The sequence below is a fragment of the Massilia endophytica genome, from assembly GCF_021165955.1.
Taxonomy (GTDB): domain Bacteria; phylum Pseudomonadota; class Gammaproteobacteria; order Burkholderiales; family Burkholderiaceae_D; genus Rugamonas; species Rugamonas endophytica.
Window position 1 is genome coordinate 1920440 of the sequence record NZ_CP088952.1, and the last position, 113391, is coordinate 2033830.

Sequence of the window (113391 nt, forward strand, 5' to 3'; positions counted from 1 at the left end):
GGGCGTTTTGCTTTCAAATCGGGTAGGATTGTCCCTGTGTAGGGGGAATCTTGCCTGCCTACAGCGCAAAAGTTTTACTGATAGCAACTAACGATACCGTCCCATGTCAGAGAAAAAATCCTCCAGCGGCGAAAAACTCCTGTACTGCTCCTTCTGCGGAAAGAGCCAGCACGAGGTGAAAAAGCTCATCGCCGGTCCCTCGGTCTTCATCTGCGACGAATGCATTGACCTGTGCAATGACATCATCCGCGACGAGACCTCCAGCATCGAATCTGTCACGGGCGCGAAGTCGGACCTGCCGACGCCGCACGAGATCGCCGAGCTGCTGAACCAGTACGTCATCGGCCAGCAGACGGCCAAGCGCATTCTGTCGGTGGCGGTGTACAACCACTACAAGCGCCTCAAGCACCTCGGCAAGAAGGACGACGTCGAGCTGGCCAAGAGCAACATCCTGCTGGTGGGCCCGACCGGCTCCGGCAAGACCCTGCTGGCCCAGACCCTGGCGCGCATGCTGAACGTGCCCTTCGTCATCGCCGACGCCACCACGCTCACGGAAGCGGGCTATGTGGGCGAGGACGTCGAGAACATCATCCAGAAACTGTTGCAGAGCTGCAACTACGATGTTGAGAAAGCTCAACGCGGCATCGTTTATATCGACGAGATCGACAAGATTTCCCGCAAGTCGGACAACCCGTCCATCACCCGCGACGTGTCGGGCGAGGGCGTGCAGCAGGCCCTGCTGAAACTGATCGAGGGCACCATGGCCTCCGTGCCGCCGCAAGGCGGGCGCAAGCACCCGAACCAGGACTTCGTGCAGATCGACACCACGAACATCATGTTCATCTGCGGCGGCGCCTTCGACGGCCTGGCCAAGATCATCTCCAACCGTTCGGAGAAGAGCGGCATCGGCTTCTCGGCCACCGTGAAGTCCAAGGAACAGCGCGCCACCAGCGAGATCCTGATGGAAGCGGAGCCGGAAGACCTCATCAAGTTCGGCCTGATCCCCGAGCTGGTGGGCCGCCTGCCGGTGGTCGCCACCCTGTCCGAGCTGACGGAAGAGGCCCTGATCCAGATTCTGGTCGAGCCGAAGAACGCCCTCATCAAGCAGTACTCCAAGCTGCTGGAAATGGAAGGCGCGGAACTGGAGATCCGTCCCGCGGCCCTGCACGCCATCGCCCGCAAGGCCCTGGCCCGCAAGACCGGCGCGCGCGGCCTGCGCTCGATCCTGGAGCACGCGCTGCTGGACGTGATGTACGACCTGCCGAACCAGCAGAACGTCACGAAAGTGGTGATCGACGAAAATACGATTACCGCCGGCGCCAAGCCTTTGCTGATTTATCAGGAACCTGCAAAAGCGTCAGGTGAAAATTAAATAACGGTTGCACACTCTCACAAAATTCGTTTTGAATCCGTGAGGCAAGGCAGTACAATCAAAACCAATAAGAGAAGCAGGCTTCAATCGAAAAGCCACTCGCGGCGCCCGTCGCAAGTGGCTTTTTTTATTCAAAATGCTCTGCTTACTTTTATGGCACCAGGGACATATTTATTTATGTCCTCGGGTCTTGTGATTCGGCATTGAATGCCTACATCATGAACATGCTTTTCTATAAGGTACGCCATGACAACTTCCAAATTAACTGAGCAGACTCAACTGCCGTTGTTGCCTTTACGGGATGTCGTCGTTTTCCCGCATATGGTGATACCTCTGTTCGTCGGTCGCCCGAAATCGATCAAGGCGCTGGAAGCCGCAATGGAGCAGGGCAAGAGCATTATGCTTGCCGCGCAAAAAGCTGCTGCCAAGGACGAACCTTCTCCCACCGATATTTATGAAATCGGCTGCGTCGCCAATATCCTGCAAATGCTGAAACTGCCGGACGGCACCGTGAAGGTGCTGGTCGAGGGCTCCCAGCGCGCACGCATCCGCAAGATCACCGACACGCCTACGCACTTCGTGGCAGAGCTGGTGCCGCTCGAATCGGAAATCGGCGACGATTCCGAGATCGAGGCGATGCGCCGCGCCATCGTGCAGCAGTTCGACCAGTACGTAAAACTGAACAAGAAGATCCCGCCGGAGATCCTCGCGTCGCTGTCGGGCATCGACGATGCCGGCCGCCTGGCCGATACCGTGGCCGCCCACCTGCCCCTGAAGCTGGAGCAGAAGCAGGTCATCCTGGAGATCTTCAACGTCGCCAAGCGCCTGGAGCATCTGCTGGGCCAGCTGGAAGGCGAGCTCGACATCCTGCAGGTGGAAAAGCGCATCCGCGGCCGCGTCAAGCGCCAGATGGAGAAGTCCCAGCGCGAGTACTACCTGAACGAGCAGGTCAAGGCCATCCAGAAGGAACTGGGCGAAGGCGAAGAGGGCGCCGATCTCGACGAGCTCGAGAAGAAGGTGGCCGCCGCCAAGATGCCGAAAGAGGCCCTGGAAAAGGCGCAGGCCGAGCTGAAGAAGCTCAAGCTGATGTCGCCCATGTCCGCCGAAGCGACCGTGGTGCGCAACTATATCGACACCCTGGTCTCGCTGCCGTGGAAGAAGAAGTCCAAGGTCAACAACGACCTGGCCAACGCCGAGAAGGTGCTGGAGACCGATCACTACGGCCTGGAAAAGATCAAGGAACGCATCCTGGAATACCTCGCGGTGCAGCAGCGCGTGGACAAGCTGAAGGCGCCGATCCTGTGCTTCGTGGGTCCTCCTGGCGTCGGCAAGACCTCGCTGGGCCAGTCCATCGCCCGCGCCACGAACCGCAAGTTCGTGCGCATGGCACTGGGCGGCGTGCGTGACGAAGCCGAGATTCGCGGCCACCGCCGCACCTATATCGGCTCCATGCCGGGCAAGGTGCTGCAGTCGCTGGCCAAGGTGGGCGTGCGCAATCCGCTCTTCCTGCTCGACGAGATCGACAAGATGGGCGCGGACTTCCGCGGCGATCCTTCCTCGGCCCTGCTCGAAGTGCTGGACCCGGAACAGAACCACACCTTCAGCGACCACTACATCGAAGTGGACTTCGACCTGTCGGACGTGATGTTCGTGGCCACCTCGAACTCCTACAACATCCCGCCGGCGCTGCTGGACCGGATGGAAGTGATCCGCCTGTCGGGTTACACGGAGGACGAGAAGACCAGCATCGCGCTGCGCTACCTGCTGCCCAAACAGATCAAGAACAACGGTCTGAAGGAAGGCGAGATCGCGGTGAGCGAAGCGGCCGTGCGCGACATCATCCGCTACTACACGCGTGAAGCGGGCGTGCGCTCGCTGGAACGCGAAGTGTCGAAGATCTGCCGCAAGGTGGTGAAGCTGCTGCTGCTGAAGAAGTCGGACAAGAAAGTGACTGTCACGCCTAAAAACCTGGACAAGTTCCTGGGCGTGCGCCGCTACGACTTCGGCGTGGCCGAGAAGGAGAACCAGGTTGGCCAGGTGGTCGGCCTCGCATGGACCGAAGTGGGCGGCGATCTGCTGACCATCGAATCCGTGACGATGCCGGGCAAGGGCAACGTGATCCGCACCGGTACGCTGGGCGACGTGATGAAGGAATCGATCGAAGCTGCCCGCACCGTGGTGCGCAGCCGCGCCGCGCGCCTTGGCATCAAGGCCGAGCAGTTCGAGAAGACCGACATCCACATCCACGTGCCGGAAGGCGCGACGCCGAAGGATGGTCCTTCGGCCGGTATCGCGATGACGACCGCCATGGTGTCCGTGTTCACGGGCATTCCAGTGCGGGCCGACGTGGCGATGACGGGCGAGATCACCCTGCGCGGCGAAGTGCTGCCGATCGGCGGCCTGAAAGAAAAGCTGCTGGCGGCGCATCGCGGCGGCATCAAGACGGTGCTGATCCCCGAGCAGAACGTGAAGGACCTGGCCGAGATTCCGGACAATGTGAAGAACAAGCTGGAAATCGTGCCGGTGCGCTGGATCGACAAGGTGCTGGAAGTGGCCCTGGAGCGCCAGCCGGAACCGGTCGTGGAAACGCCCGCCGTGGAAGCCGCCGTGCCGGCCCCCGTGGCCAAGCCGGATGCCACCGGTGACGTTGTAAAACACTAAGCTCGCTTAACCCGCAGCAAAAAACAGGCGCTCCGGCGCCTGTTTTCTTTTAATTTGTCGCCTTCAAACCTTGACACAAAGCGATGCGCGCCTGTTTAATACCGCCTGAGATTTTTCTCTGGCCTTTTTGACTGCCTTTTAAACAGGCAGAAAAACGGTATAAACGATATAAACCTTTGTGACGGGGACTGCTTGTGAACAAGACTGAATTGATCGACCATATCGCTACTTCCGCTGACATCTCGAAAGCGGCCGCAGCGCGCGCTCTGGACGCGATGATCGACGGCGTAACCACTACTCTGGCCAAGAACGACAGCGTCACCCTGGTCGGCTTTGGCACCTTCATGGTGAGCGAGCGCGCAGCCCGTACCGGCCGCAACCCGCGCACCAAGGAAGAGATCACCATCGACGCAGCGAAAGTACCGAAATTTAAAGCTGGTAAAGCGCTGAAAGATGCTGTAAACTAACGGACTTCGGTGAGCTTGCAGCTCGCCGCAAACGGTTAGCCGGGCGCTTAGCTCAGTTGGTAGAGCGGATCCCTTACAAGGATTAGGTCGGGAGTTCGACCCTCTCAGCGCCCACCAAAAAGGCAAACCGTGCACGTTGTACCTTGTGATAGCTGGAGCGGTAGTTCAGTTGGTTAGAATACCGGCCTGTCACGCCGGGGGTCGCGGGTTCGAGCCCCGTCCGCTCCGCCAGCGAACGCAAGGGACACAAAACTGGAGCGGTAGTTCAGTTGGTTAGAATACCGGCCTGTCACGCCGGGGGTCGCGGGTTCGAGCCCCGTCCGCTCCGCCAGAACAAGATACCCCGCAGCTTGCAAGAGCTGCGGGGTTTTTCTTTTGTGCGTCTTGCTATAGTGGAATGTGCGCTGTAAAATCGCGTGAGCTGAGAGAGGGCGAACGCAGGTTCGCCTTTTTTCTTGTAGAGATCCACTCATCAGAACTGGCCGACCCATGTTTGAATTTATTCGCACGCATCAACGCTTGATGCAGATTTTCCTGGCGATCCTGATCATCCCGTCGTTTGCACTGGTTGGCATCAGCGGCTACAAGAGTTTTGGCGACGACGCCAACACCGTGGCCAAGATCGACGGCCAGCCGCTCACCCAGCAGGACTGGGAAGCGGCGCAGCGCCGCCAGCTCGACCAGCTGCGCCAGCGCATGGGCCAGCAGTACGACCAGAAGCTGTTCGACACGCCCGAGTTCAAGCAGAACGTGCTGGACACGCTGGTGGCGGAACGCGCGATCAACGCCGAGGTGATCCGCTCCCACCTGACCATCGGCGATCCCGCCCTGCAGAAGTTCATCCTGGGCCAGGGCCTGACCAAGGCGGACGGCTCCTTCGACCACGAGCGCTACCAGGCGCTGCTGGCCGCCCAGGGCATGACGCCGCAGATCTACGAGGCGCGCGTGCGCCAGGAGCTGGCCTTCCAGCAGCTGACCTCCGGCATCGAGGGCTCGGCCTTCGCACCGCGCACCGTGGCCAAGATGATCTCGGACATCGGCGCCCAGGAGCGCGACGTGCAGGAACTGGTGCTGCCGATCACCGACTACCTGCCGCAGGTGAAGGTCACCGACGAGATGGTAAAGGCCTTCTACGACAAGAACGCCAAGATGTTCGAAGTGCCTGAACAGGCGAAGATCGAATACGTGCTGCTGAACGCCGATACCGTGGCCAGCCAGGTCACCGTGAGCGACGACGAGGTGGCAGCCTATTACAAGGCCAATACCCAGCGCTTCACCGCGCCGGAGACCCGCCGCGCCAGCCATGTCCTGGTCGCGCTGAAGAAGGACGCCAGCGCGGCCGACAAGGCCGCCGCCAAGGCCAAGGCCGACGCCATCGCCGCCGAAGTGCGCAAGGCGCCAGCCGATTTCGCCAAGATCGCCAAGGCCAAGTCCGAAGACCCGGCCTCCGCCGAAATGGGGGGCGACCTGGATGTGGTGGAGAAGGGCTCCCTGCCCAAGCCCGTGGAAGACGCCATTTTCGCGTTGAAGCAGGGCGAAATCAGCAACCCCGTGGAATCCGAATTCGGCTACCACGTGCTGACCGTGACGGAACTGAAGCCTTCTGCCACCAAGCCGCTGGATGAAGTGAAGGGCGAGATCGCCGCCGACCTGAAGAAGCAAAAGGCAGGCAAGAAGTACTCGGAAATGGCCGAAGCCTTCAGCAACACCGTCTACGAGCAGGCGGACAGCCTGAAACCCGCCGCGGACAAGCTGGGCCTGAAGATCGAAACGGCCGCCGGCGTTGGCCGCAACCCCTCGCCGATGCTGGGCCAGGCGCCGTTCAACAATGCCAAATTCCTGACCGCGCTGTTCTCGGACGACTCCGTGAAGAACAAGCGCAATACGGAAGCCGTGGAAGTCGCGCCGAGCACCCTGATCGCAGGCCGCATCGTCGAATTCAAGCCTGCCTCCAAGCGCCCGCTGGCCGAGGTGGAAGCGGCAATCCGCCAGCGCGTGACGATGGAAGAAGCGCTGGCCATGGCGCGCAAGGCCGGTGAAGCCAAGCTGGCCGCGGCCAAGGCATCGGGCGACGCGGCGGGCTTCGGCGAAACGAAGACCATTTCGCGCGCCCATGCGGAAGGCGTGAACCGCGCCGCCGCACTGGCCGTGCTGAAGGCCGACGTGAGCAAGCTGCCTGCCTATGTGGGCGTGGAGCTGCCGGGCCAGGGCTACGGCGTCTACCGCATCGGCAAGGTGCACCAGCCAGCGGAACCGGACGAAGCGCGCCGCAAGGCCGAGCAGGAACAGATCGGCAACATCCTGGCGCAGCAGGAAATGTTCGGCTACGTGGAATCGCTGAAGAACAAGGCGAAGGTGAAGATGCTGCGGTCGCCGCTGACGGCGCCCAAGGCAGACGAAGCCAAATAAGCGGCTCAGCCTATAAAAAAATCCGCCACCGGCGCAAGCCCGTGGCGGATTTTGTTTTGTGGCCTCCGGCCTGGTCAGCCGGCGTTGTGGAGCTTGCGGGCCGCCGCAAGGTAGGAGGCGGGCGAAATGTCCTGCAAATCGATAGTCTGTGCCTGTTTCAACAGCGGAAAATTCCTGTCGAGGGAGCGTAGATAGGCGGGATCGTAATGATCCACCAGCAGCTGCTCGAACAGTTCCCGCATCCGGCCTTCCAGGGCCAGCTCCTGCCACTGCGAGATCTTCGCGCGCCCGTGCAAGGGCGTCAGATGTTCCAGTTGCGCGTTCAGCGCAGGGGCATCGGTAACGAAATGCCGATAGTCTTCAAGCAGGAGGTTTACGCGTTCCGAGCGCGGGAGCTCGATCGCGATACAGGGCGATGCACGCACGCGGTCCATCAGTGCGGCCGGAACCCGCAGGGCGCCGACCTTCTTGCTCTCAGATTCCACGAAGACGGGCATGGTGGGGTCGAAGCGGCGCAGCCGGTCCCATATCGAAGTCTCGAATGCCTTCTGCGAGGGCTGCGGCTGCGAAGGTATATAGCCCAGCACGGACCCGCGGTGCGCGGCCAATTGCTCCAGGTCGAGCACCTGTGCACCGATCGATTCCAGGGTTTGGAGCAGCCGTGTCTTGCCGCTGCCGGTGGTGCCGCAAACGACGCGAAAGTCCAGTTCCGGCGTTTGCAGCAGATCTGCATTAACCCGGTTGCGGAAAGCCTTGTAGCCGCCGTCCAGCTGTACCACCGGCCAGCCGATCTTGGCCATCAGGTACGCCATCGTGCCGCTGCGGTTCCCGCCGCGCCAGCAGTAGACGAGCGGCTTCCAGTCGCGCGGCTTGTCCAGCCACAGGGCTTCGATATGATCGCCGATATTGCGCACCACGAGGGCGGCGCCGATCTTCTTCGCCTCGAAAGAGCCGGTCTGCTTGTAAAGGGTGCCCACGCGGGCACGCTGCTCGTCGTCGAGCACGGGGCAGTTGATGGCGTTGGGCAGATGGTCCAGTGCATACTCGGACGGGCTGCGGACGTCGATGATGGTGTCGAACTCGTCCAGCTGGGCGATGACGGCGTCGATGCCCAGGAGTTGGGGATACTTCATTTGGCTTTCACAATCGGTAGCAGGTAAGGCCAGATATTACCAAGGATGATGGGATGGGCGCTTGCCAGGGGATGCAGGCGGTCCGGCTGGAACAGTTCAGGCTTCGCGGCAACGCTCTCCAGCATGAAGGGCGCAAGCGGCACGCCCATGGCCTTGCTGAGCGTTCCATACATGCCGAAGAACTTCTCGGAATAGTCGCGCCCATAGTTCGGCGGCACGCGGATGCCGACCAGCAGCACTTTGGCGCCGGCCTTCTGCACCGCCTCGATCATGGCGCGCAGGTTCGATTCTGCCGCGGTGACGGGCAGGCCGCGCAGGCCGTCGTTGGCGCCCAGTTCGATCACCACCACATCGGGCTTATGCTTGCTGAGCAGCTGGGGCATGCGGCTGCGGCCTCCGCTCGTGGTTTCGCCGCTCACGCTGGCGTTGATCACCTTCACGTCCAGCGCCTTCAGCTTCTGCTCCGCCAGCGCCACCCAGCCCGCGCCGCGCGCGATGCCGTATTCGGCGGACAGGCTGTCGCCCACCACGAGCAGCGTTTTTGGGGCAGAATAGGCGCTCGCGCTGAGGCTCCAGCTGAGCACCGCGAGCAGCGCCAAGACGACGTGACGTAATTTCCCGAACAAGACCATGCCTGATTTCCCTAAAGCGTCCAGCAATTTCATTCCCGATGCGCCAGCCATGCAGGCCAGTGCTGCCGCCAGCGCAGGGCAGGGGGCCATCGTCGTGTCGGGCCTCAGCAAGCGCGTGGCCGATGCGAGCGGTGAGCTCACCATTCTGCACAGCGTGGATTTTACCGTGCAAAAGGCTGAGACGCTTGCCATTGTGGGGGCCTCGGGCTCGGGCAAATCCACCCTGCTTGGCCTGCTGGCGGGGCTGGATACGCCCAGCTCCGGAAAGGTGATCCTGGACGGCTGCGACATCTACAGCCTGGACGAGGATGGCCGCGCTGCCCTGCGCAAGGAAAAGCTGGGCTTCGTGTTCCAGTCCTTCCAGCTGCTGGCCCACCTCACGGCGCTGGAAAATGTGATGCTGCCGCTGGAACTGGCGGGAGACCGCGACGCAAAGGCAAAGGCGGACGCCATGCTGGGGCGCGTGGGCTTGTCGAGCCGCCTGAAGCACTATCCGAAGTTCCTCTCCGGCGGCGAGCAGCAGCGCGTGGCGCTGGCGCGCGCCTTCGTCACGGAACCGCCCCTGCTGCTGGCGGACGAACCGACCGGCAGCCTCGATGCCGCGACGGGCGAAGCCGTGATCCAGCTGATGTTTGAACTGAACCGCGAGCGCGGTTCCACCCTGGTGCTCGTGACGCACGACCCGTCCATCGCGGCGCGCTGCAGCCGCACCATCACGATCGCGGCGGGCCGCCTGGTGTGATGTCAGCGCCCGTGGTGCTCGACCATGCGGTTGAGCGCCACGCGGATGGCGGGCACCAGTTCGCTGGCCGTGAGGCCGATGGGGCCTGTGCCTTCGGTTACCAGCACGTCCGCCGCCATGCCGTGCAGCCAGACGGCCGCCAGCGCCGCTTCCCAGCCCGGCCAGCCCTGAGCCAGCAGGCTGCCGCACAGGCCAGCCAGCACGTCCCCCGTGCCGGCCGTCGCCAGACCGGGGTTGCCCGTGTTGTTGATGACGGCCTCGCCGGATGCGGAGGCGAGCACCGTTCCCGAACCTTTGAGCAGCACCGTGGCATTGCAGCGCGCCGCCAGCGTGCGTGCGGCTGCCAGCCGGTGCGACTGGACTTCCGCCACGGAGCTGCCAAGCAGGCGCGCCGCCTCCAGCGGATGGGGCGTGAGTACCGTGTTCGCGCTGCGGCGCGCCACGTCCGCCGTGAGCATGGCGTCTTCCGCCATGAGGTTCAGGGCGTCGGCGTCCAGGACGAGGGGCTGGGTGCTGCGGACGGCTAGCGCCAGCAGTTCGCGCGCATCGGCGGACGAACCGAGGCCCGGACCGGCGATGGTCACGGCGCTGTCGAAGTCGAAATCCCTGGCGGCGCGGCACATAAGTTCCGGCTGGGCGCTGTCGTAGGGCAGGGCGCCGCCTGCGAAACAGAGATAGACGCGGCCTGTGCCCGTCATGAGGGCCGTGCGGCCCGCCAGCACCGGGGCCCCCATCATGCCCGTTGCTCCGCCCAGCACCGCGACGTTCCCGAAGCTGCCCTTGTGCGAGTTGTGGCGGCGCGAACGGATATGGCGGGAGAACAGCTTCACGTCGTTCAGGTGGGCGCGCGATGGCGGGAACAGGGAGTCATCCAGATCGAGATCGTTCACCTGCACCAGGCCCGCGTAATCGCGGCCGTCGCAGGTGTGAAGGCCCGGCTTGTCGCCGATATAGGTGACCGTGTGCGTGGCGCGGATGGCGGCGCCCTCCGGTCCGACGACGGAGCCCGTGTCGGCATCCAGTCCGCTGGGAACGTCGAGCGCCAGGATAGGGCAGGCAAGGCCGTTGACCGTATTCACCAGCGCGGCCATGGCATCTCTCAGCGGGCGCCGAAGGCCAATGCCGAACAGGCCGTCGATAATGAGGTTCCAGTCTGCGGCAGCGATCTGTTCCCGCGTGAGCTCGGTGAAGTGCACCGCGCTGTTCCGGGCGCGGCTCAGGGCCGCAACGCGTTCCGGCGCCGGTTCGCTGGCGGGATCGAAGTGCAGGAGGGTGACCTGGGCGCCTGCGTGGGCAAGGTGAGCTGCGGTTTCGAGAGCATCCCCGCCGTTGTTGCCGGGGCCCGCCAGCACCAGGACGCGCGCGCGGCTGGTGGAGAATGGCAGCAGGTCCAGCGCCGCGTTGGCGCCCGCCTGGCCTGCCCGCTGCATCAGCGCCCCTGCGGGCAGGCGCTGTGCGGCGCGCTGTTCGATGTCGCGGATTTCCGCAACGGTATAGAGTGGGTGCATGGCGGATTGCAGGCCCGGTCGAATTAGTAAGTGAACAATTTTAGCATCGAACCAAGTCCGATCTACAATAGTGGAGGAGACAGATTTTCAAGAGGAGTGCAATGCGCTGGCAGTTCTGGATCGACAGGGGAGGCACCTTCACCGACATCGTGGCGCGCCGCCCCGACGGCAGGCTGCAGACGCACAAGCTCCTGTCCGAGAACCCCGGGCAGTACAGCGATGCGGCGGTGGCCGGCATCCGCCATCTGCTCGGCGTGGAGCCCGGCATGCCGATTCCCGCCGCCGAGGTGGAAGCCGTGAAGATGGGCACCACGGTTGCCACCAACGCCCTTCTTGAACGCAAGGGCGAACCGACCCTGCTTGCGGTCACGCGTGGCTTCCGCGACGTCTTGCGCATCGCCTACCAGAACCGTCCCCGCCTGTTCGAGCGCCACATTGTGCTGCCCGAGCTGCTGTACGGCGATGTGGTGGAGATCGGCGAACGCATGGGCGCGCACGGCGAAGTGGTGCTGCCGCTCGACCTTGAGGGCGCGCGCGCCTCCTTGCAGCAAGCCTTCGGCCGCGGCCTGCGCGCCGTCGCCATCGTTTTCATGCACGGCTACCGCTACGGGGCGCATGAACAGGCAGTGGCCCGGCTTGCACGCGAGATCGGCTTCACGCAGGTATCGGTATCGCACGAAGTAAGCCCCCTGATGAAGTTCGTCTCCCGCGGCGATACCACGGTGGTGGACGCCTACCTGTCCCCCATCCTGCGGCGCTACGTGGACCAGGTGGCGGCCGAGCTGCCGGGCGTTCAGCTTCAGTTCATGCAATCCAACGGCGGGCTGACGGACGGCCGCAGCTTTCAGGGCAAGGACAGCATCCTGAGCGGCCCGGCTGGCGGCATCGTGGGCATGGTGCGGGCCAGCCAGCTGGCGGGTTTCGGCCGCGTGATCGGCTTCGACATGGGTGGCACGTCCACGGACGTATCCCATTTCGCCGGAGAGTTCGAGCGCGAGTTCGAAACCCAGGTGGCCGGCGTGCGCATGCGCGCGCCGATGATGAGCATTCATACCGTGGCCGCGGGCGGCGGCTCCATACTGCATTTCGACGGCACCCGCCTGCGCGTGGGCCCGGACAGCGCAGGCGCCAACCCCGGCCCCGCCAGCTACCGGCGCGGCGGGCCGCTCGCTGTCACCGACTGCAACGTCATGCTGGGCAAGATCCAGCCCGACTATTTCCCTCACCTGTTTGGCCCCGATGCCGCGCAAGCGCTCGATGTGGAAGCCGTGCGGGCCGGTTTCGCCGCGCTTGCGGCGGAAATCGGCAGGACGCCCGAGCAGGTCGCCGAAGGCTTCATCGAGATCGCAGTGGGCAATATGGCGAACGCCATCAAGCAGATTTCGGTACAGCGCGGCCACGACGTCACGGCCTATACGCTGACCAGCTTCGGCGGGGCTGGCGGCCAGCATGCCTGCCTGGTGGCCGACGCGCTGGGCATGAAGACGGTGTTCATCCATTCGCTGGCGGGCGTGCTGTCCGCCTATGGCATGGGACTGGCCGATCAGTCGGCGATGCGCGAGAAGGCCGTCGAGCAGCGGCTGGACGACTGCAGCAGTCTGGCTTCGCTGCTGGCGGAGCTTGGCAAGCAGGCGCGCGAGGCGCTCCTGGCGCAGGGAGTGGATGAAGAACGCATCCTGTTGGTCGAGCGCGTGCATCTGCGCTACGAAGGCACCGATTCGGCGCTGATCGTGCTGCATGCCGATGCAGCCAGCATGCGGGCCCAGTTCGAGCAGGCCTACCGCAAGCGTTTCTCCTTCCTTATGCCGCACAAGGCGCTCGTGGTGGAGGCGGTTTCGGTCGAGGCCATCGGGCGTGGCGAGCCCGGGGGCGACGGCGCCGCAGCCAGTCCGGCGGCGCACGGTGCGGCGCTGGAACGGGAAGTGCAAATGTTCAGCGGTGGACGATGGCACGCCGCGAGCCTATTCCTGCGCGAGGCGCTGGCGCCGGGCCACACCGTGGACGGTCCGGCCATCATCGCCGAAGCCAACGCCACCACGGTAGTGGAACCCGGCTGGCGCGCGCAGGTCACGCCCCAGAATCACCTGGTGCTGACGCGCGTGCAGCCGCTGCCCGGGCGCCGCGCTATCGGCACCACGGCCGATCCCGTGATGCTGGAGGTGTTCAACAACCTCTTCATGTCCATCGCCAACCAGATGGGGCTGCGCCTGCAGAACACAGCCTACTCGGTGAACATCAAGGAACGCCTGGACTTCAGCTGCGCCATCTTCGACGCGGACGGCAACCTCATTGCCAATGCGCCACACATGCCGGTGCATCTGGGCTCGATGGGCGAGAGCATCCGCACTGTGATCCGCGAAAACGCGGGCAGGATGCATGCGGGCGACGTCTACATGCTCAACGACCCCTATCACGGCGGCACGCACCTGCCGGATGTCACGGTCATTTCTCCGGTGTTCAGCGCGGATGGCGGCGAAATCCTGTTTTACGTGGGATCGCGCGGCCACCATGCCGATATCGGCGGCACCACGCCGGGATCCATGCCGCCGGACTCGCGCAGCATCGAGGAGGAGGGCGTATTGATCGACAACTTCAAGCTGGTGGACGGCGCTTCCGGCGGCATTCTGCGCGAGGCCGAAACGCGGGCCCTGCTGGCATCGGCGCGCCATCCCGCACGCAATCCCGACCAGAATATGGCGGACCTGCGGGCCCAGGTTGCGGCCAACCAGAAGGGCGCCGAAGAGCTGCTGAAGACGGTGGACCATTTCGGCCTGGACGTGGTACGCGCCTACATGGGCCATGTGCAGGACAACGCCGAGGAAGCGGTGCGCCGCGTGATCGGCGCGCTTCACGACGGCAGCTTCCGGCTGGATATCGACAACGGCGCCGCCATCCAGGTGGCAGTGCGGATGAACCGGCAGGAGCGCAGCGCGGAGATCGACTTCACCGGCACCTCGCCTCAGCTGGACAACAATTTCAACGCCCCCGCAGCTGTCTGCATGGCCGCTGTGCTCTATGTGTTCCGCACTCTGGTGGACGACGATATCCCGCTCAACGCGGGCTGCCTGAAGCCGCTGCGCGTCATCATTCCCGAAGGCTCGATGCTCAATCCCCGCTATCCGGCGTCGGTGGTATCGGGCAATGTGGAAACCTCCACCTGCATCACGAATGCCCTGTACGGCGCGCTCGGCGTGATGGCCGCATCGCAGGGCACGATGAACAACTTCACCTTCGGGAACGCCCGCTATCAGTACTACGAAACGATCAGCGGCGGCTCGGGCGCAGGCGAGGGCTTCGACGGGACCGACGTGGTGCAGACCAATATGACGAATTCACGGCTGACCGACCCCGAAGTGCTGGAGTTCCGCTTCCCCGTGCGCCTGGAAAGCTACGAGATCCGCCACGGTTCGGGCGGCAAGGGCAGGTGGAAGGGCGGTAACGGCGGCACGCGCAAGCTGCGCTTCCTGGAGGAGATGACGGCGGCGATCCTGTCCAATAACCGCATCCATGCGCCCTTCGGCATGGCGGGCGGAGAGCCGGGTGAGCTGGGCCGCAACACCGTTCAGCGCGTGGACGGCAGCACGGAAACCCTGGGCCATATCGGCAAGACCGTGATGCGGCCCGGCGATATCTTCATCATCGACACGCCGGGCGGGGGAGGCTACGGCAAGGCTTAGGCCGTGGTGGAAATGCCGTACTTGCGCTGGGTTGCGCTGTACTGCTGCTGCAGCGATTCCAGCGCTTCGTTGTAGGGATCGAGGCCCCGGATGCGGGCGAGCAGTTTGGCGGCGTCCTCGCCCAGCGGCGCTTCCCATCCCAGCTCGTCGAGCTGGCGGATGCTGGCCCGCGCCGCGGCCACCAGGATGGGCACATTGCCCGGCGCGCGGCGCAGCGCCTGGCAGAGGGAAGTGACGGCACCCCGGTGATCGCCCTGCGCCAGCAGCGACTGCGCTTCGGACATGAGTTCCTTCAGCTGCTCCACCACCTGCTGGCCCAGGCCCTCGGCGAGATCCTCCCTGCCTGCCTTCCGGTAGAGGCGGATGGCGTCGTCGGGCGACATGCCGTTCTCGTCGTCCATCAGGCCGCGCACGATATCGGAAGCCTGGTCGTCCATATAGTGTTTGAGGCAGGCCTCGGCCAGCCCCTTTCTGAGCTGGGGAGACAGGCCCTGCGCGATGCCTGCCGCCGCCGCGGCCTTGGCCAGTTCGGCGACGGCGCCGTCCTCGTTGCCGGCCAGGTCCTGCACCAGCGCCACAGAGAGCGACTTGCATACCTCGGCGGCCGAGCTGCCGCGCATCGAGCGTTCCAGGTCGCGGATCACACTGCTGGCCTGGGCCGCGTCGCCTTTGCGGATCAGGGTCTTGACGAGATTCACGTGGTCTTCGGGATCGCGGAACTCGGAATACTTCGCCTTCGTTACCACCTGCCGGAAGGCCTTTTCGGCCACGCCGATATCGTCCGTATTGAGCGCCACTTCGCCCAGGTGCCGCAGGCGCCGCACCATGTGCGGAGAGATGGACACCGCATCCTCCAGAACGCGCTTTGCCTCCACCATCTCGCCCTGCGCCTCGTAGGTGCGGGCGAGGAGGTCGTAAGCGGCCATGAAACGGGGATTCTGCTGGATCAGTTCCGTGAGGGTCTGCTGCGCCTCCGCATGGCGCTGCTGCATGAACTGGCAGCGCGCAAGGCCCAGCTGGGCCCAGCCGAGCGGCCTGCCAAGCAGGATGCTCTGGTAGACGATTTCGGCTTCGGAGATATCGCCCAGCTCCATCAGCGTTTCGGCGCGCAGTCGGGCAAAGTCGCCCGCATAGCGCTGGGACTTTTCCGCCCCTTCGGCCGCCAGGCGCACCGCTTCCCGCAGGTTGCCTTGCGCGAGGTGCTGGTAGACGGGCAGCAGTGCGGTCCGGCGCTCGACGGCGCGGGTGATCCGCTGCAGCAGGGCGTCCGCCGTGAAAGGTTTGAGCACGTAGTCGGTGGGAGTGAGTTCCGCCGCGCCGATCACCTTGCTGTACACGCCTTCGGAGGTCAGCATGATGAAGATGGTGCCGGGGGAAATCAGCTTGTGGTGGCGCAGGTCTTCCAGCAGCTGCTGGCCGTCCTGGCCGTCGTCGCTGCCGCTGCCCAGGTCATACTCGCAGAGAATGATGTCCGGGACGGACTTGGACAGCTGGCGGATGGCCGTGCCGGAGCTCACCGCGTACTCGATCTTCGTGATCGAGGACTGGCTCAGCATATTGTGCAGATTGCCGCGCATGCCCGGATTGGGGTCGACAATGAGCACGGACAGGTCGCGGAATTCTTGCATCGTGGAGCGGGAGATAATCGTATATGCCAAGAATATGCCAATTTCGCGGGAAATCGGGCATTTCTCGTCCGGGACGCCCCGAATTAATGCATTTTACACCAAAAATGTTGCTATTAAGCCAGTAAATCGCTTGCCGGCCCAGAGGGAGAGGGCAGGACGGGAAGGGGCGGGAGCGGGTATAATGCCGGCAAAAGGAAATTCAGCAAGACCAATCAGCTCGTGCCCATTCTTCTTTTAATCCGCAGCCACGCTGCATCAACCGCCTCCCAACCATGTTGATTCTGCCGGGCTCCAACGCCCTGTCCGCATTCCGTAGCCAACGCCTTCTCACCCAACTGCAATCCGTGCTTCCGTCCGTGACGGCCGTCCAGGCGCGGTACATTCACTTTGTCGATGCCGCATCGCCGCTCTCCAGCGACGACCAGGCCCGCCTGAATGGCCTGCTGACCTATGGCGAGCCCGCCCAGCCGGAGCTGAGCGACGGCGCCGTCGAAGAGTTCATCGTCATTCCACGCTTCGGCACCATTTCGCCGTGGGCCTCGAAGGCCACCGACATCGTGCACAACTGCGGCATGGGGCATATCCACCGCGTCGAGCGCGGCGTGGCCTACCGCGTGATCCTGAAGGGCGGCATCCTGGGCAGCAGCCTGGGTGCGGCGAAAAAGCTGGATGCGGAGCAGGCGCAGGCCGTTGCGGCCCTGCTGCACGACCGCATGACCGAATCCGTGCTGCGCCATCCCGAACAGGCAGCGGACCTCTTCGGCAGCCTGGAAGCGAAGGCCCTGGAATCGATTGACGTGCTGGGCGCCGGGCGCCACGCGCTGGAAAAGGCGAACACGGATCTTGGCCTGGCCATGTCCGACGACGAAATCGACTACCTGCTGAACGCCTTCACGGCCGCCAAACGCAACCCGACGGACGTGGAGCTGATGATGTTCGCCCAGGCGAACTCCGAGCACTGCCGCCACAAGATCTTCAACGCCGACTGGACCATCGACGGCGCGGCCCAGGACCGTTCGCTGTTCAAGATGATCAAGAACACGCACGAGAAGCAGCCCAAGGGCACCATCGTCGCGTATTCGGACAACTCCTCCATCATGGAAGGCGCGGAAGTGACGCGCTTCTATCCGCGCGGCGAGGGCCATGAATACGGCGCGTCCACGGAGCTGATCCACACGCTGATGAAGGTGGAGACCCACAACCACCCGACCGCGATTTCCCCGTTCCCCGGCGCCTCCACCGGCGCGGGCGGCGAGATCCGCGACGAAGGCGCGACCGGCCGCGGCGCCAAGCCGAAGGCTGGCCTTACCGGCTTCACCGTCTCGAACCTGATGCTGCCGGACGCCGTGCGCGCCTGGGAGAACGCTGCCGACGTGACCGCGCCGGTGGGCAAGCGCGACGAGAGCAAGGCTTATGGCAAGCCAGACCGCATTGCCTCGCCGCTGCAGATCATGATCGAAGGCCCGCTGGGAGGCGCCGCCTTCTCGAACGAGTTTGGCCGTCCGGTGCTGGGCGGCTATTTCCGTACGTATGAACAGAACGTGGGCCGCTGCTTCGCGGGCGCCCAGGACACGGTGTTCGGCTACCACAAGCCCATCATGATTGCGGGCGGCATCGGCAATATCTCCGCCCAGCACACGCACAAGAACGACATCCCGGTGGGCTCGCTGCTGATCCAGCTGGGCGGCCCCGGCATGCGCATCGGCATGGGCGGCTCGGCCGCTTCCTCGATGGCGACCGGCACCAACACGGCGGACCTGGACTTCGACTCCGTCCAGCGCGGCAACCCTGAAATGGAGCGCCGTGCCCAGGAAGTGATCAACGGCTGCTGGCAGATGGGCGCTGCGAACCCCATCATCTCCATCCACGACGTGGGCGCGGGCGGCCTGTCCAACGCCTTCCCCGAAATCACCAACGACGCCAAGCGCGGCGCCATCTTCGACCTGCGCAAGATCCCGCTGGAAGAAAGCGGCATGGCGCCCAAGGAAATCTGGAGCAATGAATCGCAGGAGCGCTACGTGCTGGCGATTGCACCGGGCGACCTGCCGGTATTCCAGGCCCTGTGCGAACGCGAGCGCTGCCCCTTCGCCGTGGTGGGCACCGCCACCGAGGAGCGCCAGCTCAAGCTGATCGATCCTGAACTGGGCAATGCGCCCGTGGACATGCCGATGGAAGTCCTGCTCGGCAAACCGCCGAAGATGCACCGCGACGTGAACCACGTGCAGAACGAGTTCCCGGCGATCGACCTCACCGGCGTCGACCTGCAGGAAGCGGCGAAGGGCGTGCTGCTGCTGCCGACCGTGGCCGACAAGAGCTTCCTCATCACCATCGGCGACCGCACCGTGGGCGCCATGTCCGTGCGCGACCAGATGGTGGGCCCGTGGCAGGTGCCGGTGGCCGATTGCGCCGTGACCGCCATGAGCTACGAAGGCTTCGTGGGCGAAGCGATGGCGATGGGCGAGCGCACCCCGCTGGCCGTGATCGATGCGCCGGCCTCCGGCCGCATGGCCGTGGGCGAGACCATTACCAACATGGCCGCCGCGCCGATTGCCGATATCTCCGCGATCAAGCTCTCCGCGAACTGGATGGCGGCCTGCGGCCAGCCGGGCCAGGACGCCGCGCTGTTCGACACCGTGAAGGCAGTGGGCATGGAGCTGTGCCCGGCGCTGGGCATCAGCATCCCCGTGGGCAAGGACTCCCTGTCCATGCGCACCACCTGGAAGGACGAGGGCGCGGACAAGGCCGTGATCTCGCCGGTATCGCTGATCGTTTCCGGCTTCGCGCCCGTGTACGACGTGCGCAAGTCCCTGACCCCGCAGATCCGCATGGACCAGGGCGAAACCTCCATCATCCTCATCGACCTTGGCCGCGGCAAGAACCGCATGGGCGCGTCGGCCCTGTCGCAGGTCATCGGCCAGCTGGGCAACGAGGCGCCGGACGTGGACAATCCGGAAGACCTGAAAGGCTTCTTCACCGCGATCCAGCAGCTGAACAAGGACGGCAAGCTGCTGGCCTACCACGACCGCTCGGACGGCGGCCTGTACGCCACCCTCACGGAGATGGCCTTCGCGGGCCGCGCCGGCCTGTCCATCAATCTGGACATGCTGACGCTGGAAGGCGAGCACGCTGCCGACTGGGGCGATGCGAAGAACTGGGCAGGCCAGGTGGCCGAGCGCCGCAACGAGCTGACCCTGCGGGCCCTGTTCAGCGAGGAGCTGGGCGCCGTGATCCAGGTGCGCGCTGAAGAAAAATCCCTGGTGATGGACGTGCTGCGTTCCTTCAACCTGGGCGCCTGCAGCCATATCATCGGCAAGCCGAACGACCGCGGCGTGATCGAATTCACCCGCGACGCCAAGATCATCTACAGCGAGCAGCGCGCCGCGCTGCACCGCCTGTGGAGCGAAACGAGCTGGCGCATCTCGCGCATGCGCGAGAACCCGGCGACGGCGGACGCGGAATACGACCGCCTGCTGGACGAAACCGATCCTGGCATCTCGCCGAAGCTCACCTTCGATCTGGCGGAAAATGTGGCCGCGCCGTTCCTTGCATCCGGCGCGCGTCCGCGCGTGGCCATCCTGCGCGAGCAGGGCGTGAACTCGCACATCGAAACCGCGTGGGTGATGCACCAGTCGGGCTTCGCTGCCGTTGACGTGCACATGAGCGACCTGATTTCGGGCCGCGTGAAGCTGGACGACTTCCACGGCATCATTGCCGTCGGCGGCTTCTCCTACGGCGACGTGCTGGGTGCGGGCGAGGGCTGGGCCAAATCCATCCTCTTCAACCCGGCGATGGCCGAGCAGTTCGCGCGCTTCTTCCAGCGCAAGGACACCTTCGGCCTGGGCGTCTGCAACGGCTGCCAGATGATGAGCAACCTGAAGTCTCTGATTCCGGGCGCGCATGCCTGGCCGAAGTTCACCACCAACAAGTCGGAGAAATTCGAGGCGCGCTTCTCCATGGTCGAAGTGCAGGACTCGCCGTCCATCTTCTTCCAGGGCATGGCTGGGACGCAGTCGCCAATTGCCATCGCCCATGGCGAAGGCTTCGCGGACTTCTCGCAGACCGGCAATATCGCCGAGGCCATCGTGGCCATGCGCTTCGTGGACAACAAGGGCGCGGCAACCGAGGCCTATCCATACAACCCGAACGGCTCGCCGCAAGGCATCACTTCGGTGACCACGCCGGACGGCCGCTTCACGGTGCTCATGCCGCACGCGGAGCGCGTGTTCCGCGCCGTGCAGCTGTCCTGGCATCCGGACGAATGGACCGAGTACTCGCCGTGGATGCGCATGTTCCAGAACGCGCGCAAGTTCATCGGCTGATTCCAGCGCTTGAACAAGAAAAGCCGGGTACGTCCCGGCTTTTTTATTGTACTCTTGGCGCATGAAAAAACACTTCCTGGCCATCGCGGCGGCGTTCTCGCTGCTCGCATCTTCCGCACTCGCGGCCTGCATCGACGAACAGGGTTTCGTCCCCATCAACGGCATCGAGCAATGGATCACGATTCGCGGCGAAGGCTGCGAGAACCCTGTAGTTCTTGTGCTGCACGGAGGGCCGGGCAATCCCAATACGCCGTTCGCCAAAACGGTTTACGGCCCGTGGGAGAAGCGCTTCACCATCGTGCAATGGGACCAGCGGGGCGCAGGCATGACCTACGGCCGCAACAAGCCTTCCAGGGACGATGTGCTGACGGTGGAGCAGATGCGCGATGACGGCATTGCGGTTACGCAGCACCTGCAGAAGCGCCTGGGCAAGCGGAAACTTATTCTCGTCGGCGGTTCCTGGAGCTCGGTGCTCGGCATGCACATGGCAAAGGCGAGACCGGAACTGTTCGCGGCCTTCATCAGCACCGGCCAGGTGGTGCGGCATCCGGAATCCGACCGCGCCTTCTATTCGGCCATGCTCCAGCGTGCGCGCGAGCTGAAGGACACGGAGTCCATTGCAAAGCTGGAAGCGCTCGGAACGCCGCCGTGGACCAACCCGCGCAATTTCGGCATCGCTCGCCGCATCATGCGCAAGTACGAAGCCATGGTTACCGATCCGGCGCCCAGTCAGTGGTGGGCTTCCGATCCCTTCTACAGCACGCCAAAGGCTTTGGCCGACTACGAGGGCGGGGAGGACTACTCCTATATCCAGTTCGTCGGCTACAAGGGCGACGGCATGCTGTCGAAGATCGACATGTACAAGCTGGGAACGAAGTTCGAACTGCCCATCTTCCTTATCCAGGGCGCCGAAGACCTGCTGACAACGCCCGACGTGGCACGGCGCTACTACGACGCCATCAGCGCGCCGCAGAAGGACTTCGTGCTGCTGCCGCGCGTCGGGCACGACCCGAACCAGGCCATGCTCGATGCCCAGTTCAAGCTGCTGGAGAGGGTACGTCCCTTGGCGGACTGATTTCCTGCCCGATCATGATGCGGTGGCCGTCCACTGTGCGCAGGCCGAATTCGCGCATCTGCCACGGCTCTTCGCGCAGGGATTTCGTGATCTCCGCGCCTGCCTGCTGCGCGCGGGCGTACATGGCGTCCACATCGTCCACGCAGAGGTAGGCGAAGTAGGAGTGGTAGCCAATATCCGCCGGCGGTATCGCATCCCGGCATTCTCCCGCCATGATGGTGCAAGGGCCGCTGGAGTAGAAACGCCAGCCGGGATCGCCCATCTCGCTGATGGCAAAACCCAGCACGTCGCGGTAGAACGCCGCCGACTTCTCCAGATCCTGAACGGCGAGCACGTAGTGGTTTTGCGTAATCATGGGCGCCTCACAAGTGTTTTGCGGCCTCGCGGCGGCTTAGCGGAGCCAATATCATGCCATCGCCCGCGAGGAAGCGCCGCACGGCCTCGGGATCGTGGTGGGCGTAGTCGCGCAGCGCCCAGCCGATGGCTTTCTGGATGAAGAATTCCTTTTCGTGCGAGAGCGCGAGGGCGTACCGGAAAAGGCGCTCCGTGTCCGTATCGCCGCGCCATCCGAGCTGGTGGAGGAGGGCGATGCGGCGCACCCAGAAGTCGGAATGCGCAAGCGCTTCGTCCATTCCGTGGTGCTCGCGCCGCAGCACGTCGCCGACGATGCCCGCAATGCCGTCCACCGTGTCCCACCAGGATTTGCGCCGCGCCAGCGAGATCAGTTGCGGCAGGTGCTCCTCGCCGAGAGGCTTCCAGTGCATGGCCAGCATATCCAGCGCGGTGTAGTGGTATTCGCGCTGCGGCCGGGCCCAGAGTTCCCCGGCGGCTTCCAGCAGGGCAGCGGCGCCTGCGCCTTTCATCGCCTTGAGCAGCGGCCTGGCCGCGGCACGCCGCGCCGGTGTGGGGATACCGAGGAACTCGAAATGGTCACGCATGTAGGCGCGCATGGCGGCAGCCCTGCTTTCGTCCGCCAGGGGCAGCAGGGCCGCATCGAGGCTCGGCAGCAGGTCCATTACAGCCCCAGCTGGCCGAGAATCTCTTCCTTGAGCTGTTGCAGGTCCGGCGAGGAGAGCCTGCGCGGATGCGGATGATCCACCCTGAAGCTCGCCTGGATTTTCGTGGGCCGCGGCGACAGCACCATAATGCGGTCCGCGAGGTAAATGGCCTCTTCCACGTCGTGCGTGATGAGCAGAACGGTGTGGCGCTCTTCCTCAAGCACCCGCAGCAGCTCGTTGCGCATCTTCAGGTTCATGAGTGCGTCGAGGGCGGAGAAGGGCTCGTCCATGTAGAGGATTTCCGGCTTCACCACGAGGGCGCGCGCGATCTCGGCGCGCTTCAGCATGCCGCCCGAGAGCTGGTGCGGGTAGGCGTTCTCGAAGCCCTTCAGGCCCACCATTTCCGCATAGTGGTCGGCCAGCGCGGCCTTCTCCCCATGGTCGTCGCCGTTCAGGCCGAACATGAGGTTCTGCTGGACGGTGAGCCAGGGGAAGACGGAGCCGTGCTGCGAGATCACGATGCCCTTGGGGCTGGGGCGGGTGACGCGGACGCCGTCGATCTTCACTTCGCCGCTGTCCGGCTGCTCGAAGCCAGCGATCATTTTCATCAGCGTCGACTTGCCGCAGCCCGAGGGACCGACGATGGCGACGAATTCCCCGTCCGCGATCTGGAGGTCGACGCCGTCCACCACTGGCAGCGCCTTGAAGTCCTTGCGGATATTGCTGATGACGATCTTAGCGTCCATAGCGCCACCTTACCTGTTTGAGTCCTTCGAAGAGCCGCATCAGGCCATCGAGTCCAAGGCCGATCAGGCCGATGATGATCATGCCCGCCACCACGAGGTCGTAGCGGTTGCCCGCGTTGCGCGAATCCATGATGAGGTAGCCGAGGCCGGAGCGCAGGGCGATCATCTCGGCGGCCACCACCACGAGCCAGGCCACGCCCAGGCCGATGCGCATGCCGACGATAATCTCCGGCAGCACGGCAGGGATGATCACCTGGCGGAACAGCTTGCGCCGCGATACGCCGAAGTTCTCTGCGGCGCGGAGATAGCGCTGCTCGATGGTGTGCACGCCGGCGGCGGTCTGCACGATCATCGGGAACACGGAGGCAAGGAAAATCAGGAAGATCGGCGAGAGGTTGCCGACGCCGAACCACAGGATCGCGATGGGTATCCACGCAATGGGCGAAATGGGGCGGAGGATCTGGAACACCGGGTTCAGGGTGCGGAAGGCGCCTTCCACACGCCCCATCCACAGCCCGAGCGGCACGGCGAAGGCGACTGCGATGAGGAAGCCTGCTCCCACACGGCCCAGCGAGGCGCCAATGTGCTCCCACAAAGTGCCGTCCTCCACCAGCTCCATGGTGCCGGTGACGACCTGCGCGGGCGTGGGGAAGATCACGCTTTCCGTCTGGACCACGACGATCCACCAGACTGCGACGATGGCAATCAGCACTGCCATCGGCGGCCATATCCTGTTCAGTTTCTCCATGGGCTATGCGATGTGTTTTAAGAGGGATTGGAAACGCCAGCGCAGGCGCGGCCAGCCTTGGGCGGGCGCTTCCTCGACGGTGACGGTCATTTGCCCGCTGGCGTGGGCGGTGCAGGCGAAGGGATGCTCGCCCGCCTGTTCGAAGGGCAGGCGGAAATCCTGCCCCGGCATGATGAGTACCGGGCCGAAGATCTGGGGCACGGTGTCGCTGTTGCGCAGCAGGAGCACGTCCTGCACGCCGAGCGTGAGCGTGACGCGCTCCGGAAGAATCTCCGCCTTCTCGCCAGCCATGCGGCGCGCCCAGGTGCCTTTCGGGATCTCGAACAGCTGTTCGCGCGAGGCGGCAGTCACCGGCGCCAGCGCTGCCCACAGCAGAGGGGCGGCCGCCGCGAGGACAGGCAGGGCGATCTTGAGCTGCTTCTTCATCTATTCCTTCGCCAGCAGCCTTGTGTCGTGCACGATCTCGCCGGCGGGCCGGCCGTAGGGCATGAGGGCGCGCAGCTTGCCTTGCTTGTCGATGAAGTAGAGGTAGGACGAATGGCCCATGAGGTAATCGGTCTTGCTGCCGCCAACAGGCTGCTTCGTGGCCGTGATGCCGTAGTCCTTGCGGATGGTTGCCATCTGTTCCGGCGTGCCGGTGAGGCCGATGAAGCTCTTGTCGAACTGGGCGAGATAGGTCTTGAGCCGCTGCGGCGTGTCGCGCTCGGGATCGACGGAGACAAACACCACCTGCAGCTGCTCCGCCTCCGCCCCCATCTTGCGGCGCGCCTCGGCCAGCAGGGAGAGCGAAACGGGGCAGACCTCCTGGCAGTGGGTGAAACCGAATTCCAGCACCACCACCTTGCCGCGCAGGGCGGACAGCTTGAAGGCGCTGCCGTCGGCGGCTTTCTGCGCGATCTCCGGCGCCATGCGCGCGGGCTCGAAGACGCCGGACTTGAGTTTGGGCCCGGAAGCGAAGGCGCTGCCTGCCGCCAGCAGCAGGGCGCACAGCGGCAGAAAGCGCGGGCTCACAGCGCCACCCTGGCGGGGCGGATATTTTTGACGAAGCTCTCGTCCACGTACTGTTCGTAGGCGACGGGGCGCTTCAGGGTGCCCGCTTCGATGGAGAGCTTCATCAGCTCGTCGAATTCGCTGCGGATCATGCGCAGGTCGCCGTAGGTCACGCGGTCGGAGGGGTTCTCCATCACAAACTTGATGATGTTGGGGTCCTGGTTGAAGAACTTGCGGCCGGAGGCGATGGCGGCCGCCTTGCTGCGGTTGGCGGGGGCGGCGTCCAGCCAGTTGCCCGCTGCCTGCACGTAGTTCACCAGTTCCTGCACCAGCGGGCGGTTGGTCTTGATCAGCTCTTCGCGCACGGTGAGCACGCAGCAGATGTAGTTGCGCCATTCGTCCCGTGTCATCGACAGGGGCCGCGCATAGCCTGCGCGCTGGGCGGCGGCGCCAAAGGGCTCGCCCGTGCAGTAGCCGTCCACTGCCTTGGCGTACAGTGCCGCAGGCATATCCGGCGGGGCCATCTCGATGATTTCCACGTCCTTGGGCGACATGTTCTCGCGCGCCAGCATCTTGCGCAGGAAAAGGAAGTCCACCGCGAAGCGGCTCGGAATGGCGATGCGCTTGCCTTTGAGGTCGGCGAAGCGCTTGTAGGGCGAGTCGGTGCGCACCATGATAACGGCGCCCGAGCGGTGGCCCAGCGACACGATCTTGAGGGGAATGCGCTTGTCCGTGAGGTCCATCACCAGGGGCGCCAGCATGTAGGCGGCCTGGATGCGGCCCGTCATCAGCGATTCCTTGATCTCCGGCCAGCCCGCGTACTTGCTGTATTCGAAGGCCGTGAAAGGCGCGTTGGGCTTGCCGTCCGCCGCCGCCTTGGCCTTGCAGGCGATGGGCAGGGTCAGGTTGCAGGTGACGGGCAGCCCGCCCACCACCAGTTGGGAGTCGGCCGCACGGGCGGAGGACATGCCCACCAGCGGCAGGGCGAGGGCGCTGCCGATCAGCTGGCGGCGGTGGCGGGAGGGTGCGTCCACGGAAACGTTTCCAAATTTACGAGTTGGCAAATTTTAGCATTGGAAGCGGGCCGCCATGGCAAAAAAAAAGCGCTCCGGTGAACTGACCCCAAAGAGTTGGACAGTTTAGTTAGGCAGCCAAGGGCTGAGTCCGGAATTGTACCGGGCTCAGCCCTTTTAGTTTGAGCTTGATGCGGTCATGGTTGTAGTAATGGATGTAGCGCTTCAGCCCAGCCCTGAGTTCCTCGACGCTGTTGAACTTATTGAGGTAGAAGAACTCGGTCTTCAACACCGCGAAAAAGCTCTCCATCGCCGCGTTATCGAGGCAGTTTCCCTTCCGCGACATGCTTTGCACCAGCTCGCGTTGGTGGAGCTGACGCTGGTAGGCGGGCATACGATATTGCCACCCTTGGTCGGAATGAAGCATCGGTTTGTCGTTGGGGCCGAGTTTCGCCAGTGCCTGCTTCAGCATTGAGCTGACCAATTCGAACTTGGGACGCTCGGCGGTTTCGAAGGCGACGATTTCGCCGTTGTAGAGATCGAGCACAAGCGAAAGATACAGCTTCCTGCCGGCCACATTGAACTCGGTCACATCGGTAACCCACTTCTGGTTGGCGGCATCGGCCTGGAACTGGCGGTTCAGCTCGTTCGATGCAGCACGCCCCACCTCGCCCCTGAATGATCGGTATTTCTTGGGTCGAACCAGCGATTTCAGTCCCAGCGTTCCCATCAAGCGCTGTACTTTTTTATGGTTGACCAGCAGACCCAGCTGACGCACCGCGGCAGTGACGCGGCGATAGCCATAACGTCCCTGGTGACGATTAAATATCGTCTTGATCTGCTCTTTAACCTGCGCGTGCTTGTCGCCGCCTTGAAGCACTTTCTGCTGGTAGTAGAAGGTGCTGCGCGGCAGCTTTGCCAGCTTCAACAATCCGGCAATTGGATACTGCTGCCTTAGTTCCTGCACTACTTGCGCTTTTTGGCGGGAGTCGCCTTCTGCTGTGCTTGAACCAAGGCTCGCAACTTTTTTAGATATGCCACCTCCATGCGGAGATGGTTTACCTCCGCCAGCAGCTCCTCGCGGGTGCGCGTGTCATCGTTGGGGGAATCTTCTGTTTTTTCCGTTGCGGTTGCCATCTTGCTCGGTTTTCCTCGTTGGCCGGGCTGCAGGGCATCCAGCCCGCCATTTTCGTAACTACGCCCCCAAGCAGCCAGAATGCCAGGATTGCGGATATTGAACTGAGCGGCCGTCTGACCGTATGAAAGTTCATTTTCCCACATGTGCCGCAAGACTGAGAGCTTGAACTCGGCACTGTAGTGGCTGAACTTCTTCTTGAGTCCTCCGACACCATGGGCCCGGAACGACTCCACCCAGCGTCGCACCATCCCATATGCGACCCTATGCTCTTGCGCGATCGTCCTGTAACCGGCCCCGCCGCGCAGGTACTGCTGAACTACCGCTAGCTTGAACTTCTCATCGTACTTCGTCATGAAAAAACCCCAAAAGTTGGTGTCCAACTCTTGGGGTTCAGTTCAGAGAGCGCTTTTTTGCAGCCAGGTCCAGATTACTGGATCTTGGCCTTCTTCATCAGTTCTTCGCGGAAGGCTGCCAGCTTGCGCTGCTGCAGGGCCTGCTCGATCTGGGGCTTCAGTTCTTCCAGCGTCGCCACCTTGGCCGCGCGGGTGCCTTCCAGCTTGATCACGTGCCAGCCGAATTCCGACTTCACCGGCTTGTCGGTGATCTGGCCGTCCTTCAGGGCCACCATGGCGTCCGCGAAAGGCTTCACGTAGCCGCCCGGAGCCTGCCAATCCAGGTCGCCGCCGTTGGCTGCCGAACCAGGATCCTTGGACTGCTTCGCCAGTTCTTCGAACTTGGCGCCGCCTTTCAGCTTGGCGATGATGTCGGTGGCTTCCTTTTCGGTCGCAACCAGGATGTGGCGCGCGTGGTATTCCTTGTCGCCGGTGGCAGCCTTGTACTTGTCGTACTCGGCCTTCACATCCGCATCCTTCACCGGATTCTTCTTCAGGTAGTCGGCCAGCATGGCGTTGATCACGATGCTCTGGCGGGTGTTCTCGATCGCATCCTTGACTTCCTTGCGGGTGCCGAAGCCTTGCTTGTCCGCTTCCTGCACCAGCACTTCGCGCGCGATCAGGTCCTTCTTGATGGCCTCACGCAGCTGCGGCGTGTCGGGCTGCTTGCCCTGGGCGACGACCTGCTTGACCACGGCGTCGATGCGGCTGGCCGGAATCGCCTTGCCGTTCACGGTGGCGGCATTCTGGGCGAAGGCAGGGGCGGCCACGATGGCGCTCATTGCTAACAATACGCGGGCTGGCTTCAAAATCATTCTCACTTCCTATCAAGTAAAACTAACACCGGCGCCACTTGGGCGCCGGAACCGTTGCGGAAACTTACTGGATCTTCGCTTTCTTCAGCAGTTCTTCCTGGTAGCCTGCCAGCTTGCGCTGCATCAGGGCTTCCTGGATCTGCGGCTTCACTTCATCCATGGTCGGCAGCTTGGCCTGGCGGATTTCGTCCACCTTGATCACGTGGAAGCCGTTCGGGGTCTGCACCGCCTTTTCGGTGACCTGGCCTGCCTTCAGGTTGACGAAGGCGTCCGAGAAGATTTTCGGGAAGGAGGAGGGGGTGGCCCAATCCAGGTCGCCGCCGTTGTTGGCCGAACCGGTGTCCTTCGACTGCTTCGCCAGCTCTTCGAACTTGGCGCCGCCTTTCAGCTTGGCGATGATGTCGTTGGCCGCTGCTTCGGTTTCCACCAGGATGTGGCGCACGTGGTATTCCTTGTCGCCGGTCTGGGCCACGAAGCGGTCGTATTCAGCCTTGATGTCGGCGTCCGACACCGGGTGCTTCTTCGCGTAGTCCGCCACCAGGGCCTGCACGATGATGGCCTGGCGGGCATTCTCGATAGCCTGCTTGACGTCGGCGTTCTGGTCGAACTTCTGCTTGGTGGCTTCCTGCATCATCACTTCGCGGCCGATCAGTTCCTTCTTGATCATGTCGCGCAGCTGGGGCGAGTCGGCCTGCTGGCCTTGCGCCACTACCTGCTTGACGATGGCGTCCACGCGCGAGGTGGGGATGCCCTTGCCGTTAACCACAGCAACGTTCTGGGCAAATGCTGGTGCCGATGCGACGGCGATGAGTGCGAGCAGCAGACTAGCTGGCTTGAAAGTCATTATTGTTTCCTACGGGAAAAGGTCTTGAAAATCGCGGGGAAAAGGGCCTGGATCGCGGAGATGTCTCTACTATTCAATCTTTGATGGTTCCCAAAACTTCGCGCATATCATACTTCCGACGGTGCCAAAGCAGTAATGGCCAATGCATGTATTTCTTTATGCATCATATCGTGCACGGAATCATACACCAGTCGATGGCGCATGACGAGCTTATGGCCCTCGAATTTCTTTGAAACAATTCGTAAGCGGTAATGGCCCCCGCCGGAGGCCGCGCCCGCATGGCCGGCGTGCAGGGCGGACTCGTCGTCCAGCTCGATTTCCTGGGGTTCCAGGACCTGCAGGCGCTGGCGGATCTTCTCGAGGCGCGGGTCGCTCATGCTTCGTCCTTGATGTGCTTGGAGAGGTAGATGGTCTGGCCCACGATAAAGGCGAACATCAGGCCCGTGGCGCCGAAGGCCTTGAAACTGACCCAGGCGCCCGTATCCGTGCGGAAGAGCACGAAGGCCACGAAGAGATTAATAAAGCCCATCACCACAAAGAAGGTCATCCAGGCCAGGTTAATCCGGTGCCAGACTTCGTCCGGCAGCTTGATCTGTTTTTCCATGGCCTTGCGCATGAGGTTTTTCTTGAAATACCACTGGGCCACGATCAGGGCCGCCGCAAAGCACCAGTAAATAATGGTGGGCTTCCATTTGATGAAATTGTCGTCGTGGAAATAGATCGTCAAGCCGCCGAAGAAAACGAAGAGAATCAGCGACAGCCAGAGCGCGCCGTCCACCTTCCGCCCGCGCAGAATCAGGTAGAGGATCTGGAATACCGTGGCGATAATGCCCGCAATGGTGGCCACGATAATGGGGGCCTGGCTGGCGGTGATGGCGCCGCCCATGATGAAGCCGCTCAGGTGGCCGTTGATGAAGGCCTGGGCAGCCTCCTCGTTCATGCCGGCCCACTTGTAGCTGCCGAAGAAGACCAGCAGGGGGAAAATATCGAAGAGAAATTTCATGTCGTTCTTTACGCTTGGGGCTCGAAACGCAGCGAGGCCGAATTGATGCAGTAGCGCAATCCGGTCGGCGGCGGACCATCCGGGAACACGTGGCCCAGGTGGGCATCGCAGACGGCACAGATGATTTCGGTGCGCAGCATACCATGGGAGCGGTCCACCTTCTCGATCACATTGGCCGGGTCGATGGGCTCGAAGTAGCTGGGCCAGCCGCAGCCGGAATCGAACTTGGCGTCCGAGCGGAACAGGGGGGTGTTACAGCAGACGCAGGTGTAGATGCCCGGCGCATGGTGGTCCCAGTACTTGCCCGTGAAGGCGCGTTCGGTGGCGGCGTGGCGGGTGACCTGGTACTGCATGGAGTCCAGCTGGGCGCGCCATTCGGCGTCGGTTTTGACGACTTTATCTTTCTCGCTCATGGTTCAATCTCAAGAGGAACAACTGACTTCAAGTTCGCTGGCCCAGTCGGGCGGCAGCGCGGCATAGCTTTCGTTCCCGGGCTGCTCGTCGAAGGGACGCTCCAGCACCTGCAGCAGGCGCGCCACTTCCGAAAAGTCCTTATTCTGCGCTTTTTCGATGGCAACTTGCGCCAGATAGTTACGCAGTACGTACTTTGGGTTGCAGCGGTCCATTGCAAGCTTGCGTTCGGCGTCCACGCTGCCTTCGGCCTGCAGGCGGGCGCGGTAGCTCCCGGCCCAGGCATCGAAAGCGGGACGGTCGATGAACAGGTCGCGCAGGGGCTCGTCCCCGCCCGCGTCTGTACTATGCAAACCGCTCAGCCGCCGGAAGAATAACGTGAAATCGGCGTGATTCGCTTGCAGCAGGCCAAACATCGTGTCCAGCAGCTCCCGGTCGCTGTCGCGCTGCTCGCGCAGGCCGAGCTTGGCGTGCAGGAGCTCGCTCATCTTGTCCTCGAACACTTCCTGATAGACGCCCAGCGCTTCCTGGGCCGCATCCACCTCGCCTACCAGGGGCAGCAGGGCCTGCGCCAGGGCGTAGCAGTTCCAGTGCCCGATCTGCGGCTGGTTGGCGTAGCTGTAGCGGCCGTTCTGGTCGCTGTGATTGCAGATGTGGCGGGAGTTGAAGGCTTCCATGAAGCCGAAGGGGCCGTAGTCCAGCGTCTGGCCGAGGATGGACATATTGTCGGTATTGAGCACGCCGTGCATGAAGCCCACGGCCTGCCACTGCGCCACGAGCCGCGCGGTGCGGCGCGTGACTTCCTCCAGGAAGGCGGCGTAGGGGTTCTGCTTCTCCCGCAGCTCGGGATAGAAACGGTCGATCACGTAATCGGCCAGGATTTTCAGCTCGCCTTCCTGGCGCTTGTAGTACCAGTGCTCGAAGGAGCCGAAGCGCACGAAGGTGGGCGCCATGCGCACCACCACGGCCGATGTTTCGATGGTTTCGCGCACCACGCCCTGGTCCGAGCCAGCCACGGAGAGGGCGCGGCTGGTGGGAATGCCCAGCGCATGCATCGCTTCGGAGCAGAGGAACTCGCGGATGGAGGAGCGCAGCACGGCGCGGCCGTCGCCCATGCGCGAATAGGGCGTGAGGCCTGCGCCTTTCAGCTGCAGCTCCATGGGGCCTTCGGCCGTGGCGACCTCGCCCAGCAGGATGGCGCGGCCGTCGCCCAGCTGTCCGGCCCAGACGCCGAACTGGTGGCCCGAGTAGACGGCTGCAAGAGGCTTGCTGCGCTCGGGCACGCGGTTGCCGACGATGGCGGCCAGCGAGTCTTCTTCCGCCAGCACTGCCGGGTCGAGCCCGATCAGGCGCGCGGCGGAAGGGCTGGCCGCGACCAGATAGGGCGCAGGCAGGGGCGTCGGCATCAGGCGCGTGTAGAACGCGGGCGGCAGGCTCGCAAAGGAGTTGTCGAAAGGGAGGGCAAGAGCGGCGATGGCGGTTCCAGTCAGGACGGAGTGAGACAGGGAGGATTTTAGCGCAGGCGGGGAAAAGGCATCGTCCGCTGCGCATGAAATAGCACGGTCGCTCTATTATGGGGTATAGTGGCGCGATCCGCCGACTCCCATAGAAGAGGAAAAGAGACATGAGCGCCGACTACCAGGTTCACGGTTCCGTAGCAGTTATCACGCTGAACAATCCCCCGGTCAACGGTCTTGGCCACGCCACCCGCACGGCGGCGGTCGAAGGCATCCGGCGCGCGAACGACGATGCCGCCGTGAAGGCCATCGTGCTCACCGGCGCAGGCAAGGCGTTTTCGGGCGGCGCGGACATCAAGGAATTCAATTCGCCCAAGGCACTGGCCGAACCCACCCTGCATACGCTGATCCGCGTGGCGGAAGACTCGGCGAAACCCATGGTCGCCGCCATCCACAGCGTGTGTATGGGCGGCGGCCTGGAACTGGCGCTGGGCTGCAACTACCGCGTGGCCCTGCCGGGCGCCCAGATCGCGCTGCCGGAAGTGAAGCTTGGCCTGCTGCCCGGCGCTGGCGGCACGCAGCGCCTGCCGCGCGTGCTGGGGCTTGAAAAGGCATTGAACATGATCGTTTCCGGCACGCCCGCGCTGTCCGAAACGCTGGCCGGTTCGGCGCTGTTCGACGAGGTCTTCCCGGCAGGGACGGATCTGGTGAAGGCGGCAGTCGCCTTTGCGGAGAAAGTGGCCGATGTGCGTCCCCTGCCGAAAGTGCGCGACCGCAAGGTGGATTATCCCAACCACGAAGCCTTCCTCCAGTTCAGCCGCAACACGGTGAAGGCCGTGGCGGGACCGTTCCCGGCGCCGCTGGAATGCGTGGAAACCGTGGCCGCGTCGGTCACGAAGAAATTCGAGGATGGCCTGAAGTTCGAGCGCGAACGCTTCCTGCACCTGATCCAGACGCCGGAATCGAAATCGCTGCGCCATGCCTTCTTTGCCGAGCGCGAAGCCAGCAAGATCCCCGACGTGCCATCCGATACGCCAACGCGCACCATCGCCAGGGCTGCGGTGATCGGCGCCGGCACCATGGGCGGCGGCATCGCCATGAATTTCGCGAACGCGGGCATCCCCGTCACCATTCTGGAAACGAAACAGGAGGCTTTGGAAAAGGGCCTGGCCACCATCCGCAAGAACTACGAGAGCACCCTGAAAAAGGGCAAGCTGACGCAGGAGAAGTTCGACCAGCGCATGGCGCTGATCGGCGGCACGCTCGATTACCACGATATCGCGCAGGCGGACATTGTGGTGGAAGCGGTGTTCGAGGACATGGGCGTGAAGGAGGCCGTGTTCCGCAAGCTCGATTCCGTGATGAAGCCCGGCGCCATTCTGGCATCCAATACCTCCACCCTGGACGTGGACCGCATAGCCGCCTTCACCCAGCGCCCGCAGGACGTGATCGGCACCCACTTCTTCAGCCCCGCGAACGTGATGAAGCTGCTGGAGATCGTGCGCGGCAAGGAGACCGGCAAGGACGTGCTGGCCACCACCATGGCCCTGTCCAAGAAGCTCAAGAAGACCGGCGTCGTGTCCGGCGTGTGCGACGGCTTTATCGGCAACCGCATGATCGAACAGTACAGCCGCCAGGCCGGATTCCTGCTGGAGGAAGGCTGCCTGCCGGAGCAGGTGGACAAGGCCATCGAGAAGTTCGGCTTTGCCATGGGGCCTTTCCGCATGATCGACATGGCGGGCAACGACATCAGCTGGGCGATCCGCAAGCGCCGCTACATCGAGAAGCCGGAGGTGGCCTACTCGAAGACGGCGGACCTGCTGTGCGAAATGGGCCGCTTCGGCCAGAAGACGGGCGGCGGCTGGTACGACTACAAGGCGGGCGACCGCAAGGCCTATCCGAGCCAGCTGGTGAACGACATGATCGTGAGGCACTCGGCCGATATCGGCGTGGAGCGCCGCAAGATCAGCGACCAGGAGATTGTGGAGCGGCTGGTGTACGCGCTGGTGAACGAGGGCGCCCTGATCCTGGAAGAGGGCATCGCGCAGCGCGCATCGGATATCGACATGGTCTATCTCACCGGCTACGGTTTCCCCCTGTTCCGGGGCGGGCCGATGTTCTACGCCGATACCGTGGGCCTGCCGAATGTGCTGGCCAGCGTCGAACGCTTCGCCAAGGGCCGCCACGGCGAGGCCTGGAAGCCCGCGCCGCTGCTGGTGAAGCTTGCCGCCGAAGGCAAGGGCTTCAACAGCCGCTGATCAGGCGATGCGCTTGCGCATGCGGGAAAGCGGCACCGAAATGCCGTCCGGCAGCGCAAGCGTGAAATCCTCGACAGTCTCGAAGCCTGATGCGCGGTAGAGCGGCACGCCGGGCATGGTGGCGGCCAGTTCCAGCACCGTGAAGCCTTCCGCCGCCGCTGCGTTTTCGCAGTGGCGCATCAGCATGCTGCCCAGTCCCTGGCGCGGCGAGGACGGATCGACAAAGAAGGCGCGGATGCGGCCCGCCTGCGTGGCGGGATCGAGCAGGGGATCGGGACCGGACTTCGCCTGGTCGCCGCCAAACAGCGTGGCGCGCTTGCTCCAGCCGCCGCAGGCGACGATCTCGCCGCCGCGCTCGATCACGTAATAGGTTCCGTCTTCCAGCAGCTGGCTGTCCACGCCGAACACATGGCGCGTCAGCGCCGCCGCCTGTTCTTCCGTGTAAAAGCCCTTGCTCAAGCCGATGCCTGAGCGCGCGATCAGCGCTTCCATCACCGGCACGTCCTCGCGGCGCGCCGTGCGCAGCTGGGCCGGGGCGTTCATCTGCGCGCGGGCGTGAGGACGCTGGGCAGGGCCTTGGGCAGGGTGCCCGGATAGTCGCGGCTGTAGTGCAGGCCGCGGCTCTCGCGGCGCTGCAGGGCGCTGTTGACGATCAGCGCGGCCACGTCCACCAGGTTGCGCAGCTCCAGCAGGTCGGCCGTGATGCGGAAGTTGCGGTAGTACTCGTCGATCTCTTCCTTCAGCAGCGCAATGCGGTGCTGGGCGCGTTCCAGGCGCTTGGTGGTGCGCACGATGCCGACGTAGTTCCACATGAAGCGCCGCAGTTCGTCCCAGTTGTGGGCGATGACCACTTCCTCGTCCGCATCGGTGACGCGGCTTTCGTCCCAGTCCGGCAGCCATGGAGCGCCGTCCTTCTCGTGCGAGAGGATGTCATGGGCGCAGGCGCGGCCCACGACCACGCATTCCAGCAGCGAATTGCTGGCGAGGCGGTTGGCGCCGTGCAGGCCGGTGCAGGCCGTTTCGCCAACGGCGTACAGGCCGGGCAGGTCGGTTCTTCCCATCAAGTCCGTCACCACGCCGCCGCAGGTGTAGTGGGCGGCGGGCACGATGGGGATGGGTTCTTTCGTGATGTCGATGCCCAGCTCCAGGCAGCGCGCGTAAATGGTGGGGAAGTGCTCGATCAGGAATTCGGCCGGTTTGTGGCTGATATCGAGGTGCACGTAATCCAGGCCGCGCTTCTTGATTTCGAAGTCGATGGCGCGCGCCACCACGTCGCGCGGCGCCAGCTCGGCGCGCGGATCGTGCTGCAGCATGAAGCGCTGCCCCGCAGCCGCTCCCGCTTCCGGCGGCAGTTTCAGCACGCCGCCTTCGCCGCGGATCGCCTCGGTGATGAGGAAGGACTTCGCGTAGGGGTGGTACAGGCAGGTGGGGTGGAACTGGATGAACTCCATGTTCGATACCCGGCAGCCCGCGCGCCATGCCATGGCGATGCCGTCGCCGCTGGCCGTGTCGGGATTTGTGGTGTAGAGGTACACCTTGCCCGCGCCGCCAGTCGCCATGACAGTATGTTCGGCCGCCACCGTATGCACCTGGCCCGAGCGCGTGTCCTGCATGTAGAGGCCATGGCATTTGGGCTGGGCGTTGCTGCCTTGCGGGCGGGGACCCAGCTTGTCCGAGGTAATCAGGTCGATGGCGCAGTGGTGCTCGAACAGGGTGATGTTCGGGTGGGCGCGCACCTTTTCCTCCAGCGTGACCTGCACGGCGTGGCCCGTGGCGTCGGCCGCGTGGATGATGCGGCGCTGGCTATGGCCTCCCTCGCGGGTCAGGTGGAAGCCCAGTTCCGCGCTGTCGTCCTTCGTAAAGGGAACGCCCTGGTCGATCAGCCACTGGATGGCCTCGCGGCCATGCTCCACGATGTAGCGCGTGGCGCCTTCATCGCACAGGCCGCCGCCCGCTTCAAGCGTATCGGCGATGTGCTGTTCGTGGCTGTCGCCCGAATCCAGCACCGCTGCGATGCCTCCCTGTGCCCAGTTGCTGGCGCCGTCCAGCAGGGCGCGTTTGGACACAATGGCAACTTTACGGGTCTCGGCCAGATGGAGGGCGACCGACAGGCCTGCCAGGCCGCTGCCGACGATGGCGACATCAAATTTCATGGTGCGTGGGCGTGAATTTTTGCGGTAAAGAAGCATGACTATAAAACATTTGCGTGCCGCGCGTCAGATCCGGACTTAGGGAAGGGCGGTTGCGCCCGCTCAAAGCCTGCGGCCCGCCCATCCGGCATCATGGCTGAGCCATCGCGAGCGATGGCGGTGGGTGCCCCCCGACGGGGCGCGGGAGCAAGCGCCATGATCCGCATCTTTCACCATTATGTTTCACGTATGGCCTTTATCCTGGTGCTGATGGAGCTTCTTCTGCTGCTGGGCGCAGCGGGCGCCGCGCTCCTCGCCCTGGGCGGCGACGGCAGGGCCGCGCCCCAGTATGGACCGGCCCTTGCCTACGCCCTGTTCTCCATTCTCTGCATGGCGGCCCTGGGCCTCTACCAGCAGCAGGTGCGCGAAGATACGCGCGCCATGATGCTGCGCCTGCTGCCCGCCATGGGCCTGGGCTTCGGCCTGCACGCGGCAGCCGCGAGCCTGCTGCCGGGCATCTCCCTCGGCAAGGCCGGCGGCCTGGCCCTGGTGCTGGGAGGCTGCGGCGTGCTGCTGGCGCGCACCCTCCTGCACACCTCGGCCCAGTCGCGCATGCTCACCGAAAGGCTGATCGTGGTCGGCGACGGCGCGGTGGCGCGCGAATGCCTGGAACTGGTGGCACAGCGCCAGGGCTACCAGCGCTTCAGCGTCGTCGGCTGCGTGCCGGTTCAGGGCGACCAGCGCTGCGTCCCCGCTTCGGTGCTGCTTCCGGCGGGCCGTTCCCTGCTTGCGCTGGCTCGCCAGCACGGGGCGCACGAGGTGGTTGTTTCCGTCGCGGACCGGCGCAGCGGGGCCTATCCCGTGCGCGAACTCCTGGAATGCGCCCTGGGCGGGGTGCGCGTCACCGACGCCGCCACCTTCTTCGAGCGCGAGGCGAGCCAGATACGGGTCGACTCGGTTCAGCCCAGCTACCTGATTTTCGGCGGAGGTTTCGACCAGAGCTTCGTGCGCGCCGCCGTGAAGCGCAGCTTCGACCTGCTGGCCAGCGGCGCCATCTGCCTTCTCACGCTGCCTGTCATGCTCGTGGCGGCGCTGGCAATCCGGGCGGAGGATGGAGGACCCGTCATGTTCCGCCAGCAGCGGGTGGGCAAGGACGGCAAGCTGTTCGAAGTGCTGAAATTCCGCAGCATGCGGCAGGACGCGGAAGGCGACGGCCAGCCGCGCTGGGCCCTGGAAGCCGATCCCCGCATCACGCGGGTCGGCGCCTGGCTGCGCAAGCTGCGCATCGACGAGCTGCCCCAGATGGTCAATGTGTTCCGGGGCGAGATGAGCTTCGTCGGTCCGCGTCCCGAGCGCGCCTACTTCGTCGAACAGCTGTCGCGCCAGATTCCGTACTACGACATCCGCCACAGCATCAAGCCCGGCATCACGGGGCTGGCGCAGGTGCGCTACCAGTACGGCGCGTCGGTGGACGATGCCGTCTGCAAGCTCCAGTACGACCTTTACTACGTGAAGAACAACAGCCTGTTCCTGGACCTGCTGATCCTGATCGAGACCATACAGGTCGTCCTCTTCGGCAAGGGCGCCCGCTGATGAGCGATGCAATGACGGTGGCGGCGGTGAGCCACGGCGTGGCGGCGCTGGCGTTTTGCGGCTTCGGCCTGCTGCTCCTGGCGAGCCGCCGGGCGCGCAGCCATCAGCGTTCCCTGCTCGCTGCCTGCGGCCTCACGGCGCTGTGGGCCATCGTCCCGATCCTCTCCGGCCGCGGCCTCGCCGAGGGCGACGCCGCCATGCTGGGCGACCTGCTTGAGGCGGGGCGCACGGCGGCATGGCTGGTTTTCCTCGTGCTGCTGCTGGCGCCCGCCGGCGTACCCGTCAAGCGCTTCCTGCTGCTGGCCGCTGCGTTGACGGCCGCGCAGCTGGCCTTGCCCGAACTCCTGAACGGCCCCGCGCCATCGGTGGGAGAGCAGGGCGGAGGCGCCCCGCTTTCGGTGCAGGGAGTGCTGGGGGCGCGGCTGCTGCTGGCCGTTCTCGGCCTCGCGCTGGTGGAACAGCTGTTCCGCAATACGCCGCCGCGCGAGCGCTGGGGCATCAAGTTCGCATGCCTGGGGATTGGGGCGCTCTTTGCCTACGACTTCTATCTGTACAGCGACGCCTTGCTCTTCCGCCGCCTGCAGCCGGACCTGTGGGCCGCGCGGGGACTGGTGAACGCGCTCTGCGTGCCGCTGCTGGCGATATCGGCCGGGCGCAATCCCACCTGGAAGCTGGGGCTGGCCCTGTCACGCAGGATGGCCCTGCGCTCGGCCGCCCTGATGGGCTGCGCCCTCTATCTGCTCGCAATGGCGGCAGGCGGCTGGTACTTGCGCCAGTCCGGCGGGGCCTGGGGGCCGCTGATGCAGATGGCCTGCCTGTTCGGTGCGGGCGTGCTGCTCATAGGCGTGCTGTTCTCCGGCACGGCGCGTTCCGCGCTGCGCGTCTTCGTCGCCAAGCACTTCTTCCAGAACCGCTACGACTACAGGGAGGAGTGGATGCGGTTCACTCGCGCCTTGTCCACGCCCGGCGTCAACCCGGGCGAGCAGGCGATCCAGGCCATCGCGGCGCTGACCGACAGCAGCGGCGGCGCCCTCTGGCTATTGCGCGAGGGCGAATCCTTCCAGCCCGCGGCACGCTGGAACATGCCCGTGCAGACTGCCAGCGAGCCGGCGGGCAGCCCGTTCTGCGCGCTGCTGCGGGAACGCCAGTGGATCGTGGATGTGGCCCATCATGCGGAAGGGCTGCCACAGTGGCTGGGCGGCGTACCGGAACTGTGGATCGTGGTTCCCCTGTCCCTGCACGGCGAGCTGTTCGGCTTCGTGGCGCTGTCCAGGCCCCGCGTCGCCGTGGCGCTGAACTGGGAGCTGCTCGACCTGCTGCGCATTGCTGGCAGCCAGGCCGCAAGCTGCCTCGCGCACGCGGAACTGGCGGACAAGCTGGCCGTCGCGCGCCAGTTCGAGTCCTTCAACCGCATGACGGCGTTTATCGTGCATGACCTGAAAGGGCTGCTGGCGGAGCAGTCGCTCATGCTTTCCAACGCCGAACGCCATCACGCCGATCCTGAATTCCAGCAGGACATGCTGGCAACCCTCGCGCATTCCTCGGACAAGATGAAGCGCCTGCTGCAAAAGCTGAACCGCGAGCGGCGCGCCGAGCAGCATGCGCCTGCGCCGCTGGCGCGGCTGCTGGAAACCGTGGCAGCTGGTTTCGCGGCTGCGCGTCCGCGTCCCGTGCTCCACCTCGAGCGCAGCGGCATGGCGGTGATGGCGCATGCGCAGCAGCTTGAACGCGTGCTGTCCCACCTGGTGCAGAACGCAGTGGATGCAACGCCGCCGGAAGGCAGCATTCATATCGTGCTGGAGGAGTGCGGGGAGGAAGCTTCCATCACCATCCGCGACACGGGTGCGGGCATGACGCCCCAGTTCCTGCGCGAGCGCCTGTTCCGGCCCTTCGAAACCAGCAAGGCGGCGGGCATGGGCATCGGGGTGTATGAGGCGCGCGAGTACATCCGCACGCTGGGCGGCCGCATAGATGTGAGCAGCATGGTGGGGCAGGGCACCGTCTTCACGGTGAGGCTGCCCCTGCACAGGGAGCAGGCGATGGCAGAACAGGAGACGCGATGAACAAGCGGAAGCTGCTGGTGGTGGAGGATGATCCTGGCTTGCAGCGGCAGTTGCGCTGGTGCCTGGATGGTTACGAGGTACTGCTTGCGGGCGACAGGGAAAGCGCCCTGGCCCAGATGCGGAGGCACCAGCCCGCCGTCATGACCATGGACCTGGGCCTGCCGCCGGATGCGGACGGCGCCTCCGAAGGCCTGGCGCTGCTGCAGCAGGCGCTGACCCTTGCGCCAGAGACCAAGATCATTGTCCTGTCCGGAAACAACGACCGGGCCAATGTGCTCAAGGCCGTCGGTATCGGCGCCTACGACTTCCAGCAGAAGCCCCTGGACCCGGAAATGCTGCAGCTGCTCATCGAGCGCGCCTTCTTCCTGCACCAGGTGCAGCAGGAGAACCGGCGCATGATGCAGACCGAGGCCGACTCGCCCCTGGCGGGCATTGTGACGCGCGATCCCGGCATGCTGAAAGTATGCCGCAGCGTGGAGAAGGTGGCGCCGTCGTCCGCCACGGTCATGCTGCTGGGTGCCTCCGGCACGGGCAAGGAACTGATCGCGCGCGGCCTTCACAAGCTGAGTTCGCGGGGCGACAAGCGCTTCCTGGCCATCAATTGCGCCGCCATACCGGAGAACCTGCTGGAGAGCGAGCTGTTTGGCTACGAAAAAGGCGCCTTCACGGGCGCGGCCCAGCAGACAGTGGGCAAGATCGAGCTGGCGCACGGCGGCACCTTCTTCCTCGACGAGATCGGCGACATGGCGCTGCCCCTGCAGGCCAAGATGCTGCGCTTCCTGCAGGAGAGGATGATCGAGCGCGTGGGCGGCCGGAAGGAGATCGCCGTCGATGTGCGCATCATCTGCGCCACCCACCGCAACCTGAAATCCCTCGTCGATGCAGGCACGTTCCGGGAAGACCTGTTCTACCGCCTGAGCGAAATCGTGCTCATGATCCCCCCGCTGCGCGAGCGGGTAGGCGACAGCGTTCTTCTGGCCCAGCATTTTCGCAACCGCTTCTGCCACACGGAGCGGCGCGCCGGGCTGCCGTTCTCGCCGGATGCGCTGACGGCCATTGCTTCCTACGCCTGGCCGGGCAATGTGCGGGAGATGGAGAACTGCATCAAGCGCGCCGTCATCATGTCCGAAGGGCCTGCGATCACGGCGGCGGACCTTGGCCTGCCGGAAGGGGAAGCGGCGGAAGAAAGGCTGGACCTGCGGGCGGCACGCGACGCGGCGGAGTATGGCGTGATGGTGAAGGCGCTGGCGCGTACCGGCGGCAATATCGCGCGGGCTGCCGAGATGCTGGGCATCAGCCGGCCCACGCTATACGACATGATGAGCCATCACGGCATCAAGTGATCATTCCTTCCATTGTCCGGCCGCCACAAGCTTCGATTTCAGGCCGGGCAGGGGGAAACCCATGGAGTAGGCCTGCTGCGCGGCTTCCCGCGCCTTGTCGTACTGCTTCTGGCGCAGGTAGAGCAGGCCGAGGTTGTAGTGGTTGGAGGCGTTGTTCGGTTCGAGGCGCGCCGCCTCTTCCAGCTGTTCCAGGGCCGAGGATTCCTGTTTGATCGCCAGCAGATAGCCGCCGAAGACTGCCCGCACGCGCGCGTCGTCAGGCCTGAAGCGGATGGCGCGGTCGAAATAGCAATCGATGGAGAAGTTCGCGCCCTTGGGCCGCGCCGTTTTCTCGCGCAGCGCCAGCCGCGCCATGGCCGACAGGGCGCGCGGATGGTTGGCGAAGTGCTCCAGCGTGTAGCCGATATCTCCGCCGAGATAGCCCGACTCGCCCTGCATCAGCTTCTCCACCTTGGGCGTGAAATGGAAGCGCTCCACCGTGAGCAGGCGCTGGCGGGCATCCGGATCGGCGTAGTCGCCGCCGCTGGGCGGAGGCACGAAGGGCGGGCAGGCCTGGGCCTGGAGGTGGCAGGCGAGGATCAACAGGAAGAAGTGGCGCATGATGGCTCCTGCGTGAGCAGGCTGGCGTCGAAGTGCAGCTCGACCGGCGACGACAGCGAGAAGTGGACATAGGGAGGCAGCGTGGCCGCCATGACTTGCAGGCGCCCGGCGCACAGGAATGCAGCGCTGCCGATGCTGCGCGCGCCCAGCCGGGCATGGGAGCGCATGGAGGCGGGGTTGAAGGGAGAAATGCGGCTGCAGGTCCAGCGCACGCCCGCCGCGTCGAGCTGGCGGTGGGCCTCTTCCCACAGGCGCCCGAAGGTCAGGCCTGACCGCAGCGGCGGCTGGACGAAAACATCGAAATCCCATGCCATCTGGTTCGAGCCGAGGCAGTAGCGTGCGCGCACCTCGTCCTCATCGTAGGCGCCGCACTGATACCACAGGAAGCCGGACAGCAGCCCTCCGCGCGTGGCCGCGATGCATGTCGCGCCATTGGCGAAGCGGCGGGTCAGCACCACGTCCGGCCGGGGACGGGGATGCGGCAGTTCGGCCAGGCTGGCGGCGGCCGCGATGCGGGTGCCGGAGCTGCGCAGCTCGCGCCGGGGCCGCGGCTGTACCGGCTGGGCGACGAAGCGGTAGCAGTAGAGGTGCAGGCCGCAGACCTTGAGCAGGCGCGCGAGGGCGTAGAGGACGCCGGTCCAGAAGCCCAGTTCCCGGAATGTGTCGTGCAGGCGGTTCATCCGTTCATTAAACCCTGGCGTAGCGGCCGCGAACTTGCGTGCGCTCAAGTGCAAGCTCCTTGTAGACCAGCAGGCGCATGACGACGGCGGCGATCATGAGGTAGTAGGGCATGTCGAAGTAGAGCAGGCTGAGAAAGGCGCCGCCGACGGCGAAGCCGACGAGGCTTGCCTGGATCGCCGCCGCAAGGGTGCTGGCCCAGTGCAGCGACGTGACGCCGCGGCTGTGGCGCAGTGTCCACGCAGTGCAGCGCCAGGTCAGCCAGCCAAGGAGCAGGTAGAGACCGAGGCCGATGAAGCCATGCTCGCCCAGGGCCTGGAAGTAGATGCTGTGCGCCGCGTGCACGTCGCCCGGATTCGGGGCGTACATGGCGAAGGTCATAGGCTCGTACATGCTGAAACCTCCTCCCAGGAGGCGGTCGCGTGCCAGGTTGTAGGCCATGGCCCAGGCGTTGAGGCGGCCGAGAGCCGAGCCGTCGGCCTGATAGTTGGCGATGCTGTCCATGCGCTCGGTCCAGGCGTCGGGCATGAAGAGCAGCACCAGGGGAACGGCCAGCACCAGCAGCGCGACCCCGGCCAGCTTGTGGCGGCTGCGCAGCCATACGTAAAGCAGCATGGCGACGATGGCCAGCAGGCCGCCGCGCGAGTAGCTGCCGATGGCCGCCAGCGCCGTGAGCACCATGGAGACCGCGAGCCCGCGCTTGACCCAGATATGCCGGCTGTTCTGGTACAGGTAGATCATCAGCGGGATTGTCATGATCAGTGCCAGCGCGATCTCGTTGTTGTCGCCGATGAAGGAGCCGGGCGGGCCCCAGACCCGGTGATTTCCCCCGCTGCGTATGGTGAAGATGCCGCCCTTCACCCCGTAGTAGCCGAGCGAGATCACCAGCACCCACATCAGGCGGTGCACATCCTGGCGGGTGCGGATGGCCATGGCTACCACGAAGGTCATGAGCATGATCTTCATGACCTTCGACCATTGCGCGGATGCGGCGTTGGGATAGAGCGCGAACGCCGTGGTGAGGTTCATCCAGAGCACGAAGGCAAGCAGGGTAAGCATCACCGGCACCACGGGCCACATGCGTGGGCCCTTGGCCAGCAGGAGGCTTGCGAGGGTGGCGCCCGCCACCACCTGCGCGAAGGGGAAGGTCTGGGCGAATCCCCAGCCCTGGGTGTGCGGATTCATGACGCTGACCAGCACCCACATCATCGCGCCGTTGGCAGGCGCGCGCAGTATCCAGGGCAGGCTGCCGAATATGAGGACGGTGACGAGAATGTCGCGCATGGGTGGGTTTGCGTTCTCTCAACGATGGAAAGCGCCCCGCCGGTAAACTGGCTTGGGGCTGCCCATCTTAAGACGAAGGAGAACAGGCCTTGTTGACCGTGCTCATGGCGACTTTCAATGGCGCCTCCACGCTGCCCAGGGTGCTGTCGGCCTATTGCCGCCTCATGGTCCCCGCCTGCGGCTGGCGCCTGATCGTCATCGACAACGGCAGCACGGACGATACGCCGGGCATCCTGGCGCAGTTCGCGCGCAGCCTGCCGATGCAGGTGCTGCACGAACCCCGGCGCGGCAAGAACATTGCCCTGAACCGCGGCCTCGACGCGGCTGGCCGCTGCGGTCCGCATGAACTGCTCGTGTTTACCGACGACGACGCCACCCCGCAGCCGGACTGGCTGGTCCGGCTCTACGATGCCTCCTGGCGCCAGCCCCTGTTCGACATGTTCGGCGGCGCCATCGAGCCGGATTGGGCGGCGGAACCGCCAGCCTGGATCGCGGCCTGCGTTCCGCTCGGGCTCACCTACGGGATCACGGAAGCGGGCCGCCCGGCGGGACCGGTGTTCGCGGGCCTGGTCTGGGGCGCGAACATGGCGATCCGCGGCCACCTCTTCGCGGCAGGCCTGCGCTTCGACGACAGCGTGGGACCGGCGGCAGGCAGCTATCCGATGGGAGGAGAGACGGAGCTCACGCGCCGCCTGGCCGCAAGCGGGCACCGCGCCTGGTTCTGTCCCGAAGCCCGGGTGGCCCACCATATCCGCCAGCGCCAGCTGAATGAGGACTGGATACTGGAGCGCGCACGCCGTTACGGGCGCGGGCAGTACCGCCAGGCACCGCACGGCGCCTTCCCCGAGCTGCTCGGCGTGCCGCGCTGGATGTTCGCCAAGGCCAGCGCGGAAGCGGCCCGCTGGCTGGGTGCAGTGCTGCGGGGTGACCGGAAGCAGCGTTTCCTCCATCGGTGGGAACTGGCCTACCTGCGCGGCTACATCGGGGAAGCGTGGCGGGGAGGGACCGCAGGCAAGCGCGTTTTCATCACCTCCTATTCCGGTGAACTGGGCGGCATGGAGCTGCGCATGGCGCAGGAGGCGGACTACTTGCGCGCAGCGGGCTGCGAGAGCGTGCTGGCGGTGCCCCGTTTCCGGGGCAGCAGGAACTGGCTGCGCAGCCTTCGCGGCCGTGGTCTCGATGCCCGCCATTTCACGCCGCCGCCGGTGTTCGAGCAATGGCGCTGGCGCCGTGTCAACCGATGGCGGGCCGCGGTGTGGTGGACCGGACGCATGCGGCGTGCCCGGCCCGATCTTGTGCATGTGGCCTATTGCTGGAGCAGCTACGGCAATACGGCGCTGTGGCTGGCCTCGCGCTGCGAGCTGCCCGCCGTAATCAGCGTCCACAACGCCTTCCCGCCGGACAGCTTCAGTTCCTGGCACCGGCCCTTGCTGAAGGAGGCCTTCCGCTGCGTGCGCGGTGTGTATGCCGTTTCCTCTTCGGCGCTCCAGCATTTCCTTGCCCTCTACCGCGACTTCCTGCCCGAGAGCGCGCTGCGCGCAGTGATCCCCAACGGCGTCGATACGCGCCGCTTCCAGCCTTCCCAGGCGGCCCGCCAATCCATGCGCCAGCGCCTCGGCATCGAGCCGGATGCGCTGGTGATCGGCTCGGTGGGGCGGCTTTCGCCGCAGAAGCGGCCGGAAATGCTGGTCCGGCTGCTGGCCGAGCTTCTGCCGCGCTTTCCCGGCCTGCGCCTGGTGCTGGCCGGCAGCGGGCCTCTGGAGAGGGCATTGCGCCGCAGCGTGGACGCCAGGCAGCTCTCCGGCCACGTCATCTTCGCAGGCTACCAGGAGAGGGTGGAGGAGCTGCTGCCTGCCCTCGACCTGCACCTGCTTCTCAGCAGCCGCGAGGGCTTCGGCATTGCCACCATCGAGGCCATGGCCTGCGGAGTTCCTGCGGTAGCGACCGACGTGCCCGGCAATGCGGATGTGCTGGGCCTGAGCGCAGGAGGCGTGCTGGTGCCGCCCGACGACCTGCACGCCATGGCGGCGACAGTCGCAGGCCTGCTGGCCGCCCCATTGCGGCGCGCTGTCATGGGAGAGCGGGGCAGGGCGGAGGTCTGCGCGCGCTATGACCACAGCAAGATCCAGGCGCAGGTACAGGCCTTCTATCGAGGGCTGCTCTGAGATGGAACGCACCCGCCGCTCGCTGCTGTTCTCCTTCGCGGAAAAGTACACGGCCCTGCTGCTCGCGACGGCGGGCAGCATGCTGATCGCCCGCGTGCTGACGCCCGCCGAAATCGGCATTTATGCCATCGGCGCGGTGCTGGCCGGGCTGGCCCAGGTGCTGCGCGACTTCGGCGTGGGACAGTATCTCGTGGCGGCGCGCGAACTGACGCGCGAGCAGCTGCGGGCAGCGCTGGCTGTATCCCTGACGGCGGGGTGGTCGCTTGCCCTGCTGGTGGCGGCAGCGAGTTCCCCGCTGGCCGCCTTCTACGGGCAACCGCGCCTGCACCAGGTGCTCCTGCTGCTGTCGCTGAATTTCCTCATGGTGCCCATTAGCTCCATGACGCTGGCCTGGCTGCGCCGCCATATGCAATGGCGCGCCGTGTACTGCATCAACAGCAGCCACGCGCTGACGCAGTTCGGGCTCTCGGTCGGACTGTCGCTGCTTGGCTATGGCTGCGTGGGCCTGGCGCTCGCCACGGTGGGCGCGGGCGTGGCGGGCCTGCTTGTGAGCCTGCTGTTCCGGCCCGCCGAGCTGCCGTGGCTGCCGCGCTGGCGCGGCGCAGGCGCCGTGCTGCAATTCGGCGCCTATGCGGCGGGCGGCAACATCATCGACGAGGCGGGCATGGCGGCGCCGGATCTGATTGTCGGAAAGCTGCTGGGCAGCGCGGAAGTCGCCATATTCGGCAAGGCGCAAAGCCTGCTCAATCTCTTCGCCTACGGCATATCGAGCGCGGTGTCGCCGGTGCTGCTCCCCCTGTTCGCCGCCCAGGCGCGCGAGGGCAGCGACCTGCGCGCCAGCTACCTGACCACCGTAAGCTGCATCACGGCGCTGTCCTGGCCCTTCTTTTCCTTGCTGGCCATCCTCGCCCTGCCTGTGATCCGGCTGCTCTACGGAGCCCAGTGGGATGGGGCGGCGCCGCTGGTGCGCATCATGTGCTGTTCCGCGGCCGTGTTCAGCATGTTCAATATGGCGCGCTATCTTTTTGTGGCGACGGGCCATGTGCGCGAGCAGGCGCGGCTCGACGCGTGGTCGGTGGCCCTGCGCATCGGCGCCCTGCTGCCCGCCGCGCTGGCGGGGCTGGAGTGGGTCGCGGTGGCGGTGGCCTTCGGCGCCGTAGGGCGCAGCTGGCTGACGTGGCGCTGCCTCCAGCATCTGGCAGGACTGCAGGCGCGCGCGATGGGCGCGGCAGTCTGGCGCAGCGCCGTACTGGCCGGTGCCTGTGCGCTGCCAGCGCTGGCTGCGCTGATGCTCGTGCCCGGAGGAGCGGCCCAGCTGCTGGCGGGGGGAGGCGGAGCGGCGCTGGCCTGGCTGGCGGGAATACTGCTTCTGCGCCACCCGCTGGCGAAGGAGCTTCCCCGGCTGTCCTTGCGCCGCCCCGTGCGCGGCATCGCGGAGTGAACCATGCGCATCGGCGTGCTGTCCTATCCCATGCTCTTCCAGCGCGACGGCGGGCTGCAGGTGCAGGTCAGGGAGACCATCGCGGCCCTGAATGCCTTGCCCCAGTCCCTGTCGGTGCAGCTGGTCGATGTGCGCAGCGAGCCGCTTGCAAGCTATGACCTGATCCATGTTTTCTCGGCCATCAACGGAAACCACCGGCTGGTCGAAACGGCGCAGGAAGCGGGCGTGCCAGTCGTGCTGTCACCCCTGGTCTCGCCAGGCTGGGACCGCACCGCAGGCCTGCGTGCCCGGCTCGCAGAGCGCTGCGCCGGGCGCCTTACCGGCTGGCAGGTGCAGACCAGCTATGCCCAGATGCGGCGCGCGCTGGAGCTGGCGGACCTGCTCATCGCCCTTGGCCCGGCCGAACAGGCGGCCATTGCCGGTGGTTTCGGGATCGGGGCAGAGCGGATACGCATCATCCCCAACGGGATTGCGCCGCGCTTCTTCGAGGCGGACCCGCGCCCCTTCCGCCAGCAGACGGGCATCGACGGCGCATTCGTGCTGATGGTAGGCGCCATCAGCCCTTACAAGAACCAGCTGGGCCTTGCGCAGGCGATGAAGGAGCTCGGTGTGCCCCTGGTGCTGATCGGCCGGGCGGCGCGCAGCGACGAGCTCTATCTGCAAGCGCTGCAGCGCCTGCCGTGGGTGCGCCTGCTGGGCGGACTGCTGCACGAGTCGCCGCTGCTGGCGGGCGCCTATGCCGCGGCCTCGGTACTGGCCTTGCCCAGCCGGGGCGAGGTCTTCCCCCTCACCGTGCTCGAAGCAATGGCCGCGGGCACGCCCGTGGTGATGACCCGGGAAAGCGCGCTGGCCATCGATGGCGCGGGCATCGCCGTGCAAACGGTGCGCTGGGATGACCAGGAGGGATTGGCGCGGGCCCTGCGCGCCGTGCTGGCCGCGCCCCCGGAGAGGCAGCAGGTACGCCAGCTTGTCGCGCGCTACAGCTGGCCGAAGGTGGCGGGAGAGATGGCGGACTGCTACGCCGCGCTGCTCAGGGGGGAGTTGCGGCGGGCGGTCTCGGGACGGTAGCGCAGCATGGCGGCGCCCTTTTCGCAGTTCAGGAGCTGCTGGTGCAGCTCAGGGTACTCCTCGGCCCAGCGCCGCAAGATGGCCTGTTCGTCCGGGCGGCGCGCGTCGTCCAGGAAGACGGCGGCATTGGGCGCCAGCCGGGCGAACAGCGCGGGGCCGGCCGGATAGCGCGCCAGCCTGCGCGTGGCCTGCGGCGGGCCGTCGATGGCGATCATGTCGATAGGGGCCGGGGGCAGGCCTGCCGTGTCGTACCAGGGCCAGGTGGCGTTGCGGAATTCCTGCGCGGTGAGGGCGCTGTCGATCACTTCGGCCCAGGCCGACAGGCCGTGGCGCAGCAGTTCGCGCCGGGTCTCCTTGGCATAGTGGGGATCGTGCTCCAGGCTGTAGACCTTGCCGCTTCCGTTCAGTTGCATGCAGCGCGCCAGCACCAGGGTCGAGGTGCCGCTGCTGCACTCCACCACCACCTTGGGCTGCTCGCTGAGGGCATGGCGGGCCAGCTCCAGCAGGAAGTCCGGCGAGGCGGCCCAGCCGCGCGTGGCGGGCAGGCTGCGCTCCAGCCTGAGCTCCGCATACAGCGCCTGCAGGGCCTCCAGCTGGCGGAAGAGGCCCGCATTGTCGCTGCGGCCCTGGTCCCGCACGTCGTGCAGGAGCAGGTGGATCAGGCGCACCTTGTGCAGGGTGTAGGCCGACAGCAGGCAGGCGATCACGGCCAGCGAGAAAGTGGCAAGGGGCAGCATGGCGGGCCCTATTCGAAATAGCTGTAGTAATCGGAGCCCGCGCTGGTGCCCGCGGACTTGTTGCAGATCAGGTTCACATGGCGGCAGGACTCGATCAGGCGCAGCGACTCCTTCACGGCCCCGTGCGTGGTACGGCCCGCTTCCACGACCATGACCACCTGGCCCATCTGCGTGGCCAGCACGCTCGCCTCGGTGGTGATCAGCAGGGGCGGGGAATCGAAGATCACGATACGGTCGGGATAGCGCTCGGCGATGTCGTCCAGCAGGCGGCACATGCTGCGGCTGGCCAGGAGCTCGGTGGCGTGGCGGTTGCTGCGGCCTGCGGGAAGGATGCTGAGCGCAGGCACATTGGTTTTCAGGATCACGTCCGAGAGGTCGAGGTCGTCGTCCAGCAGCACGTCCATGAGACCGGCACGCGGGGGCAGGCCCAGCACGTTGAGCACCGAGGGCCGGGCCACGTCGGCATCCACCAGCAGCACGGTGGTGTCGCGCTCCATGGCCATGCTCATGGCGAGGTTGATGGCGCAGTACGTCTTGCCTTCGCCGGGCAGGGCGCTGGTGACCACGATCAGGTTGCCGTGCCGCAGGGAGGGGCCGTCCTGGCCGCGCGCCGTGCGCAGGAGAGGGCGCTTGATGAGGCGGAAGTCCTCGGCCACCCCGGTGCGCCCGCCCATGTGGGTCACCATGCCCAGCTGCTGCAGCCGGGCCAGGTTGATCTCGCCGAACTGGGCATCGGGGCCCACCAGCACGGGTTCGCTGTGCGGGGGCAGGTCGTCGTAAGGCATCATAGTGGTCACCGCAACATGGTAAAGGCCATCACGCCGCCATAGGACATCAGCAGCCCCGCAACGCCCGCGCTGAAACCGACCTGCCCGCGCAGGCGCTTCACTTTCTCCGATGCCGTCCAGTTCATGGACACCCCGCCCAGCACGCGCAGCCCGGTCGCTTCACGCAGTTCGGCCGGGCTGCGGTAGGTGGGCCGGACCTGGCTGATGAGCAATGCCGTGGCGGCGCCCGCGCCCATGGCGACAGCCAGAACCAGGCTGAACAGCAGGGGCCGGTTGGGACCGATGGGGCGCAGTGGGACCGTAGGCGGATCGATGATCTTGAAACTCATCATTTCCGTGGTGGAAGAGAGGTCACCCGAGAGTTTGGCCGCCTCGCGCTTGCTGATCAGCTTTTCGTAGTTTTCCTTGTTGATCTCGTAGTCGCGGTTGAGTTGCGCCAGCTGGGATTCGATCTCCGGCACGGCCTGGCTCTGGGCCAGCAGGCGGGCGTGGCGGTCGCCCAGCTCGGCCACGCGGGCGCGGGCGGCGGCCACCTTGGCGTCCGCCTCGGCCAGCGCCACCTTGAGCTGCTGCAGCATGGGGCTGTAATTCCTGCCCGGGTCGGGGTTGGCGGCCCTGGTCTTGGCCTCCTGCACCTTGCGCTCCTCCAGGATGGCGATCAGGCGCCGGGTAGAGATGATGTCGGGGTGCTGCTCGGTGTACTGCAGCAGCAGGGCGTCCAGGTTCTTGTTCAGGGCCGAGATGCGGCCGTCGAGCTCGGGGTTGTCGATGGCGGCCGGGCCCGCCTCCCCGCCCAGGATCGGCTCGTCGCCGCTGATCTGGGCGTTGATGGCCGCGCGCGCCTGCTCCAGTTCGCGCAGCTCCAGCCGGGCGTTGTTCAGGGCGTCGCTCGAAATGAGCACCTGGGAGCCGTAGTCGATGCCCTGGCGCGGGAGCAGGAAATTGTTCTTGAGCTTGAACTCCTTCACCGTGTTCTCGGCCTGCAGCAGCTTTTCCTCGTAGGTCTTGATCTGCTCGTCGATGAACTGCACGGCCTTCTCGGAATCGCCGCGCTTGCCCTTGAAGCTGCCCTCCACGAAGATGGTGAGCAGGGCCTGCACCACGTCGCGCACCATGGTGGGGTTGTTGTGGCTGTAGCTGATGGTGTAGATGTCGTAATTGGCCGTGCCGCCGATGCGGATCTTCTGCATCAGCTCGTCGACCGCCTGCTCGTGCTCGCGCGGCGTCGTGGCGGCCACGTCCATGTCCACCATGCGCATTACGCGCTCCAGGTTCGGGCGGCTCAGCAGGGTGCGGCTCATGATGGCCACCTGCTGCTCGATATTGGGCACGGAGGTCATGCCCGACAGCAGAGGCTTGAGGATGCTCTGCGTGTCCACAAAGACGCGGGCGGTGGTCTGGTAGTCGTCCGGCAGCAGCAGCACCTTGATCCAGCCCAGGGTGGCCACCAGCCACATCACCACCACCGCATACCAACGGTACTGCCAGATGCCTTTCAGGCTGGAGAGTACCTGCTTGACGATGTCTTCCATTTCCGGCCTCTCTGCTTCCGTGTGGTGCATCTGAGCCGATTATATGGATCGGCTCGTTTGGTTCCACGCTAACCCGCAAGGGCCTTGTGGCAGATCAAAGAGCGGCGGCTCGCCAGCCGCATGCCCAGCAAACCTGCCGCCACAATCGCCAGGGTGCCCGGTTCAGGCACTTCCTGTTGCCGGGCATTGGCCAGGGTGTTGTGCTGGATGGTGATCTGGTAAGTGGTGCCGGCAGTCAGCAACGGCGTCACCTGCGAGAAGGAGAAGGTGGTCAGGGCCGCGTTGTACGAGGTGGTGCCGGGCGCAGCGTCGGTACGGCTGACCACGCTCAAGCCGTTCAGTTCGGCCGGGGCGAAGCTGAAGACGGACAGTCCGGTGCTCAGGTTCACAATGTTGATGCTCCAGGACAGGCGGGCATTGGCGTTCGAGCTCTGGCCCGCGCCAGCCGACACCCAGGCCTGGGTATAGGGCGTGGCGTTGAAGGCGACCGTCATGGTGTCCGACGCGCCCAGCGCAAAACGGAAGGTGGTCGACGTGCCCACGTCCGAGTTGCCGGACGCGTCCTGCATGTTCATCTGGGTCGCCGCGTCCGCCCGGGTCTGGGCGTGGGCCCCGGCGGGGGCGCCGTTGATGGAGATCGACGAGCCTTGCAGGCGCTGGTCGGCATAGCCGAAGTTGCCCGGAGCCGGAGGCGGGCTCGCAAAGGGCGTGAAGTTGTTGCTGGGCAGCGGGAAGCAGGGGGTGCCCACACACTGGCGGGCGACGTCCGGTGCTCCGGCCAGAATACCCAGCGAGGAGGAGCCGTTCGAGAACACGCCGTTCAGGGCGGCGGTGGCATGGGCGTCGTTCGTGCCCTGCAGGGCCGCGAAGTTGCTGGTGCTGAAGGCCGTGCCGTTCGAATGCAGGAGGCGGAAGTTGTTGATGTCCAGAATGGCGGAGGCAAAGGTGTCGGCCCGGGCGCTGCCCACGACGGCCAGCCCCAGGGCGGCGGCCGCCGCGACCATCAGGCATTTTTTGATCGGGTGCATGGCGTACTCCCCAAAGAGTTGTCGGACACCGGTCAGTGCCGATGCTTCGTATGAAGCAGCAAACATGCCAGAGAAAAATCATCAAATAATCAAAGACTTGCGCAGGTCATGCCAGCCCCGCCTGAACGGATGGAAAGAATGCCGACAGTTACGGCCGCGCGGGCGGAGAAAAAAACGGCGTACCGTCGAGCGAGTGACGGCACGCCGCAAAGTGACGACGGGAGAGGACCGGTTCAGGTTTTACGGCGGCGGCTGACCAGCGACATGCTCAGCAGGCCGGCTGCCACGATGGCCAGGGTGCCCGGTTCAGGCACTTCCTGCTGCAGGGCATTGGCCAGCGTGTTGTGCTGGATCGTGATCTGGTAGGTGGTGCCGGCCGACAGCAGCGGCGTCACTTCCGAGAAGGAGAACATGGTCAGGGCGGCGTTGTACTCGGTGGTGCCGGGCGCAGCGTCAGTACGGCTGACCACGCTCAAGCCATTCAGCTCGTCCGGTGCAAAGCTGAAGACGGACAGGCCGGTGCTCAGGTCCACGATGTTGATGCTCCAGGACAGGCGGGCATTCGCGTTCGAGGTCTGGCCGGCGCCGGCCGACACCCAGGCCTGGGTAAAGGGCGTGGCATCGAAGGCGATCGTCATGGTGTCCGAGGCACCCAGCGCGAACTGGAAAGTGGTCGAGGTGCCCACGTCCGAGTTGCCCGAGGCATCCTGCATGTTCATCAGCGTCGCGGCATCGGCGCGGGTTTGGGCGTGGGCGCCAACTGGGCCGCCGCCGATCGAGATCGAGGAGCCGGTCAGGCGCTGGTCGGCATAGCCGAAGTTGCCCGGGGACGGGGGCGGGCTGGCGAAGGGGGTGAAGTTATTCTCGGCCAGCGGGAAGCAGGCGCCGACGCATTGGTGGGCCACATCGGGGGTGGTGCCGCTCAGGATGCCCAGCGACGAGGCGCCGTTCGAGAACACGCCGTTCAACCCGGCCGTGGCATGGGCATCGTTGGTGCCTTGCAGGGTGGAAAAGTCCGCAGTGCTGAAGGCAACGCCGCTGGAATGCAGGAGGCGGAAGTTGTTGATGTCCAGAATGGCGGAGGCGAAAGTGTCAGCCCGGGCGCTGCCCATGGCCGCCAGCCCCATGGCGGCGGCAGCCGCCGTGACCATCAGGCTTTTCTTGATGAGGTTCATGGCTTACTCCCAAAAGAGGATTTTCGGTCACCGGTTTGGCGCCGATGGCCTCTTTTGAGCAGCAAATGTGCCATCAAAAAAAACTGCTTTGAAATCAATGCCTTGCCAAAACGCGGCCGGGCCCGGCCTGAGAAATGACAAAAACTCCGACATTTGCGGAACTTCACTCAGCCATAGGGGTCGAATCTGCATACACCAACCACAGCAAGGAGAAAACGTGCAGCCATTCGACGACGCCATCATTTCCTTTGAAGCAGCCGGAGCTCTGCGGGACCTGGTTATTCGTGAAGCACCTGAAACCGACTCCCATACCCACCCGATCGATACGCAGGTCTTCCATATACGGATGGCCAGCAACGAAGGCAGGCGCGAAGCCGCCAGCCTGCTCCTGAGGAAAATGTACGGATGGCGTGGCTACGATGTCGAAGCCGATACGAGCCACGTCATGAACCGCATTACGCTGTATGCGGAAACCGCCGGAGTCACCGTCGGGACCATGTCGCTCTGCCTGGACGACCCGCAGCTGGGCCTGCCGGCGGACGAGAACTACCGGGACAAGCTGGACGAACTGCGGGCCCAGGGCCGCCGCCTGTGCGAACCGTCCCGGCTGGCGATCGACAAGGACGTCACCAAGCGCGTGTTCGCTGCCCTCATCCACATTTCCTACATCTACGCCCACAACATCCACGGCTATACCGACTACGTCATCGAGGTCAATCCGCGCCACGTCGCCTTCTACAAGCGCATGCTGGGCTTCCAGGACTTCGGCGGCCAGCGCCAGTGCACCCGGGTCGGCGCCCCGGCCGTGCTGCTGCGCCTGGACCTGAACCATATGGGCGAGCAGATCCGCAAATACGGAGGCCAGATGGAGAGCCAGGGCAACGAACGTTCCTTCTATCCCTATTTCTTTCCCTTGAGGGACGAGCCCGGCATCACCACCCGCCTGATCCAGGGAAGGGACTGAGATGGCGGCCGCCGAAGCCCTGCGGGCCTGGCGCAGCCTGCTGGGCGACGAACGCGTGCTGGACGACGCTGCCACCCTGCACCGCTACGCCGCCAGCACCTCCTCGTGCAGCACGCGGCCCCTGGCCGTGCTGCGGCCGCGCAGCACGCCGGAAGTGCAGGAACTGGTGCGCATCGCCGCCGCCCACGGCACGCCCCTGTACCCCATCAGCACGGGGCGTAACTGGGGCTACGGCGACGCCTGCGCGCCGAGCGACGGCCAGGTTATCGTGGACCTGGGCGGCATGAACCGCATCCTGGAGGCAAGCGCCGAGCTGGCCTACGTCGTCATCGAACCCGGCGTAACCCAGGGCCAGCTTTCCGCCTACCTGCGCGAGCACGGCCTGCCCATGTGGATGGACAGCACCGGGGCCGGGCCGGACACCAGCCTGATGGGCAATATCCTGGAACGGGGCTTCGGCCACTCGCCCTACGGCAACCGCTTCGCCAACGTGGCGGGCATGCGCATCGTACTGGCCAGCGGCGAAGTGCTGGATACGGGCTTCGGCCATTTCCCCGGCGCCGTCAACCAGCGCGTTTTTCCCTATGGCATCGGGCCTTACCTTGATGGCCTCTTCACGCAATCGAGCTTCGGCATCGTGACCTCGCTCGGCCTGTGGCTGATGCCGAAAACCGAAGCGCTCAACCATTTCCTCTGCGGCGTAGCGGAACACGAGGACATTGCGCCCGTCGTCGACGCCCTGCGTCCCCTGCGCATGGATGGCACCTTGCGCAGCATCCTCCATATCGGCAACGACATGCGCGTGATCTCGGGCGGCGCCGTGTACCCGCGCGACAAGGCAGGCGGCGCGCTGCCCCTGCCGCAGGCCTTGCGGCGCGAGATGCGGGCGGCCGCGGGCATCGGCGCCTGGACCGTGTCCGGCGCGCTGTACGGCAGCAAGGCCCAGGTGGCGGCCGCCCGCGCGGCCCTGCGCAAGGCCTTGCGGCCCACCCGCGCCAGCCTGCGCTTCCTCGACGAAGGCAAGCTCGACCTGGCCGGCCGCGTCGGCAAGTTGCTCGGGAACACTACAGCCGGGCGCAAGCTGCGCGCCAATGTGCAGCTGGGACGTTCCCTGTTCGAGATGAACCGGGGCGTACCCAACGGCCGCTTCCTCGCAGGCGCCTACTGGCGCCGCCGCGCAGGCCTGCCGCCGGACTTTCCCGAGCATGCCAATCCGGCCCAGGACAACTGCGGCATGCTCTGGGTCTCGCCCATCCTTCCCATGCGGGGCGACGACCTGCTGCGCCTGCACCGGCTGGCCGAGCCCATCTTCCACAAGCACGGTTTCGATCTCTTCGTGACCTTCAGCATGATCAATGAACGCGCCTTGGGCGGCGTGCTCACCGTGGCCTACGATAAGGAGGATGCGGAGGAGGTGGAGCGCGCCCGCGCCTGTTACAGCGAACTCTTCGAAGCCATCATGCAGGCGGGCTACATTCCCTACCGCGTGGGCCTGCAGTCGATGGCCAGGCTGGACAGGGGAGGGGACAGCTACTGGCAAACGGTCGCCCGGCTCAAGGCGGCACTGGACCCGCAGGGCCTCATCGCCCCCGGCCGCTACGACGGCCGGGGAATCAAGGCTTAGAGCCTGGCCATCAGGGCCCGCACTTCGTCCTGCCGCTTGTAGCCGGGCAGGGCGAGCAGCTGCTGGCACTGTTCGCGCGCCGCCTTGCGGTCGCCCGTCTTCGCCAGCGCCTGGGCCAGGCGCAGGCGAATGTCGCCCGCGGCCGGCGCCCGCAGGAGGGCCTTCTTCAACAGGGGGACGGCGCCGGCGGCGTCGCCGCGCTCCAGCAGCACGGCCGCCAGCGTGTCGGCCACGGCGGGGTTGGCGGGAGCCAGCTTGTGGGCGCGCTGCGCGTGGTCCAGGGCGCGCTCGTCCTTGAGCTGGGCATAGCACCAGGCCAGGTCGTTGAGCGCAATGACGTTCCCGGGGTCGCGCTTCACGATCTCGGCGTACTGCTCGCTGGCCTCCTTCACGGCGCCGGCCGTCAGCAGGGCGCTGGCGTAGTAAGTGCGCGTCGGCAGGTCGGCGGGATGCTCCGCCAGCCAATGCTGCAGGCCCTTGGACGCTTCGGACGTGTTGCCGGAAGCCTGCTGCGCCTGGTGCAAGGCGATCGCCATGGGGCCGCTGGGCGCCAGCGAGAGCCCCTGCTTGTAGCGGGCGGCAGCTTCGGCCGGCTTCTGCTGCGCCATCAGGACATCGCCCTCCAGCTTGGCGCCCAGGGCGGCGCCGCCCGGCCGCTTCTGCACAGCCAGCGCCAGGGCAGCCGCTTCGTTCAGCGCGCCCTGGTCGATCAGCACCTTGCTCAGGAGGATGGTCGCGTCGTCGTTCCCGGGTTCGGCCCGCAGGGCCTTGCGCAGGTCTTCGATGGCCTCGGGCTGGCGGCTCTGGATCAGGTGCAGGGACGCCATCCGCAGTCCGGGCAGGGCGGAAGCAGGCTGCATGGCAGCCAGCTTGCCGTAGCTTTCGAGGGCTGCTTCGGTCTTGCCGTTGTCGGACTCCGCCTGCGCCAGCAGGGCCAGGGCTTCGGCGTTGCCGGGATTGGTGGCGTGCAGCTTTTGCGCCAGCACCAGCGCCTTCTGCTTCTCGCCCGTGCGCAGGTAGTAGTTGCCGAGCAGGACGGCGGCAGGCACGTTCTCGGGCTGGGCCTTCGTGGCGCGCTCCAGCCACTGCGCGGCGGCAGGGCCCTTGCCTTCGGCTGTGGCAATGCGCGCCAGGGCGGTCATGATCTGGACATTGCCCTTGTCGCGCGCCAGGGCCGCTTCGTAGCGCTGGCGGGCCGCCTCCGGCTCCTTCTCCAGCATGTCGAGCTGCGCCAGGTTGTCGAGGGCGGGAAGGTGCAGCGGATCGAGCTCCAGTGCCCGCGTAAAGCCTGCGCGGGCGGCCACGACGTCGCCGCTGGCCAGCAGGACGCCGCCCCGCAGGTTCTGCAGCAAGGGGTTGTCGCCGTGGGCGATCATGGCGTCCACCGATTCGAGCGCCTTCTTGAATTCCTTGTTGCGCATCTGGGTCAGCACCAGCAGCACGCCCGCGCGCGAGGCGCTGCCGTTGACGCCGATCGCATGCTCCAGTTCGGCGATCGCCCGCGGCGTTTCACCCAGCCCCAGGCGGCTGATGCCGTGCGCCAGGCGCAGGTCCTGCGCCTCGGGCTTGAGGGAGCTGGCTTGCTGGAAGTAGTCGGCCGCCTGCTTGAACTCGCGCTTGCGCATGGCGATCTCGCCCGCCACCGCCAGCAGCTCCACGTCCTCCGGAGCCGTCTTGAGCAGGGCTTGCACCTGGTGGTCGGCCTCCTGCAGGCGGTTCGAGCGCAGCAGCGCCGAAGCGAGCAGCTTGCCCGCATAGAGATGGCCGGGATTACCCTCGATGAACTTGCGCAGGTGGGTTTCCGCCGTGGTGAGCGAGCCGAGGGCCAGATCGACGGCGCCTGCCAGCAGCACGCTGGGCAGGTGTTCGGGCGCGGCTTTCAGCACCAGGGCCAATTGCTCCTGCGCCTGCTTCAGCCGCCCCTGGCGGAAGTCCAGCAGGGCCTGGGCGTAGTAGACCAGGAGGGAGCTGCCCTGGATCGAACGCGCCAGGCCGATGCGTTCCTTCGCCTCGTCGAATTTTCCCGCCTGCGTCAGCAGGTTGGCGATGTCGATATGGGCCTGCACATTGTTCGGGTTCTGCTGCAGGATGCTTTCGTAGCTGGCGCGCGCGGCATCCATCTGTCCCTGCGCGCGCAGCAGGTCGCCCTTCAGGCGCAGGGAATCGGCGTCCTTCGGGTTGCGCGCAATGGCTTCTTCCACGCGCTGGAGGGCGGCGTCCGGCTGCTCCTGCACCATGGCCACGCGCGCCATGCCCAGCCGGGCTTCGGCGTTGCCAGCGTCCAGGCGCAGGGCTTCGCCGAACAGGCGGGCCGCCTCGTCGAAGCGCTTCAAGCCCATCAGGGCATTCGCGCGCAGGGCCAGCGAGGCGGCGCTGCGCTGTTCCACCGCCACTTCATCGAGCACGCGCTGGAACTGGCCCTGCATCAGCAGCGCCTTGCCCAGCGCGCCCATCAGCTCCTCGCGCGGCACGCCGAGTTCGCGTGCACGGCGCAGTTCCTTTTCGGCGGACAGCGCATCGCCCGCATCCAGATAGACCTCGCCCAGCATGCGCCGCGTTGCCGCATCCTTGGGACGCTGCTGCAGAACGTTCTTGAGCTGGATGATGGCGGCGCGGTGGTCGCCCTGGGCGCGGTAGCGGCGCGCATCGGCCAGCAGGTCGTCGGCAGGGGCTTCGCGATGGCAGGCGGCGAGCAGCAGCAGGAGGGGCAGGGTGCCAAGGACGGTGCGGTAGGACATGGCGGTCTCCAAAGCGGGCGGAACTGCCAGCGTAGGAAAATTGCCGGGGAGGCCTGTTGATCGGCCTCAAGAGGCGGAAGACTAGCGCCACTCCGCCCGCTCATCGGCCGCATCGGGCAGATAAGTGAGGTACTGCACCATGCGCGGGGCGCGGCCATGGTTGGGGGTGCCGCAATGGGGCAGCTCGGAACGCCAGATCAGGAAGTCGCCCGCTTCGCCTGCAACGGCTTGCGCCTCCAGAAGGCGGGGCGCGAGCTCGCGCGGGTCGGCGTCCGGCGGGAGGGAGGCAAGCCAGGCGCCGATGCGGTGGTGGAAACCGGGCACGCAATGGAAGGCCCCTTCATGCGCAGCGCAGTCGGTCAGGTACAGCATGCCTTGCAGGCGGAAGGGGATGGGCAGGGCCAGGCTCGTGTCCCAATGCAGGGGGCTGCCCATGAAGTGGAAGTCATCCTTCTCGGGAGGCGTGAAACCCGTCTTGTCCACGGTCCCGTGGATGGCGCTGCTGCCATACAGTTGGCGGCAAGCCTGGTAGATGTACTCCGAGCCGCGCACCGCTTCGAGGGCGGGATGGTCGAAGAGATTCAGCATTGCTCCGCGCCTGCATTCGTGCGGCCTGTACCAGGAGGCGGAATCGTCCGCACTCGCCCCGAGAAGCGTCCACATGGCGTCCCGCACGTCGGCACACAGCTGGGCGGGCACAGCCCGCTTCAGCAGGAGATAGCCATTGGCGTCCCAGAAGGCCAGTTCGTCCGCGGACAGCACGTCGGCGGGCGCGAAACGGGACCGGCGGCTGTCCCTGCGGTGCTCCTGCAGCCATTGCCGGTAAGCGTCCAGGTCCGGTTTCCGGCCGTAGAGGAATTGCAGCGCGGATTCCGTCGCGATGCCCATGCCGTTCAGCGCCCCGGTCTCCTCGTTCCAGTTCGCGAGCGCCGCATCGAAGCCGGGGTCCAGCACCCTGGCCCAGAAGCGTTCCAGTACCGGCCATTGCTCCACTCTCAGCGCTCCCAGGGCGGTACGCCGCTGAACGCTTCGGCCAGAAAGTCGATCATCACTCGCACCTTCGCGTTCAGGTGGCGGCGGCTTGGATATACGGCCTGCACGTCGATGGACGGCGTCTGCCAGCCGGGCAGCACCTGCACCAGGCGGCCCGCTGCGAGGTCCTGGCCCACGAGGAAAGTGGGCTGGCAGATGATGCCCATGCCGCCCAGCGCCGCCGCGCGCGCCGTGTCGCCGTTATTGGTCTGCATGGCGGAGGGCACCTTGACCAGCAAAGGCTTGCCCGCACGGCCGATAAAGGGCCATTCGTCGGAAGTGCTGTTGTTGGCATATACGATGCAGCGGTGCTGCTGCAGCTCGCCCGGTTCCAGCGGCATGCCATGGCGCGCCACGTAGTCCGGCGAGGCGCACACCACGTTGCGCGAAGTGGCCAGTGTGCGCGCCACATTGCCCGGAGGGCTGCTGCGGGCGATACGGACCGCCATGTCGAAGCCTTCCTCCACGATGTCCACCACACGGTCGACGAGGGAAACTTCCAGCTTCACATCGGGATAGCGGGCGGCGAACTGCGGCCACAGCGGCGCCAGATGCAGGATGCCGAAACTGAGCGGAGCGTTGATGCGCAGCAGGCCGCGCGGCTGCACGGCAGCGGAGGACACGAGGGCCTCGGTCTCCTGCACTTCCTCGAGGATGCTGCGGGCGCGCTCGAACAGCGCTTCGCCGCTGGGTGTGAGCGACATCTTGCGCGAACTGCGGTTCAGGAGGCGGGTATTGAGATGGGCTTCCAGGTCGCCGATGTAGCGGGTGACGTTGGCGGGAGAGGTGCCGAGCGCTTCGGCGGCGCGCGCAAAACCATCCTTGCGCACCACCTCCACAAAGACCTCCAGGGCACGCAGGCGGTCCATGCGGCGGAAGCGGGAGGGCTTACTTGAGGCGTTCGGCTGCGCGGTTCTCGCGCAGCGAGGCAAGCATCAGCTCGGCCTTGGCCTGCCGGTGCTGGGCTCCCTGTACGCCCTGCGAAGCGCGATGCATTTCGGCCAGCCGGAAAGCGGATTCGGAATCGCCGCCCTTGGCGGCTTCCTCGAAGAGGCGCAAGGCTTCGTCGGGGCGGGTATTCTTGCTCTGGTAGAGCATGCCCAGTTCACGCTTGGCAACCACGGAGCCCTGGTCGGCCCATTCGCGGAGGCGGCGTTCGGCGGCGACACCGCCGTTTTCATTGAGTTTCTGGGCCACTGCTTCGATCACCGGCGCCGGGGGCACGGCATCTTCCTTGGCTTGGCAGGCTATCAAGGCGCCCACCATCACGAGTACCGACGCAAGCAAAACGCCGGACTTGTTAAATAATTCCATATTGTTCTTCTTTACCTTAGTTAAACCTGCAAAATGCGGTTCACGCGGCGAAAGCTTGGCAAACAGCTAACGCTCACCCTGGATAGGCACGGTACATTTACTTATTCTATGCAATCCACGCAAAACATGCCGCACGATTTCGCTGCGCTGCACGATAAATTGCCAGACCTTGGAATCTTAACATGTTGATTTTGCGCTAAACAGGCAAATTTAACACGAGTGGGGTAACAATTGTAACCATTCGTTAGGACTAACGCCGGGTATTTCGGCCCGCATGCTGGTCGAGCCAGGCGCCCGCCTGTTCCAGCACATGCTCCAGCTCCAGCTCCACTTTCGAGAACAGAAGGGGAATTTCCACCACCTGGCCGGAGGTCAAGGCGAGCTCCAGGGCCAGGCAGGCGGCGGCCAGGCGCTGGGCGCCAAAAGGACTCATGCTCTGGCGCAATTGCGCCACCAGCCGGCGCGCCTCCATGAAACGCGCCTCCCGCACGGCCTCGCCGGCCGCGTTCAGGGGCGAGACGCCGGGACTTATGCCGTCCCGCACCATTTTTACCGTCTTCGCCAGCGCCCGTTCATCGTTGCCGAGATCCTCGAGCAGCGCGTCCACGCTGAATATCGCCTCGTTCGGGGCGTGGGCATAGGCCGTCATGGCAGTCTCCTAGGAATTGAAGGCCCAATGGCGGCCCTGCGGCGAATCCACCGCGTGCAGGCCGAAGCGCTGGGCGGCGCGGGTGTGCTGGTTGATGAGGTAGAACATGTCGGACAGGGCGCTGCTGCCCTCCGCGAAGTAGGCGTGGCCGATGAAGCTGGTGTCCACCGTGCTGGCGTCGATGGTCTCGACGCCTTCCACGACCACCAGGCCATCGCCGCTGTCGCCCGCGCGCGGATAGCCGTGCATGCGCTGGGACATTTCCAATGCTTCGTCCCCCGAGGACGCGTACAAGGTGACGGGATTTCCGGCGCGGGCCATGGCGGGGGCGATATCGCGCCTGAACAGGTCGGCGTCGATATCGGGCGCCGTGAGGATGATCTCGCGCAGGCGCGCCGCCAGTTCGGGGCGGGTGGACATGACAGTCAGCGCCGCACGGCTCAGGGCGCGGTTGCCCATGCTGTGGCCCAGGAGGTAGACGTCCTCCGCCTCCGTTTTTTCCAGCACCTCGATCAGGAAGGCGGCCAGCCGTGCCTGGCTCCATTCGATATTGTTCTCGTCCACCATATAGCCGGACAGCTTGCCTTGCGAAGGCCAGCTGTAGAACAGGGGCGCGCCCTGGAAGCCGAGGTCGTAGGCCAGCTGGCCGGTGCGGCGGGCCGCATCCTCGAAGGTGGTGCGGTAGCCGTGCACAAAGACCAGGGCGCTGCGCGTCGCCGAACGCGAGATGGTCTCGGCCAGGTTGGCGAAATACGTGTCGTGAGGCTGCAGATCGGTCTGCTGCAGCACCACGTGGCGGTCGGGGTTTTCGCGGAATTCCAGGCGCAGCAGGGAGGGCGATTCCAGCTGGCCCATGCGGTGGTCGCGCGGGATGCTGACCTGGCAGGAGCCGTAGCTCAGTTCACCGCGCGCGCTGCCGAACTGGCGCGCGGGATGGCGGTCGCCGGTGGCGGCGCGGTCGGTGGCGAAGAACACGGTCATTACAGCGTGATCGGGGCCCGGCACAAGGGCCGCCTGCGCCTGCTGGGCGGCAATACGGCCCGGGCGGCGCTTCTCCACTTCATCGAGGAGGTTGCGGGCTGCGGCGCGCAGATAGCGGTCGCCCGCCAGTCCGGCCAGGGCCAGCGCGTCGGACAAGGCGAAGCGGCGCGAAACCGAGCCGGGGTCCTGCTCCAGGTCGGCCAGCGCCTCCTCCAGCGCGGGGGCGCGCGCGATCAGGCGCGCCTTCAGCATCTCGTAGGCGGCGCTGCCGGCTCCTTCCGAGATGGCAGCGGTCAATGCAGAGGTAATGACATCCATGGAAGACTCACTCCGGGCTGCGGTTAGGCATATCTGACCACAGGCACCGTTGCAAGTCCAGTCATCCGCAAGCGTGCTGGTGCTTGCCACCGATCGATTATGATGGGGGCAAATGCGAGCAGAGGGAGGAATGGTGATCAAGGCTGTTGTGACAGGGCATAGCCGTGGCCTGGGGGAGGCTGTCGCCGCCGAGCTGCTGGCGCGGGGCGCATCCGTGCTGGGGGTCGCGCGCGCGGGAAACGAAGCGCTCGCGGCCCGCTATCCTTTGCTGCAGCAGGTGGCGCTCGATCTGGCCGATACCGCCTCCCTGGCGGCATGGCTGAAGGGCGGCGCCATGGCCGCCTTTCTTGCCGGTGCGCAGACCGCGCTGCTGGTGAATAACGCCGGCATAGTCCAGCCCGTCGCCCCTGCGGGCAGGCAGGATCCGCAGGAGCTCGCCCGTGCCATGGCGCTGAATGTGGCGGCGCCGGTACTGCTGTCGAACGCTTTCCTCCAGAGCGCAGTGCGGATGGACCGCCGCATCGTGCACATCTCCAGCGGCGCGGGACGCCAGCCATATGCGGGGTGGAGCGCCTATTGCACCAGCAAGGCCGCGCTGGACATGCACGCACGCGCCGTCCGGGCGGACAATGTCGCCGGCCTGCGCATCGCCAGTGTCGCCCCCGGCGTGATCGACACCGATATGCAGGCCGCGCTGCGCGCAGCCAGCACCGAAGATTTCCCGCAGCGCCCGCGTTTCGATGCCCTCAAGCGCGAGGGCGGCCTGGCCAGTCCGGCCGACACGGCCCGGCGCCTGGCTGACTACGTCCTTTCCCCCAGTTTCGGCAGCGAAGCGCTGGCCGATCTGCGCTCTCTTACCGCCTGAGTCCGGCGCGTCAAGCCGCGGATTTTGCGGTCCATTTCACGTTGCGGCGAGCCTGTATATATAAACAGTGTCGCCAACCCGGCCACAATTCAGCTCAGCCGGTGTTGTGGAATTGATATTTGAGACAGTTGAGCAACATCAAAGACCGTATCGTTTGTACCGCACACCCGTGCTTCCGATCAAAGAAAACCTTTATTTAGGGGGACGTACAATGAAGATCAAAGTCGCAATTGCTTCGCTGCTGGCTGCTCTGAGCCTGTCGACCAGCGCCATGGCCGATACGGTCAATGCCGGCGTCCTGCCGGTCGCTCCTGCCAATCCATTCAGCCATGTGTTCAGCCATGGCCCGGGCGCCTTCTTCGATACCGTCAACTTCGACGTCATCGCCCCCCAGGTGGGCTCCTCGGCCAATCCCCTCGTGCTGACGCTGGGCGGCATCGATGTGTACAACATCACCGGCCTGTCCTATCAGCTGTGGGACAACTACCACCCGGCTGGCCTGATCAGCTACGGTGTCTTCAATGGTGACAACACCACCAACATCACGCTGCTGGCGCCAGGCAGCTACCACATCGACATCACCGGCACTGCCGACGGCGTGGCTGGCGGGGTCTATGGTGTGGCCCTGATCAGCGCCGTGCCGGAAGCCGAAACCTATGCCATGCTGATTGCCGGCCTGGGCTGCCTGGTCTTCGTCAAGCGCCGTCAGCGCAACAAAATCGAAGTCGACTCTTCCACCTTCGCATAGAGCCGCTTCTCCCTTGTCCGCAGGTTGACGGGGGCCCAGGCTTTTGACCCCATGAGGGCCTGAGTGCCCGTCCTTCAAAATGCTGCCCGGCGCCGGACGGGCAGCATTTTTCTTTTGTCGCTAACGCACCACGACGAGCTCAGCACTTAACATTGATGAAACAATAATCGTGGAAAATTTGCTAATCTTTGATCTGTAACACAGCAATAACAACAAATCCCGCCACCGGACCCAAGGGTGGCTGCCAACTCCAGGACGAAGAGGCTCTCCATGAAGCAAGTTCCGATCGAGTTTGTATCCGCACTCCCCAAAGTTCTCCCCATGACTCCCGCGTGCGCCGAATGCAGGGTGGCGCGCCTGTGCGCCGTTGCCGAAATCAGCCCGCGCTCGGGGGCGCCGCTGGTCACGCGCCGCATGCGCGTTCAGCGCGGCGCCAGCCTGCACCATGCGGGCGACCAGGTCCGCGACCGCTTTTACGTGGTCCGCTACGGCCGTTTCAAGATCCTCCAGGCCGACCCCGACGGGCAGATGCGCCTGACCGGGCTGGCCCTCAGCGCCGACCTGATGGACCTGAACGTCATCGGCCTGGAACGCCACCCGTGCACGGTGACGGCGCTGGAAGACAGCGAAGTGTGCGAAGTGAGCTACGGCCCGCTGGACCGCTTCACCGAAGACAATCACACCGTGCTGACCCATCTGCCTGCGCTGCTGGCGCGCCAGATGCAGCGCGAACAGGACGCGGCGCTGCGCCTGCGCCATGGCAAGGCCGCCCAGCGCCTGGCCGAATTCCTGCTGCGCGTCTCGGAAGCCTATGTGAAGCGCGGCTTTGCGGCCCTGCGCTTCCAGCTTCCCATGCCCAAGGCCGACATTGCGGAATACATCGGTATTTCGGCAGAATCACTGAGCCGCCTGCTGGCGCGCTTCAGCGAAGAACGCCTGCTCAGCATCGATGGCCCCAGCCTCGAAATTCTGGATGCCGACCGCCTCCGTGAAGCAGCAGGGGAATGGTGATGAGCAAGCCCGCCTGCATGAACTGCGCCACGCGCCCGCTGTGCGCGCCGCACACGCTGGAAGTGGCCGATATCCACCAGATCGACCGCATGATCACCGGCCGCTACGCCATCCGTACGGGAGAGCGGCTGCGCCTTGAGGAAGAGGAGGGCGGCAGCGTCTTCCTGGTGCGCACGGGCGTGTCCAAGTGCACCTATCTGACGGCGGACGGCGGCGAATGCGTCACCGGCTTCCTGGACAGCGGCGACCTGCTGACCCTGGACCGCAACGAGCTCCATGGCAAAGTCTGCGAGCTGGTGGCCCTGACTCCCAGCACGGTCTGCCGCCTGTCCCTGGCCCAGCTGCGCCTGGCGGCCCTGGACAATCCACAGCTCCAGCGCCAGCTGATCTATCTGCTGAGCCGCGAGATCGCCCGCCAGGGCCTGGCCGTCCAGCTCCTGCGCCATACCAGCGCCGCCCAGCGGCTCGCGCATTTCCTCGTGAGCGCCTCCTGGAAGAACGCGCAGCGCGGCAAGCCCGATACCGACTTCATGCTGCCCATGACGCGGCGCGACCTGGCGGATTATCTCGGCCTGAGCGAATCGACGACGGCCCGCCTGTACAGCGAGTTCAACAAGCTGGGCTACATCCAGCTCCATCATCGCCACCTGCGCATCCTGCAGCCCGAGGCCTTGCGCAAGCTGGCGGGCGCCAGCGCCTTCCCCGAAAGGCAGGCTGTCGCCACGGAGAGCTAAGGGCGGATCCGGCGGAAATGCCAGTAGCCGCGCAGACCCAGCAGGACAGCGATGCACAGGGTGAAGCCCGCAGCCCTGCCATACTGGCGGCTGGTCAGTGCGTCGAACCAGAAGCGCGAAGCGGCCAGCGGCGCGATCAGGTATGCCAGCCGGTGCAGCCGCGTCCAGCGCCATGCGCCCAGCGCGCGCTTGGCCGCCCGTCCGCTCGTCAGCCCCAGCGGAACCAGCAGCAGGAAGGCCAGCGCATCCACGAAGTTGGCTGGGGTACGCACGATATGGCGGCCCAGCTCCAGCATGTCGAAGCGCTGTTCGAAGCAGGCCAGCCCCACGTGCAGCAGGGCATAGTAGAAGGCGGCCAGTCCAAGAATGCCGCGCAGCGGGGCAAGCGCATGCCAGCCTGAGAGCTTGCGTAGCGGCGTAAGGGCAAGCGCGAGGCAAAGAAAGTACATGGTCCAGATGCCGCTCTTGCCGATCAGGTATCCTGCCGGGTCCGCCGCTGCGATGGAGATGGCCAGCATGCAGGCCATCGGCACCATGGCCAGTGTCCAGGCGGCAGGCTTGAGGTGCATGTCAGGCCGCTATGGTCTGCGGCGCAGGCGTACGCATGGCGGGCCAGCGCCAGTAGGTCAGGGCGCGCAGCAGGTATTCCGCTGGGCCGTAGCGGTAGCGCGCCAGCCACCAGTGGCTGAACAAGGTCTGCGCCGCCAGCACCGCCAGCACGTAAAGGATTTGTGCGCCGCGCGAAATCCCGTACAGGCCCAGGCCATGCGAGTAGAAGATGAGCGAGGACAGCACCGACTGGGTGAGGTAGTTGGTCAGGGCCATCCTTCCGAGCGGAGCCAGTACCCCGAGCTGGCGCCGCCAGCGCCCGTGCGCCAGCACGACAACCAGTCCCATATAGCCCAGGCTCGCGGGCAATGCCGCGACATTGCGCACGACGCCCGTGTACAGGAAGGGGTCATACAGCTTTGCGAAATCCCGCGTATGGCCGAAAAGGCCGCCTGCCAGGCTGAGGGCCACGCCGAGCGGCAAGGCATAGCAGGCCAGCTTGCGGAACAGGGGAAGGTGGGCGGGGATGTTGCCGATCACGCCGGAGCGGACAAACCAGAAACCGATAAGGAACATGCCCAGTGCAAAGCTGTTCGGTATCATCCGTTCATACTCCCAGGCCTGCTCGATGCGCAGCGCGGCGGCCTCCTTGAAAGTGCCGTGCGCTTTGATTTGCGCGTCGCGCGCGTTGTATTTCAGCGTTTCGGCTGCAATGCGGTCTACCAGTACGCGGCGTTCCTGGAGCTGCTGCACCTGCGCGGGCGTCGCTTCGTTGCTGCTCATGAAATACCCGGTCATGGGAATGACGCGGGGGCCGAAAGTGAAGACGACCGACAGAAGGTAGATTCCCACACCGAGGCGCCATGCACGGCCGGGGCGCTCGTGCCAGACCGCCCCGGCAAGACCGCAGATGAGGTAGGCAGGCAGTGCCACCTGGAGAACCGGCAGCGGTATCGCGGGCTTCGTGTCCAGGTAGGTATTGATGAAGAGGGCGCAGGCGGCGGCAAAGGCGCCGAGCAGCATCACGATAGGGAAGGCATGGAGCTTCAGGCCGAATACGGCGTGGCGCTTCTCCTGCTGGAGGTAGAGCGCAGCGGCGAGCAGGAATCCAAGCGGGCGCCATTCATCGCCTGCCCATTTGAGGCCGAAGGTTTCGGACACGCCGATCATCAGGACCAGCAGGGCTGCAATATAGAGCGGCCGGACATACAAGGCCGCGAGCAGGCCCGCCGCCGCCAGCCCGTAGGCGATGAGGATGTCGCCCGACCAGAAGAACAGCACGTGCAGCGCGCCAAGGAGCAGCAATCCGGCGATGCGGCGAAGATAGGATGGAACGAAACTCCGCCCAGCCTGGTTCGCGCGCTCCAGCATCACGGCGAAGCCCATGCCAAACAGCATCGAGAAGATTGTCCAGAATTTGCTGGTGACAAAGTACTGCACGAACCAGCTCCACCACCAGTCGATGCCCGTGAGGCCGGCTTCGATACCCAGGAAGTTCATGAGCGTGGGCCGGTTGAAGCTGTCGATGTTCATCATGAACACGCCGATCAGCGCGAAGCCGCGAACCACGTCGAGCACCTGTATGCGCTCTCCTGCAGGGGCGGAGTAGAGCGGGGGAGGGATGGGCTGGCAATCTTTGGTCATGGATGGGGCCGCAGTAGTGGTGACGCCGGCTTGGTCGCAGAGTTGGGGGCGCGGCTTACAGATTCTGCTTGACACCATACCGACTAGTTGGTATCTTTATACATACCAACTAATCGGTATGGAACTGAAATGCGAGAGAAAACGGTCAATCCCAAGGTCAAGTTGCTGGACGCCGCCCTGCAGGTGATCCGCGCCCAAGGCTACGCGGGCACGTCGGTCGACGATATCTGCCGCGCAGCGGGAGTGACCAAGGGCAGCTTCTTCCACCACTTCAAGGGCAAGGATGAACTCGCGATCGCCGCCGTCGGGCACTGGACCGACGTCACCGGCGCGCTCTTCGCCAATGCCCCGTTCCGCTCCATTGCCGATCCGCGCGAACGGGTGCTGGCCTATGTGGACTTCCGCGCCGCCCTGATCCGGGGCGAGCTGCCGGACTTCACCTGCCTGCTGGGCACCATGGTGCAGGAGACTTACGCCACGCATCCCGCCATCCGCGATGCCTGTGAAGGCGCCATCCTCTTCCACGCGCGCACCGTCGCCGCCGACCTGGAGGAGGCCAAGCGCCAATACGCCCCGCAAGCGGGCTGGGAACCGCTGGACCTGGCGCTGTTCATCCAGGCCGGCATCCAGGGCGCCTTCATCCTGGCCAAGGCGGCGGACGATGCCGCTGCCGCAACCCGCGCCATCGCGCACCTGCGCAACTACCTGTCTTCCCTCCTGCCGGGCTGACCCGGCGCCACCCACCCATCCTTCCAAGGAGACGCACATGCAAAAACTCACCCCATGCCTCTGGTTCAATTTCAATGCCGAAGAGGCCGTCGATTTTTACCTGAGCGTCTTCAAGGACGGCAAGGTGCTCGAAGTGTCGCGCTACGGCGATGCCGTGCCCAGCCTCAAGGGCAAGGTGCTGACCATGCGTTTCGTCATCCACGGCCAGGAATTCCAGGCCCTGAATGCCGGTCCGCAATTCCCCTTCACGGAAGCCATTTCCATTTCCGTGGACTGCGCCGACCAGCAGGAAGTGGACACCCTGTGGACGAAGCTCACCGCCGACGGCGGCTCGCCCGGCCAATGCGGCTGGCTGAAGGACAAGTTCGGCCTGTCCTGGCAGATCGTGCCCTCCGCCTTGCCGCGCCTGTTGAAGGATGGTGACCCCGAGAAGGCGGCGCGCGCCATGGGCGCCATGATGCAGATGGGGAAGATCGATATCGCTGCCATTCAGGCCGCCTACGACGGCAAGGCCTGATATTGAGCCAGATCTAACACGCGGGGAAAGCAGGGAACGCCTGCCGGTTCAGGCGATCGGATAGTTTTACAACCCTATCCGGAGAACGAAATGGACCGACATGAACAGGAGCCCGGCACGCTGGACGAACTGCCCGATTTCCAGCCGGAGAAGCCGGGCTTTCCCCTCTGGCAGCACGTCAAATCCACCAGCAGGAGCTTCACCATGATGGAGGCGGGGCAGGTCCTGCTGCAGGCTGGCGGCGAGATCGACAAGGATCCGGCAGCGGGCCTCTACCTCGACCTCGTGCTGGAAAGAGAGCTGGTGGGCAGGGCCGGGCTGCTGGGCCATGGCAGGCTCGGCGCCCGCGTCGAAAGCACGCTGTGGCTCGATGCAGGCGTGTACGAGTTCTCGACGGTATGGCGCTCGGACCGGCCGCTGGGAACCGTGCACCAGTTCTGGATGGCGCGGCCCGATATCGACCAGGACCCGCAGCATCAGTACAAGCTCAGCCTGGCCTGCAACGGCGGCCCGCTGTTCACCCGCCTCAGCTTCGGCCATCCGGCGCAGGTAAGGGCTGCAGCCGTGTACGAGGCCGAGCTGCTGGAGCCGGATTCAAAGATGGAGCTCTGGATGTACGCCCGCGCCTTGCCGAGCAACAGCGTCCAGTCCCTGGGTTACGACAGGCGCGCCAACGGCCGCCGCATCGAAAAGATCCAGCTCGCGAAGACGCTGTCCCTGCCGCCTGCCAGTCCCTACAACGGGGTGTGGCAGATCGAAACCGTGATGGAGAGCCGCAATGCGCGCCCCTCCGGTTCCGGCCTTGCGCTGCACATACGCTGAGGTGCGTCACCGTACAGACAGCAGTATGCCCGGGTAGCGAAACTCCTTGCAGGCCGGGCGGTCCGGCCGCGCTCCGAGGAGACTGCAATGGAACCGCATCAGATTCTGCTGACATCCACCATCCTGATGGCGATCACCGCCTTGGGCGGCATCGTCATGGCGCTCATCCGTTTTGGCGGCAAGCCCGCGCCGCCGTCGTGGCTGGCCATGCTGCACGGCCTGCTGGCGGCGGCGGGCCTGACCTTGCTGGCCTATGCCTGCGCCACCATGGCAGTGCCGGGCTTCGCCTGGTGGGCGCTGCTGCTCTTCCTCGCGGCGGCGGTCGGAGGCGTCGTGCTCAACTTCCATTTCCACCTGAAGCAGATACCCTTGCCCATCTGGCTGGTGCTGGTGCACGCTGTGGTGGCCGTGCTCGCCTTCGTCTGCCTCGCCCTGGCGGCTTTCGGGAGGGGCGGCTAAGCCGGGACTTCGCCGTCCGCCTTGGCGAGCGGTGCATTGGCGGGGCCGTGCAGCACCTCGCCCGTGATATCGAACCGGGAAGCGTGGCAGGGGCAATCCCAGGATTTCTCCACGCCGTTCCAGCGCACCGCGCAGCCCAGATGCGTGCACATGGCGGACACTGCGTGCGCTTCGCCCGTTTCGCTGCGGTAGACCGCCAGCAGCTTCAGGCCTTTGCGCAGCAGCCCGCCTTCACCGGGCGGAATCTGCCCGACCGAACTGACCTCGCCGCGCTTGAGCCAGTCGGCGTATTGCGCGAGCGTGTTGGCCTGCTCGGACAGGTACTCTCCCGCAGCGCGGAACATCTTGCGCGAGGGGTTGTAGATGGGCGCCCAGGGATTGAATTTGCCGCTGACCAGGTCGCGAATGATCATCGCGCCCATAGTGCCGTGGGTCATGCCGTTGCCCGAATCGCCCGTGATGAGATAGACGCCTTCGGCGTCCATGGGACTGCGGCCGAGGAAGGCCATGCCGTCCGCCGGCTCCATCACTTCGCCCGACCAGCGGTGGGTGATCTCGGCCGGGACGCCCACGTTCTCCCGTATCCAGCGTTCGATCTGGGCGAAACGGTGCTGGGGCTGGCTGTCCTGGCCGGTCTTGTTGTCCTGGCCGCCGACGATGAGGATATCGTGCTCCTCCTGTCCTGGCGGCGTCCACAGGCGCACATAGTAGTAGGGATCGCCGGTGTCCCACAGCAGCACATCGGGCATCACTCCACGCGGAATGCGCGCAGCCAGCACATAGCTCATGTAGCCCGACTGTTTCGTATGCATGACCACGCGGTCCTGGAAGGGCGTGTTGGTGGCCACGACGACGATGCCCGCGTGCACGGCGCCATTGGGCGTGACAACCACGTGTCCCTTGTCGTCCTGGTCCAGCTTCAAGGCCCGCGTACCGCCATGAATGGCGCCGCCCCGGCGACCGATTGCGCCGCACAGGCCCGCCAGATATTTGAGAGGATGGAAGCGTCCCTGCTGACCGAAGCGCAAGGCCGGTCCCGTATGGAAAGGCATGCCCGGCACCTGCGCCACGCGCTCGACTTCGACGCCCAGGCGCCGGGCGGATTCGAGTTCGCTGTCCAGTTCCGAAACGGGCGTGCTGTTCGACAGGATCAGGTAGCCGTCCAGCCGCGCGAAATCGCAGGCGATGCCTTCTTCCTGGACGATGGCCTCGATCTGGGCGGTGGCGCTGAAGTGGCTGTCGGCAACCAGTTTCGCGCGGTCCTGTCCGAAACGTTCCTCGATGCGGTGATAGCGCTCATCCGGCACGAACAGGTGTGCGGTGGTGCGGCCCGTTTCCCCGGCGCCGACGCCGGCGGCGTCGATTACCGTGACCGATCTTCCTTCCTTCAGCATCAACAGGGCGGCCGTCAGGCCCGCGATGCCCGCGCCGATCACGCAGACATCGCTGTGCACCTCGCCCTGCAGGGGCGGGAAGCTCGGCACGGCGGCTGTGTCCATCCACACCGAGCGGGTATGTTCCTGGCTTGTCATGGCGGCTCCTCACAGGATGAAGAGCACCAGTAGAGCGCAAAAGGGCCGGCGCCGCTGTTCGCTGCCGCACGGTGCCTGCATGCGCGCCAGTTCACATTGCGCCGGGCTTACTGGAGCAGTTCGATCCCGAACCAGCGGGCGATAAAGGCCCAGGCGGCAAAGCAGACGACGGTGAGCGCCATGCAGGCGCTCAGTGTTGGCCAGAAGCCCCAGCGCGGCAGCAGCAGGGGGAACGCAAGGAACATGGGCAGCGTGGGCACCACGTACCAGAAGGTGTAGCGCGCATGGTTGGCCAGCCTGGACTCGGGCTGGTTCTCGAAATACAGCCAGATCAAGGTGAGAATGGTCACCAGCGGCAGCGAGGCAACCAGGGCGCCAACCCGGTCGCTCCGTTTGGCCAGTTCCGACACGAGGACGACAACGAATGCAGTGGTGAGGTATTTGGTGACAATCCAGATCATCGGGTTTCCTGAGGTAGAGGAGGCGTCGCCGCCTCGGGAAGCGCATGCTGCAGGAGCTGCTGCGCCAGCAGCGCGGCATGCGGCGTCAATGAAGCGAAGTCGCGCGCGCAGAGGTGGAGCCGCCGCGCGGCCCAAGCTTCCGACAGCGGCAGGACCGCCAGGTCCAGCTGGATGGTCTTCGCCAGCGCATGGGAAACGATGGAGACGCCCACGCCAGCCTGAAGGCACATTGCCACATGTTCGATGCTGCGCAGGCGGATACGGTAGTCAAGCTGGCGGCCAAGCCGTGAAGCGCGTTCCGCAAGGTGGGCCTCGAGCGCAGTATCCGCCATGCCCACGATGGGCTCTTCGAGAACGTCGGCGAATGTGGCATTGGGCTGCCGGGCCAGCCTGTGGGACTGGCTGGCCACCACAACAAGCTGGTCGCTTGCGATGAGCTCCGATTGCAGCGAGCCCAGGTCCGTAATGTCGGCAACAATGCCCAGGTCCGCCCGCTGCTCCGCCAGGGCCTGGACGATCTCCGCACTGGGCTTTTCTTCGAGATCGATTGAGAGATCGGGGTGCGCGGCGAGAAACTGGCAGAGCTGCGGCGGCAGAAATGCGGCCATGGCAGCGGTATTCGACAGGAGGCCGACACGGCCCTTCAAGCCCGTCGCATACGTTCGCAGCTCCCCGCGCATCTGCTCCACCTGCCCCAGAATTGCCCGGGCATGGCGGATCAGCGCTTCTCCGGCAGGGGTGGCGCGCACGCCGCGCCGGTTCCGCTCCAGCAGCGGCGCCCCCAGCGCATCCTCCATTCCGGCGATGCGCTCGCTGACCGAGGCCAGGGCCAGATGCATGGCGCGCGCGCCATGGGTCAGGCTGCCGCATTCGACCACGGTAAGGAACAGTCGCAAATCAGTGAGGTCGAAGCGCATTGCAGGAATGTGAGTTCGGATTGTCCGAAGTCTAGCACCGGAATTGCCGGATTGCGAGGAGGCCAGCCACCGACTAAGATCAGCTGCATGGATACCATCATTCTAACGTTTTCGGCGGGGACAGTGGCAGGCGCCATGAACGCGCTGGCCGGTGGCGGCTCCTTCGTAAGCCTGCCAGCGCTGATTGCCGCAGGCGTGCCATCGGTTCAGGCGAATGCTTCCAGCACGGTCGCGCTGTTCCCGGGCGGCCTGGCCAGCGCCTGGGCGTACCGTGATGGCCTGGGTCCGGTGGGCGCCGTCTCCCTGCGCCCGCTCGCCGCGGCGACGCTCTTCGGCGGCCTGCTCGGCGCGCTGCTCCTGATGCGCACATCGTCGGCAGTCTTCGGCTATCTGCTTCCCTGGCTGCTGCTGATTGCATCCCTCGCGCTCGCCTTCGGCAAACGCCTGAGAGAGGCCCTGCGTGCCCGCTGCCACATTCACGCCAATGCCGTGCTGGCGGTTCAATTCGCGCTTGGCGTGTATGGCGGCTATTTCGGCGGCGCGGTCGGGATCATGATGATTGCGATATGGGGCCTGATCGACAGCCGGGACCTGAAAGCGCTCAACGCGCAGCGCACCTTGCTGGTAAGCGCTGCCAATACGGTCGCCGTGCTCGTTTTCATCGCCGCCGGCGCGGTGCATTGGCCAGAGACCCTCGGCACGCTCGCAGGCGCAATCGCGGGCGGATATTTTGGCGCACACATCGGCCGGCGCGCATCGGCAGCCGCAGTGCGCCGGATCACGCTGTGCGCGACCTTCGGCATCACGCTCGCGTTCTTCGTAAAGTCTTACGGCCGTATACTTTCAGGCTGGTGACGCCATGGGGCCGGCCGGATGGACCAATGGCGTGTGCGCCGAATTCTCAAACCTGTGTATAGTCTCTATCTTTCTATCGGGTAAGCATCAGCATTTGTGCTTCCCGTCATGGCGTAATGTCTTCCGTACAGAATTGAGGTCCGATGAACACCAGTACCGAGGCGTTACAGCTCGACAGCAGCTGCAGTACAGCACATTCCGTTCGGTTTTATGCAGAAGACGCAGTGCTTCTGGCGGAAGTGAAGGACTATCTGGACGCAGGGCTGCGCGGTGGCGGTTCCGCGATCGTGATCGCGACGGAAGAGCATCTCAGCGCCTTGCGCCAGCAATTGCTGGGCCTGGGAAGACTCGAAGGCGAGCCTGCCTGGTTCCCCGGCGAGCTCATTATGCTGGAAGCGTCGCACGCCCTGTCGCAGTTCATGGTCGGCGACTGGCCGGACGAACAGCGCTTCCGCGAGGTCGTTGGCGGACTGGTGAGCAAAACCTGCGCGCGGGGCAAGCCGGTTCACGCCTTCGGCGAAATGGTGGCCGTGCTGTGCGGACGTGGCCTCTACGATGCGGCCGTAAGGCTGGAACAGCTGTGGAACGCTCTGCGTGAAGAGCACCGTTTTTCGCTGTTCTGCGCCTATCCATGGCACCTGTTTCCCAACCAGGAGCGCACCCTGGCGTTTCAACATGTATGCGCCGAACACGACCATGTCGGCGTGCACACGCACGGCACCGGGGCACAGCACGTTGGGCACCGCGAGGCAGTGCTCGAACAGAAAGTCTTCGCATTGCAGGCCGAGCTGGCAGGCGCGCGCCAGTCGGAACAGACGCTCCGGCACCGCGAGCAGGAGCTCGTGGACTTTCTCGAAAAGGCGGCCGAGGGCATTCACCGCGTGGCGCCGGACGGCACGATCCTCTGGGCCAACACGGCCGAGCTGGCATTGCTCGGCTATCGCTGGGAGGAGTATATCGGCCACCATATTGCCGAGTTCCATGCCGATCAGGCTGAAATCCAGGACATATTGCAGCGCCTGCATGCGGGCGAGATTCTGCTGGATCAGCCTGCGCGCATGCGCTGCAAGGATGGGGCGATCAAGCATGTCGTCATCAACTCCAACGGCTGCTTCGAAGATGGCCGCCTGCGCTATACCCGCTGCTTCACGCGCGACGCCACGGACCGCCACCTGCTGGCGCAGACCTATCGGGAACGCGAAGCGCTGGTGCAGGAGCTGTCCCGCGCCAATGAAGCGAAGGACGAGTTCCTGGCCATGCTCGCCCACGAACTGCGCAATCCGCTGGCGCCGATATCCGCTGCAGCGCAGCTGGTGTCGCTCGCCCCCGATGAGGCCGGACGCGTAAAGCAGGCCTCCGCCGTCATCCTGCGGCAGGTAGCGCATATGACCAGCCTGATCGACGATCTGCTCGATGTGGCGCGGGTGACGCGGGGACTTGTTGTGCTGAACAACGACGCGCTGGATCTGCGCGAGGTCATCTATGAAGCCGTCGAACAGGCCGCGCCGCGTATCCGGGGGCAGCAGCAGCGCCTGGCGCTCGACGTGCCGCCGGAGTCTGCCGTCGTACGCGGCGACCGCAAGCGCCTGGTACAGGTGGTGGCCAACCTGCTGTCGAACGCCGCGAAGTTTACGCCGGCGAATGGCGAAATCAGTATCCGGCTCCGCCTTCGCGAGAATGAGGTGGAACTTGCCGTGGCCGACAACGGTGTCGGAATGGAGCCCGATCTGGTGGCGCGGGTATTCGGCCTCTTCGTTCAGGGACACCGTACACTGGACCGGGCGCAGGGCGGGCTCGGCATCGGCCTGTCGCTGGCCAAACGCCTGGTCGAATCCCATGGCGGAACGCTGTGTGCGGCCAGTGCCGGGGCGGGGGAGGGCAGCACGTTTACCGTGACCCTGCCGCGCGTGATGCATCAGCCGATCGACGGCGCCTCGCTTGCAAAGTTGCCTGTGCAGAGGCACGGAGATTCCCTCCGGGTCATCGTGGTGGACGATAACCGCGATGCCGCCGACACCCTGGCCGGGTTGCTCTCAGCCGTAGGCCACCAGTCGCGCGCGCTTTATTGTGCGGAGGCCGCCATTGAGGCGGCAAAGTCCGCTTGTCCCCATGTATTCATGATCGATATTGGCCTGCCGGAGATGGATGGACTCGCTTTGGCGCGGCGCCTGACGGCCATGCCCGAGGCAGCAAACGCCGTCCTGATCGCAGTGACCGGCTACAGCCAGTTGAAGGACCGCAGTTCAAGCAGGGCAGTGGGCTTCCAGCACCACTTCGTAAAGCCGGTGGACATCGCTGAACTGTTGGGATTGCTCGCAGAGCTCACACCGGCCACTTCGTCCTGATGAGTTAGCGTCCTCGTCCACGGACGGGCAGGCTATACTGGCGGCTTGTTAACCGTCAGCCCACCATGACCAACCGCCCGGATACCGACCAGGAAAACCTGGAACAGCTGAAACTCCTCGTCGAGCGCATCAGCGACTACGCCATCTACATGCTGACGCCGGACGGCGTGGTGGCAAGCTGGAACGAAGGCGCGCGCCGCTTCAAGGGCTACGAACGCAGCGAGATCCTTGGACGCCACTTTTCCATTTTCTATACCCCCGAGGACCTCGCCGCCGGCCTTCCGGCCCGCGCCCTGGCCACCGCAAAAGAGCTGGGCCATTTCGAGGCGGAGGGCTGGCGTGTGCGCAAGGATGGGAAGCGGTTCTGGGCTTCCGTGGTCATGGACCGCATCAATGACGATCAGGGGAACCTGGTCGGCTTTGCCAAGATCACGCGCGACATCAGCGAGCGCAAGGCGGCCGATGTGGCGCGCCGGGAAGGCGAACTGCACTTCAAGCTGCTGGTTCAGGGGGTAGTCGATTATGCGATCTACATGCTGTCGCCGGAGGGCGAGGTGAGCACCTGGAACGGGGGCGCCGAGCGCATCAAGGGGTATGCGGCAAACGAGGTCCTGGGCACGCATTTCTCCCGCTTCTATACTGAGGAAGACCGCGCCGCAGGACGGCCCGGTAAGGCGCTCAGCACGGCGCGTGCGGAAGGGCGCTTCGAGGCAGAAGGCTGGCGCGTGCGCAAGGACGGCAGCCGCTTCCGCGCACATGTCGTCATCGATGCGATCCGTGACGAGGCGGGAAACCTGGTCGGGTTTGCAAAGGTTACCCGCGACATCACGGAACGCATGCTGCTGGAAAGCGCACAGGCGGCCCTGCATAGCGCGCAGAGGCTGGAGGCCATCGGCAAGCTGACGGGCGGGGTCGCTCACGATTTCAACAATATCCTGCAGGTGATTGGGGGCAGCGTGCAGCTGCTCTCCGAGCTGGTGCACGACAACGCGAGCGCGCTGCGCTACGCGAATATCGCCATGAATGCGGTCGAGCGCGGCGCCAAGCTGTCCTCGCAGTTGCTCGCCTTCGCACGCCGCCAGCCGCTGCAGCCTGTGGTCGTGAACGCCGGCCGCATTGTGCGCGGCATCGAAGACCTCACCCAGCGTGCGCTGGGCGAACAGGTGGAGATCGAAAGCGTGATCTCTGGCGGACTATGGAATACGCTGATCGATCCGAACCAGCTGGAAAATGTCATCCTGAACCTGGCGATCAATGCACGCGATGCGATGCCGGAGGGAGGCAAGCTGACGCTTGAGGTGGGCAACGCCATGCTGGACGATAATTATGTGCGTTCGGAGCCCGATGTGCCGCCGGGCCAATATGTCGTGGTGAGTGTCAGCGATACGGGGGGCGGCATGCCAGCGGATGTTCTGGAGCGGGCGGTCGAACCATTCTTTACCACCAAGGGGGAAGGCAAGGGGACCGGACTCGGACTGAGCATGGCATTCGGCTTCGTGAAGCAGAGTGGCGGCCATTTCCGCATCTACAGCGAAGTAGGGCACGGCACCACCATCAAAATGTATTTCCCGCGCGTCCACGCCAACGAAGACCTGCGGCCGTCCGCCCTGCCGACCGAGGTTACCGGTGGCGACCAGACCATCCTGGTGGTGGAGGACGATCCAACCGTGCAGGCCATGGTCGTGGAAACGCTGACCGGCCTCGGCTACAAGGTGCTGAAGGCGGATAACGCCGAAGACGCACTGGCGGTCCTCAAGGCCGGGGTGCATTGCGATCTGCTCTTTACCGATGTGGTGATGCCTGGCAGCCTCAGGACACCGGAGCTTGCGCGGCAGGCCAAGGCCTTGCTGCCGCATCTCGAAGTGCTGTTCACGTCGGGCTATACCCAGAATGCCATCATCCACGGCGGCCGCCTGGATCCCGGCGTGCAGTTACTGAGCAAGCCATACCGGCGTGAAGATCTGGCGCGCAAGATTTCGGCCATCCTCAAGCCCGGCAAACGGGCAGCGCCGCGCCACGTCCTGATGGTTGAAGACAATGAGGACGCGCGGTTGATGGCTGTGCAGGTGACGGAGGTGCTCGGCTACAAGGTGAGCGCGGTGGGCACGGCCGAGGCGGCGCTGGCGCTGCTGGCGACCCAGGACTTCGACGTGCTGATGACCGATGTCCGCCTGCCTGGCATCGACGGCATCAGCCTCGCGCAGAAGGCGAAGGCCGCCAAACCGGCGCTGCACATCGTTCTGTGCTCAGGAATGTCGAGCCTGCCTGAGCAGACGGCGACCCTGAATGCCGTGCATCTGCTCAAGCCATTCAATCAAACACAGTTGAAGGCAGCCCTCGGTTGAAGCCTTGGGCGAAGGAGGGCGCTTACCTAAAATTGGATACACGCAGACACTTTTACTCCGCCATCCTGCCACTGATGGCCATGGGATTGGCGCCGTAAAAACTTAGCCGGAACTGGGCTGCTTTGAGACGTCGGTTTGATATTAAAGCCTTCGATCGCTAAAAGTGTTTATCCCAGTTGATACCGTCAACGTCAACGGCATTAAAATTGTTCTTCGCTAGCTCCTGGCTTAGAAGTTCTGCCGCATACGGTTCTTCCCGAAACCTCATCGTCTCCAAATTCACGAGTTCCGAGAAGGTGCGCTGTATTGGCTCTGGCGTTATTTGAAGCTGTCTGCGCACGTTTCCATGGAGGTTAGACGCAGTAACGGTTACGTCGATGCTGAGTCCATCTGCGTGAGGGTCAACCCACCCGATGAACACATATTCGTGATCATAACCATGCCGGAAATCTTGGCAAGCTATCTGTATCTGTGAAGAGCGATCTGGTTCCTCGATGACGACGAAATCATGTCTGCCGGGTACTGCTGCCTCGCTTCTGCGAAACGCGTACATCGAGCTCAAATCCCGGGTCCGGGGAACGGGCGGATGAGGGCCTACGGGATAGGCGACAACGGGGCGTTCGTGCACCCACCCCCCGCTGGCCGCTAGCCTTATCAAAAGATCCTCGGCGGGCACATGGCCGACGTTCTCAATGCGGAAGCGAATTTCAACCTGGCCAAAGTTCAGCTCCAACTTTCGTTCGCAATCCTTGATGTAGTTCGGAACGACTTTTTCTTGCCAAAAGTTGTGCCGCCTTTCGAGCGTGTGATCAAATTCGAGGTGGCTGGAAATTCCATGCAAGCCACCGCGATCTTGTCTGGCGATTGGGTTTAACCGGATGATGCGCTTCTGAAGTTCCGCCCGCTCTATGTCAGAAAGAGTCCTAACGCGTACGGATGGAACTGATGCTGACCCTGGTAGGAGTGTGATTTCCAATTGAGGTTCGCGACTCTTAAGCGCGTCCACTTCGCCCTGCAGCTTTTTGGCTTTCTTCTCCGCTTCGGACTGTTCCCTCGCGCGTAGCCAGTTATCCCCGATTTGGTATGTTCTTAGCCCGAGTTTCCTCGCCAAGTACAGCGGTCGAATATCATGGCTAAGAAGTATCCGTTTGCCGATATCCGGACCCTTCGTGCATTGGGTCTGCACCGCAACCCGAGCATCAGCTTCATCTTGGTCGAATTCGTCGAACTGAGTCCAGTCGATTCGGCCGCAATCGGCCATAGCGATCTCCACTCGAGGAGCTGGGGCCTCACGGATTACGACTGTCTCAGCGCCGTCGACAATAGGTCGTAGAGTCCTATTGAATCGTCTCGCATGATCGGCCAGGCGCGCGTGACTCTTCTTCGAATCAACCTCCTGCATTACAGTGGGGACGATAAGCACAAGAATGCTGCCGGCACTCGCGATTTCCTTCCACGGCAGCTGGTCTAGTGCTAAGCACTCAAGTGCGACGTTCGAGTCAATGAATGCAACAACGAAGTATTTCTCCCAATTGATGGTCATCGTTTCCCCAGTTCTTTTTACCTAGTCGCCATGGTGCGCCCTTTTTTCGACCTCAAGCATACCCGTCTTGACAAGGAAAAGCGATCCGGCTGGGCTACGGCAAATGACGGATCGCCGCATCGGAACTTCGCCGCGGGTTCTGACGCTCTCCCGCATCCAGATAGTGCTTGATGTCATGCTCGGCGCGCTCATCCCGAGAACTGATCGATATCTTCCAACAAATTGCCGCCACGGCGCATGGCGCCGTCCTTGCGCAAGTACATGAACTTGTCATCGCGCGCGTAGACCTGCCGATGCGCGTGCCAGAGGAGGGACGCATTCGCAAATGCCACCTGCTCGGGCCCCGCATCGATCACCTCAACGGAATTCCCGGTATGGCCGACCATCAGGAGCTCATGTGAAACCGGGAACAGGACTTCAGTACCGCGGCGCCCAAAGCCAGGCGAGTCAAACGGATTGCGCTCTTTCCTTTCGCTCCATTGCAGGCCGACCGGGTGGTCCGATGTCACGAAGCCCCCAGTGTCGGCGCCTGCCCTGACGAGCAGCCAGCGCCGCTGAGCCAGCGACGTGAGGACGGTTTCCATCATGCGCATCTCGTTGCCGACGTGCCGGGTGGTGCTTACCTCAATGGTATAGGCTTCGCTCTGGACGAACTGCTTCATCTCTTCGTAGGTCACCTTTGGAGCATCCGGCACGTGCCCATCTCGGATCGCTCGTCCCATCGTGGCATTGTAGCGCTCCTCGTTCGCTACTGTCAGGTGCATAATTTGTTTGGCTATACGCTCGTGGAAATCCCGTACGTTCTCGCGCATCCTGGGGGTTCGCACGGCCATCAGGGCAATCAGGTTCAAAAGGAGATTCAGGTCTTCGTCGCTGCCGAGGGCGCGCGTTTGCCACATGCGACGCAACGCCTGTGCCACTTTGCTCTCGAAGTTTGCATACGTCATCTCGACAAGATTCGGATCGACGCCGTCCACCTCGATGCGGTTGAAGTCGCGCGCCGAAGCGACGTTGCGCGGACTGGTCGTGAACGACGTGCGCGTGCGCTTATCCACGACGAGCAACTGCGCGTTCTTGCTCGCGCTTTTGGCAAACCCTTTCAAGTAGCACTGCGGGACCCAGTGCTGGTTACGGACCTGGCCGGCCGCCATATTCCCTCCACTAGACGTGGCAGACCAGTCAATACCTCCCGGCATGCCTGGACTGGATCATAACGATGCCGGTGCGCAGCCCTGGGAGGCCCCGACTGTCCGCACGCTGAGGGCGGGGCGATGGACCAGATCAGCCTCGGGCGCCTATGTTCCCTGCATCTGCTCCTCGCCCATGGCGCCTGTGACGTGGTGCCTGATCGCACTCAGATAGCAAGCGAAGGAAACCGCGCTCATGGCAAGCAGCATGGCGATCAGCAGTTGCGTGTGGGCGCCGCCCAGCACAAAGGCCGCCGCCAGTGGCCCGGCGGCCTTCGACACCAGCGACGGTCCGGCCATAGCGCCCGAAATCGCGCCATAGTTTTTGGCCCCGAAGAGCGCTTGCGGAATGGTGCCGCGCACGATAGTCATAATGCCATTGCTCAGCCCATAGAGGAGGCAGAAGAGAGCGACGGCCCAGGCCTGGCTGCCGAAGAGCAGCAGTGCCAGCAGGGATGCAGGCAGAGCGGCGAAGGTGAATTTGCCTACCGTTTGGGGCAGGGCGCTGCGTGCCACCGTTCTCTCGAGCACGCGGCCGGCGACCTGCATCGGTCCGATCAGGCTGGCCATCAGGACGGCCATGCCGGCGACGTGGCCCATGTCCTTGAGCAGTGGGATCAGGTGCACGGACAGCGCCGAGAAAGTGAAGGTATTGGCCGAGAAGGCAAAGGCCAGCTTCCAGAACGCTGGGTGGCGCAATGCCTCCGCCAGGGTATGGCTGCGCACCGCCTGCGCGCCGGAGGGCGGAACGTGAGGCGCATCGGGGCCCAGGAGCAGGTGCAGCGGCAGACACACCACAAGCTGCGCGATGCCGAACCAGAAATAGCTGTCGCGCCAGCCCAGCTCATTGCTCAATTTGAGCGTCAGGGGCCAGAAGATGGTGCTGGCAAAGCCCGCAAAGAGCGTGAGCGTGGAGATGGCCTGCCGTGCGCCGGATGCGAACTTGCGGTTGAGGGTGGCAAATGCCGCCTCGTACAAGGTGAGCGCCATGGCGACGCCCAGTAGCAGCCAGGCGCCAAAGTAGGACAGGGCGCTATTGGCATGACTGAGCCAGATCAGGCCCAGCCCGCAAACGAGCGAACCTGCCGCCATCACCCAGCGCCCGCCGAAGCGGTCGAGCATGATGCCCGTCGGTGTCGAACAGGCGCCGGTCACCAGAAGGCTGGCTGAGAAGGCGCCGTAGACCAGTTCTGGCGAGAGATGGAGGTCGGCGCCAATCGCGCCGGCCACAACGCTGAAGGCATAGTACAGAGAGCCCCAGGACGCGATCTGCGTGACCGCGAGAATGCCGATGGTGCGCCAGGGACTCCCCATTACCAACCCTTTCGTTTTTTAAGGGATCGATTGTACGTCATGCGCAGCAGGATGGCTTGGGCAGGGCCGCGGGCGCGGGGCAGCCGCAGCCCGCCGCGCCTGCCGCTTTCGCCGCCGCATCGTCCACGCAGCAGGCATCGGTTCCTTGCGGGGCTGGACCGCCGCAGCAGCCCGATGCGCTGTCGGCCTCAGGCGGCCTGGTGTTGCACACGCCCGTTTCCGGCAACTCGAGCTGCACGTCATCGGCGGCCTTCAGGTCTCCCGCCAGCGCGGCGACAACGGAGCGCACCTGCTCGTAGCCAGTGGCCATCAGGAAGTTGGGAGCGCGGCCGTAGCTCTTCGCGCCGACGGCATAGTAGCCAATCTCCGGGTGGGCCAGTTCGCGGTGCCCGTGTGGCCGGACGGTGCCACAGCTGTGTTCGTTCGGATCGATGAGGGGGGCCAGCGCATCCGTACTTTCCAGCCACGGATCATGACGTACCCGCAGTTCGCGCGTGATCGCCAGATCCGGCCTGGCGCCCGTTGAGGCAACGATGCGGTCGATGCCATCGATAAACCGCGCGTCGCCCGCCACGTTCTCTCCGACGATGCGCAACTGCCCGTCCACCTCAGTGATCGAGCGGATCAGGAAGTTCGTGTGAATCTCCAGGCGTCCCGCCCGGTGCAGCGCCTGCAGCCGCAGGCCCACTTGGCCGCGTGCCGGAAGGCCATCGGCTTCGCCGCCGCCGAAGGTCTTGGCCGGCGAATTGCCCCGGATCGCCCAGACGATGACCGTTCCGGGGGCTTCGTCTGCCAGCTGCGCCAATGCCAGCAGGGTGCCTGCGGCGGAGTGGCCAGCGCCCACTACAAGAACGCGCTTCCCCGCGTAGCGCTGCCGTTCACGCCCGGTAATGTCGGGCATGCCGTAGTCGATGCGGTCTGCAAACTGCTGTTCGCCTTGCGCGGGCAGGCCGTTCGCCCCCAAGGGATTCGGGTGCGACCAGGTGCCCGTGGCGTCAAGCACAGCGCTCACGAAATACTCCCGCTCCCCCTGCCTCGTGTGCGTCCGGATCACAAAGGGCGCCTGTTCGCGGCCGCGGGTCTTGACCTTGTCAAAGCCGAGGCGAGCGACTTCCGTGACCCGGTGTCCGAGCTTCAGGTGCTCGGCGAACTGGGGCAGCTTCGCCAGGGGTTCTAAATAACGCTGGCGAAGCTCTCCAGCAGTGGGCAGGTCATCGGCTGGCGGCATGTGCCAGCCCGCCGCCTCAAGGAGCTTGCGCGCAGCCCTGTCCACGTTGTACTGCCACGGCGAGAACAGCCGGACCTGCTCGTAGCTTGCGAGATTGCCTGCCACTGAATCGGCGGCCTCGAAAATTAACGGCGTCATGCCGCGTTCAATCAGATGGGCAGCGGCAGCCAGGCCCACAGGGCCGCCGCCCAACACGGCAACAGGAAGAGTGATATCGGACAGATTCATGTTGATTCCTTTCGATCAAAGAGAACATGCCATCAGGGTGGCCGAGGCAGGGCAGGCGCCCTGGAATTCGCGGGACGCTTGCAGTGCCGATGGAACCGATGCCCGGTCGACTTCCTGGAAGCCGCGCCGGGCGAAATACTGGGCAGCAGTGGTAGTGAGCAGGTAAAGCGTGTCGATCCGCCGCGTGCGGGCAAGCTCGGCGATCTGCCGGTGCAACTGGTCGCCCAAGCCTTGGCCCTGGTGCTGCGCTGCGACGACAACCGAGCGCAGTAAGGCTGCCTGTCCGTACAGCTCCAGACCTCCTGCGCAGAGCAGTTCGGTGCCTGTGTCGCCGACGATGAATGCATCCAGGTGATCGCTGGCGCCATCGGTGGGCAATTGGGCGGCCTGCAGGAGCCGTTGTATGGCAGGCCAATCTGCCTGCGTTGCGGGCCGGAAGGTGAGGGTAGTAGTCATGGCAATCTCCTGTGCAGTTTGTTATTCGTCGAATTACGAATCATTAGGCAAAAAATTTACAGGCCGCCGATCAGCGCCTTGAGCTGCGCCAGACGCTCTGGGTTCACGCAATAGCACACGCGCTGCTCGTCGGAAGAACCGCAGATCAACCCGGCGTCTTTCAAGACCGTGATGTGCTGCGAGATGGTCGAGGCTGCCAGTGGCAGCACCTCGGCGAGATTGCCGAAATAGCAGGCGCCATAAGCGGACAGATACTTCAGCAGCTGGACGCGGGCCGGGTGGCCAAGCGCCTTGCACATGCGCGCCAGGTCCTCGGCGTCGATGGCCATCACCGCTTCGCCAGCGGCGCGGGAATCACAGCAGGTTGTCATCTTGGGTTAATTCGTTAATCGACGAATGAAGAATAGAGCGATGTCATCCGCCTGTCAAGATATTTCTATATATTTGGAATTGTCGTAGTTTTGGGCTATCATCGTTCGACTTTTATCGGGATGAGCGATATGGAAACTAAAGCAGTACTCGCGGCGCTAGCCGCGCTGGCACAGGAAACCCGGCTGGGCATTTTCCGCCTGCTCGTGCAGACCGGGCCGGAAGGCATGGCGGCAACGCGCATTGCGGAGCACATGGGTATCGCCCCATCCTCCTTATCCTTCCATCTGAAGGAACTGAGCCATTCGGGCTTGATCGGCGCACGCCAGGAGGGCCGCTTCCTTTTCTATTCGGCCAACATGGGCGCGATGGATGCGCTGATGGGTTTTCTGACCGCGAACTGCTGTGGCGGCGTCGCATGCTTGCCGGCGGCTACGACATCGTGTGCTCAACCAACCGCTCTCATGGAGAAGTGAAATGCAAGACAAAGTCTATAACGTGCTGTTCTTGTGCACGGGGAATTCGGCGCGCAGCGTCATGGCCGAAGCCCTGGTCACCACAATGAGCAAGGGCCGCTTCCGCGGTTTTTCAGCGGGAAGCCATCCGGCCGGCAAGGTCAATCCCTTTGCCATCGAGCAGATTGCCGCCACCGGCTATCCGGTCGGCCAGCTGCGCAGCAAGAGCTGGGACGAATACGGCCAGCCCGATGCGCCGCACATGGACTTTATCTTTACGGTTTGTGACAACGCGGCAGGGGAGACCTGTCCTTACTGGCCTGGCCATCCGATGACGGCGCACTGGGGTTTCTCCGACCCTGCGGCGGTCCAGGGGACGGACGAGGAGAAGCGTGCCGCGTTCCACCGGATCTTTCGGCAGATCATGACCAGGATGAACATTTTCGTCAGCCTGCCCCTGCACATGCTGGAAAAGAATGCCATCCAGCGCGAAATCCACGCCATCGGCGCCACTCCTGTTTAACTTCACTGTCCATCGATCATGAAAGTTCTATTCCTTTGTACTGGCAATTCCTGCCGGTCCGTGCTCTCCGAAGCGACTTTCAATCACCTCGCCCCAGCAGGCCTCAAAGCCATCAGCGCGGGCAGCCAGCCAGCCGGTCGGCTGCACCCACGCGCCGTCGAGCTGCTGCACAGCAAAGGCATTTCGACCGAGGGCTACTACAGCAAATCGTGGAACGATCTTCCGGTGACGCCTGATATCGTGATCACGGTCTGCGGCAGCGCCGCCGGGGAAACGTGTCCAGCCTATCTCAGGCCTGTGCTGCGCGCGCACTGGGGCGTTGACGATCCTAGCCATGTGGTAGGGATGGAAGAAGAGATCACGGCGGCTTTTGAAGAGGCATACCGCATCATCCGAAAGCGGATCGAGGCGTTCCTGGCGCTGCCACTCGCGCAACTGGCAGGCGACAAGGCAAAACTCAAAACCGAGCTGGAACGCATCGGTTCGCTCTCCTGAGATAGGGCTCTGCCATGATCCAGCAATTGAACGGGATGTCGCGTCGGTTGGCGCTCGGCCATTCTAAAGGAGGCCAGTCATGACGCCGGGGCGCCGTATCGCAGCCGAGGCAATGGGCACAGCCTTTCTGCTCGCGGTGGTCGTGGGGTCTGGCATCATGGCCGAGCGGCTTGCCGGGGGCAATGTGGCCATCGCACTGTTGGCGAACGCCATTGCGACGGGAGCAGGCCTGATTGCACTCATCCTAACGTTTGGCGGCGTATCCGGCGCCCACTTCAACCCCGTGGTGACCTTGTCTGAGGCGTGGCTCGGGAATATGCCGATGCGCGACGTGACGCCTTACGTGTTCGCGCAGATCGTCGGCGCCTTCGCTGGCGTCGCGGGGGCGCACGCCATGTTCGGCGTGCCGCTGTTTTTCGCCTCGGAGCATGCGCGCACTGGCGCTGCCCAATGGTGGAGCGAATGCGTGGCGACATTTGGCCTGATCGGCGTCATCATCGGCTGCTCGCGCAGCAGGCCATCGGTCACGCCTTTTGCGGTAGCGGCCTATATCACCGCCGCCTACTGGTTCACTTCATCGACGTCCTTCGCCAATCCGGCAGTGACCCTGGCGCGCAGCGCCACCAATACCTTCGCGGGAATTCGGCCGCAGGACGCTGCAGGCTTCATTATTGCGCAGCTGGCCGGTGCAGCGGCCGCGACCGTGACCTTCCGCTGGCTTTATCAGGCGCGGAACCTGGACGCGCCGGTACCGCCAGGGGAATTTGTGCCGGAAGCTGAAAGAAAAGAACAGCGGGTCACGCATGGATAAGCTCCCCAATCTGCCAAACATTAATGCCGAGCAGCTGAAAACGCCAACCGTCGAGCAGCTTGCGCCCGAAGGGGATCTGGCACATCCGCCCCGCATCCTGATGCTGTATGGCTCGCTGCGCGAACGCTCGTTCAGCCGGTTTCTGACCTTCGAGGCGGCGCACATCCTCCGCCACTTCGGCGCGGAAGTGAAGATTTACGATCCGACGGAGCTGCCGATGGTGGGTAGCGTGCCCGAGGACCATCCGAAGGTGGTCGAGTTGCGCGAGTTATGCCTTTGGTCTGAAGGGCAGGTTTGGTGCAGTCCGGAACGCCATGGTGCGATCACGGCCGTGATGAAGAACCAGATCGACTGGATTCCGCTCGAGCAGGGCGCCATCCGGCCCAGCCAGGGCAAGACGCTGGCCGTGATGCAAGTATGCGGTGGCTCCCAATCCTTCAACGTGGTCAACACGCTGCGCCTCCTGGGCCGCTGGATGCGCATGTTCACCATCCCGAACCAGTCCTCGGTGCCGATGGCCTATAAAGAGTTCGACGAGGAAGGGCGCATGCGCCAGTCCGGCTACTACGACCGCGTGGTGGACGTGATGGAAGAACTGTTCAAGATGACGCTGCTCATGCGCGGGCGCGCAGCCTACCTGACCGACCGCTAAAGCGAGCGCAACGAGCGCCAGATGAAGGCGATCAATGCTGCCATCAAGCGTTTATAGCCGTTTTTCTAGTCACGTGGCATGTCGATATCGAAGGCCTTGTTCCGGCATTCGCGTGCCACGCGCGAAATCAGCTGGCGAAACTCTTGCATGTCCAGGCCTCTATGCACGTTGGGAATAGGCGTCGCGCGCAAGACATGGTCTTGCTCGGCATGCACCATACGCGTTGAGCGGACCGGCCAGTCCGCATGCGCGATGAAGGTGTCTCGCTTGGACGGCACGAGTTCGTGTAGGGCTTGGCGCTCCCGCAGGCCTTTGCATCACGGATCGCATTTTACATAATACAAATTATGCGAAATTATCCAAGGACTCAGCGAGACCGACAATAATGCCCTCAGGCCCTCTGATATAGGCCAGCCGGTACGTATTCTCGTACTCCATCTCGCCAATGATTTCGGTCCCGGATTCGCGCATGCGCGCGAGTACTTCGTCGATACCATCCACGGCAAACATCACGCGTCGCAGGCCCAGGGTGTTCACCGGCGCGTTCACGGGCCCGAACCTCACCGGCTCCGGCGTGTGGAACTTGTCCAGCTCGATTCCCTGGCCATCGGGTGTTCGCAGCATCGCCAAGGTCGCCTTGACGTCCCCCAGGCCAATAAGCTTCCCGACCATGGGACCCTGGACCGTTTGCTCGCCTTCGAGCGTGAGCCCCAGTTCGATGAAGAACGCTTTGACCGCTTCCAAATCGTCGACAACGATCAGAACGTTGTCCATGCGCTTGATGGTCATTTTCGCAGCACCACGTGCGTCGCCAGCTCGGTTGGCACGTGTTCCGTGCAGCGGAAGCCCAGGCTTCGGAGATCCATCCCCGCGAACAAGGATTCGCCCGATCCAAGCAGCACCGGCGCAACGGCCAGGTGCATTTCGTCGACCAGGCCCGCCTGCACGTATTCGCGAATGGTCGCCACGCCGCCGCCCAGGCGCACATTCTTGCCATTGGCAGCCTGGCGGGCCTGTTCGTAAGCGGATTCAATGCCGCCAGTGACAAAATGGAAGGTCGTGCCGCCTTTCATCTCCAGCGGTTCGCGGGGATGGTGCGTCAGCACGAACACCGGAACATGGTATGGCGGTTCGTCTCCCCACCAGCCTTTCCAGCTGTCGTCCGGCCACGGTCCGCGAACCGGTCCAAACATGTTCCGGCCCAGAATCCAGGCGCCGATGTTGGCGAAGCCGCGCGCCGCGAAGTCTTCGTTCGGACCGTCCGCTCCCTTGCTTTCGTCGCCCATCATGCGCTGGAACGTGCGGGTGCCGATCAGCCATTTGTGCAGCGCTTCGCCGCCTTCGCCGAGCGGCGTTTTCAGGCTCTGGTTCGGACCGGCCCCGTAGCCATCGAGGGACACCGTGAAGCTTTGTACTTTGAGTTCGGACATGAAGTCTCCTATGCGGCGGCCGCCTTGGCGCGCGCCGCGTGCAGTTTCTTGTAGCTGTCGAGCAGGCGCTGATGCCTGTCGAGGCCTTCCAGTTTCATGCTGGTCGGAGTCAGGCCGTAGAAACGCACGCTGCCATCCACCGAGCCGATAACGGCGTCCATCCGTGCATCGCCAAACATGCGCCGGAAGCTGACCACATAGTCGTCGAGTTCCATCTCTTCGTCCAGCTCCACCTCCAGCACCGCATTCAGGGCCTGGTAGAAGAGCCGGCGCTCGACCGTGTTGTCGTTGTACTGCAGGAAGGCTTCCACCAGTTCCTGCGCGGCTTCCAGTTCCTGCAATGCCAATTGAATGAGCAGCTTCAATTCCAGAACCGTGAGCTGGCCCCAGACCGTATTCTCGTCGAAGTCGATGCCGATCAGGGTGGCAATGTCACCGTATTCGTCCAGCTCATTGTTCTCCAGCCGGTCCAGCAGCGCTTCCAGGCTGGCGTCATCCAGGCGGTGCAGGTTCAGGATATCGGCGCGGAACAGGAGCGCCTTGTTGGTGTTGTCCCAGACCAGGTCTTCAACAGGATAAATCTCCGAATAGCCCGGCACCAGGATGCGGCAGGCGGTGGCGCCTAGGTGCGTGTACTCCGCCGTGTAAACCTCCTTCCCCATGTCTTCGAGAATGCCGAACAGGGTTCGGGCTTCGTCGGCATTGGAGTTGTCGCCGTGGCCGGAGAAATCCCATTCCACGAAGTCGTAGTCCGCTTTGGCGCTGAAGAAGCGCCAGGAGACGATGCCGCTCGAATCGATGAAGTGTTCGACGAAGTTATTGGGCTCGGTCACCGCGTTGCTGACAAAGGTCGGCGGAGGCAGATCGTTCAGGCCTTCGAAGCTGCGGCCTTGCAGCAGCTCCGTGAGGCTGCGCTCCAGGGCCACCTGGAAGCTCGGATGCGCCCCGAAGGATGCAAACACGCCGCCCGTGCGCGGGTTCATCAGGGTCACGCACATCACCGGATACTTCCCGCCCAGCGAGGCGTCCTTCACCAGCACCGGGAAGCCCTGCTCTTCCAGGCCGCGGATGCCTGCAACGATGCCCGGATACTTGGCGAGCACCTCCTGCGGCACGTCCGGCAGGGCCATCTCCCCTTCCAGGATTTCGCGTTTCACCGCCCTTTCGAAAATCTCGGACAGGCATTGCACCTGCGCCTCGGCCAGCGTATTCCCGGCGCTCATGCCATTGCTGACGAAGAGGTTCTCGATCAGGTTTGACGGGAAGTACACCACTTCCCCGTCCGACTGCCGGATGAACGGCAGCGAGCAGATGCCGCGTTCCACATTGCCGGAATTGGTGTCGACCAGGTGCGAGCCGCGCAGCTCTCCATCGGGGTCGTAGACCTCACGGCAGTATTCATCCAGAATTTCGGCAGGCAGCGCATCGTTCTTGCCAGGCTTGAACCAGCGCTCCTCGGGATAATGCACAAAGGGCGCATTGGCGATGTCTTCGCCCCAGAACACACCTGCGTAGAAGTGGTTGCAGTTCAAACGTTCGATGTACTCGCCCAGCGCGGACGCCAGCGCACTCTCCTTGGTCGCCCCCTTGCCGTTGGTGAAGCACATGGGCGAATGCGCGTCGCGGATATGCAGCGACCACACGTTCGGAACGATATTGCGCCAGGATGCGATCTCGATCTTGATGCCGAGGGCTGCCAGAACGCCCGACATATTGGCGATGGTCTGCTCCAGCGGCAGGTCCTTGCCCGGAATATAGGTACTCGTGTCGGCGTCCGGATTCAGCGTCAGCAGGGCCTGCGCGTCCGCATCCAGGTTCTCCACTTCTTCGATGATGAACTCGGGGCCCGTTTGCACCACCTTCTTGACCGTGCAGCGGTCGATGGAGCGCAAAATGCCCTGGCGGTCTTTTTCAGAGATATCGGCGGGCAGCTCGACCTGGATCTTGAAGATCTGCTGGTATCGATTTTCGGGGTCAACGATATTGTTCTGTGACAGGCGGATGTTCTCGGTCGGGATATTGCGCGTGTCGCAGTACAGCTTCACGAAATACGCCGCGCACAGGGCCGATGAGGCCAGAAAATAGTCGAACGGACCAGGCGCCGAGCCGTCGCCCTTGTAGCGGATGGGCTGGTCGGCCACCACCGTGAAGTCATCGAACTTGGCCTCGAGGCGAAGCTTGTCGAGGAAGTTGACCTTAATTTCCATAAAAGTAGTCCAAATAGTGCTATAAATTGCGTGGACACCATTATCCGTCTTTTCGACCGAGCCGCACAGGCTGTTGAACCGTCTTCTCCATGCATGCCCACGATCTGCAGCGTATCGCCGAGTACATGATGCCGGTTTTCCCGGCGCAGCAATCCGATCTCGGTTTCCTTTTCGGCACCCGCCATGGCGTGCCTGAATTCTGTGCAGCGGCGCATTCGCTCTGGCAGGAAGGCATGTTCGGGCGTCTCCTTGTCTCCGGCGGACGCACGGGCAGCTCGGCTCTGGCCGAGGCGGACCTGATCGGCGCGGAGCTGGTCAGGCTGGGTGTTCCGGAGTCCGCCCTTATTCTGGAAACTGCCGCCACGAATACCGGCGAGAATGTGCAGTTCGGACGGCGCAAAGTGGCGGAAGCCATGGATCTCGGCGCTATCCGGAGCGTTCTCGTGATCGGGAAAGTGTGCTCGACCCGGCGCTACCTCATGACCTTGCAGCGCCATTGGCCCGGCCTGCGCATGTCGGTCTGCCCGGTCAATTATTTCGGCGTTTCGGTGGAGCGCTGGCACGAGCACGAGGAATTCCGTGCGCGGGTGCTCGGGGAGTTCGAGAAGATCCCGCTCTATCTCCAGAAAGGCTTTCTGGACGAGATTGAGGGTTGCGCCGCCTATCCGGCTTTGTAAGCGGTCTCCATCAAGGCGCTGGCCAGGGCGCCCAGCTTCTGGTGGTCGTAGCTGCTGTTGTTGAAAACGACGACGGTGATTCCGTCCCCCAGTACCCGGCGCGCGACGAGGCGGAAGCCGCCGTTCGACCCGTCTTCCCAGGCCGCCTCGCGGTCCTGGCCCGCAATCGTTTCGATTCGCGTTCTTCCGCCGAGCGCGTAGCGCTGGTCGGGCATGTTTACTTTCATCAGTGTGGCGCGCGACGCAGGTGTCAGGACGCCTCCGCTCAGCACCTGGTCCATCAGGCGCAGCATATCCGGCGCGCTGCTGTAAAAGCCCCCTGCCATCGCCATGTAGTCCGGAATCGCGTTGACCTTCCGCTGCCACGACGCCAGCGGCCCCGCGTAGGCCACCGCCATGCGCGGCACAGCGCTGGATTCGCCACGATAAACACCGCTGCTGTTCAAGCCCAGGGGGCTTGTCAGCCACGCTTCGACACAGTCGCTGTAGGACTTGCCGCTCACTCGTTCGACAATGGCTTTCACAATGATCCAGTTCGAGTGCGAATAGTCCCAGCTGGCGCCGGGAGCGAAGCGCAGGTCGCCGCTTGCGTAACGGCGCACGGCTTCCATCTGCTCAAGTTCGGTCAGCGCCACTTGCGGATCGGCCTTCCTGGCAGCGATGATGTCGTTCGGCACGCCGCTGGAATGGCTCATCAGATGGCGTAAAGTCAGCTGGGAACCGGTGTCGGCGCGGTAGTCCGGCAGATATGTTCGGATCGGCTCATCCAGTTTCAGCGTGCCCTGGTCGACCAGTTTCATGACTACGATGGCGGCAATCCATTTCGATACGGAGCCCGTTTCGAAGGTGGTCGTCAAAGCCATTGGCGTCTGGATCCGGGGATCCGCCACTCCCATCGCTTTGCTGAACAGGATATTCGCCCCTCGGCCGACCACAATGGTGCCATTGAAGTCCGGGTAACTGCCAAGGGCGCCCTCGTAGCCGGGGGAGCCAGACCAGCCGAAGGCCGAGGCGACGGGTGCCAGAGCGATTGTTCCTACCAAACCCAGATACTGACGGCGATCCACGACGAAGCCTCCGAGGAAGAAGACCCGCGTAATATAGCCTCTTCCGTTGGCTGCGCCTAGTCTATCGGATTAAACGATCTTCAAAGCGGAGGCATAGGCCAGCACCGGTGGCTGCGCCGGGAGCGTCACTTCCAGCGCCCCTTCCCTCTGGGTGAAGGGCAGCGGAGTCCCCTGCCCCACCAGTTCGACCCGGGAAACGGTCTTCTTCCCGCTTCCCATTGCCTTGATGGACACCTTGCCGTCCTGCGGCCAGCCCATGACGAAGGCATACACGGCGTCGCCTTTCGCAGTGAAACGGATGTCCGCAGCCTCGAAGGGCTTGTTCTTGCCCTCGTTGAAGCCCTGGGCGGAGATGGGCGCGGCCGATTCCACGGACGGGCCTTCGCCAAACTGCGACCATGGGCGCGTGTCGTAAATTGCCTCCCCGTTGACTGCGATCCAGCGGCCGATTTCTTCCACGATGGCGCGTTCCTGCTCGTCGATACTGCCGTCGCCGCGCACCGGAACGCTCAGGAGCAGGTTGCCGTTCTTGCTGACGACGTCGATCAGCGTGTGCACAACCGTCTGTGCGCTCTTGTAGCCCTTCCTGTCGTACACCCGCCGGTCGTAATGCCAGCTGCCGATGCAGGTGCAGGTTTGCCATGGCAGCGGCTCGATCTCGTTGCTTTGCCCGCGTTCGATATCCCACACCATGCATTTGCGCTGCTGTGCATCGAGGATCTTGCCGTTGACGACCGCCTCCAGTCGCCCCTTCCGGGCGGTGCTGCGGTTGTACAGGTGCGCTGCTAGGCGCAGGCCCACATCGCTCACGGGCCACAGGGGTAGCGCCGTGTCGTCGAAGTACACGAGATCGGGATCGCAGCTGTTGATGAGATCTACCGTGCGGTTGTAGAACTTCTCGCAGTACTCCTTCGACGGCACCGCTGCCCCGCCCTGCCATTCCCATTGCTTCTGGTAGGCCTCATGGTTGGCAGGACGCTGGCTTGCCGGATGGACCTGCTCATAGAGTCCCTGCGGATCGAAGCCCTCCCACCACTTGCCCTTCCCTTGCGCTTTTCCCAGCAGGCCGTCGTACGGCCGGGCGGTTTCATACCATGTCCACGCATGGGAAGCGTGCACGCTCACGCCGAAGCGCAGGCCGTTGTTGCGGGCAGCCTTCGCCCAGCCTGCGATCAAATCCTTCCGGGGGCCGATCCTTGTGGAATTCCACTGCGGCTGATATTTGCTGGCGTACAGGTCGAAATTGTCGTGGTGGTTCGCCAGGGCGACGAAGTAGCGTGCGCCGGCCTGCTTGTACAGCGCCACCAGAGCTTCCGGGTCCCAGCGCTCCGCCTTCCAGCGGTGAATCACGTCCTTGAAGCCGAACACCGAGGGGTGGCCATATTTCTTGAGGTGATAGCGATAGGCTTCACTGTCCTTTTCGTACATCGCACGTGCGTACCAGTCGCCGAACTCGGGTTCGCATTGCGGGCCCCAGTGCGCCCAGATGCCGAACTTCGCGTTCCTGTACCACTCCGGCGTTTCGTAGGACGACAGCGAGTTCCAGTCGGCCTGGAACGGCCCGGAAGCCATGGGCTCCATGCCGGAACGCGCTCGCGCTGCAAGCGCGTGCGGGGCCAGAGCGAGGCCGGGAGCCGCCGCTGCGATGTGTTTCAACAGTTCTCGTCTTCTCATGACTTCCTTACTTGCCCACGGGCTCAATTCCTGCAGCGGGCGAATCGAGCTGCAGCGCAATGATCGTATCGATATCGTCGCGGGAGCCGGACGGCACGGAAAGTTCAATGCCATCGGCGGATTGCGCCACATCCGCCTTGCCGCCCGCCAGCGTGGCCGCGCTCAGAACCTTGGCGGGAATCGCGGGGAGGACCAGCTTCTCGCCCTGCCACTTCAGCACGTGAACGTAGACTGTGTTGCCGCGATGGGTGGACGCGCCGTATTCGCCTGGCAGGAAGGGCCCTCCGCGCGTTTCATAGATGCTCTCGCCATACTTGCCAAGCCAGCGGCCGATCTCCCTCAGCCGCTCCGCCTGCGCCGGATCGACCTGGCCGTCCGGCCGCGGTCCCACATTGAGCAGCAGGTTGCCGTCGCGGCCCGCCGCATTGGCGAGCAGCTGGATGTAGTGCTTGAGCGGCTTGGGCTGCATATTGGGCTGGTAGCCCCACGCGCCAGCGATGGTGGTGCAGAGCTCCCAGGGATGCCGGTTGTCGAAGCCGCCCAGCGCGGCATCGCCCTCGCGCGCGTGGAAGTCTTCCGCCATGTCGGCACGGCCGTTGATGACGATTTGCGGCTGCAGGCGGCGCATCATGGCGTGGACCTTGCCGTGTTCCCAGTCGAATCCACCCTTGTAATGCTGGCCTTCGGTGCGCTTCGTCCAGGTGGCCATACCCCAGTCGGCGCCGAAATTGAGCCAGTCGGTCTCGCCGCCGTCGAACCACAGGATATCGATCTTCCCGTAGTTCGAGAGCAGCTTCTTCATCTGGCGGTGGTATTGCTCGCGCATTGCCACTGCGCTGTCGCGGTACATGTCGGGGAAGAAGTAGCCGGGGAAGCGCCAGTCCATCGGCGAGTAGTACAGGCCCACCCCCATTCCCGCCTTGCGGGCGGCTTTCACGTAGCCGGCCACGAAGTCGCGTTTGGCCGCCGTCTTCACGCTGGAAAAGGGATTGGCGCCGTCGTCGAACATGGCGAAACCGTCGTGGTGGCGGGCCGTGAACACCATGTACTTCATGCCCGCTTCCTTCGCCAGTTCGGCCCAGGCGTCCGGGGTGAAGCTGGCTGGCTTGAACTGGCCTGCGAGCTTTGCATACTCGCTCACCGGCACCTGTTCGTTCCACATCATCCACTCGCCCCGGCCGGGAATCGCGTAGAGGCCCCAGTGGATGAACATGCCGAAGCGTGCGTCGCGCCACCATTTGATGCGCGCCTCCTGTCCGGATTCGGCGCCCTGGGCCACTGCGGGCCGGAGGGGCAGCGCAGTCAGAAGACCGAGAAGCACAGCAGAGAGAAGATGAGGGATGCGTTTTTTGGTCATCAGGCCAGTGTACTGAACGCGTTTGGCAGGGCGATATGAAATTTTGATAAAAAGGTATGCCGGACGGCGCTAGCTGTGGTCCCAGGAGAATGGGATGGAGTGGTACTAGCTGAGGGACCAGCTGCCAAGTACGATCGGGCATCCCGACTCCCGGCACAGCCATGAAAATCCGTCTGATTGCGATTCTTGCCTGCTCACTGCTAGCCGTCCTGCCCGCAAAGGCGGATGGCCAGCGCGATTTCGACTGGGAGATCGGCGCCTGGGACACCCAGCTGAAGCGCCTGCGCGAGCCCCTCAGCGGCAAAACGAACTGGGTCGAATACTCCGGCACGTCGGTGGTGAAGCCGGTCATGGACAAGCGCGCCAATCTCGTTGAACTGGACGTGCAAGGCCCGGCCGGGCGCATCACCGGCGTGTCGCTGCGCCTCTACGAGCCCGCTCGCAAGCAGTGGACGCTCAACTTCGCGAACCTGGCCAACGGTGAGATGACTAGCCCCATGCGCGGCTCATTCCAGCAGGGCCAGGGCGTCTTCTATGGCGAGGACACGCTGAAGGGCCGCACCGTTGCCGTGCGCTTCCTGATCATTCCCGTCAACGGCAGCCAGTGGCGTTTCGAGCAGGCCTACTCGGACGATGGCGGAAAGACGTGGGAAACGAACTGGATCGCCATCGACACCCGCCGCAAGGAACAACAATAGGAGATATCGATGAAAAAGCTGCTGCTGGCTTGCGCGGTGCTGGCCATGCCCCTGGCCGTGAAGGCCGAGGAAAAGAAGTGCTACAACATGGACCCGGCCTTCGAGCACCAGATGGGCTACTGCCAGGCCGTCCGCACGGGCAATACGCTGTACATATCGGGCACCGCCGCCTCGGGCGATATGCCCGCCGCCATCGCCAAGGTGTATGCGGACCTGAAAACCACCCTCGCCGCCCACGGCCTCACTTTCGCGGACGTGGTCAAGGAAAACGTCTACGCGACCGATCTGGATGCGTTCATCAAGCACCATGAGATACGCAAGGCCATGTACACGAAGGGCTATCCTGCCGCCACCTGGCTGCAGGTGACTCGCCTGTTCACGCCGAAACTGGTGGTCGAGGTGGAACTGGTGGCGGTATTCCCATCGAAATAATAATGCAACCTAAGGGTTGCATTTTCCGCGCACCTGGCTTACTCTCTGTTGCGCAACCGGCCGGTTGCACAAACTGAGGAGCGCAAATGGATACCGACCGCATCGAACGCAGCATCGTCATCAACGCACTGCGCGACCGCGTCTGGCAGGCGCTGTCGAGCGCCGAGGAATTCGGCACCTGGTTTGGCGTCAACCTGAAGGGCCAGGTGTTCGCCGCAGGGCAGACCGTGCAAGGCAATATCACCCACCCCGGCTACGAGCACCTGCGCATGACGGCAGTGATCAAGACCGTGCAGCCGAAAGACCTGCTGGCCTTCAACTGGCATCCCTATGCCATCGACCCCGCCATCGACTACAGCCATGAGGAGCAGACGCTCGTCACCTTCACGCTGTCCGACGCACCCGGCAACGCCACGCTGCTCAAGGTGGTGGAATCGGGCTTCGACAAGGTCCCGGCGCGCCGCCGCGACGAAGCCTTCCGCATGAACAGCAAGGGGTGGGACGCGCAGATCGAAAACATCGTACGCCATGTCCAGGGGTGAGGACAGGGCCGCGCTGGCACACGTGTTCGCGGCGCTGGGCGACCCCACGCGCCTGAAGCTGGTCACCCTCCTCTGCGCTGGCGGCGCCTTTTCCATCGCCCAGCTGACGGCCAGCACGGAGATCAGCCGCCAGGGCGTGACCAAGCACCTCCAGGTGCTCGCGGAAGCGGGCGTGGTGCGCGACCTGCGCCAGGGCCGCGAACGGCTCTGGCAACTGGAACCTTCCGCCATCGAGGAAGCCCGGCGCTCGCTGGAAGCGATCGGGCGGCAGTGGGACGCGGCGCTCGGCAGGCTGAAAGCATTCGTCGAAGCGACGGCGATATAATCGTTTTAACAACAACCAGGAGACATCATGAAATACCAGGGAAGCTGCCACTGCGGCAATATCAAATTCGAGGTCGAAGGCGAGATCAAATCCGGCCTGGCCTGCAACTGCTCCATGTGCCAGCGCAAAGGTTCCCTGCTCTGGTTCGTGCCGCGCCACGCCATGCGCCTGCTCACGCCCGAAGAGAACGCGAGCAGCTATCTCTTCAACAAGCACAAGATCACGCACCGCTTCTGCGCGACCTGCGGCATCCATCCCTACGCAACCAGCAGCATGCCGACGGGCGAGCCGATGGCGGCTATCAACCTGCGCTGCCTCGAGGAGATCGACCTCGAAGCCATCCCCGTCACGCACTACGACGGGCGCTCGGTGTAGTTGACAAACGCCCAAGAAATGGCCGGGAGAGGCGGTTTACCGATATAATTTCCGCCTTTCCCGCCCGGATGTCCGCCATGTCCCTGCTTGACCACGAGATTGAACTGCTGTCGCCCGCCAAAACCGCCGAAATCGGGCGCGAAGCCATCCTGCATGGCGCGGACGCGGTTTACATAGGCGGGCCCGCCTTTGGCGCGCGCCACAACGCGAGCAATCCGCTGGAAGACATTGCGGGCCTGGTGGAATTCGCCCACCGCTACCACGCGCGCATCTTCGTCACGATGAACACCATCATGCACGATGCGGAACTGGACCTGGCGCGCCAGCAGATCTGGCAGCTCTACGAAGCGGGCGTGGATGCGCTCATCATCCAGGACATGGGCCTGCTGGAGATGGACCTGCCGCCGATCCAGCTGCACGCCAGCACCCAGTGCGATATCCGCACCGTGGAGAAGGCGCGCTTCCTCGGCGACGTAGGCTTCTCCCAGCTGGTGCTGGCGCGCGAACTCACGGTGGAACAGATCCGCAAGATCCGCGCGGAAGTGAATACGCCGCTGGAGTACTTCGTGCACGGCGCGCTGTGCGTCGCCTTCTCCGGCCAGTGCTACATCTCGCATGCGGACACGGGCCGCAGCGCAAACCGCGGCGACTGCTCCCAGGCCTGCCGCCTGCCTTACACCCTTTCCGACGGCCAGGGCCGCGTGGTGGCTTACGAAAAGCACCTGCTGTCGATGAAGGACAACGACCAGAGCGCGAACCTCGAAGCGCTGGTGGACGCGGGCATCCGCTCCTTCAAGATCGAAGGCCGCTACAAGGACATGGGCTATGTGAAGAACATCACGGGCCACTACCGCAAGCTGATCGACGAGCTGCTTGAGCGCCGTCCCGAGTTCGTGCGCGCCTCCAGCGGCCACACCCGCCTCATGTTCACGCCGGACGTGGACAAAACCTTCCACCGCGGCCATACCGACTACTTCGCGCAGGGCCGCCAGGGCGACATCGGCGCCTTCGATTCGCCCAAGTACCTGGGCGTGACGCTGGGCACTGTCATCCGCATCGCGACCGACCATTTCGACATCGTGACCGACGCATCGATGGCCAATGGCGATGGCCTGAACTACATGAACAAGCGCACGCCCGTGGGCGTGCAGGCCAACACGGTAACGAAGCTGGGCGAGGATGGCGACGGCCAGCGCTGGCGCGTCTTCCCCAACGAACCGATGAGCGCCCTGCCCGGCCTGAAGCCCGGCGTGCAGGTCCACCGCAACCGGGACCACCAGTGGGAAGCGGCGCTGCACAAGAAATCTTCCGAACGCAAGGTGGCAGTGCAGCTCACGCTGAGCGAGCAGGCGGACGGCCTGCGCCTCGCCATTCGCGATGAGGACGGCGTTGCCAGCGAAGCCGTTGCGGCCATCGCCCTGCAGCCCGCCCAGCAGGCCGCGCAGGCCGAAGCGTCGCTGCGCAGCAGCCTGGCAAAGCTGGGCAACACCATGTTCGAGGCGGACGACGTCGAGCTGAAGCTCTCACAGCCCTGGTTCGTGCCGGCGGCGGCCATCAACGGCCTGCGGCGCGACGCCATTGCGGCCCACGAAGCGGCCCGCCTCGCGGCCTGGCAGCGCCCGCAGCGCAAGGCGGCGGCCGAACCGCCGGCGGCCTATCCCGAAACGCAGCTGAGCTATCTGGCCAACGTCTACAACGAAAAGGCGCGCGCCTTCTACCACAAGCACGGCGTGCAGCTGATCGACGCTGCCTACGAGGCGCACGAAGAGCCGGGCGAAGTCTCGCTGATGATCACCAAGCACTGCCTGCGCTTCTCCTTCAACCTCTGTCCCAAACAGGCCAAGGGCGTGCAGGGCGTGCAGGGCCAGGTGCGCGCCGAGCCCATGACCCTCGTGAGCGGCGACGAGCGCTACACCCTGCGCTTCGACTGCAAACCCTGCGAAATGCACGTGGTGGGCGCCATGAAGCCCAACATCCTGAAATCGCCGCCCCCATCGGCGGTGCCCTACAGCCCCCTCGTCTTCCACCGCCAGCGCCCCCGCGCCTGACCGGGCAACTGACCAGCTATAATTGCGCTTCCAACAACACATGGGAAGCGGGATGAAAGTTTTTGCACCACTGCTGGGAGCCTTGCTGGCGGCACTGCCGTGCGCTGCGCAGGCCAATCCTTTCGAAATGATCGAGTCGCAGCCGAAGAGCGAGCTGTGGGTGAATGCCGGGTTTTATTCCCGCCACTTCCAGCGCGACAAGGGGTTCGATGACACGAACCCCGGCATCGGCGCCGAGTACCGCTTCTCGACCGTCGCTTCGGCCACCGCAGGCCGCTTCCATAACAGCGACCGGGAAATGTCGAACTACCTGGGCGTCTATTACCAGCCCATCGCGCTCGGTCCGCTGCGCCTGGGCGCCGTGGTCGGCGGCTTCAACGGCTATCCGAAGATGCGCGACGGCGGCTGGTTCCTGGCGGCGATTCCCGTTGCAACTCTGGAGTACGAACGCGTAGGCGTGAACTTTGCTATCGTACCAACTTACAAGGAACGACTGCACGGCGCGTTCTCGATCCAGCTGAAGTTCAAGCTGTTCTGACGCGGTCATCCCGAAGCCAGTATGGCGCCCCGCTGCGCGCCGTGCGACGATAGCACCATGAATCAGACCGCCACCCAAGAACAGCAGCAGCTCGCTGCCCAGGATTCCACTCCCGATCACCTTCCGGATGAGCTCCTGCGCCTCGCCTCCTATCTCTGTGGCAAGGAGGTTCCCGCCGACGCCCTCGCCGATCCGCAGCGCCTGCTGGCCCTTGCCCCGCCTTCCCTGGACGCTGCCGGCCGCCGCGCGCTGGCGGACCTGACCACTACCGCCCGCGTCCAGGGCGCACTGCGCCGCAACCTGGCACGCGCCGAGGGCTTCCTGTCCGGTTTTGCCGAGCACTCCCCTTCTCCGCTTTGGGTGAAAGACCGCACGGGCGCATATGTGATGGGCAATGCGGCCCTGCTGGGCTTGCTTGGCGTGCCCAATATCGTGGGCAAGGACGACAGCCATTTCTGGCCGGAAGACGTGCGCCAGAGCCTGGAAGAGCAGGACCGCGCCGTGCTGGAGAACGGCGAAGTCATCAAGACCATGGAAACCACCCACGACGGCAAGCGCCACTGGCTGGTCCACAAGTTTCCCATCGACGTGAACGGCGAACCCTTCCTGGGCGGCTCGGCCATCGACATGACCACCGAGGTGGAGAAGGAGCGCGCCCTGATTCGGCACGACAACTTCTATGTGCTGCTGTCGCGCCTCTCGGCCACCATTTCCCGCGCGAAAACTCTGGAGTCCCTGTGCCTGGACACCTGCCGCGCCGCCGCTCACCAGCCCGGGATCGAGATCGTGGACATCTGCCGCGTGGACGACACTACGGGCGGACTCAAGCTCTTCACCTCGGCTTCCCGCGACGGCAGCGAGCACGAGTGGCGCGACGCGGACAGCGGCACACCGGACGGCATGGCAGTAGCCGACTGGTTCGTGCCCGAGCTGGCCAGCGCTGCCATGAACACCGGCAAGATGCAGTTCTCGAACGACCTGCATTCGGGCTGCCAGCGCCGCAAGATCGCCTCCTGCATGGCCATTCCCCTGTTCGTGAACGGCAAGTGCTGGGGCGTGGCGTCCTTCTATTCGAAGCGCAAGGAATTCTTCGACCATTTCTACCGCGAACGCGCGGGCGAACTCGGGAACGAGCTGAGCTACGGACTGGAGCGCCTCATCAATGCCAAGGAGCTGCACCGCCTGGCGCGCACCAATTCCCTGTCCGGACTGCCGAGCCGCCTGCAGTTCGAGGAGGAGATCGCTGCACTGGCCGCCGCGAATGCCCAGGGCGTGGTGCTGCTCATCAATATCAACCGCTTCGACGAGCTGAGCTCGGCCTACGGCAACGCTGCCGCCATCGGCCTCATGCGCGAATTCGCCCAGCGCCTCCGCGGCGTCGTGGCCCAGCGCATGGTGCTCTCGCACGTGGGCATCGGCCGCTTTGCGCTGTTCTATCCGGCGGACGAGGCGCGTGCACCCGTCGACTATATCCGCGAAACCCTGCTGCCACTGCTGCAGGGCGCCTACCATGTGGAGCAGCACAAGATCTGGTGCACCATCAATGTGGGTATCGCTTCGCTGCCGGAGGACGGCAATACGGCGGACGACCTGCTGGTGAAGGCCTGGGACGCGCTGGCCGCCGCGCGCAATGTGGATGAACGCATCGGCATCTACGACCGGGACGCCGACCATGCGCTGGCGCGCCAGATCAGCCTTGAGGCGGAGCTGCGCGAGGCGGTGGAACGCAAGGAATTCATCAACTACTACCAGCCGAAGATCGACCTCAAGACAGGCAAGCTGGCAGGCGCCGAGGCGCTGGTGCGCTGGCAGCACCCCACGCGCGGCCTGATTTCCCCTGCCGAATTCGTGCCGGTACTGGAACGCACGGGCCTCGTGATCGCCGTCGGCAGGCAGGTAATGCAGAAGGCCATGGAGGACTGGCGCGAATGGTATGACGACGGCCTGATGCCGCCGCAGATCGCGGTCAACGTGGCGCCCGCGCAGTTCCGCTGCGATACCCTGTTCGAGGATATCGAGCATGCCCTGAACATCGCCGAGGCGCACCTGCAGCCGCTGTCCATCGAAATCACGGAAAGCGCCCTGGTGTCGGAACAGAAGCGCGTGGTCGAAACCCTGAGCCGCGTGCGCAATCTCGAAGTACCGGTGGCCATCGACGACTTCGGCACCGGCTATTCCTCGCTCGCCTACCTGGTCACGCTGCCGGTCGATATCCTGAAGGTGGACCGTTCCTTCGTGATGAAGATGACGCACGACGCGGGCTATATGGGCCTGGTCAGCACCATTGTCTCGCTGGCGCACAACCTGGACCTGAAGGTGGTGGCCGAGGGTATCGAATCGGAAGAGGAAGCGAAGCTGCTCAAGCTCCTGCGATGCGAACAGGGACAGGGCTATCTGTACAGCCGCCCCGTTCCTGCTTCCGAATTCGCCGCCCTCCTCCGCCGCTGATTCACCTGTCCTCCGCAAGAACGCGGAGGATGGCGGCACGGGCCTCCCGCCCTTCCGGCGTCGGCATCGCCGCGTAGTTGTGCGGCTGTCCCTGTCGGAGATGAAGGTCGACGGGCACGCCCGCTGCCCGTGCCTTCGCAGCCATGTCGATGCAGTCCGGATAAAAGAGGTCGAGCGTGCCGGAGAAAATGGTCATCGGCGGCAGTCGCTCGAACGAGGCGTTGAGGGGACAGACATAGGGGTGCGACGCGTCCAGTTCTCCGGCATACATGCGTCCCGCCTCGCGCACCCCGGGAATATCCTGGAGGGGATCACGGGCCGCAATGGCTATCTGCTCCGGCCTGCTGACGGAAAAATCGCCGCCGGGCGATATCAGCACCAGGGCGCGTGGCTGCTCATGGCCTGCATCCCTGATCCATTGCGCCGCGGCCAGGCCCAAGGCGGCGCCTGCCGAGTTTCCCACGACAGTGACATTCTCGGCGCCCACCCTGTCCATCAGCTCACGCAGCAGTTCCCCCGTGGCAGGCACAAGATCCCGGGCGGTGCTGCCGGGAGTGAGCGGATAGATGGGAACAATGCAGCGCACGACAGCTTCCCGGTTCAGGTAAGCGACGAAGCGCCAATGGGCCCGCACGATCTCCCTGAAGAAGCCGCCGCCGTGAAGGAAAACGACATGGCGGGCGTTCCCGCGCGCAGCAGCCGTGGCAGTTTCGTAGACGGGCCATCCCGCCGCGCTCTCCATCCGTTCCACTTCGATGCCGCGCCCCAGGCCTGCCGGCTCGTAGCACATCGGCCGCAAGGCCATGGCGCGCACCTGCTGCTGCACGGCGGCGCCAGAAGCCAGCCGCTTCTTGATGGGGAGAAGGCGGAGCAGGCCCACGAGGCAGCGGCTTTGCCAGCTGGGCGCTGCGGGGTCAGGCAGCCATTCGGCCTGCTGCGCCATCGATACTGTTTCAACGCTCATTCCAGTCCTCCTTGTATATGGTGGGGATATAATATGAGCGATCACTCGCATTTGATACTCGCATTCCAACAAGCTGAATATGGCACGCAGACCACCCGTAAAACCAAGGAAGGAAGCCTCCCAGCAAAGGTCGCGGGCAACCGTGGACGCGCTGGTGGAGGCGACAGCTCGCATTCTGGTCAGGGATGGATACGACAAGGCGAGCACCAACCGCATCGCCGAAGAGGCAGGAGTGAGCATTGGTTCGCTCTACCAGTACTTTCCCGCCAAGGAAGCGCTGGTGGCTGCCGTCATCGACCGCCACCAGAGCGATATCATGGGGATCGTGCACGCCGCGGTGGCGGAGGCGGAGGAACTCCCGCTACGGGATGGCGTGCACCGGCTGGTGGCGGCGGCCATCGAGGCGCACAGCGTCGACCCGAAGCTTCACCGCGTGCTGGCTGAACAGCTGCCGCATACGGGCACGCCACGGAATGTGGAAGCGCACCAGCGCGAGAACTTCGCGATGGTGCGCAACTACCTGGAAAAACGAAAAGAGGAAATTCGGGTACCGGACCTGAACCTCGCCACCTACATGTGCGCCACCTCGATCGAGGCGCTCGCCCACAATGCCGTCCTGCACCAGGGCGACAAACTGTCGAAGGAGGCGATTGGACTGCTGGTCAACGAGACTGCTCGCCTCGTGACCGGCTATCTCCAATCGCCGCCCTGACAGCTTATTTCACCCTTGCTGTGGCGATCTGGTCGAGGATGTGCTTCGGCACCGCGGCGTAGTGCTTGAACTCCATGGTGTAGGTCGCCCTGCCCTGCGTGAGCGAACGCAGGGTGGTGGAGTAGCCGAACATTTCGGCCAGCGGCACCAGGGCCTTCACCAGCTTGCCGCCGCCGCCCGGGATCTCGTCCATCCCCTGCACCATGCCGCGCCGCGTGGACAGGTCGCCCATCACATTGCCAGTGAACTCCTCGGGCGTTTCCACCTCCACCTGCATCATGGGCTCCAGCAGCTCGGGGCTCGCCTTGCGCATGCCGTCCTTGAACGCGATCGAGGCGGCCATGCGGAAGGCGTTCTCGTTCGAGTCCACGTCGTGGTAGGAGCCGAAGGTGAGCGTGGCCCGCACGTCCACCACCGGATATCCCGCCAGCACGCCTGAGCGCAAGGTCTCCTGGATGCCCCTGTCCACCGCGGGGATGAACTCGCGCGGCACCACGCCGCCCTTGATGGCGTCCACGAACTCGTAGCCCTTGCCCTGCTCGGTGGGCTCCAGCTTCAGCACCACGTGGCCGTACTGCCCCTTGCCGCCGGACTGCTTCACGAACTTGCCTTCGATGTCCTCCACCATCTTGCGGATGGTTTCGCGGTAGGCCACCTGCGGCTTGCCCACGGTTGCTTCCACGCCGAACTCGCGCTTCATGCGGTCCACCAGGATTTCGAGATGCAGCTCGCCCATGCCGGACATGATGGTCTGGCCCGATTCCTCGTCCGTGTGCACGCGGAAGGACGGGTCCTCCTGCGCCAGGCGGTTCAGGGCAACGCCCATCTTCTCCTGGTCGGCCTTGGTCTTGGGTTCCACGGCCTGCGAAATCACAGGCTCCGGGAAGACCATCTTCTCCAGCACGATCACATGGTCCGGCGCGCTCAGCGTGTCGCCCGTGGTCACGGCCTTGAGCCCCACCGCCGCAGCGATATCGCCCGCGTACACCTCCTTGATCTCCTTGCGCTCGTTCGCATGCATCTGCAGGATGCGGCCCAGGCGCTCCTTCTGCGATTTGGTCGGGTTATAGACGGTGTCGCCCGAATTCACCACGCCCGAATACACGCGGAAGAAGGTCAGCTGGCCCACGAACGGGTCGGTCATGATCTTGAAGGCGAGCGCGGAGAACGGCTCGTCGTCCGCCGGATGGCGTTCGATCTCCTTGTCGTCCTCGTCGTGGCCAGCAATCGCGGGCACGTCCACCGGCGAAGGCAGGTACTCCACTACCGCATCCAGCATGGCCTGTACGCCCTTGTTCTTGAAGGCGCTGCCCGCCAGCATGGGCACAATCTCGTTGCGGATGGTGCGCGTACGCAGCGCGGTCTTGATCTCTTCCTCGCTCAGGGTTTCGCCGTTAAGGTACTTCTCCGTGAGCTCGGGCGTCGCTTCCGCAGCCGCTTCCACCATGTGCTCGTGCCACTTCTGCGCCAGATCCTTCAGGTCGGCGGGAATGTCTTCATAGGTGAATTTCACGCCCTGGCTGGCGTCGTCCCAGCGGATGGCGCGCATCTTCACGAGGTCCACCACGCCCTCGAAGTGTTCTTCCGCACCCAATGGAATCTGGATAGGCACGGCTACGCCCTTCAGGCGGTCCTTGATCTGCTGCTGCACGCGGAAGAAGTCCGCGCCTACGCGGTCCATCTTGTTGATGAAGGCGATGCGCGGCACCTTGTACTTGTTCGCCTGGCGCCACACGGTTTCGGACTGCGGCTGCACACCGCCCACGGAGTCGTACACCATCACCGCGCCATCCAGCACGCGCATGGAGCGCTCCACCTCGATGGTGAAGTCCACGTGGCCGGGCGTATCGATGATGTTGATGCGGTGCTCGGCGAAATTGCCCGCCATGCCCTTCCAGAAGGCCGTGGTCGCGGCCGAGGTGATCGTGATGCCGCGTTCCTGCTCCTGCTCCATCCAGTCCATCGTGGCGGCGCCGTTGTGCACTTCGCCGATCTTGTGGTTCACGCCGGTATAGAACAGGATGCGCTCGGTCGTGGTCGTCTTCCCGGCATCAATGTGCGCACTGATGCCGATATTGCGGTATCGCTCGATGGGGGTCTTACGGCTCATCACAATCTCCTGTCTGATAGGAATGCGAAGTTTGGGAGCTATTGCCGGATTTCAAGCCTGCTTTTGGCAGTACCTACGACGCCAAGATGGATAAAGCCGCCCGGCATGCTGAACGCGCCCGGACAATTTACATCAAATGCGCCGCTCCTGCTGCCGCCGCCCTGGGCGCAGTTCCGCCGCGCGCCGGAAGGCAGCCAGGACAGGGTTGGCGCCATCTCGAAGGAGACTCCGGCGCTGCGCATGGCCGCCAGCAGGCCCTCCGCAAACGGCGTCTCCGAAGCGAGAAGGCGGCGCAGCGGGGCGATGCGCCCGCCCGCGAAGTCGGGGCGCTCGTACCAGCCGAAGAAGTCTTCCTCGCGCAGTGCATCGCTTCCGCCGAGGATGGCGCGCCACTGTTCCAGCGGGCCGGCCGTGTTGCCCGCGCGGCGGGAAGCTTCGAATGCGATGGCGTGGAAGGCCAGGCCGCAGCGGTAAGGCAGAATGCCGCCCTGGCGCTGCGGCGCCGCCCGCCAGGGCTGTTCGCCGATGGCGAGAGCGCACTGGTTGAAGGCTTGTTCCAGCAGGAGCAGGTACACGGAATCGTTCATCCAACCCAGGCGGTGCATCAAGTTCAGGCCGATCCAGTCCGCATTGCCCTCGCCCAGCCAGGGCTCGCCAGCGGCGTTGAAGCGGCGCCCATGCCACAGATGGAAAAGCTCGTGGGCCAGGAAGACGCGCAGCACGCCACGGTCCTTGTCCGCCAGCTTGCCTTCGGAGAAAGCCACGGTGACGCGCACGGTGCCGTCCTGAACGTCGCCCTTGGGCCGCAGCACAGTCTCGCCGGAGCCAGGCTGGCCCACGAACAGCAGCATGGGCATGCCGTTGACGGGCTCGCCGAAAGCGTGGCGGTACTCGGCAAGCAAGGTCTCGGAAGTGGCGCGCAACTCCGCTTCAAGCGGCGCTGTCAGTCCGGAGGCGATGGCCCATGCGCCAGTCCAGCGGGCTGGAGGGCGGCGCGAGAGCACGAGGTCGGTATCGTCGATGGCCGCCTGGCGCGCGTCGGAGGGCTCGGCCACGGCCACCTCCTGCGCCGCACCGTGTACCTGCCCCATCCAGCCTGCAATGCCGCCACGGGGCGGCTCCACGGTCCAGATCATGGGGCCGTCGATGGCGTAGTAGCGGGTGTGGAGCGACAGCGCGTCCGGGCCGATGGGCAGGGCCGGTTCGAAGCGCCGGTCCAGGCCAAGGAAGCCGGGCTGGACGCGCACCGTCACTTGTTCGCAGACTCCGGCACGGCGCCGCACGATTCCTTCCGGGCGCAGTTCCGCACAGTCCTGGACCAGCCGCCAATGCGGTTTGCGCACCAGCTCCCATACCTGCGGATCGGGATTCGCAAAGGGCAGAACGAGGGCTCGGTCTGGAAAGGTGTAATCCACCTGCAGCGCGCCATCGTCCGCCAGGCGCAGCGCGATACCGGCCGGGGCGGCACTGGCCGCGGCAGCCACAAACAAGGCGAACAGCGTCGCGAGGCAGCGTGCATACATGAGCAGAAAGTATAGCGGCCTCAAAAGCGGTGCGCGCGGGCATGCGTGCAATCAACTATACTGGCGGGTCATGATGTTTTACTGATAAGTAATGATGAAGTCCTCACCCCTGCTCTGCGCAGCCCTGCTTGCTCCGGCCGCCTTTGCCCAGAACACGCCGCCAGCCGAACTGGAGCAGCGCCTGGAGCGCTGCGCCATGCTTGGCGATCCCACGGCCCGCCTCGGCTGCTACGATGCGCTGGCAAACCGTGCCCAGCCGACCGATCCCGCCACCGTGGCTGCCGCAGCGGCGGGCGTTCCTGGCGCGGACCAGGGACGGGACTCCCACGCGGGCGCTTTTCCCGGCGGCCCCGTAGGCGGTCTGGTGCAGACGGATACCAAGCCCGCGCCGCCCGCCGAGGAACCGGATGTGTCGCGCATGGTACCGCTGTGGGAGCTCGATGACATCAACAAGCGCGGCGTCTACAACTTCCGTCCCCACCGCGACAATTACCTGCTGCTCGCAAACTACAGCAACAGCACCAACGACGGCCCGTTCAAGGACTTCACGCCCGCAGGGCTGAAGTCGCAGCGCGTGGAACTGAGCTATCAGCTCAGCTTCAAGATGAAGATGCTGGAAGGGATCGGGCGCACGCCCTTCGACCTGTGGTTCGGCTACACCCAGCAAAGCTTCTGGCAGGCCTATAACCGCTCCGCCTCCAGCCCCTTCCGCGAAACCAACTACCAGCCGGAGGTGATGGCGGTGGCGCCCATCGGCAAGCAGATCGGCGATCTGGAGCTGCGCTACGTGAACTTCGGCGCGGTGCACCAGTCGAACGGGCAGGCTTCGACGCTGTCGCGCAGCTGGAACCGGTTGTATGCGGAGGCGGGAGCGGAATACGGCAAGCTGGCGATCGTTGCGCGCATCTGGAAGCGCCTGGATAACGCCAAGTCGGACAACGACAATATCGACATCACCAACTACCTGGGGCATGGCGACCTGCGCCTGAGCTACCGCAGCGAGGGCCACGAGTACTCCCTGATGGCGCGGCGCAATTTCCGCCACGATCACGGCGCCCTGACGTTGGGATGGGCATTCCCGGTGCGGGACAATCTGAAGGGCTACATGCAGTTCTTCTCAGGCTACGGGCAGAGCCTGATCGACTACAACTACTCCCAGATGTCGCTGGGAGCCGGGGTGCTGATCGACTTTTAAAGGCCCCGCAGCACGCGCGCCGGGAGCAGGACGATGGCGCGCAGGGTCTCGAAGACGAAGTCCACGCCGATGCCGATCAGCCGGAACGGCAGCAGCACCAGCCATACCAGGGGATAGAGGACGAGGGCCAGCAAGGCCAGCGGCCAGCACAGGAACAGCAGCACCAACCACAGTACAAAGCTCAGCATGGCAAATCCCCCCGCGTTGTCGATGCAGCCACTTTAGCGATCCGCTAAACAGCGCTCAATCGCGCTGCGACCAACTGCAGAATGCGGCGACCGGCGGTCGAAAAGCGGGGGTGAAACGGTCTCAGACAAAGGCGGCGAGGGCCTGCTGCTGCGCTTCGTAGACCACGTCGGCGCGAATCGACGCTTCAAGCGAAGGAATGGAGCCGCCGGCCCGGTAGGCGAAGCTCACCTGGAGCACATCGCCCTGGCGTACCTCAACCTGCTTGCTCAACGGCAACGTCATGTAGTGGTTCAGCCAGTCGATGGTGGTATTCCGCTCCTGCACTACGGCCAGGATATTCTTGGTGACGAAGCGCATGGCGTTCAGGATGCCGTCGCGCTCGATGACGAACTTGCCTTCCCATGCATAGCTCAGCTCGTTCGGCTGGGCGAAATCGATCAGGCTGTAGACGGCGGGCTGCGCCAGCTCGCGGGTGCCGGAGTGCACCACGCCGGTCTCCTGGAACTGGACGATGGGGGCGTAGAAGCCCTCGAAATCGTACTCCTGCTGCAGGGGCTGGGCCGCCATCAGCACGGCTTCCGGCAGGAAGACAGGCAGCGGGCCGCCGAACTTCTGCTGGTAGCGGCGCTTGAAGGATTCGATCACCTCCACCTGCTTCTCGCGCAGCATGGCCACGTGGATCATCTCGCAGATCACCACATCCACCGGTTCGGGCGGCAGGTATTCGAAGGCATCCGCGTGGATCACCTCCACCTTCTGGCCACCAGGGTTCATGGCGAGGAACTTGCGCGCCTCCTTCACCATGTCCGGATTGAACTCCACGCAGTAGACCTTCTCCGCCTTCGCGGACGCGAACCACGAGAGCACGCCGGTGCCGCCGCCCAGCTCCAGCACCTTCATGCCCGGCTTCACGGCGTAGTCGATGGCCGCCTTGAAGCTGTGCATGCGGTTGTTATCCATCAGCATGTTGTGATGGTAGTGGACGGGGATGAACTGCCCCAGGTAGCAGCTTTCGATCTCGCGTTCGTTCAGCATTTGTTGTTCCTTTGGATATGCCCAGTGGCGATATCACATTATCAGGAGCAACAAGAGTTGCCATAACGCCGAGGTTGGCGGGAAAAGCCGCTCAGTTCTGCTGTTTGTTTTTGGCCGCGATATACGACCGGATGGTTTTGGCGATCCAGGGCTTGTCGGCCCGCTCGGCAAAGGTGGCGGCGTCGATGTGGAAACCGGCGTCCTTCAGGGTGGCGTCCGCGCCCTCCTCCAGCAGCACCTTCACGGCCTCCTCATGGCCTTCGCGGGCGGCCATCATCAGGGGTGTGACCTTGGTGGGGGATTCGGCATCGATATAGGCGTAGTTCGCCAGCAGCAGGCGGATGGTGTCCGGGTCGCCCGCCGCGGCGGCG

Annotated in this window: 101 protein-coding genes and 3 tRNA genes (1 of these 104 running past the window's edge); 47 read left to right on the plus strand and 57 right to left on the minus strand. The window is 64.4% G+C overall.

Annotation, left to right across the window (positions count from 1 at the left end):
- The first annotated feature begins 103 nt into the window (after positions 1 to 103).
- From clpX to LSQ66_RS08690, 7 genes are all read left to right on the plus strand, one after another.
- Positions 104 to 1372, plus strand: coding sequence for an ATP-dependent Clp protease ATP-binding subunit ClpX (clpX, locus tag LSQ66_RS08660; protein WP_231769378.1), 1269 nt, complete (start codon positions 104 to 106; stop codon positions 1370 to 1372).
- Positions 1373 to 1618: 246 nt separating this feature from the next.
- On the plus strand, positions 1619 to 4033 hold the full coding sequence (lon, locus tag LSQ66_RS08665) for an endopeptidase La (protein WP_231769379.1): 2415 nt from the start codon (positions 1619 to 1621) through the stop codon (positions 4031 to 4033).
- Positions 4034 to 4227: 194 nt separating this feature from the next.
- Positions 4228 to 4500 (plus strand): HU family DNA-binding protein, encoded by a 273-nt coding sequence (locus LSQ66_RS08670; protein ID WP_107142294.1) that lies wholly within the window; start codon positions 4228 to 4230, stop codon positions 4498 to 4500.
- Between the two features lie 41 nt (positions 4501 to 4541).
- Positions 4542 to 4617, plus strand: a tRNA-Val gene (locus tag LSQ66_RS08675).
- 37 nt (positions 4618 to 4654) lie between these two features.
- A tRNA-Asp gene (locus LSQ66_RS08680) sits at positions 4655 to 4731 on the plus strand.
- Between the two features lie 23 nt (positions 4732 to 4754).
- Positions 4755 to 4831, plus strand: a tRNA-Asp gene (locus tag LSQ66_RS08685).
- Positions 4832 to 4989: 158 nt separating this feature from the next.
- Positions 4990 to 6909 (plus strand): SurA N-terminal domain-containing protein, encoded by a 1920-nt coding sequence (locus LSQ66_RS08690; protein ID WP_269449161.1) that lies wholly within the window; start codon positions 4990 to 4992, stop codon positions 6907 to 6909.
- 74 nt (positions 6910 to 6983) lie between these two features.
- Here LSQ66_RS08690 and mnmH read toward each other — a convergent pair whose 3' ends face one another.
- Entirely contained in the window at positions 6984 to 8042 is a 1059-nt protein-coding gene (gene mnmH, locus LSQ66_RS08695; protein ID WP_231769380.1) for a tRNA 2-selenouridine(34) synthase MnmH, read from the minus strand.
- Positions 8039 to 8674, minus strand: a complete 636-nt coding sequence (locus tag LSQ66_RS08700; RefSeq protein ID WP_231769381.1) for an arylesterase — start codon at positions 8672 to 8674, stop codon at positions 8039 to 8041. Before LSQ66_RS08700 ends, mnmH begins: the two co-directional genes overlap by 4 nt.
- A gap of 49 nt (positions 8675 to 8723) precedes the next feature.
- On the opposite strand from LSQ66_RS08700, the gene LSQ66_RS08705 reads away from it, so the two are divergent.
- Positions 8724 to 9416, plus strand: a complete 693-nt coding sequence (locus tag LSQ66_RS08705) for an ABC transporter ATP-binding protein (RefSeq protein ID WP_231770080.1) — start codon at positions 8724 to 8726, stop codon at positions 9414 to 9416.
- Between the two features lie 2 nt (positions 9417 to 9418).
- Here LSQ66_RS08705 and LSQ66_RS08710 read toward each other — a convergent pair whose 3' ends face one another.
- Entirely contained in the window at positions 9419 to 10924 is a 1506-nt protein-coding gene (locus LSQ66_RS08710; protein ID WP_231769382.1) for an NAD(P)H-hydrate dehydratase, read from the minus strand.
- A 101-nt stretch (positions 10925 to 11025) separates the two neighbouring features.
- Between LSQ66_RS08710 and LSQ66_RS08715 the strand changes: the two genes are divergently transcribed.
- Entirely contained in the window at positions 11026 to 14601 is a 3576-nt protein-coding gene (locus LSQ66_RS08715) for a hydantoinase B/oxoprolinase family protein (protein WP_231769383.1), read from the plus strand.
- On the opposite strand, the gene LSQ66_RS08720 is transcribed toward LSQ66_RS08715, so the two are convergent.
- The gene (locus tag LSQ66_RS08720) at positions 14598 to 16229 is read right to left on the minus strand and encodes a response regulator (protein WP_231769384.1); all 1632 of its coding nucleotides are present in this window, start codon (positions 16227 to 16229) and stop codon (positions 14598 to 14600) included. The genes LSQ66_RS08715 and LSQ66_RS08720 overlap by 4 nt on opposite strands.
- Positions 16230 to 16501: 272 nt before the next feature.
- Here LSQ66_RS08720 and purL point away from each other — a divergent pair, with 272 nt between their 5' ends.
- Positions 16502 to 20548, plus strand: coding sequence for a phosphoribosylformylglycinamidine synthase (gene purL, locus LSQ66_RS08725; protein ID WP_231769385.1), 4047 nt, complete (start codon positions 16502 to 16504; stop codon positions 20546 to 20548).
- 61 nt (positions 20549 to 20609) lie between these two features.
- Complete coding sequence (locus LSQ66_RS08730; protein ID WP_231769386.1) at positions 20610 to 21623, plus strand: alpha/beta fold hydrolase; 1014 nt, start codon at positions 20610 to 20612, stop codon at positions 21621 to 21623.
- On the opposite strand, the gene LSQ66_RS08735 is transcribed toward LSQ66_RS08730, so the two are convergent.
- From LSQ66_RS08735 to LSQ66_RS08800, 14 genes are all read right to left on the minus strand, one after another.
- Positions 21586 to 21978: a VOC family protein gene (locus LSQ66_RS08735; protein WP_231769387.1), complete on the minus strand. Its 393-nt coding sequence runs from the start codon at positions 21976 to 21978 to the stop codon at positions 21586 to 21588. The genes LSQ66_RS08730 and LSQ66_RS08735 overlap by 38 nt on opposite strands.
- Positions 21979 to 21985: 7 nt before the next feature.
- A complete protein-coding gene (locus tag LSQ66_RS08740; protein ID WP_231769388.1) occupies positions 21986 to 22639 on the minus strand; it encodes a DNA alkylation repair protein in 654 nt (217 codons plus the stop codon).
- Positions 22639 to 23367, minus strand: a complete 729-nt coding sequence (locus LSQ66_RS08745) for an ABC transporter ATP-binding protein (protein ID WP_231769389.1) — start codon at positions 23365 to 23367, stop codon at positions 22639 to 22641. The genes LSQ66_RS08740 and LSQ66_RS08745 overlap by 1 nt, the downstream gene beginning before the upstream one ends.
- A complete protein-coding gene (locus LSQ66_RS08750; protein WP_231769390.1) occupies positions 23357 to 24085 on the minus strand; it encodes an ABC transporter permease in 729 nt (242 codons plus the stop codon). Before LSQ66_RS08750 ends, LSQ66_RS08745 begins: the two co-directional genes overlap by 11 nt.
- A gap of 33 nt (positions 24086 to 24118) precedes the next feature.
- Entirely contained in the window at positions 24119 to 24541 is a 423-nt protein-coding gene (locus LSQ66_RS08755) for a cupredoxin domain-containing protein (protein WP_231769391.1), read from the minus strand.
- Positions 24542 to 25126 carry an SCO family protein gene (locus LSQ66_RS08760; protein WP_231769392.1) on the minus strand — a complete coding sequence of 195 codons (585 nt, stop codon included), beginning with the start codon at positions 25124 to 25126 and terminating at the stop codon, positions 24542 to 24544.
- A complete protein-coding gene (locus LSQ66_RS08765) occupies positions 25123 to 26139 on the minus strand; it encodes an ABC transporter substrate-binding protein (RefSeq protein WP_231769393.1) in 1017 nt (338 codons plus the stop codon). The genes LSQ66_RS08760 and LSQ66_RS08765 overlap by 4 nt, the downstream gene beginning before the upstream one ends.
- Before the next feature lie 109 nt (positions 26140 to 26248).
- A protein-coding gene (locus LSQ66_RS08770) for an IS3 family transposase (protein ID WP_231769394.1) occupies positions 26249 to 27609 on the minus strand; the annotation gives its coding sequence in 2 pieces (ribosomal slippage) (positions 26249 to 27127 and positions 27130 to 27609; 1359 coding nt in all).
- A gap of 74 nt (positions 27610 to 27683) precedes the next feature.
- Positions 27684 to 28463 carry a peptidylprolyl isomerase gene (locus LSQ66_RS08775; RefSeq protein WP_231769395.1) on the minus strand — a complete coding sequence of 260 codons (780 nt, stop codon included), beginning with the start codon at positions 28461 to 28463 and terminating at the stop codon, positions 27684 to 27686.
- A 64-nt stretch (positions 28464 to 28527) separates the two neighbouring features.
- Positions 28528 to 29307, minus strand: coding sequence for a peptidylprolyl isomerase (locus LSQ66_RS08780; protein WP_231769396.1), 780 nt, complete (start codon positions 29305 to 29307; stop codon positions 28528 to 28530).
- A 107-nt stretch (positions 29308 to 29414) separates the two neighbouring features.
- Positions 29415 to 29684, minus strand: a complete 270-nt coding sequence (locus LSQ66_RS08785) for a BolA family protein (protein WP_231769397.1) — start codon at positions 29682 to 29684, stop codon at positions 29415 to 29417.
- Positions 29681 to 30310 carry a septation protein A gene (locus tag LSQ66_RS08790; RefSeq protein WP_231769398.1) on the minus strand — a complete coding sequence of 210 codons (630 nt, stop codon included), beginning with the start codon at positions 30308 to 30310 and terminating at the stop codon, positions 29681 to 29683. Before LSQ66_RS08790 ends, LSQ66_RS08785 begins: the two co-directional genes overlap by 4 nt.
- 8 nt (positions 30311 to 30318) lie before the next feature.
- Entirely contained in the window at positions 30319 to 30723 is a 405-nt protein-coding gene (msrB, locus tag LSQ66_RS08795) for a peptide-methionine (R)-S-oxide reductase MsrB (RefSeq protein ID WP_231769399.1), read from the minus strand.
- 9 nt (positions 30724 to 30732) lie between these two features.
- On the minus strand, positions 30733 to 32211 hold the full coding sequence (locus tag LSQ66_RS08800) for a protein adenylyltransferase SelO (RefSeq protein WP_307730262.1): 1479 nt from the start codon (positions 32209 to 32211) through the stop codon (positions 30733 to 30735).
- 134 nt (positions 32212 to 32345) lie between these two features.
- On the opposite strand from LSQ66_RS08800, the gene LSQ66_RS08805 reads away from it, so the two are divergent.
- Positions 32346 to 34436, plus strand: coding sequence for a 3-hydroxyacyl-CoA dehydrogenase NAD-binding domain-containing protein (locus tag LSQ66_RS08805; protein ID WP_231769400.1), 2091 nt, complete (start codon positions 32346 to 32348; stop codon positions 34434 to 34436).
- On the opposite strand, the gene LSQ66_RS08810 is transcribed toward LSQ66_RS08805, so the two are convergent.
- Together LSQ66_RS08810 and nadB are read right to left on the minus strand one after the other, a co-directional pair.
- Positions 34437 to 34979: a GNAT family N-acetyltransferase gene (locus LSQ66_RS08810; protein WP_231769401.1), complete on the minus strand. Its 543-nt coding sequence runs from the start codon at positions 34977 to 34979 to the stop codon at positions 34437 to 34439.
- Positions 34976 to 36589, minus strand: coding sequence for an L-aspartate oxidase (nadB, locus tag LSQ66_RS08815; RefSeq protein ID WP_231769402.1), 1614 nt, complete (start codon positions 36587 to 36589; stop codon positions 34976 to 34978). Before nadB ends, LSQ66_RS08810 begins: the two co-directional genes overlap by 4 nt.
- A gap of 192 nt (positions 36590 to 36781) precedes the next feature.
- Here nadB and LSQ66_RS08820 point away from each other — a divergent pair, with 192 nt between their 5' ends.
- Genes LSQ66_RS08820 through prsR form a run of 3 tightly spaced genes read left to right on the plus strand, consistent with a single transcriptional unit; the run spans position 36782 to position 41564 of the window.
- Positions 36782 to 38158 carry a TIGR03013 family XrtA/PEP-CTERM system glycosyltransferase gene (locus LSQ66_RS08820; RefSeq protein WP_231769403.1) on the plus strand — a complete coding sequence of 459 codons (1377 nt, stop codon included), beginning with the start codon at positions 36782 to 36784 and terminating at the stop codon, positions 38156 to 38158.
- On the plus strand, positions 38158 to 40221 hold the full coding sequence (gene prsK / locus LSQ66_RS08825; RefSeq protein WP_231769404.1) for an XrtA/PEP-CTERM system histidine kinase PrsK: 2064 nt from the start codon (positions 38158 to 38160) through the stop codon (positions 40219 to 40221). The genes LSQ66_RS08820 and prsK overlap by 1 nt, the downstream gene beginning before the upstream one ends.
- Positions 40218 to 41564 (plus strand): PEP-CTERM-box response regulator transcription factor, encoded by a 1347-nt coding sequence (gene prsR / locus LSQ66_RS08830; protein ID WP_231769405.1) that lies wholly within the window; start codon positions 40218 to 40220, stop codon positions 41562 to 41564. Before prsK ends, prsR begins: the two co-directional genes overlap by 4 nt.
- On the opposite strand, the gene LSQ66_RS08835 is transcribed toward prsR, so the two are convergent.
- From LSQ66_RS08835 to LSQ66_RS08845, 3 genes are read right to left on the minus strand one after another with little or no spacing between them, the layout of a single operon-like run.
- Positions 41565 to 42164, minus strand: coding sequence for a tetratricopeptide repeat protein (locus LSQ66_RS08835; protein WP_231769406.1), 600 nt, complete (start codon positions 42162 to 42164; stop codon positions 41565 to 41567).
- A complete protein-coding gene (locus LSQ66_RS08840; protein WP_231769407.1) occupies positions 42143 to 42892 on the minus strand; it encodes a hypothetical protein in 750 nt (249 codons plus the stop codon). The genes LSQ66_RS08835 and LSQ66_RS08840 overlap by 22 nt, the downstream gene beginning before the upstream one ends.
- Positions 42852 to 44126, minus strand: a complete 1275-nt coding sequence (locus LSQ66_RS08845; protein WP_231769408.1) for a putative O-glycosylation ligase, exosortase A system-associated — start codon at positions 44124 to 44126, stop codon at positions 42852 to 42854. The genes LSQ66_RS08840 and LSQ66_RS08845 overlap by 41 nt, the downstream gene beginning before the upstream one ends.
- Positions 44127 to 44224: 98 nt before the next feature.
- On the opposite strand from LSQ66_RS08845, the gene LSQ66_RS08850 reads away from it, so the two are divergent.
- The 3 genes from LSQ66_RS08850 to LSQ66_RS08860 are packed head-to-tail and all read left to right on the plus strand — an operon-like array spanning position 44225 to position 48800.
- Positions 44225 to 46291, plus strand: coding sequence for a glycosyltransferase (locus LSQ66_RS08850; RefSeq protein ID WP_231770082.1), 2067 nt, complete (start codon positions 44225 to 44227; stop codon positions 46289 to 46291).
- Position 46292: 1 nt separating this feature from the next.
- On the plus strand, positions 46293 to 47732 hold the full coding sequence (locus LSQ66_RS08855) for an oligosaccharide flippase family protein (RefSeq protein WP_231769409.1): 1440 nt from the start codon (positions 46293 to 46295) through the stop codon (positions 47730 to 47732).
- Between the two features lie 3 nt (positions 47733 to 47735).
- Positions 47736 to 48800, plus strand: coding sequence for a glycosyltransferase (locus tag LSQ66_RS08860; RefSeq protein WP_231769410.1), 1065 nt, complete (start codon positions 47736 to 47738; stop codon positions 48798 to 48800).
- On the opposite strand, the gene LSQ66_RS08865 is transcribed toward LSQ66_RS08860, so the two are convergent.
- The 5 genes from LSQ66_RS08865 to LSQ66_RS08885 all read right to left on the minus strand — a co-directional run bounded on the left by LSQ66_RS08865 (position 48749) and on the right by LSQ66_RS08885 (position 54060).
- Positions 48749 to 49537: a class I SAM-dependent methyltransferase gene (locus LSQ66_RS08865; protein WP_231769411.1), complete on the minus strand. Its 789-nt coding sequence runs from the start codon at positions 49535 to 49537 to the stop codon at positions 48749 to 48751. The two genes, LSQ66_RS08860 and LSQ66_RS08865, sit on opposite strands and share 52 nt — an antisense overlap.
- Before the next feature lie 8 nt (positions 49538 to 49545).
- Positions 49546 to 50325 (minus strand): XrtA-associated tyrosine autokinase, encoded by a 780-nt coding sequence (locus LSQ66_RS08870; protein ID WP_231769412.1) that lies wholly within the window; start codon positions 50323 to 50325, stop codon positions 49546 to 49548.
- Positions 50326 to 50330: 5 nt separating this feature from the next.
- Positions 50331 to 51857, minus strand: a complete 1527-nt coding sequence (locus LSQ66_RS08875) for an XrtA system polysaccharide chain length determinant (RefSeq protein WP_231769413.1) — start codon at positions 51855 to 51857, stop codon at positions 50331 to 50333.
- Between the two features lie 68 nt (positions 51858 to 51925).
- Positions 51926 to 52885 (minus strand): EDSAP-1 family PEP-CTERM protein, encoded by a 960-nt coding sequence (locus LSQ66_RS08880; RefSeq protein ID WP_231769414.1) that lies wholly within the window; start codon positions 52883 to 52885, stop codon positions 51926 to 51928.
- Between the two features lie 233 nt (positions 52886 to 53118).
- Entirely contained in the window at positions 53119 to 54060 is a 942-nt protein-coding gene (locus tag LSQ66_RS08885) for an EDSAP-1 family PEP-CTERM protein (RefSeq protein WP_231769415.1), read from the minus strand.
- A 217-nt stretch (positions 54061 to 54277) separates the two neighbouring features.
- Between LSQ66_RS08885 and LSQ66_RS08890 the strand changes: the two genes are divergently transcribed.
- Together LSQ66_RS08890 and LSQ66_RS08895 are read left to right on the plus strand one after the other, a co-directional pair.
- Positions 54278 to 55024 carry an N-acyl amino acid synthase FeeM domain-containing protein gene (locus LSQ66_RS08890; RefSeq protein WP_231769416.1) on the plus strand — a complete coding sequence of 249 codons (747 nt, stop codon included), beginning with the start codon at positions 54278 to 54280 and terminating at the stop codon, positions 55022 to 55024.
- A 1-nt stretch (position 55025) separates the two neighbouring features.
- Positions 55026 to 56648 carry an FAD-binding oxidoreductase gene (locus tag LSQ66_RS08895; RefSeq protein ID WP_231769417.1) on the plus strand — a complete coding sequence of 541 codons (1623 nt, stop codon included), beginning with the start codon at positions 55026 to 55028 and terminating at the stop codon, positions 56646 to 56648.
- On the opposite strand, the gene prsT is transcribed toward LSQ66_RS08895, so the two are convergent.
- The 6 genes from prsT to LSQ66_RS08925 all read right to left on the minus strand — a co-directional run bounded on the left by prsT (position 56645) and on the right by LSQ66_RS08925 (position 63680).
- The gene (prsT, locus tag LSQ66_RS08900; protein ID WP_231769418.1) at positions 56645 to 59386 is read right to left on the minus strand and encodes an XrtA/PEP-CTERM system TPR-repeat protein PrsT; all 2742 of its coding nucleotides are present in this window, start codon (positions 59384 to 59386) and stop codon (positions 56645 to 56647) included. The two genes, LSQ66_RS08895 and prsT, sit on opposite strands and share 4 nt — an antisense overlap.
- Before the next feature lie 81 nt (positions 59387 to 59467).
- Positions 59468 to 60379, minus strand: a complete 912-nt coding sequence (locus LSQ66_RS08905; protein WP_231769419.1) for a phytanoyl-CoA dioxygenase family protein — start codon at positions 60377 to 60379, stop codon at positions 59468 to 59470.
- 2 nt (positions 60380 to 60381) lie between these two features.
- A complete protein-coding gene (locus LSQ66_RS08910; RefSeq protein WP_231769420.1) occupies positions 60382 to 61287 on the minus strand; it encodes a LysR family transcriptional regulator in 906 nt (301 codons plus the stop codon).
- A 19-nt stretch (positions 61288 to 61306) separates the two neighbouring features.
- Complete coding sequence (locus tag LSQ66_RS08915) at positions 61307 to 61732, minus strand: SEL1-like repeat protein (RefSeq protein WP_231769421.1); 426 nt, start codon at positions 61730 to 61732, stop codon at positions 61307 to 61309.
- A 250-nt stretch (positions 61733 to 61982) separates the two neighbouring features.
- The gene (locus tag LSQ66_RS08920; protein WP_231769422.1) at positions 61983 to 62381 is read right to left on the minus strand and encodes an Hpt domain-containing protein; all 399 of its coding nucleotides are present in this window, start codon (positions 62379 to 62381) and stop codon (positions 61983 to 61985) included.
- Between the two features lie 9 nt (positions 62382 to 62390).
- A complete protein-coding gene (locus LSQ66_RS08925) occupies positions 62391 to 63680 on the minus strand; it encodes an alpha/beta hydrolase (RefSeq protein WP_231769423.1) in 1290 nt (429 codons plus the stop codon).
- Between the two features lie 130 nt (positions 63681 to 63810).
- Between LSQ66_RS08925 and LSQ66_RS08930 the strand changes: the two genes are divergently transcribed.
- From LSQ66_RS08930 to LSQ66_RS08945, 4 genes are all read left to right on the plus strand, one after another.
- Positions 63811 to 64545, plus strand: a complete 735-nt coding sequence (locus LSQ66_RS08930) for an SDR family oxidoreductase (protein WP_231769424.1) — start codon at positions 63811 to 63813, stop codon at positions 64543 to 64545.
- 211 nt (positions 64546 to 64756) lie between these two features.
- Entirely contained in the window at positions 64757 to 65293 is a 537-nt protein-coding gene (locus LSQ66_RS08935) for an FxDxF family PEP-CTERM protein (RefSeq protein ID WP_231769425.1), read from the plus strand.
- Positions 65294 to 65563: 270 nt separating this feature from the next.
- On the plus strand, positions 65564 to 66304 hold the full coding sequence (locus LSQ66_RS08940; protein ID WP_231769426.1) for a Crp/Fnr family transcriptional regulator: 741 nt from the start codon (positions 65564 to 65566) through the stop codon (positions 66302 to 66304).
- Positions 66304 to 67038: a helix-turn-helix domain-containing protein gene (locus tag LSQ66_RS08945; RefSeq protein WP_231769427.1), complete on the plus strand. Its 735-nt coding sequence runs from the start codon at positions 66304 to 66306 to the stop codon at positions 67036 to 67038. The genes LSQ66_RS08940 and LSQ66_RS08945 overlap by 1 nt, the downstream gene beginning before the upstream one ends.
- On the opposite strand, the gene LSQ66_RS08950 is transcribed toward LSQ66_RS08945, so the two are convergent.
- Both LSQ66_RS08950 and LSQ66_RS08955 read right to left on the minus strand, forming a co-directional pair.
- Complete coding sequence (locus LSQ66_RS08950; RefSeq protein ID WP_231769428.1) at positions 67035 to 67607, minus strand: protein-methionine-sulfoxide reductase heme-binding subunit MsrQ; 573 nt, start codon at positions 67605 to 67607, stop codon at positions 67035 to 67037. The genes LSQ66_RS08945 and LSQ66_RS08950 overlap by 4 nt on opposite strands.
- 1 nt (position 67608) lies before the next feature.
- The gene (locus LSQ66_RS08955) at positions 67609 to 69231 is read right to left on the minus strand and encodes a DUF418 domain-containing protein (protein ID WP_231769429.1); all 1623 of its coding nucleotides are present in this window, start codon (positions 69229 to 69231) and stop codon (positions 67609 to 67611) included.
- A 129-nt stretch (positions 69232 to 69360) separates the two neighbouring features.
- Here LSQ66_RS08955 and LSQ66_RS08960 point away from each other — a divergent pair, with 129 nt between their 5' ends.
- The 4 genes from LSQ66_RS08960 to LSQ66_RS08975 all read left to right on the plus strand — a co-directional run bounded on the left by LSQ66_RS08960 (position 69361) and on the right by LSQ66_RS08975 (position 71758).
- The gene (locus LSQ66_RS08960; protein WP_231769430.1) at positions 69361 to 69960 is read left to right on the plus strand and encodes a TetR/AcrR family transcriptional regulator; all 600 of its coding nucleotides are present in this window, start codon (positions 69361 to 69363) and stop codon (positions 69958 to 69960) included.
- Between the two features lie 37 nt (positions 69961 to 69997).
- Positions 69998 to 70477, plus strand: a complete 480-nt coding sequence (locus tag LSQ66_RS08965; protein ID WP_231769431.1) for a VOC family protein — start codon at positions 69998 to 70000, stop codon at positions 70475 to 70477.
- Between the two features lie 90 nt (positions 70478 to 70567).
- Entirely contained in the window at positions 70568 to 71299 is a 732-nt protein-coding gene (locus LSQ66_RS08970; RefSeq protein WP_231769432.1) for a hypothetical protein, read from the plus strand.
- 87 nt (positions 71300 to 71386) lie between these two features.
- Positions 71387 to 71758 (plus strand): hypothetical protein, encoded by a 372-nt coding sequence (locus LSQ66_RS08975; protein ID WP_231769433.1) that lies wholly within the window; start codon positions 71387 to 71389, stop codon positions 71756 to 71758.
- On the opposite strand, the gene LSQ66_RS08980 is transcribed toward LSQ66_RS08975, so the two are convergent.
- From LSQ66_RS08980 to LSQ66_RS08990, 3 genes are all read right to left on the minus strand, one after another.
- Positions 71755 to 73290 carry an FAD-dependent oxidoreductase gene (locus tag LSQ66_RS08980; protein WP_231769434.1) on the minus strand — a complete coding sequence of 512 codons (1536 nt, stop codon included), beginning with the start codon at positions 73288 to 73290 and terminating at the stop codon, positions 71755 to 71757. The two genes, LSQ66_RS08975 and LSQ66_RS08980, sit on opposite strands and share 4 nt — an antisense overlap.
- 107 nt (positions 73291 to 73397) lie before the next feature.
- Positions 73398 to 73751 (minus strand): DUF3147 family protein, encoded by a 354-nt coding sequence (locus LSQ66_RS08985; protein WP_231769435.1) that lies wholly within the window; start codon positions 73749 to 73751, stop codon positions 73398 to 73400.
- Positions 73748 to 74668: a LysR substrate-binding domain-containing protein gene (locus LSQ66_RS08990; RefSeq protein WP_231769436.1), complete on the minus strand. Its 921-nt coding sequence runs from the start codon at positions 74666 to 74668 to the stop codon at positions 73748 to 73750. Before LSQ66_RS08990 ends, LSQ66_RS08985 begins: the two co-directional genes overlap by 4 nt.
- An 87-nt stretch (positions 74669 to 74755) precedes the next feature.
- Between LSQ66_RS08990 and LSQ66_RS08995 the strand changes: the two genes are divergently transcribed.
- The 3 genes from LSQ66_RS08995 (at position 74756) to LSQ66_RS09005 (ending at position 80213) form a co-directional block, all read left to right on the plus strand.
- Positions 74756 to 75523 carry a sulfite exporter TauE/SafE family protein gene (locus tag LSQ66_RS08995; protein WP_231769437.1) on the plus strand — a complete coding sequence of 256 codons (768 nt, stop codon included), beginning with the start codon at positions 74756 to 74758 and terminating at the stop codon, positions 75521 to 75523.
- A 143-nt stretch (positions 75524 to 75666) separates the two neighbouring features.
- The gene (locus LSQ66_RS09000; RefSeq protein ID WP_269449163.1) at positions 75667 to 77868 is read left to right on the plus strand and encodes an ATP-binding protein; all 2202 of its coding nucleotides are present in this window, start codon (positions 75667 to 75669) and stop codon (positions 77866 to 77868) included.
- A gap of 65 nt (positions 77869 to 77933) precedes the next feature.
- On the plus strand, positions 77934 to 80213 hold the full coding sequence (locus LSQ66_RS09005) for a hybrid sensor histidine kinase/response regulator (protein WP_231769439.1): 2280 nt from the start codon (positions 77934 to 77936) through the stop codon (positions 80211 to 80213).
- Positions 80214 to 80370: 157 nt separating this feature from the next.
- Here LSQ66_RS09005 and LSQ66_RS09010 read toward each other — a convergent pair whose 3' ends face one another.
- The 6 genes from LSQ66_RS09010 to LSQ66_RS09035 form a co-directional block, all read right to left on the minus strand.
- Positions 80371 to 81756, minus strand: coding sequence for a PIN domain-containing protein (locus LSQ66_RS09010; protein ID WP_231769440.1), 1386 nt, complete (start codon positions 81754 to 81756; stop codon positions 80371 to 80373).
- Between the two features lie 188 nt (positions 81757 to 81944).
- Positions 81945 to 82907 (minus strand): DUF4238 domain-containing protein, encoded by a 963-nt coding sequence (locus LSQ66_RS09015; RefSeq protein WP_231769441.1) that lies wholly within the window; start codon positions 82905 to 82907, stop codon positions 81945 to 81947.
- A gap of 144 nt (positions 82908 to 83051) precedes the next feature.
- Entirely contained in the window at positions 83052 to 84257 is a 1206-nt protein-coding gene (locus LSQ66_RS09020; RefSeq protein WP_231769442.1) for an MFS transporter, read from the minus strand.
- Between the two features lie 37 nt (positions 84258 to 84294).
- Positions 84295 to 85713: an NAD(P)-binding domain-containing protein gene (locus LSQ66_RS09025; RefSeq protein ID WP_231769443.1), complete on the minus strand. Its 1419-nt coding sequence runs from the start codon at positions 85711 to 85713 to the stop codon at positions 84295 to 84297.
- 15 nt (positions 85714 to 85728) lie between these two features.
- A complete protein-coding gene (arsN2, locus tag LSQ66_RS09030; protein WP_231769444.1) occupies positions 85729 to 86169 on the minus strand; it encodes an arsenic resistance N-acetyltransferase ArsN2 in 441 nt (146 codons plus the stop codon).
- Between the two features lie 56 nt (positions 86170 to 86225).
- Positions 86226 to 86540 carry an ArsR/SmtB family transcription factor gene (locus LSQ66_RS09035; protein WP_231769445.1) on the minus strand — a complete coding sequence of 105 codons (315 nt, stop codon included), beginning with the start codon at positions 86538 to 86540 and terminating at the stop codon, positions 86226 to 86228.
- 129 nt (positions 86541 to 86669) lie between these two features.
- Here LSQ66_RS09035 and LSQ66_RS09040 point away from each other — a divergent pair, with 129 nt between their 5' ends.
- The 5 genes from LSQ66_RS09040 to arsH all read left to right on the plus strand — a co-directional run bounded on the left by LSQ66_RS09040 (position 86670) and on the right by arsH (position 89474).
- Entirely contained in the window at positions 86670 to 87014 is a 345-nt protein-coding gene (locus tag LSQ66_RS09040) for an ArsR/SmtB family transcription factor (RefSeq protein WP_231769446.1), read from the plus strand.
- 1 nt (position 87015) lies between these two features.
- On the plus strand, positions 87016 to 87516 hold the full coding sequence (locus LSQ66_RS09045) for an arsenate reductase ArsC (RefSeq protein WP_231769447.1): 501 nt from the start codon (positions 87016 to 87018) through the stop codon (positions 87514 to 87516).
- A gap of 18 nt (positions 87517 to 87534) precedes the next feature.
- Positions 87535 to 88011 carry an arsenate reductase ArsC gene (locus tag LSQ66_RS09050; RefSeq protein WP_231769448.1) on the plus strand — a complete coding sequence of 159 codons (477 nt, stop codon included), beginning with the start codon at positions 87535 to 87537 and terminating at the stop codon, positions 88009 to 88011.
- A 79-nt stretch (positions 88012 to 88090) separates the two neighbouring features.
- A complete protein-coding gene (locus LSQ66_RS09055; protein ID WP_231769449.1) occupies positions 88091 to 88822 on the plus strand; it encodes an aquaporin in 732 nt (243 codons plus the stop codon).
- Positions 88815 to 89474, plus strand: a complete 660-nt coding sequence (gene arsH / locus LSQ66_RS09060; RefSeq protein WP_231769450.1) for an arsenical resistance protein ArsH — start codon at positions 88815 to 88817, stop codon at positions 89472 to 89474. The genes LSQ66_RS09055 and arsH overlap by 8 nt, the downstream gene beginning before the upstream one ends.
- Before the next feature lie 345 nt (positions 89475 to 89819).
- Here arsH and LSQ66_RS09065 read toward each other — a convergent pair whose 3' ends face one another.
- From LSQ66_RS09065 to LSQ66_RS09075, 3 genes are read right to left on the minus strand one after another with little or no spacing between them, the layout of a single operon-like run.
- A complete protein-coding gene (locus tag LSQ66_RS09065) occupies positions 89820 to 90263 on the minus strand; it encodes a VOC family protein (protein WP_231769451.1) in 444 nt (147 codons plus the stop codon).
- The gene (locus LSQ66_RS09070; protein WP_231769452.1) at positions 90260 to 90904 is read right to left on the minus strand and encodes a dihydrofolate reductase family protein; all 645 of its coding nucleotides are present in this window, start codon (positions 90902 to 90904) and stop codon (positions 90260 to 90262) included. The genes LSQ66_RS09065 and LSQ66_RS09070 overlap by 4 nt, the downstream gene beginning before the upstream one ends.
- An 8-nt stretch (positions 90905 to 90912) precedes the next feature.
- Positions 90913 to 93111, minus strand: a complete 2199-nt coding sequence (locus LSQ66_RS09075) for an OsmC domain/YcaO domain-containing protein (RefSeq protein ID WP_231769453.1) — start codon at positions 93109 to 93111, stop codon at positions 90913 to 90915.
- Positions 93112 to 93200: 89 nt separating this feature from the next.
- Between LSQ66_RS09075 and LSQ66_RS09080 the strand changes: the two genes are divergently transcribed.
- Positions 93201 to 93788 carry a YdcF family protein gene (locus tag LSQ66_RS09080; protein ID WP_231769454.1) on the plus strand — a complete coding sequence of 196 codons (588 nt, stop codon included), beginning with the start codon at positions 93201 to 93203 and terminating at the stop codon, positions 93786 to 93788.
- On the opposite strand, the gene LSQ66_RS09085 is transcribed toward LSQ66_RS09080, so the two are convergent.
- The 3 genes from LSQ66_RS09085 to LSQ66_RS09095 form a co-directional block, all read right to left on the minus strand.
- Positions 93773 to 94855, minus strand: a complete 1083-nt coding sequence (locus tag LSQ66_RS09085; protein WP_307730252.1) for a serine hydrolase domain-containing protein — start codon at positions 94853 to 94855, stop codon at positions 93773 to 93775. The two genes, LSQ66_RS09080 and LSQ66_RS09085, sit on opposite strands and share 16 nt — an antisense overlap.
- A 69-nt stretch (positions 94856 to 94924) precedes the next feature.
- On the minus strand, positions 94925 to 96511 hold the full coding sequence (locus LSQ66_RS09090; RefSeq protein ID WP_231769455.1) for an alpha-L-fucosidase: 1587 nt from the start codon (positions 96509 to 96511) through the stop codon (positions 94925 to 94927).
- 25 nt (positions 96512 to 96536) lie between these two features.
- Positions 96537 to 97886 carry an alpha-L-fucosidase gene (locus LSQ66_RS09095; RefSeq protein ID WP_231769456.1) on the minus strand — a complete coding sequence of 450 codons (1350 nt, stop codon included), beginning with the start codon at positions 97884 to 97886 and terminating at the stop codon, positions 96537 to 96539.
- Between the two features lie 161 nt (positions 97887 to 98047).
- Here LSQ66_RS09095 and LSQ66_RS09100 point away from each other — a divergent pair, with 161 nt between their 5' ends.
- From LSQ66_RS09100 to LSQ66_RS09135, 8 genes are all read left to right on the plus strand, one after another.
- Complete coding sequence (locus tag LSQ66_RS09100) at positions 98048 to 98584, plus strand: hypothetical protein (protein ID WP_231769457.1); 537 nt, start codon at positions 98048 to 98050, stop codon at positions 98582 to 98584.
- A 9-nt stretch (positions 98585 to 98593) separates the two neighbouring features.
- Positions 98594 to 99016, plus strand: coding sequence for a RidA family protein (locus tag LSQ66_RS09105; protein WP_231769458.1), 423 nt, complete (start codon positions 98594 to 98596; stop codon positions 99014 to 99016).
- A gap of 86 nt (positions 99017 to 99102) precedes the next feature.
- Entirely contained in the window at positions 99103 to 99558 is a 456-nt protein-coding gene (locus LSQ66_RS09110) for an SRPBCC family protein (protein WP_231769459.1), read from the plus strand.
- Positions 99545 to 99883 carry an ArsR/SmtB family transcription factor gene (locus tag LSQ66_RS09115; RefSeq protein WP_231769460.1) on the plus strand — a complete coding sequence of 113 codons (339 nt, stop codon included), beginning with the start codon at positions 99545 to 99547 and terminating at the stop codon, positions 99881 to 99883. Before LSQ66_RS09110 ends, LSQ66_RS09115 begins: the two co-directional genes overlap by 14 nt.
- Before the next feature lie 27 nt (positions 99884 to 99910).
- Positions 99911 to 100258: a GFA family protein gene (locus tag LSQ66_RS09120; protein WP_231769461.1), complete on the plus strand. Its 348-nt coding sequence runs from the start codon at positions 99911 to 99913 to the stop codon at positions 100256 to 100258.
- A gap of 77 nt (positions 100259 to 100335) precedes the next feature.
- Positions 100336 to 102306 carry a peptidase U32 family protein gene (locus tag LSQ66_RS09125; RefSeq protein ID WP_231769462.1) on the plus strand — a complete coding sequence of 657 codons (1971 nt, stop codon included), beginning with the start codon at positions 100336 to 100338 and terminating at the stop codon, positions 102304 to 102306.
- Positions 102307 to 102358: 52 nt separating this feature from the next.
- Positions 102359 to 102844 (plus strand): hypothetical protein, encoded by a 486-nt coding sequence (locus LSQ66_RS09130; RefSeq protein WP_231769463.1) that lies wholly within the window; start codon positions 102359 to 102361, stop codon positions 102842 to 102844.
- A 57-nt stretch (positions 102845 to 102901) separates the two neighbouring features.
- Complete coding sequence (locus LSQ66_RS09135; RefSeq protein WP_231769464.1) at positions 102902 to 105292, plus strand: bifunctional diguanylate cyclase/phosphodiesterase; 2391 nt, start codon at positions 102902 to 102904, stop codon at positions 105290 to 105292.
- A gap of 1 nt (position 105293) precedes the next feature.
- On the opposite strand, the gene LSQ66_RS09140 is transcribed toward LSQ66_RS09135, so the two are convergent.
- A complete protein-coding gene (locus tag LSQ66_RS09140) occupies positions 105294 to 106256 on the minus strand; it encodes an alpha/beta fold hydrolase (RefSeq protein ID WP_231769465.1) in 963 nt (320 codons plus the stop codon).
- 79 nt (positions 106257 to 106335) lie between these two features.
- On the opposite strand from LSQ66_RS09140, the gene LSQ66_RS09145 reads away from it, so the two are divergent.
- A complete protein-coding gene (locus LSQ66_RS09145; RefSeq protein ID WP_231769466.1) occupies positions 106336 to 106968 on the plus strand; it encodes a TetR/AcrR family transcriptional regulator in 633 nt (210 codons plus the stop codon).
- Positions 106969 to 106972: 4 nt separating this feature from the next.
- On the opposite strand, the gene fusA is transcribed toward LSQ66_RS09145, so the two are convergent.
- Positions 106973 to 109078, minus strand: coding sequence for an elongation factor G (gene fusA, locus LSQ66_RS09150; RefSeq protein WP_231769467.1), 2106 nt, complete (start codon positions 109076 to 109078; stop codon positions 106973 to 106975).
- 38 nt (positions 109079 to 109116) lie between these two features.
- On the minus strand, positions 109117 to 110601 hold the full coding sequence (locus LSQ66_RS09155; protein ID WP_231769468.1) for a hypothetical protein: 1485 nt from the start codon (positions 110599 to 110601) through the stop codon (positions 109117 to 109119).
- A 91-nt stretch (positions 110602 to 110692) separates the two neighbouring features.
- Here LSQ66_RS09155 and LSQ66_RS09160 point away from each other — a divergent pair, with 91 nt between their 5' ends.
- Positions 110693 to 111796: a phospholipase A gene (locus LSQ66_RS09160; RefSeq protein WP_231769469.1), complete on the plus strand. Its 1104-nt coding sequence runs from the start codon at positions 110693 to 110695 to the stop codon at positions 111794 to 111796.
- Here the strand turns inward: LSQ66_RS09160 and LSQ66_RS09165 are convergent.
- From LSQ66_RS09165 to LSQ66_RS09175, 3 genes are all read right to left on the minus strand, one after another.
- On the minus strand, positions 111793 to 111984 hold the full coding sequence (locus LSQ66_RS09165) for a hypothetical protein (RefSeq protein ID WP_231769470.1): 192 nt from the start codon (positions 111982 to 111984) through the stop codon (positions 111793 to 111795). The two genes, LSQ66_RS09160 and LSQ66_RS09165, sit on opposite strands and share 4 nt — an antisense overlap.
- Before the next feature lie 121 nt (positions 111985 to 112105).
- Positions 112106 to 113020: a methyltransferase domain-containing protein gene (locus LSQ66_RS09170; protein ID WP_231769471.1), complete on the minus strand. Its 915-nt coding sequence runs from the start codon at positions 113018 to 113020 to the stop codon at positions 112106 to 112108.
- A gap of 91 nt (positions 113021 to 113111) precedes the next feature.
- Positions 113112 to 113391 carry the 3' portion of an ankyrin repeat domain-containing protein gene (locus LSQ66_RS09175; RefSeq protein ID WP_231769472.1) on the minus strand. The gene runs 395 nt beyond the window's last position, so only the last 280 of its 675 coding nucleotides appear in the window; its start codon lies off the right edge, out of view; its stop codon occupies positions 113112 to 113114.

Coding starts and splice junctions, on each gene's coding strand:
- clpX (WP_231769378.1), top strand. CDS start 104: ATGTCAGAGAAAAAATCCTCCAGCGGCGAAAAACTCCTGTACTGCTCC.
- lon (WP_231769379.1), top strand. CDS start 1,619: ATGACAACTTCCAAATTAACTGAGCAGACTCAACTGCCGTTGTTGCCT.
- LSQ66_RS08690 (WP_269449161.1), top strand. CDS start 4,990: ATGTTTGAATTTATTCGCACGCATCAACGCTTGATGCAGATTTTCCTG.
- mnmH (WP_231769380.1), bottom strand. CDS start 8,042: ATGAAGTATCCCCAACTCCTGGGCATCGACGCCGTCATCGCCCAGCTG.
- LSQ66_RS08700 (WP_231769381.1), bottom strand. CDS start 8,674: ATGGTCTTGTTCGGGAAATTACGTCACGTCGTCTTGGCGCTGCTCGCG.
- LSQ66_RS08705 (WP_231770080.1), top strand. CDS start 8,724: ATGCAGGCCAGTGCTGCCGCCAGCGCAGGGCAGGGGGCCATCGTCGTG.
- LSQ66_RS08710 (WP_231769382.1), bottom strand. CDS start 10,924: ATGCACCCACTCTATACCGTTGCGGAAATCCGCGACATCGAACAGCGC.
- LSQ66_RS08715 (WP_231769383.1), top strand. CDS start 11,026: ATGCGCTGGCAGTTCTGGATCGACAGGGGAGGCACCTTCACCGACATC.
- LSQ66_RS08720 (WP_231769384.1), bottom strand. CDS start 16,229: ATGCAAGAATTCCGCGACCTGTCCGTGCTCATTGTCGACCCCAATCCG.
- purL (WP_231769385.1), top strand. CDS start 16,502: ATGTTGATTCTGCCGGGCTCCAACGCCCTGTCCGCATTCCGTAGCCAA.
- LSQ66_RS08730 (WP_231769386.1), top strand. CDS start 20,610: ATGAAAAAACACTTCCTGGCCATCGCGGCGGCGTTCTCGCTGCTCGCA.
- LSQ66_RS08735 (WP_231769387.1), bottom strand. CDS start 21,978: ATGATTACGCAAAACCACTACGTGCTCGCCGTTCAGGATCTGGAGAAG.
- LSQ66_RS08740 (WP_231769388.1), bottom strand. CDS start 22,639: ATGGACCTGCTGCCGAGCCTCGATGCGGCCCTGCTGCCCCTGGCGGAC.
- LSQ66_RS08745 (WP_231769389.1), bottom strand. CDS start 23,367: ATGGACGCTAAGATCGTCATCAGCAATATCCGCAAGGACTTCAAGGCG.
- LSQ66_RS08750 (WP_231769390.1), bottom strand. CDS start 24,085: ATGGCAGTGCTGATTGCCATCGTCGCAGTCTGGTGGATCGTCGTGGTC.
- LSQ66_RS08755 (WP_231769391.1), bottom strand. CDS start 24,541: ATGAAGAAGCAGCTCAAGATCGCCCTGCCTGTCCTCGCGGCGGCCGCC.
- LSQ66_RS08775 (WP_231769395.1), bottom strand. CDS start 28,463: ATGATTTTGAAGCCAGCCCGCGTATTGTTAGCAATGAGCGCCATCGTG.
- LSQ66_RS08780 (WP_231769396.1), bottom strand. CDS start 29,307: ATGACTTTCAAGCCAGCTAGTCTGCTGCTCGCACTCATCGCCGTCGCA.
- LSQ66_RS08785 (WP_231769397.1), bottom strand. CDS start 29,684: ATGAGCGACCCGCGCCTCGAGAAGATCCGCCAGCGCCTGCAGGTCCTG.
- LSQ66_RS08790 (WP_231769398.1), bottom strand. CDS start 30,310: ATGAAATTTCTCTTCGATATTTTCCCCCTGCTGGTCTTCTTCGGCAGC.
- msrB (WP_231769399.1), bottom strand. CDS start 30,723: ATGAGCGAGAAAGATAAAGTCGTCAAAACCGACGCCGAATGGCGCGCC.
- LSQ66_RS08805 (WP_231769400.1), top strand. CDS start 32,346: ATGAGCGCCGACTACCAGGTTCACGGTTCCGTAGCAGTTATCACGCTG.
- LSQ66_RS08810 (WP_231769401.1), bottom strand. CDS start 34,979: ATGAACGCCCCGGCCCAGCTGCGCACGGCGCGCCGCGAGGACGTGCCG.
- nadB (WP_231769402.1), bottom strand. CDS start 36,589: ATGAAATTTGATGTCGCCATCGTCGGCAGCGGCCTGGCAGGCCTGTCG.
- LSQ66_RS08820 (WP_231769403.1), top strand. CDS start 36,782: ATGATCCGCATCTTTCACCATTATGTTTCACGTATGGCCTTTATCCTG.
- prsK (WP_231769404.1), top strand. CDS start 38,158: ATGAGCGATGCAATGACGGTGGCGGCGGTGAGCCACGGCGTGGCGGCG.
- prsR (WP_231769405.1), top strand. CDS start 40,218: ATGAACAAGCGGAAGCTGCTGGTGGTGGAGGATGATCCTGGCTTGCAG.
- LSQ66_RS08835 (WP_231769406.1), bottom strand. CDS start 42,164: ATGCGCCACTTCTTCCTGTTGATCCTCGCCTGCCACCTCCAGGCCCAG.
- LSQ66_RS08845 (WP_231769408.1), bottom strand. CDS start 44,126: ATGCGCGACATTCTCGTCACCGTCCTCATATTCGGCAGCCTGCCCTGG.
- LSQ66_RS08855 (WP_231769409.1), top strand. CDS start 46,293: ATGGAACGCACCCGCCGCTCGCTGCTGTTCTCCTTCGCGGAAAAGTAC.
- LSQ66_RS08860 (WP_231769410.1), top strand. CDS start 47,736: ATGCGCATCGGCGTGCTGTCCTATCCCATGCTCTTCCAGCGCGACGGC.
- LSQ66_RS08865 (WP_231769411.1), bottom strand. CDS start 49,537: ATGCTGCCCCTTGCCACTTTCTCGCTGGCCGTGATCGCCTGCCTGCTG.
- LSQ66_RS08870 (WP_231769412.1), bottom strand. CDS start 50,325: ATGATGCCTTACGACGACCTGCCCCCGCACAGCGAACCCGTGCTGGTG.
- LSQ66_RS08875 (WP_231769413.1), bottom strand. CDS start 51,857: ATGGAAGACATCGTCAAGCAGGTACTCTCCAGCCTGAAAGGCATCTGG.
- LSQ66_RS08880 (WP_231769414.1), bottom strand. CDS start 52,885: ATGCACCCGATCAAAAAATGCCTGATGGTCGCGGCGGCCGCCGCCCTG.
- LSQ66_RS08885 (WP_231769415.1), bottom strand. CDS start 54,060: ATGAACCTCATCAAGAAAAGCCTGATGGTCACGGCGGCTGCCGCCGCC.
- LSQ66_RS08895 (WP_231769417.1), top strand. CDS start 55,026: ATGGCGGCCGCCGAAGCCCTGCGGGCCTGGCGCAGCCTGCTGGGCGAC.
- prsT (WP_231769418.1), bottom strand. CDS start 59,386: ATGTCCTACCGCACCGTCCTTGGCACCCTGCCCCTCCTGCTGCTGCTC.
- LSQ66_RS08910 (WP_231769420.1), bottom strand. CDS start 61,287: ATGGACCGCCTGCGTGCCCTGGAGGTCTTTGTGGAGGTGGTGCGCAAG.
- LSQ66_RS08915 (WP_231769421.1), bottom strand. CDS start 61,732: ATGGAATTATTTAACAAGTCCGGCGTTTTGCTTGCGTCGGTACTCGTG.
- LSQ66_RS08920 (WP_231769422.1), bottom strand. CDS start 62,381: ATGACGGCCTATGCCCACGCCCCGAACGAGGCGATATTCAGCGTGGAC.
- LSQ66_RS08925 (WP_231769423.1), bottom strand. CDS start 63,680: ATGGATGTCATTACCTCTGCATTGACCGCTGCCATCTCGGAAGGAGCC.
- LSQ66_RS08930 (WP_231769424.1), top strand. CDS start 63,811: ATGGTGATCAAGGCTGTTGTGACAGGGCATAGCCGTGGCCTGGGGGAG.
- LSQ66_RS08935 (WP_231769425.1), top strand. CDS start 64,757: ATGAAGATCAAAGTCGCAATTGCTTCGCTGCTGGCTGCTCTGAGCCTG.
- LSQ66_RS08940 (WP_231769426.1), top strand. CDS start 65,564: ATGAAGCAAGTTCCGATCGAGTTTGTATCCGCACTCCCCAAAGTTCTC.
- LSQ66_RS08945 (WP_231769427.1), top strand. CDS start 66,304: ATGAGCAAGCCCGCCTGCATGAACTGCGCCACGCGCCCGCTGTGCGCG.
- LSQ66_RS08950 (WP_231769428.1), bottom strand. CDS start 67,607: ATGCACCTCAAGCCTGCCGCCTGGACACTGGCCATGGTGCCGATGGCC.
- LSQ66_RS08955 (WP_231769429.1), bottom strand. CDS start 69,231: ATGACCAAAGATTGCCAGCCCATCCCTCCCCCGCTCTACTCCGCCCCT.
- LSQ66_RS08960 (WP_231769430.1), top strand. CDS start 69,361: ATGCGAGAGAAAACGGTCAATCCCAAGGTCAAGTTGCTGGACGCCGCC.
- LSQ66_RS08965 (WP_231769431.1), top strand. CDS start 69,998: ATGCAAAAACTCACCCCATGCCTCTGGTTCAATTTCAATGCCGAAGAG.
- LSQ66_RS08970 (WP_231769432.1), top strand. CDS start 70,568: ATGGACCGACATGAACAGGAGCCCGGCACGCTGGACGAACTGCCCGAT.
- LSQ66_RS08975 (WP_231769433.1), top strand. CDS start 71,387: ATGGAACCGCATCAGATTCTGCTGACATCCACCATCCTGATGGCGATC.
- LSQ66_RS08980 (WP_231769434.1), bottom strand. CDS start 73,290: ATGACAAGCCAGGAACATACCCGCTCGGTGTGGATGGACACAGCCGCC.
- LSQ66_RS08985 (WP_231769435.1), bottom strand. CDS start 73,751: ATGATCTGGATTGTCACCAAATACCTCACCACTGCATTCGTTGTCGTC.
- LSQ66_RS08990 (WP_231769436.1), bottom strand. CDS start 74,668: ATGCGCTTCGACCTCACTGATTTGCGACTGTTCCTTACCGTGGTCGAA.
- LSQ66_RS08995 (WP_231769437.1), top strand. CDS start 74,756: ATGGATACCATCATTCTAACGTTTTCGGCGGGGACAGTGGCAGGCGCC.
- LSQ66_RS09000 (WP_269449163.1), top strand. CDS start 75,667: ATGAACACCAGTACCGAGGCGTTACAGCTCGACAGCAGCTGCAGTACA.
- LSQ66_RS09005 (WP_231769439.1), top strand. CDS start 77,934: ATGACCAACCGCCCGGATACCGACCAGGAAAACCTGGAACAGCTGAAA.
- LSQ66_RS09010 (WP_231769440.1), bottom strand. CDS start 81,756: ATGACCATCAATTGGGAGAAATACTTCGTTGTTGCATTCATTGACTCG.
- LSQ66_RS09015 (WP_231769441.1), bottom strand. CDS start 82,907: ATGGCGGCCGGCCAGGTCCGTAACCAGCACTGGGTCCCGCAGTGCTAC.
- LSQ66_RS09020 (WP_231769442.1), bottom strand. CDS start 84,257: ATGGGGAGTCCCTGGCGCACCATCGGCATTCTCGCGGTCACGCAGATC.
- LSQ66_RS09025 (WP_231769443.1), bottom strand. CDS start 85,713: ATGAATCTGTCCGATATCACTCTTCCTGTTGCCGTGTTGGGCGGCGGC.
- arsN2 (WP_231769444.1), bottom strand. CDS start 86,169: ATGACTACTACCCTCACCTTCCGGCCCGCAACGCAGGCAGATTGGCCT.
- LSQ66_RS09035 (WP_231769445.1), bottom strand. CDS start 86,540: ATGACAACCTGCTGTGATTCCCGCGCCGCTGGCGAAGCGGTGATGGCC.
- LSQ66_RS09040 (WP_231769446.1), top strand. CDS start 86,670: ATGGAAACTAAAGCAGTACTCGCGGCGCTAGCCGCGCTGGCACAGGAA.
- LSQ66_RS09045 (WP_231769447.1), top strand. CDS start 87,016: ATGCAAGACAAAGTCTATAACGTGCTGTTCTTGTGCACGGGGAATTCG.
- LSQ66_RS09050 (WP_231769448.1), top strand. CDS start 87,535: ATGAAAGTTCTATTCCTTTGTACTGGCAATTCCTGCCGGTCCGTGCTC.
- LSQ66_RS09055 (WP_231769449.1), top strand. CDS start 88,091: ATGACGCCGGGGCGCCGTATCGCAGCCGAGGCAATGGGCACAGCCTTT.
- arsH (WP_231769450.1), top strand. CDS start 88,815: ATGGATAAGCTCCCCAATCTGCCAAACATTAATGCCGAGCAGCTGAAA.
- LSQ66_RS09065 (WP_231769451.1), bottom strand. CDS start 90,263: ATGACCATCAAGCGCATGGACAACGTTCTGATCGTTGTCGACGATTTG.
- LSQ66_RS09070 (WP_231769452.1), bottom strand. CDS start 90,904: ATGTCCGAACTCAAAGTACAAAGCTTCACGGTGTCCCTCGATGGCTAC.
- LSQ66_RS09075 (WP_231769453.1), bottom strand. CDS start 93,111: ATGGAAATTAAGGTCAACTTCCTCGACAAGCTTCGCCTCGAGGCCAAG.
- LSQ66_RS09080 (WP_231769454.1), top strand. CDS start 93,201: ATGCATGCCCACGATCTGCAGCGTATCGCCGAGTACATGATGCCGGTT.
- LSQ66_RS09095 (WP_231769456.1), bottom strand. CDS start 97,886: ATGACCAAAAAACGCATCCCTCATCTTCTCTCTGCTGTGCTTCTCGGT.
- LSQ66_RS09100 (WP_231769457.1), top strand. CDS start 98,048: ATGAAAATCCGTCTGATTGCGATTCTTGCCTGCTCACTGCTAGCCGTC.
- LSQ66_RS09105 (WP_231769458.1), top strand. CDS start 98,594: ATGAAAAAGCTGCTGCTGGCTTGCGCGGTGCTGGCCATGCCCCTGGCC.
- LSQ66_RS09110 (WP_231769459.1), top strand. CDS start 99,103: ATGGATACCGACCGCATCGAACGCAGCATCGTCATCAACGCACTGCGC.
- LSQ66_RS09115 (WP_231769460.1), top strand. CDS start 99,545: ATGTCCAGGGGTGAGGACAGGGCCGCGCTGGCACACGTGTTCGCGGCG.
- LSQ66_RS09120 (WP_231769461.1), top strand. CDS start 99,911: ATGAAATACCAGGGAAGCTGCCACTGCGGCAATATCAAATTCGAGGTC.
- LSQ66_RS09125 (WP_231769462.1), top strand. CDS start 100,336: ATGTCCCTGCTTGACCACGAGATTGAACTGCTGTCGCCCGCCAAAACC.
- LSQ66_RS09130 (WP_231769463.1), top strand. CDS start 102,359: ATGAAAGTTTTTGCACCACTGCTGGGAGCCTTGCTGGCGGCACTGCCG.
- LSQ66_RS09135 (WP_231769464.1), top strand. CDS start 102,902: ATGAATCAGACCGCCACCCAAGAACAGCAGCAGCTCGCTGCCCAGGAT.
- LSQ66_RS09140 (WP_231769465.1), bottom strand. CDS start 106,256: ATGAGCGTTGAAACAGTATCGATGGCGCAGCAGGCCGAATGGCTGCCT.
- LSQ66_RS09145 (WP_231769466.1), top strand. CDS start 106,336: ATGGCACGCAGACCACCCGTAAAACCAAGGAAGGAAGCCTCCCAGCAA.
- fusA (WP_231769467.1), bottom strand. CDS start 109,078: ATGAGCCGTAAGACCCCCATCGAGCGATACCGCAATATCGGCATCAGT.
- LSQ66_RS09155 (WP_231769468.1), bottom strand. CDS start 110,601: ATGTATGCACGCTGCCTCGCGACGCTGTTCGCCTTGTTTGTGGCTGCC.
- LSQ66_RS09160 (WP_231769469.1), top strand. CDS start 110,693: ATGATGAAGTCCTCACCCCTGCTCTGCGCAGCCCTGCTTGCTCCGGCC.
- LSQ66_RS09165 (WP_231769470.1), bottom strand. CDS start 111,984: ATGCTGAGCTTTGTACTGTGGTTGGTGCTGCTGTTCCTGTGCTGGCCG.
- LSQ66_RS09170 (WP_231769471.1), bottom strand. CDS start 113,020: ATGCTGAACGAACGCGAGATCGAAAGCTGCTACCTGGGGCAGTTCATC.